The 115,343-nt window shown below is 65.8% G+C and carries 102 protein-coding genes and 1 tRNA gene (2 of these 103 running past the window's edge); 52 read left to right on the plus strand and 51 right to left on the minus strand.

Annotation, left to right across the window (positions count from 1 at the left end; genetic code table 11):
• Both DI041_RS04905 and DI041_RS04910 read left to right on the plus strand, forming a co-directional pair.
• A protein-coding gene (locus DI041_RS04905; protein WP_136639297.1) for a S8 family serine peptidase crosses the window boundary here: on the plus strand, positions 1-511 show its final stretch. It extends 1,256 nt beyond the left edge of the window; only the last 511 of its 1,767 coding nucleotides appear in the window; the start codon falls outside the window, past its left edge; the stop codon is at positions 509-511.
• Positions 511-1,104 carry a S8 family serine peptidase gene (locus DI041_RS04910; protein ID WP_006399785.1) on the plus strand — a complete coding sequence of 198 codons (594 nt, stop codon included), beginning with the start codon at positions 511-513 and terminating at the stop codon, positions 1,102-1,104. The genes DI041_RS04905 and DI041_RS04910 overlap by 1 nt, the downstream gene beginning before the upstream one ends.
• A gap of 181 nt (positions 1,105-1,285) precedes the next feature.
• On the opposite strand, the gene DI041_RS04915 is transcribed toward DI041_RS04910, so the two are convergent.
• The 5 genes from DI041_RS04915 to cyoA form a co-directional block, all read right to left on the minus strand.
• Positions 1,286-1,957: an SCO family protein gene (locus tag DI041_RS04915; protein WP_136639319.1), complete on the minus strand. Its 672-nt coding sequence runs from the start codon at positions 1,955-1,957 to the stop codon at positions 1,286-1,288.
• 144 nt (positions 1,958-2,101) lie between these two features.
• Entirely contained in the window at positions 2,102-2,434 is a 333-nt protein-coding gene (cyoD, locus tag DI041_RS04920; RefSeq protein ID WP_005411473.1) for a cytochrome o ubiquinol oxidase subunit IV, read from the minus strand.
• Between the two features lies 1 nt (position 2,435).
• Positions 2,436-3,071: a cytochrome o ubiquinol oxidase subunit III gene (gene cyoC / locus DI041_RS04925; RefSeq protein WP_012512371.1), complete on the minus strand. Its 636-nt coding sequence runs from the start codon at positions 3,069-3,071 to the stop codon at positions 2,436-2,438.
• Complete coding sequence (gene cyoB / locus DI041_RS04930) at positions 3,068-5,044, minus strand: cytochrome o ubiquinol oxidase subunit I (RefSeq protein ID WP_136639298.1); 1,977 nt, start codon at positions 5,042-5,044, stop codon at positions 3,068-3,070. The genes cyoC and cyoB overlap by 4 nt, the downstream gene beginning before the upstream one ends.
• A 5-nt stretch (positions 5,045-5,049) precedes the next feature.
• On the minus strand, positions 5,050-5,955 hold the full coding sequence (gene cyoA / locus DI041_RS04935) for a ubiquinol oxidase subunit II (protein ID WP_049444335.1): 906 nt from the start codon (positions 5,953-5,955) through the stop codon (positions 5,050-5,052).
• Positions 5,956-6,138: 183 nt separating this feature from the next.
• Here cyoA and DI041_RS04940 point away from each other — a divergent pair, with 183 nt between their 5' ends.
• From DI041_RS04940 to DI041_RS04955, 4 genes are read left to right on the plus strand one after another with little or no spacing between them, the layout of a single operon-like run.
• The gene (locus DI041_RS04940; RefSeq protein WP_046984155.1) at positions 6,139-7,554 is read left to right on the plus strand and encodes an aminotransferase-like domain-containing protein; all 1,416 of its coding nucleotides are present in this window, start codon (positions 6,139-6,141) and stop codon (positions 7,552-7,554) included.
• A 55-nt stretch (positions 7,555-7,609) separates the two neighbouring features.
• The gene (locus tag DI041_RS04945; protein ID WP_005414763.1) at positions 7,610-7,888 is read left to right on the plus strand and encodes a hypothetical protein; all 279 of its coding nucleotides are present in this window, start codon (positions 7,610-7,612) and stop codon (positions 7,886-7,888) included.
• Entirely contained in the window at positions 7,888-8,487 is a 600-nt protein-coding gene (locus tag DI041_RS04950; protein ID WP_136639299.1) for a DUF6436 domain-containing protein, read from the plus strand. The genes DI041_RS04945 and DI041_RS04950 overlap by 1 nt, the downstream gene beginning before the upstream one ends.
• A 9-nt stretch (positions 8,488-8,496) precedes the next feature.
• Entirely contained in the window at positions 8,497-10,011 is a 1,515-nt protein-coding gene (locus tag DI041_RS04955) for an aminotransferase-like domain-containing protein (RefSeq protein WP_136639300.1), read from the plus strand.
• A 44-nt stretch (positions 10,012-10,055) separates the two neighbouring features.
• Here DI041_RS04955 and DI041_RS04960 read toward each other — a convergent pair whose 3' ends face one another.
• Positions 10,056-11,357 (minus strand): aminotransferase class V-fold PLP-dependent enzyme, encoded by a 1,302-nt coding sequence (locus DI041_RS04960; protein WP_136639301.1) that lies wholly within the window; start codon positions 11,355-11,357, stop codon positions 10,056-10,058.
• Positions 11,357-13,759: a TonB-dependent receptor plug domain-containing protein gene (locus tag DI041_RS04965; protein ID WP_136639302.1), complete on the minus strand. Its 2,403-nt coding sequence runs from the start codon at positions 13,757-13,759 to the stop codon at positions 11,357-11,359. Before DI041_RS04965 ends, DI041_RS04960 begins: the two co-directional genes overlap by 1 nt.
• A 240-nt stretch (positions 13,760-13,999) precedes the next feature.
• Between DI041_RS04965 and DI041_RS04970 the strand changes: the two genes are divergently transcribed.
• A complete protein-coding gene (locus DI041_RS04970; RefSeq protein ID WP_136639303.1) occupies positions 14,000-14,671 on the plus strand; it encodes a VOC family protein in 672 nt (223 codons plus the stop codon).
• A gap of 23 nt (positions 14,672-14,694) precedes the next feature.
• On the opposite strand, the gene DI041_RS04975 is transcribed toward DI041_RS04970, so the two are convergent.
• Entirely contained in the window at positions 14,695-16,542 is a 1,848-nt protein-coding gene (locus DI041_RS04975; RefSeq protein ID WP_136639304.1) for a M3 family metallopeptidase, read from the minus strand.
• Positions 16,543-16,615: 73 nt separating this feature from the next.
• Entirely contained in the window at positions 16,616-17,128 is a 513-nt protein-coding gene (locus tag DI041_RS04980) for a hypothetical protein (protein ID WP_046984149.1), read from the minus strand.
• Positions 17,129-17,209: 81 nt separating this feature from the next.
• Here DI041_RS04980 and DI041_RS04985 point away from each other — a divergent pair, with 81 nt between their 5' ends.
• The gene (locus DI041_RS04985) at positions 17,210-17,836 is read left to right on the plus strand and encodes a YiiX/YebB-like N1pC/P60 family cysteine hydrolase (RefSeq protein ID WP_136639305.1); all 627 of its coding nucleotides are present in this window, start codon (positions 17,210-17,212) and stop codon (positions 17,834-17,836) included.
• A 54-nt stretch (positions 17,837-17,890) separates the two neighbouring features.
• Here DI041_RS04985 and DI041_RS21405 read toward each other — a convergent pair whose 3' ends face one another.
• The 4 genes from DI041_RS21405 to DI041_RS05000 form a co-directional block, all read right to left on the minus strand.
• Positions 17,891-18,052: a hypothetical protein gene (locus DI041_RS21405; protein ID WP_167796845.1), complete on the minus strand. Its 162-nt coding sequence runs from the start codon at positions 18,050-18,052 to the stop codon at positions 17,891-17,893.
• 273 nt (positions 18,053-18,325) lie between these two features.
• Positions 18,326-19,750, minus strand: a complete 1,425-nt coding sequence (locus DI041_RS04990) for a short-chain fatty acid transporter (RefSeq protein WP_211195209.1) — start codon at positions 19,748-19,750, stop codon at positions 18,326-18,328.
• 168 nt (positions 19,751-19,918) lie between these two features.
• On the minus strand, positions 19,919-20,812 hold the full coding sequence (gene ubiA / locus DI041_RS04995; RefSeq protein ID WP_136639306.1) for a 4-hydroxybenzoate octaprenyltransferase: 894 nt from the start codon (positions 20,810-20,812) through the stop codon (positions 19,919-19,921).
• A 98-nt stretch (positions 20,813-20,910) separates the two neighbouring features.
• Positions 20,911-23,124 carry a polysaccharide biosynthesis tyrosine autokinase gene (locus tag DI041_RS05000; protein WP_440862128.1) on the minus strand — a complete coding sequence of 738 codons (2,214 nt, stop codon included), beginning with the start codon at positions 23,122-23,124 and terminating at the stop codon, positions 20,911-20,913.
• Between the two features lie 418 nt (positions 23,125-23,542).
• Between DI041_RS05000 and DI041_RS05005 the strand changes: the two genes are divergently transcribed.
• The 8 genes from DI041_RS05005 (at position 23,543) to DI041_RS05040 (ending at position 32,042) form a co-directional block, all read left to right on the plus strand.
• Positions 23,543-24,709: a nucleotide sugar dehydrogenase gene (locus DI041_RS05005; RefSeq protein WP_136639308.1), complete on the plus strand. Its 1,167-nt coding sequence runs from the start codon at positions 23,543-23,545 to the stop codon at positions 24,707-24,709.
• 30 nt (positions 24,710-24,739) lie between these two features.
• Positions 24,740-25,861 carry a GDP-mannose 4,6-dehydratase gene (gene gmd / locus DI041_RS05010; RefSeq protein ID WP_049435765.1) on the plus strand — a complete coding sequence of 374 codons (1,122 nt, stop codon included), beginning with the start codon at positions 24,740-24,742 and terminating at the stop codon, positions 25,859-25,861.
• 154 nt (positions 25,862-26,015) lie between these two features.
• Entirely contained in the window at positions 26,016-27,254 is a 1,239-nt protein-coding gene (locus tag DI041_RS05015) for a hypothetical protein (protein WP_136639309.1), read from the plus strand.
• Between the two features lies 1 nt (position 27,255).
• Positions 27,256-28,446, plus strand: coding sequence for an EpsG family protein (locus tag DI041_RS05020; protein ID WP_136639310.1), 1,191 nt, complete (start codon positions 27,256-27,258; stop codon positions 28,444-28,446).
• A gap of 9 nt (positions 28,447-28,455) precedes the next feature.
• Positions 28,456-29,628 (plus strand): glycosyltransferase family 4 protein, encoded by a 1,173-nt coding sequence (locus tag DI041_RS05025; protein ID WP_136639311.1) that lies wholly within the window; start codon positions 28,456-28,458, stop codon positions 29,626-29,628.
• Complete coding sequence (locus DI041_RS05030) at positions 29,625-30,809, plus strand: glycosyltransferase family 4 protein (protein ID WP_136639312.1); 1,185 nt, start codon at positions 29,625-29,627, stop codon at positions 30,807-30,809. The genes DI041_RS05025 and DI041_RS05030 overlap by 4 nt, the downstream gene beginning before the upstream one ends.
• 61 nt (positions 30,810-30,870) lie before the next feature.
• Complete coding sequence (locus DI041_RS05035) at positions 30,871-31,563, plus strand: WecB/TagA/CpsF family glycosyltransferase (RefSeq protein ID WP_211195210.1); 693 nt, start codon at positions 30,871-30,873, stop codon at positions 31,561-31,563.
• The gene (locus DI041_RS05040; protein WP_136639313.1) at positions 31,560-32,042 is read left to right on the plus strand and encodes a GDP-mannose mannosyl hydrolase; all 483 of its coding nucleotides are present in this window, start codon (positions 31,560-31,562) and stop codon (positions 32,040-32,042) included. Before DI041_RS05035 ends, DI041_RS05040 begins: the two co-directional genes overlap by 4 nt.
• A 37-nt stretch (positions 32,043-32,079) precedes the next feature.
• Here DI041_RS05040 and fcl read toward each other — a convergent pair whose 3' ends face one another.
• Positions 32,080-33,024, minus strand: coding sequence for a GDP-L-fucose synthase (gene fcl, locus DI041_RS05045; RefSeq protein WP_136639314.1), 945 nt, complete (start codon positions 33,022-33,024; stop codon positions 32,080-32,082).
• Positions 33,025-33,220: 196 nt separating this feature from the next.
• Between fcl and DI041_RS05050 the strand changes: the two genes are divergently transcribed.
• A tRNA-Arg gene (locus DI041_RS05050) sits at positions 33,221-33,297 on the plus strand.
• A gap of 51 nt (positions 33,298-33,348) precedes the next feature.
• On the opposite strand, the gene DI041_RS05055 is transcribed toward DI041_RS05050, so the two are convergent.
• The 5 genes from DI041_RS05055 to DI041_RS05075 form a co-directional block, all read right to left on the minus strand.
• Positions 33,349-33,810, minus strand: coding sequence for an adhesin (locus DI041_RS05055; RefSeq protein ID WP_136639315.1), 462 nt, complete (start codon positions 33,808-33,810; stop codon positions 33,349-33,351).
• Positions 33,807-34,226 carry a hypothetical protein gene (locus DI041_RS05060; protein WP_136639316.1) on the minus strand — a complete coding sequence of 140 codons (420 nt, stop codon included), beginning with the start codon at positions 34,224-34,226 and terminating at the stop codon, positions 33,807-33,809. The genes DI041_RS05055 and DI041_RS05060 overlap by 4 nt, the downstream gene beginning before the upstream one ends.
• A 155-nt stretch (positions 34,227-34,381) precedes the next feature.
• Entirely contained in the window at positions 34,382-35,737 is a 1,356-nt protein-coding gene (locus DI041_RS05065) for a Gfo/Idh/MocA family protein (protein ID WP_136639317.1), read from the minus strand.
• Positions 35,738-35,802: 65 nt separating this feature from the next.
• Complete coding sequence (locus tag DI041_RS05070) at positions 35,803-38,778, minus strand: TonB-dependent receptor plug domain-containing protein (protein WP_136639318.1); 2,976 nt, start codon at positions 38,776-38,778, stop codon at positions 35,803-35,805.
• Positions 38,779-38,900: 122 nt separating this feature from the next.
• Entirely contained in the window at positions 38,901-42,260 is a 3,360-nt protein-coding gene (locus DI041_RS05075; protein WP_136639176.1) for a TIM-barrel domain-containing protein, read from the minus strand.
• A 321-nt stretch (positions 42,261-42,581) separates the two neighbouring features.
• On the opposite strand from DI041_RS05075, the gene DI041_RS05080 reads away from it, so the two are divergent.
• The 6 genes from DI041_RS05080 to DI041_RS05105 all read left to right on the plus strand — a co-directional run bounded on the left by DI041_RS05080 (position 42,582) and on the right by DI041_RS05105 (position 49,832).
• Positions 42,582-43,736, plus strand: coding sequence for an SIS domain-containing protein (locus DI041_RS05080; RefSeq protein WP_136639177.1), 1,155 nt, complete (start codon positions 42,582-42,584; stop codon positions 43,734-43,736).
• Positions 43,729-44,667: an ROK family protein gene (locus DI041_RS05085; RefSeq protein WP_136639178.1), complete on the plus strand. Its 939-nt coding sequence runs from the start codon at positions 43,729-43,731 to the stop codon at positions 44,665-44,667. The genes DI041_RS05080 and DI041_RS05085 overlap by 8 nt, the downstream gene beginning before the upstream one ends.
• Positions 44,668-44,683: 16 nt before the next feature.
• Positions 44,684-46,018: a D-tagatose-bisphosphate aldolase, class II, non-catalytic subunit gene (locus tag DI041_RS05090; RefSeq protein ID WP_136639179.1), complete on the plus strand. Its 1,335-nt coding sequence runs from the start codon at positions 44,684-44,686 to the stop codon at positions 46,016-46,018.
• A gap of 33 nt (positions 46,019-46,051) precedes the next feature.
• Positions 46,052-46,828 (plus strand): DeoR family transcriptional regulator, encoded by a 777-nt coding sequence (locus DI041_RS05095; protein WP_014038836.1) that lies wholly within the window; start codon positions 46,052-46,054, stop codon positions 46,826-46,828.
• On the plus strand, positions 46,825-47,940 hold the full coding sequence (gene nagA, locus DI041_RS05100) for an N-acetylglucosamine-6-phosphate deacetylase (RefSeq protein ID WP_136639180.1): 1,116 nt from the start codon (positions 46,825-46,827) through the stop codon (positions 47,938-47,940). The genes DI041_RS05095 and nagA overlap by 4 nt, the downstream gene beginning before the upstream one ends.
• 89 nt (positions 47,941-48,029) lie before the next feature.
• Entirely contained in the window at positions 48,030-49,832 is a 1,803-nt protein-coding gene (locus DI041_RS05105; RefSeq protein WP_136639181.1) for an MFS transporter, read from the plus strand.
• Between the two features lie 52 nt (positions 49,833-49,884).
• Here the strand turns inward: DI041_RS05105 and DI041_RS05110 are convergent, their stop codons facing one another.
• The 6 genes from DI041_RS05110 to DI041_RS05135 all read right to left on the minus strand — a co-directional run bounded on the left by DI041_RS05110 (position 49,885) and on the right by DI041_RS05135 (position 55,383).
• A complete protein-coding gene (locus tag DI041_RS05110) occupies positions 49,885-50,355 on the minus strand; it encodes a SecDF P1 head subdomain-containing protein (RefSeq protein ID WP_136639182.1) in 471 nt (156 codons plus the stop codon).
• Positions 50,352-50,903 carry an HdeD family acid-resistance protein gene (locus tag DI041_RS05115; RefSeq protein ID WP_021203354.1) on the minus strand — a complete coding sequence of 184 codons (552 nt, stop codon included), beginning with the start codon at positions 50,901-50,903 and terminating at the stop codon, positions 50,352-50,354. The genes DI041_RS05110 and DI041_RS05115 overlap by 4 nt, the downstream gene beginning before the upstream one ends.
• A gap of 58 nt (positions 50,904-50,961) precedes the next feature.
• Positions 50,962-51,651 carry a ComF family protein gene (locus tag DI041_RS05120; RefSeq protein WP_136639183.1) on the minus strand — a complete coding sequence of 230 codons (690 nt, stop codon included), beginning with the start codon at positions 51,649-51,651 and terminating at the stop codon, positions 50,962-50,964.
• Positions 51,652-51,746: 95 nt separating this feature from the next.
• Entirely contained in the window at positions 51,747-52,916 is a 1,170-nt protein-coding gene (locus tag DI041_RS05125; protein ID WP_136639184.1) for an L-dopachrome tautomerase-related protein, read from the minus strand.
• 207 nt (positions 52,917-53,123) lie between these two features.
• The gene (locus tag DI041_RS05130; RefSeq protein ID WP_136639185.1) at positions 53,124-54,323 is read right to left on the minus strand and encodes an MFS transporter; all 1,200 of its coding nucleotides are present in this window, start codon (positions 54,321-54,323) and stop codon (positions 53,124-53,126) included.
• Position 54,324: 1 nt separating this feature from the next.
• A complete protein-coding gene (locus DI041_RS05135) occupies positions 54,325-55,383 on the minus strand; it encodes an alpha/beta hydrolase (protein ID WP_049444280.1) in 1,059 nt (352 codons plus the stop codon).
• Positions 55,384-55,527: 144 nt separating this feature from the next.
• Here DI041_RS05135 and DI041_RS05140 point away from each other — a divergent pair, with 144 nt between their 5' ends.
• Positions 55,528-56,421, plus strand: coding sequence for a LysR family transcriptional regulator (locus DI041_RS05140; RefSeq protein WP_049444277.1), 894 nt, complete (start codon positions 55,528-55,530; stop codon positions 56,419-56,421).
• A 7-nt stretch (positions 56,422-56,428) separates the two neighbouring features.
• On the opposite strand, the gene DI041_RS05145 is transcribed toward DI041_RS05140, so the two are convergent.
• Both DI041_RS05145 and DI041_RS05150 read right to left on the minus strand, forming a co-directional pair.
• Positions 56,429-57,772 (minus strand): chloride channel protein, encoded by a 1,344-nt coding sequence (locus tag DI041_RS05145; protein WP_136639186.1) that lies wholly within the window; start codon positions 57,770-57,772, stop codon positions 56,429-56,431.
• Between the two features lie 142 nt (positions 57,773-57,914).
• On the minus strand, positions 57,915-58,313 hold the full coding sequence (locus DI041_RS05150; protein WP_248298488.1) for a hypothetical protein: 399 nt from the start codon (positions 58,311-58,313) through the stop codon (positions 57,915-57,917).
• 164 nt (positions 58,314-58,477) lie between these two features.
• On the opposite strand from DI041_RS05150, the gene bioB reads away from it, so the two are divergent.
• The 5 genes from bioB to bioC all read left to right on the plus strand — a co-directional run bounded on the left by bioB (position 58,478) and on the right by bioC (position 63,315).
• Positions 58,478-59,521: a biotin synthase BioB gene (bioB, locus tag DI041_RS05155; protein WP_136639187.1), complete on the plus strand. Its 1,044-nt coding sequence runs from the start codon at positions 58,478-58,480 to the stop codon at positions 59,519-59,521.
• Between the two features lie 67 nt (positions 59,522-59,588).
• Positions 59,589-60,812: an 8-amino-7-oxononanoate synthase gene (gene bioF, locus DI041_RS05160; RefSeq protein WP_136639188.1), complete on the plus strand. Its 1,224-nt coding sequence runs from the start codon at positions 59,589-59,591 to the stop codon at positions 60,810-60,812.
• Positions 60,813-60,829: 17 nt separating this feature from the next.
• On the plus strand, positions 60,830-61,609 hold the full coding sequence (bioH, locus tag DI041_RS05165) for a pimeloyl-ACP methyl ester esterase BioH (RefSeq protein WP_136639189.1): 780 nt from the start codon (positions 60,830-60,832) through the stop codon (positions 61,607-61,609).
• A 29-nt stretch (positions 61,610-61,638) separates the two neighbouring features.
• Complete coding sequence (locus tag DI041_RS05170) at positions 61,639-62,418, plus strand: SDR family oxidoreductase (protein WP_136639190.1); 780 nt, start codon at positions 61,639-61,641, stop codon at positions 62,416-62,418.
• A gap of 12 nt (positions 62,419-62,430) precedes the next feature.
• Positions 62,431-63,315: a malonyl-ACP O-methyltransferase BioC gene (gene bioC, locus DI041_RS05175; RefSeq protein ID WP_136639191.1), complete on the plus strand. Its 885-nt coding sequence runs from the start codon at positions 62,431-62,433 to the stop codon at positions 63,313-63,315.
• Positions 63,316-63,519: 204 nt separating this feature from the next.
• Here bioC and DI041_RS05180 read toward each other — a convergent pair whose 3' ends face one another.
• Both DI041_RS05180 and DI041_RS05185 read right to left on the minus strand, forming a co-directional pair.
• Positions 63,520-64,164 carry a YdcF family protein gene (locus DI041_RS05180; RefSeq protein ID WP_041864602.1) on the minus strand — a complete coding sequence of 215 codons (645 nt, stop codon included), beginning with the start codon at positions 64,162-64,164 and terminating at the stop codon, positions 63,520-63,522.
• Positions 64,149-65,111: a pyridoxal-phosphate dependent enzyme gene (locus DI041_RS05185; RefSeq protein WP_136639192.1), complete on the minus strand. Its 963-nt coding sequence runs from the start codon at positions 65,109-65,111 to the stop codon at positions 64,149-64,151. The genes DI041_RS05180 and DI041_RS05185 overlap by 16 nt, the downstream gene beginning before the upstream one ends.
• Before the next feature lie 159 nt (positions 65,112-65,270).
• On the opposite strand from DI041_RS05185, the gene DI041_RS05190 reads away from it, so the two are divergent.
• Both DI041_RS05190 and mnmG read left to right on the plus strand, forming a co-directional pair.
• A complete protein-coding gene (locus DI041_RS05190) occupies positions 65,271-65,756 on the plus strand; it encodes a hypothetical protein (protein WP_136639193.1) in 486 nt (161 codons plus the stop codon).
• A 547-nt stretch (positions 65,757-66,303) separates the two neighbouring features.
• Entirely contained in the window at positions 66,304-68,193 is a 1,890-nt protein-coding gene (gene mnmG / locus DI041_RS05200) for a tRNA uridine-5-carboxymethylaminomethyl(34) synthesis enzyme MnmG (protein ID WP_136639195.1), read from the plus strand.
• A 162-nt stretch (positions 68,194-68,355) separates the two neighbouring features.
• Here mnmG and smeC read toward each other — a convergent pair whose 3' ends face one another.
• From smeC to smeA, 3 genes are read right to left on the minus strand one after another with little or no spacing between them, the layout of a single operon-like run.
• Complete coding sequence (gene smeC / locus DI041_RS05205; RefSeq protein ID WP_136639196.1) at positions 68,356-69,771, minus strand: multidrug efflux transporter outer membrane subunit SmeC; 1,416 nt, start codon at positions 69,769-69,771, stop codon at positions 68,356-68,358.
• Positions 69,768-72,917 (minus strand): multidrug efflux RND transporter permease subunit SmeB, encoded by a 3,150-nt coding sequence (gene smeB, locus DI041_RS05210; protein WP_136639197.1) that lies wholly within the window; start codon positions 72,915-72,917, stop codon positions 69,768-69,770. Before smeB ends, smeC begins: the two co-directional genes overlap by 4 nt.
• A gap of 12 nt (positions 72,918-72,929) precedes the next feature.
• Complete coding sequence (smeA, locus tag DI041_RS05215) at positions 72,930-74,126, minus strand: multidrug efflux RND transporter periplasmic adaptor subunit SmeA (protein WP_136639198.1); 1,197 nt, start codon at positions 74,124-74,126, stop codon at positions 72,930-72,932.
• Positions 74,127-74,254: 128 nt separating this feature from the next.
• On the opposite strand from smeA, the gene baeS reads away from it, so the two are divergent.
• From baeS to DI041_RS05260, 9 genes are all read left to right on the plus strand, one after another.
• The gene (baeS, locus tag DI041_RS05220) at positions 74,255-75,646 is read left to right on the plus strand and encodes a sensor histidine kinase efflux regulator BaeS (RefSeq protein WP_136639199.1); all 1,392 of its coding nucleotides are present in this window, start codon (positions 74,255-74,257) and stop codon (positions 75,644-75,646) included.
• A complete protein-coding gene (locus DI041_RS05225) occupies positions 75,643-76,332 on the plus strand; it encodes a response regulator (RefSeq protein WP_136639200.1) in 690 nt (229 codons plus the stop codon). Before baeS ends, DI041_RS05225 begins: the two co-directional genes overlap by 4 nt.
• 88 nt (positions 76,333-76,420) lie before the next feature.
• Complete coding sequence (locus DI041_RS05230; protein ID WP_006400490.1) at positions 76,421-76,951, plus strand: gamma carbonic anhydrase family protein; 531 nt, start codon at positions 76,421-76,423, stop codon at positions 76,949-76,951.
• 123 nt (positions 76,952-77,074) lie between these two features.
• Entirely contained in the window at positions 77,075-77,764 is a 690-nt protein-coding gene (locus DI041_RS05235; RefSeq protein WP_136639201.1) for an RDD family protein, read from the plus strand.
• Complete coding sequence (locus DI041_RS05240) at positions 77,761-78,753, plus strand: stage II sporulation protein M (RefSeq protein ID WP_136639202.1); 993 nt, start codon at positions 77,761-77,763, stop codon at positions 78,751-78,753. The genes DI041_RS05235 and DI041_RS05240 overlap by 4 nt, the downstream gene beginning before the upstream one ends.
• Positions 78,743-80,359: a DUF4129 domain-containing protein gene (locus DI041_RS05245; RefSeq protein ID WP_136639203.1), complete on the plus strand. Its 1,617-nt coding sequence runs from the start codon at positions 78,743-78,745 to the stop codon at positions 80,357-80,359. The genes DI041_RS05240 and DI041_RS05245 overlap by 11 nt, the downstream gene beginning before the upstream one ends.
• On the plus strand, positions 80,356-81,540 hold the full coding sequence (locus DI041_RS05250) for a DUF4350 domain-containing protein (protein WP_136639204.1): 1,185 nt from the start codon (positions 80,356-80,358) through the stop codon (positions 81,538-81,540). The genes DI041_RS05245 and DI041_RS05250 overlap by 4 nt, the downstream gene beginning before the upstream one ends.
• On the plus strand, positions 81,537-82,523 hold the full coding sequence (locus DI041_RS05255) for an AAA family ATPase (protein ID WP_136639205.1): 987 nt from the start codon (positions 81,537-81,539) through the stop codon (positions 82,521-82,523). Before DI041_RS05250 ends, DI041_RS05255 begins: the two co-directional genes overlap by 4 nt.
• Entirely contained in the window at positions 82,520-83,818 is a 1,299-nt protein-coding gene (locus tag DI041_RS05260) for a DUF58 domain-containing protein (RefSeq protein ID WP_136639206.1), read from the plus strand. Before DI041_RS05255 ends, DI041_RS05260 begins: the two co-directional genes overlap by 4 nt.
• 183 nt (positions 83,819-84,001) lie before the next feature.
• Here DI041_RS05260 and DI041_RS05265 read toward each other — a convergent pair whose 3' ends face one another.
• Together DI041_RS05265 and DI041_RS05270 are read right to left on the minus strand one after the other, a co-directional pair.
• Positions 84,002-85,180 carry a glutathionylspermidine synthase family protein gene (locus tag DI041_RS05265; protein ID WP_136639207.1) on the minus strand — a complete coding sequence of 393 codons (1,179 nt, stop codon included), beginning with the start codon at positions 85,178-85,180 and terminating at the stop codon, positions 84,002-84,004.
• 7 nt (positions 85,181-85,187) lie between these two features.
• Positions 85,188-85,760 (minus strand): DUF1190 domain-containing protein, encoded by a 573-nt coding sequence (locus tag DI041_RS05270; RefSeq protein ID WP_014038869.1) that lies wholly within the window; start codon positions 85,758-85,760, stop codon positions 85,188-85,190.
• Positions 85,761-86,269: 509 nt separating this feature from the next.
• On the opposite strand from DI041_RS05270, the gene ilvD reads away from it, so the two are divergent.
• Both ilvD and DI041_RS05285 read left to right on the plus strand, forming a co-directional pair.
• Positions 86,270-88,108 (plus strand): dihydroxy-acid dehydratase, encoded by a 1,839-nt coding sequence (gene ilvD / locus DI041_RS05280; protein ID WP_136639209.1) that lies wholly within the window; start codon positions 86,270-86,272, stop codon positions 88,106-88,108.
• A gap of 138 nt (positions 88,109-88,246) precedes the next feature.
• Positions 88,247-88,858, plus strand: coding sequence for a hypothetical protein (locus DI041_RS05285; protein WP_136639210.1), 612 nt, complete (start codon positions 88,247-88,249; stop codon positions 88,856-88,858).
• A gap of 57 nt (positions 88,859-88,915) precedes the next feature.
• Here the strand turns inward: DI041_RS05285 and dinG are convergent, their stop codons facing one another.
• From dinG to aroE, 3 genes are all read right to left on the minus strand, one after another.
• The gene (dinG, locus tag DI041_RS05290) at positions 88,916-91,018 is read right to left on the minus strand and encodes an ATP-dependent DNA helicase DinG (protein WP_136639211.1); all 2,103 of its coding nucleotides are present in this window, start codon (positions 91,016-91,018) and stop codon (positions 88,916-88,918) included.
• 167 nt (positions 91,019-91,185) lie between these two features.
• Positions 91,186-91,539, minus strand: a complete 354-nt coding sequence (locus DI041_RS05295) for a hypothetical protein (protein WP_136639212.1) — start codon at positions 91,537-91,539, stop codon at positions 91,186-91,188.
• Positions 91,540-91,542: 3 nt separating this feature from the next.
• Complete coding sequence (aroE, locus tag DI041_RS05300) at positions 91,543-92,388, minus strand: shikimate dehydrogenase (RefSeq protein ID WP_006400656.1); 846 nt, start codon at positions 92,386-92,388, stop codon at positions 91,543-91,545.
• 48 nt (positions 92,389-92,436) lie between these two features.
• On the opposite strand from aroE, the gene DI041_RS05305 reads away from it, so the two are divergent.
• A complete protein-coding gene (locus DI041_RS05305; protein ID WP_136639213.1) occupies positions 92,437-93,300 on the plus strand; it encodes a TolB-like translocation protein in 864 nt (287 codons plus the stop codon).
• 97 nt (positions 93,301-93,397) lie between these two features.
• Here the strand turns inward: DI041_RS05305 and DI041_RS05310 are convergent, their stop codons facing one another.
• From DI041_RS05310 to DI041_RS05325, 4 genes are all read right to left on the minus strand, one after another.
• Entirely contained in the window at positions 93,398-93,667 is a 270-nt protein-coding gene (locus DI041_RS05310; protein ID WP_049461678.1) for a hypothetical protein, read from the minus strand.
• Between the two features lie 32 nt (positions 93,668-93,699).
• Complete coding sequence (gene hemB, locus DI041_RS05315; protein ID WP_006400669.1) at positions 93,700-94,689, minus strand: porphobilinogen synthase; 990 nt, start codon at positions 94,687-94,689, stop codon at positions 93,700-93,702.
• Positions 94,690-94,708: 19 nt separating this feature from the next.
• A complete protein-coding gene (locus DI041_RS05320; protein WP_012512425.1) occupies positions 94,709-95,626 on the minus strand; it encodes a bestrophin family protein in 918 nt (305 codons plus the stop codon).
• Positions 95,627-95,748: 122 nt separating this feature from the next.
• Positions 95,749-95,997: a hypothetical protein gene (locus DI041_RS05325; protein ID WP_005420185.1), complete on the minus strand. Its 249-nt coding sequence runs from the start codon at positions 95,995-95,997 to the stop codon at positions 95,749-95,751.
• A gap of 184 nt (positions 95,998-96,181) precedes the next feature.
• Here DI041_RS05325 and DI041_RS05330 point away from each other — a divergent pair, with 184 nt between their 5' ends.
• Complete coding sequence (locus DI041_RS05330) at positions 96,182-96,646, plus strand: hypothetical protein (RefSeq protein ID WP_136639214.1); 465 nt, start codon at positions 96,182-96,184, stop codon at positions 96,644-96,646.
• Between the two features lie 145 nt (positions 96,647-96,791).
• Here the strand turns inward: DI041_RS05330 and DI041_RS05335 are convergent, their stop codons facing one another.
• The 4 genes from DI041_RS05335 to DI041_RS05350 all read right to left on the minus strand — a co-directional run bounded on the left by DI041_RS05335 (position 96,792) and on the right by DI041_RS05350 (position 102,413).
• A complete protein-coding gene (locus tag DI041_RS05335; protein WP_136639215.1) occupies positions 96,792-98,591 on the minus strand; it encodes a DUF885 domain-containing protein in 1,800 nt (599 codons plus the stop codon).
• A 205-nt stretch (positions 98,592-98,796) separates the two neighbouring features.
• A complete protein-coding gene (locus tag DI041_RS05340; protein ID WP_136639216.1) occupies positions 98,797-99,312 on the minus strand; it encodes a cytochrome c oxidase assembly factor Coa1 family protein in 516 nt (171 codons plus the stop codon).
• A gap of 24 nt (positions 99,313-99,336) precedes the next feature.
• Positions 99,337-101,562, minus strand: a complete 2,226-nt coding sequence (locus tag DI041_RS05345) for a S9 family peptidase (RefSeq protein ID WP_136639217.1) — start codon at positions 101,560-101,562, stop codon at positions 99,337-99,339.
• Between the two features lie 161 nt (positions 101,563-101,723).
• Positions 101,724-102,413 carry a glutathione binding-like protein gene (locus DI041_RS05350; RefSeq protein WP_136639218.1) on the minus strand — a complete coding sequence of 230 codons (690 nt, stop codon included), beginning with the start codon at positions 102,411-102,413 and terminating at the stop codon, positions 101,724-101,726.
• 112 nt (positions 102,414-102,525) lie between these two features.
• On the opposite strand from DI041_RS05350, the gene DI041_RS05355 reads away from it, so the two are divergent.
• Together DI041_RS05355 and DI041_RS05360 are read left to right on the plus strand one after the other, a co-directional pair.
• Entirely contained in the window at positions 102,526-103,146 is a 621-nt protein-coding gene (locus DI041_RS05355; RefSeq protein ID WP_136639219.1) for a TIGR00645 family protein, read from the plus strand.
• Between the two features lie 200 nt (positions 103,147-103,346).
• A complete protein-coding gene (locus tag DI041_RS05360; protein WP_136639220.1) occupies positions 103,347-104,348 on the plus strand; it encodes an energy transducer TonB in 1,002 nt (333 codons plus the stop codon).
• Between the two features lie 73 nt (positions 104,349-104,421).
• On the opposite strand, the gene DI041_RS05365 is transcribed toward DI041_RS05360, so the two are convergent.
• Positions 104,422-104,676, minus strand: a complete 255-nt coding sequence (locus tag DI041_RS05365) for a hypothetical protein (RefSeq protein WP_012512430.1) — start codon at positions 104,674-104,676, stop codon at positions 104,422-104,424.
• 77 nt (positions 104,677-104,753) lie between these two features.
• Between DI041_RS05365 and DI041_RS05370 the strand changes: the two genes are divergently transcribed.
• Together DI041_RS05370 and DI041_RS05375 are read left to right on the plus strand one after the other, a co-directional pair.
• Positions 104,754-105,539: an AraC family transcriptional regulator gene (locus DI041_RS05370; RefSeq protein WP_136639221.1), complete on the plus strand. Its 786-nt coding sequence runs from the start codon at positions 104,754-104,756 to the stop codon at positions 105,537-105,539.
• Between the two features lie 67 nt (positions 105,540-105,606).
• Positions 105,607-106,035, plus strand: a complete 429-nt coding sequence (locus DI041_RS05375) for a DUF7832 domain-containing protein (protein ID WP_136639222.1) — start codon at positions 105,607-105,609, stop codon at positions 106,033-106,035.
• A 72-nt stretch (positions 106,036-106,107) separates the two neighbouring features.
• Here the strand turns inward: DI041_RS05375 and DI041_RS05380 are convergent, their stop codons facing one another.
• The 4 genes from DI041_RS05380 to DI041_RS05395 all read right to left on the minus strand — a co-directional run bounded on the left by DI041_RS05380 (position 106,108) and on the right by DI041_RS05395 (position 110,829).
• Entirely contained in the window at positions 106,108-107,292 is a 1,185-nt protein-coding gene (locus DI041_RS05380) for an ABC transporter permease (protein ID WP_136639223.1), read from the minus strand.
• Positions 107,289-108,035: an ABC transporter ATP-binding protein gene (locus tag DI041_RS05385; protein ID WP_136639224.1), complete on the minus strand. Its 747-nt coding sequence runs from the start codon at positions 108,033-108,035 to the stop codon at positions 107,289-107,291. The genes DI041_RS05380 and DI041_RS05385 overlap by 4 nt, the downstream gene beginning before the upstream one ends.
• On the minus strand, positions 108,032-109,558 hold the full coding sequence (locus tag DI041_RS05390) for an alpha/beta fold hydrolase (protein ID WP_136639225.1): 1,527 nt from the start codon (positions 109,556-109,558) through the stop codon (positions 108,032-108,034). Before DI041_RS05390 ends, DI041_RS05385 begins: the two co-directional genes overlap by 4 nt.
• Positions 109,559-109,626: 68 nt before the next feature.
• Positions 109,627-110,829, minus strand: coding sequence for a GGDEF domain-containing protein (locus DI041_RS05395; protein ID WP_136639226.1), 1,203 nt, complete (start codon positions 110,827-110,829; stop codon positions 109,627-109,629).
• Positions 110,830-110,984: 155 nt separating this feature from the next.
• Between DI041_RS05395 and DI041_RS05400 the strand changes: the two genes are divergently transcribed.
• The 3 genes from DI041_RS05400 (at position 110,985) to DI041_RS05410 (ending at position 114,230) form a co-directional block, all read left to right on the plus strand.
• Positions 110,985-111,512 carry a DUF1203 domain-containing protein gene (locus DI041_RS05400; protein WP_136639227.1) on the plus strand — a complete coding sequence of 176 codons (528 nt, stop codon included), beginning with the start codon at positions 110,985-110,987 and terminating at the stop codon, positions 111,510-111,512.
• 191 nt (positions 111,513-111,703) lie between these two features.
• On the plus strand, positions 111,704-112,876 hold the full coding sequence (locus DI041_RS05405) for a lytic polysaccharide monooxygenase (protein WP_136639228.1): 1,173 nt from the start codon (positions 111,704-111,706) through the stop codon (positions 112,874-112,876).
• Positions 112,877-113,054: 178 nt separating this feature from the next.
• A complete protein-coding gene (locus tag DI041_RS05410; RefSeq protein WP_136639229.1) occupies positions 113,055-114,230 on the plus strand; it encodes a lytic polysaccharide monooxygenase in 1,176 nt (391 codons plus the stop codon).
• Between the two features lie 74 nt (positions 114,231-114,304).
• Here the strand turns inward: DI041_RS05410 and DI041_RS05415 are convergent, their stop codons facing one another.
• Positions 114,305-115,054 carry a ferredoxin--NADP reductase gene (locus tag DI041_RS05415; RefSeq protein WP_136639230.1) on the minus strand — a complete coding sequence of 250 codons (750 nt, stop codon included), beginning with the start codon at positions 115,052-115,054 and terminating at the stop codon, positions 114,305-114,307.
• 84 nt (positions 115,055-115,138) lie between these two features.
• On the opposite strand from DI041_RS05415, the gene DI041_RS05420 reads away from it, so the two are divergent.
• Positions 115,139-115,343, plus strand: the start of a protein-coding gene (locus DI041_RS05420; RefSeq protein ID WP_051501690.1) for an ABC transporter ATP-binding protein. 764 nt of this gene lie beyond the right edge of the window; the window shows 205 of its 969 coding nt (coding positions 1-205); its start codon is at positions 115,139-115,141; its stop codon lies beyond the right edge, outside the window.

Genomic DNA, 115,343 nt, shown 5'->3' on the forward strand with positions numbered 1-115,343 from the left:
GACGGTGAATGCCGCCGGCCGCGCCTACAGCAACTGGTACGGCTTCGGTGTAGTCAACGCCGCCCGTGCAGTAGAGGTCGCCGAGAACTTCCAGTCGCTGGGTGCACTGGTGGACAGCGGCTGGCGCAGCACGACGCGCACCGTGGCGATCGGCAATACCTCGGCCGCCGCTGCACGCCTGACCTTCCAGCTGGCCAATGGCGCGCGCAACATCGAAAGCGTGCAGCTGGGCTTCCGGGTCAATCACAGCAACACCCGCCAGTTGCAGTTCGTGCTGGTTTCGCCCAGTGGCACGCGCAGCGTGGTGCAGCCGGCATTCACCGCGATCGGCTCTGGCCTCAATGGTGTCCAGCGCAACTTCACCAACTGGGACCTGCTGTCCAGCAATGCCTTCCTGGATGAGAACGCCACGGGCACCTGGACACTGGAAGTAACCGACCTGGGGCAGGCCGCGAACGCTGCATCGCGTGGCAACCTCGAATTCTTCAAGATCCGCGTTCTGGGGCACTGATGATGAAGACGACCATTCTGTTGAGCACCCTCGCCCTGGCGGCGATGACCACCACCGCCTGGGCACAGAGCTCGGGCCAGACACCTCCGGCGAAGACCTTGTCGACCGTAGACACGCAGCAGTTGAAGGCGGAGGCCACTGGCCGTTCGTTCAATGTGGGCGGCTCGCGCTTCCAACTGGCGCCGTCGGCAACCGTGCAGCAGGCCAGCGGCGGTCAGTTCCGGATCACCACCGGGGCTGATGCCAGCGCTGCGGCCGTCGGCACCCGCAGCAAGCGGTCCACCGATGCGTCTACCGGTGTGGCCGCACGTGCGGATGCCGGTGCCAGCAAGTTTGCGGCCGCTGTCTCCAACGATGGCGCGCCGGTGGTGGCGACCTCGCGGGTCAAGGTGTTCTTCACCGATGCGGCCTCGGCCCAGCGTGCGGCCACCGCCACCGGCGGCACCGTGGTGAAGGTGTCCAAGGCCTCGGGCCGCGCGATTGTGGAGTACCCGTCGGTGAACGCGGCGCTGGATGCGACCACCAAGCTGCTGTCGACCGCCGGCATCAAGGCGGCCGAGCCGGACGTGGTGCAGTGGGAAGAAACCAAGTAAGGCGTTGAGTGGTGCCCCCGGTCGGTTGGCTCTCCTGGCCGGCCGGGGGATTGGTGTGTGGGGGTGTGCCGACCAACGGTCGGCACCCACCAGATTCATTCACCGCGTGTCGACCAAGGTCGACAGCTACCGTGGCAGCGGGCGCAACGAACGGTCGGCATCAGGCGGGCATGGCCCGGCGTTACCGGGCGGCGAGTGTGTCGCTGTGCTTGAGGTGGCAGCTGGCCAGTGCGTCGTTGCCGGCGGCTGGATGGGCTGGCTCCAGCAGCAGGCGCTGCACGTCGGAGAACAGCTTGTCCACCGGCATGCCATAAGGCGCGAACAGGCGCAGGCGGCCTTGGCGGTCGAATACGTAACCGCCCGCGATGTGGCTCATGGTGTAGGTCTCCGGCACCTGGCCAGGTTCCTTTTCATAGAACGCCTTGAAGTCGCTGGCCATCGCGGCCAGTTGTGCTTCGTTGCCGACCAGTGCGATCGCCTTGGGGTCGAACGCTTCCACATAGGTGCGGGCGACTTCGGGCGTGTCGCGTGCGGGATCGACGCTGACGAACACCACCTGCAGCTGATCGGCATCCTTGCCCATCAGGTGCTTGACCTGGCTGAGCTCGACCATGGTGGTCGGGCAGACATCCGGGCAACTGGTGAAACCGAAGAACAGATAGGTCACCTGCCCCTGCAGGTCCTTCGGGCCGTGCAGGGTGCCGTGGCTGTCGGGCATCGACCACTGCTGGCCGAGCTCTTCGCAGGCGATGTCCTTGGAATAGAAGTCCATGCGCGACTGCGCACTGCAGCCGGCCAGCAGGCCGATGGCCAGGGCTGCCAGCAGCGGCAGGCGGAAACAGGGAGAGAACAACGAACGGACAACAGCAGCAGGACGCTTCACGGGGTACCACCAACGCAGACGCGGGCGGGGTCTCGGTCAGGCCTGCCCTTGGGGGGAAAGAGGACGGAGGTGCCGGGGTGATCGCGCGGTCCATGCCGATCACCCCGGCCACGGTCAGTTGATCATCATGTGGTAGTGCATGCTCCAGATGATCCACACCGACAGCGCGACGATGATGAACAGGATCACCAGGGTGAACACGAAGCTGGCCAGGTTCCAGCCGCCTTCGGACTTGCGGTCCATGTGCAGGAAATAGACCAGCTGCACCAGGATCTGCGCCACCGCGAAGCCGACCAGCAGGAACAGCGTGAGCGGCCGCGACAGCACCGGATTCATCACCAGTGCGAACGGCACCACGGTCAGCAGCGCGCACAGCACGAAGCCGATCAGGTAGGACTTGGTGGAACCGTGCGCATTGCCGGCGCGCGAGGTTTCGACGTGGGCCATGTCAGAAGGCTCCGATCAGGTAGACGAAGGTGAAGACGCAGATCCACACCAGGTCCAGGAAGTGCCAGAACAGGCTCAGGCACGACACGCGGGTGATGTTGGTCGGGGTCAGGCCGCGGCTGTAGACCTGGTGCATGACCACCGCCATCCAGATCAGGCCGCTGGCCACGTGCAGGCCGTGGGTGGCGACCAGTGCGAAGAACGCCGACAGGTAGGCGCTGGTGCTGGGGCCCGCGCCTTCATGGATCAGGTGCGAGAACTCATAGATCTCCATGCCGATGAACGAGGCACCGAGCACGAAGGTCACGCCCAGCCAGCGCAGCACTGCGGAGGTGTCGTGGCGATGCATCGCCAGCACGGCCTGGCCGTAGGTGATGCTGGAAACCAGCAGCAGGAAGGTCTCGGCCATCACGAACGGCAGCGAGAACAGGTCCTTGCCGGTTGGGCCGCCGGCGTAGGCGGTGCTGAGCACCGCGTACGAGGCGAACAGCGAACCGAACAGCACGAGATCGGACATGAGGTATACCCACATGCCGAACACCTTCATGCCGCCCTGTTCGTGGCCGTGGTCGTGTTCGTGGTGGTCCTCGTGCGCCTGCGTGTCGCTGGCCAGCTCCGGGCGGGTCAACAGGTTCATGCGCGTACCTCCTTCAGCTTGGCAAGGCTGGCCGCTTCGGTGCGCGCCACCTCTTCGGAACTGACGTAGTAGTCCACGTCCTCGTCGTAGGACCGCACGATCAGGGTCACGATCATCGCGATGAAGCTGGCCGCGGCCATCCACCAGATGTGCCAGACCAGGGCGAAGCACAGCACCAGGATCCAGATGTTGAGGATCAGCGGCACGCCGGTGTTCTTCGGCATGTGGATCGGTGCGTACTTCTTCGGCGGCGGCGGCAGGCCACGCTTCTTCGCTTCGTGGAAGGCGTCCAGCTCATCGGCCTTGGGCACCACGGCGAAGTTGTAGAACGGCGGCGGCGACGGCGTGGCCCATTCCAGCGTGCGTGCGTTCCACGGGTCGCCGGTCAGGTCCAGGTTGCGCTTGCGGTCGCGCACGCTCACGTAGATCTGCACCAGCATCAGGATGATGCCCGCGAACACGAACAGTGCACCGATGAAGGCGGCGATCAGGTACGGCGTCCACGCCGGGTTGTCGTACTGGTTCATGCGGCGGGTCATGCCCATGAAGCCGAGCATGTACAGCGGCATGAAGGCCAGGTAGAAGCCGATCACCCAGCAGGCGAACGACCACTTGCCCAGGCGCTCGTTGAGGGTGAAGCCGAACACCTTCGGGAACCAGTAGGCGAAGCCGGCCAGGTAGCCGAACAGCGCGCCGCCGATGATGGTGTTATGGAAGTGCGCGACCAGGAACAGGCTGTTGTGCAGCAGGAAGTCCGCGCCCGGGATGGCCAGCAGCACGCCGGTCATGCCACCGATGGTGAAGGTGACCAGGAAGGCGATCGTCCACAGCATCGGCACGCTGAACTCCACGCGGCCGCCATACATGGTGAACAGCCAGGTGAAGATCTTCACGCCGGTGGGGATGGCGATGATCATCGTCATGATGCCGAAGAAGGCATTGACGCTGGCACCGGAGCCCATGGTGAAGAAGTGGTGCAGCCAGACGATGAACGACAGGATGCCGATTGCCAGGGTGGCGCCGACCATCGACTTGTAGCCGAACAGTTTCTTGCGCGAGAACGTGGCGGTCACTTCAGAGAAGATGCCGAACGCCGGCAGCACCAGGATATACACCTCCGGGTGGCCCCAGGCCCACACCAGGTTCACGTACATCATCGGGTTGCCGCCCAACGTGTTGGTGTAGAAGTTGAAGTCCAGGTAGCGGTCCAGGGTGAGCGCACCCAGCGCCACGGTCAGGATCGGGAACGCGGCGATGATGATCACACTGGTGACCAGCACGGTCCAGGTGAACACCGGCATCTTCATCAGGGTCATGCCCGGCGCACGCATGCGCAGGATGGTGATGAACAGGTTGACGCCGGTCAGCAATGTGCCGATGCCCGAAGCCTGCAACGCCCAGATGTAGTAGTCCACGCCCACGCCTGGACTGAACTCGATGCCCGACAGCGGCGGATAGGCCACCCAGCCGGTCATGGCGAACTCGCCAACGCCGAGCGAGATCATCATCAGCGCGGCGCCGACCACGAAGATCCAGAAGCTGAAGGCGTTGAGGAACGGGAACGCCATGTCGCGCGCGCCGATCTGCAGCGGCACGATGATGTTCATCAGGCCGACCACGAACGGGGTGGCCACGAAGAAGATCATGATCACGCCGTGCGCGGTGAAGATCTGGTCGTAGTGCTCAGGTGGCAGGAAGCCATCACTGCCCGGGCCAGCCGCTGCCAGCTGCGCGCGCATCATCAGCGCATCGGCAAAGCCACGCACCAGCATGACCAGCGCCACCACCACGTACATGATGCCGATCTTCTTGTGGTCCACGGTGGTGAACCAGTCACGCCACAGCGGGCCCCACAGCTTGAAGTACGTCACCGCGCCAAGCAGCGCGAGGCCACCCAGCACCATGGCCGCCAATGTGACCACGACGATCGGCTCGTGCAGCGGCACGGCCTCCCACGTCAATTTACCCAACATGTTCGTTACTCCTGGGAAACCTGGGCACCGCCGGCAGCGCCCGCCGGGGTCGCAGCAGCGGTGTTCTCACCAACGCCGATGAACTGGTCGATGACCTTCTTGAACAGCAGTGGTTCAACACTGGAGAAGTGCTGTACCGGTGCGTTCTTCGACGGCGCGGCCAGCGCCTTGAACTGGTTGAAATCCAGCGCCTGCGGCGCACTGCGCACCTCGGCCACCCAGCGCTCGAAGTCTTCGTTGCTGCTGGCGGTGGCGATGAACTTCATGTTCGAGAAGCCATGCCCGCTGTAGTTGCCCGACATGCCGCGGAACTGGCCGGGCTCGTTGGCGATCAGGTGCAGCTGCGTGCGCATGCCGGCCATCGCATAGATCTGCCCACCCAGCTGCGGGATGAAAAAGGTATTCATCGTCGAGTTGGAGGTGATGTTGAACGCCAGCGGGCGGTTGGCCGGGAAGTTGAGCTGGTTGACCGTGGCGATGCCCAGGTCCGGGTACACGAACACCCACTTCCAGTCGGTGGCGATCACGTCCACGTGCAGCGGCTCACCGGCCACGTCCAGCGGCTTGTACGGGTCCAGCTCGTGGGTCGACTTCCACACGATCACCGCCAGCACCGCGATGATGATCAGCGGCACGCCCCAGACCACGATCTCCACCTTGGTGGAGTGTGACCAGTCAGGCATGTATTTCGCTTTGGTATTGCCGGCGCGGTAGCGCCAGGCGAACACGAAGGTCAGCACGATGGCCGGTATCACCACGATCAGCATCAGGCCGATGCAGATCAGGATCAGGTCGCGCTGGGCGAGCCCGACCATGCCCTTCGAATCCAGCAGCACCCAGTCACAGCCCGACAGGCCGACGCAGGCCAGGGCGACCAGCGCCAGGCGGATGCGGTTCCAGCAGATATTCATTGGAGGTCAACCCTGTTGAAGAAGCGCGCTTGACCGGCTCGCCTGCGCGCAGCGCCCGGGCGTGGAGCGGCTACACTGTGGGTACGAGGTCGCCTACAAGCAGGCGAACCACTCCAATCAAGCCCATACAAGATACATCATTGTATGGACTTGTGCATCTGCACGTATGGAAAAAACTGACCGATGACGCCACCTGCCGCCGGCCGCCGCCTGAAACACCCCAATCGCACCTGGGTTCGCCCCTTCCGCGAAGGCGCCGGCCCGCTGTACCTGCAGATTGCCCAGCAGGTGCGCGAGGCGGTAGATGACGGCGTGCTGCGCCCGGGCGACCGCCTGCCGCCGCAGCGTGACCTGGCCCAGCAGGTCGGCGTGGACCTGACCACGGTCACCCGTGCCTTCGCCGAGCTGCGCCAGGCCGGCCTGCTCGACGCCCAGGGCGCCGGTGGCACCTTCATCGCGCTGTCGGCCGGCAACCGCAGCACCTCGGTCGACCTGAGCATGAACATCCCGCCGCTGCTGGGCAGCGCGCCGTTCGCGCAGGGCATGGAGACCGGCTTCCAGCACGTCGGCCAGCAGCTGGGCCAGGGCGAATTGATGAGCTATCACGTCGGCGCCGGCACCCGCGAGGACCGCGCCGCCGCAGTGCAGTGGCTGGCGCCGATGCTGGGCACGGTGGGTGCCGACCAGGTGGTGATCTGCCCCGGCGCGCAGACCGCGCTGTGCGCGCTGATCCTGGCCCGCACCCAGCCGGGCGAGCTGATCGCCGCCGAGCAGCTGACCTACCCGGGCCTGCTGGCTGCCGCGCGCGTGCTGCAGCGGGGCGTGGTGCCAGTGGCGATGGACGCCGAAGGCATGCTGCCTGAAGCGCTGGAAGAGGCCTGCCAGCTGCGTCGCCCGCGCCTGCTGTACCTGGTGCCGACCATCCAGAACCCGACGACGGCGACGATGTCGGCACAGCGCCGGCAGGCCCTGCTGACGATCGCGAAGCGCCACGATCTGACCGTGATCGAAGACGATCCCTACTGGTTGCTGGCCGGCGACGCCGCACCGCCGCTGGCCGCCCACCGCGATGCCGGCTGCCCGGTCTATTACATCTCCACCCTGTCCAAGTGCCTGGCCCCGGGCATGCGCACGGCCTATCTGGTGGTGCCGGCCGGCGAGCCGATGGAACCGGTGCTGGACGCCCTGCGCGCGATCGCCCTGATGCCGACCCAGTCGATGGTGGCGGTGGCCTCGCAGTGGATCCGCAGCGGCTTGGCACAGGACATGGTTCAGCGCTTCCAGCAGGAGCTGCGCGAGCGTCAGGCCATTGCCGCCCGTTATCTGCCGGCCCGTGCCCAGGCGCATCCGGCCGGCCTGCATGTGTGGCTGCCGCTGCCGCCGCGGCTGGACCAGTACCGGTTGATCCAGGCCGCACAGGAACAGGGGCTGGGCATTGCCAGCTCCGACGCCTTCAGCGTGGAAGAGCCGCCACCGGGCAATGCGATCCGCCTGTCGTTGGGCGGCGCGGTTGACCAGGGCGCGCTGGCCGGGGCGCTGGCCAAGCTGAACGAGATCCTGTCCGAGGCCCCCGAGGCACGCCACAACGCCATCGTCTGAACGGGGTGCATGGCGCTTTATCCATACAAGATGATATTTTGTATGCAATGTATGGATGAAGGGACGTGCATCGATGCGCGCCGAGAAACTGAAATTCCACCTGGTGATGGCCGGGTGCGGCGGCTTTGTGGTGCTGATGCTGGCCGCGCTGGCCTGGGTCTGCCTGCAGCCGCAGACCGTGGACGTACAGGCCGCCGAACGCCACGCCATCGAGCAATGCGTGCAGCGCAGCGAGGATCCGTCGCGTAGCGAGATCCAGCGCCGCGCCCAGGCCGATTCCTGCCGCGAGATGCGCAAGCAGTACGTGCACAAGTTCGGCCGGGAAGATTCCTGATGGGCGCAGCCGCGCCGCGTCGCCGCTGGCTGCTGCCGACGATGATCGCCCTCGCCTGCCTGTTCATGGCCGGCGTCGCGGCTGCGCTGTGGCAGTACTTCGGCTACAGCGCGCAGTCCACCTTCACCGAACAGGCCATCGTCTTCGACGATTCTCAGCTGCGCCTGCCGGCCGACCTGGCCGGTGATACCGGCCGCATCCGCGTGGTGCATTTCTGGGACCCGGCCTGCGGCGTGTGCAACCGCGAGACCGGTGCACACCTGAGCTACCTGATCAGCATGTACCGCCGCGCCGGCATCGACTTCTATGCGATCCGCCGCCCGGGTACCCAGGGCGAGCTGCCCGAGCCGCTGCGCAACAAGGTGATCAACCTCCCGACCATCGACGGCATCGAACACATCCCGGCCAGCCCCGCTGTCGCGATCTGGGATCGCCAGGGCCACCTCGCCTACGCCGGCCCTTACAGCATCGGCATGGTCTGCAACTCGGCCAACAGCTTCGTCGAACCATTACTGGACAGACTGGTACGCGGTGAGATCGTGCGCCCGAAAGGACTGCTTGCCGTGGGCTGCTACTGCCCGTGGCAGGCCAAGCGCTGAGGACGCGCAATGACATCACTGACACTGGCCGGCGTGGCCGCCGCAAACAACAACGGCGGTCACCTGTCCGAACCGACCGATGGTTATGGACAGGCTCCCGCCGTTGGAAGCAACGATACGCCCCGACATGCTCCGTACATGCCGCGACCGGATGTCGCAGCACGCGAATGGGTGCAGGACGTGCTCGCGCACAACGGGCCGATCTACCTGCGCATCGTCAATTCGCTGGAACGCACAGTGCGCCGCGGTGGTCTCGCACCGGGCCAGCGCCTGCCTTCGCAGCGCGCGTTGGCGCAGCAGCTCGGCATCGACCTGACCACGGTGACGCGGGCCTTTGATGAAGCGCGCAAGCGCGGCCTGATCGAAGCGCGTGGACCGCAGGGCAGTTTCATCGCACCACCCAAGGCCGGTTTCGACCAGGTGGTGGACCTGAGCATGAACGTGCCGCCGGTGCCCGACGCCGATGCGCTGGCCGAAACGCTGCGGCGTGGCGCGGCCGCCGTACTCGCACGCAGCAACGCACCGAACCTGATGACCTATCACCTGGGCGGTGGCAACCCCACCGACCGCCACGCAGCGGCGCGCTGGCTGCAGCCGATGCTGGGCGCGGTGGACGATGCCTGCCTGCTGCTGACCGAGGGTGCACAGGTGGCGCTGGCGTCGATCCTGGTCAGCCAGGGACGCGACGACGACGCGATCCTGTGCGATGCGCTGGTCTATCCGGGCCTGCTGCAGGCGGCCGCCGCACTCGGTCGGCGCTTGCTGCCGGTGGACAGCGACGAGCACGGCATGTGCCCCGAAGCTCTGGTGCGGTTGGCACGCGAAAGCGGTGCGCGGCTGGTCTATCTCAATCCCACCTGCCAGAACCCGACCGCACTGACCCTGCCGCTGCAGCGGCGCGAAGCGCTGGCGCGCGCGCTGGAAAGCGAAGGCCTGCTGGCGATCGAGGACGATCCTTACTGGCATCTCGCCGAAGATGCGCCGACACCGCTGGCAACCCTGGCACCGCGTCACGTGTTCTACGTGGCGACGCTGTCGAAGGTGATCAGCCCCGGCCTGCGCACCGCCTTCGTGCGTTGCCCGAGCGCCGCGCATGCCGAGGCGATGACGGCCGCACTGCGAGCGACGCGGTTGATGGGCCATCCGCTGGTCTCGGCGTTGGCCAGCCAGCTGCTGCTGGATGGTTCGGCGCAATCACTGCTGGCGCAGGTGCGCACCGAGGCGCGCGAACGCGTGCGCCTGGCGCGATATCTGCTTGCGCCTTCGCTGCTGCAGCGCGCGGAAGGGCTGCATGCCTGGTGCCGGATACCGGCACCGTGGACCGATGCCACCCTGGTGCGTACCGCACAGCTGCAGGGGCTGGCGATCGCGCCGTCATCGGCGTTCTGTCCGCCGGGGGTATTGCATCAGAGCGGTGTGCGGCTGTCGCTGGGACTGGCGGCGGACCGCCGGCAGCTGGAAAGTGCGCTGCGGAGAATCGACCGGTTGTTGTTGTCGGATGCGTTGCCGGCGATCGAGCGGTAGGCGCAAGGAAGTGCCAACCAAGGTTGGCACCTACCAGAGCAGGGTCAGGCCAGAGCGGAGAGGGCCTGCACGAGCGCATCCATCTGCTCCGGACGGGTGAACACCGACGGTGTCACCCGCACGCACGCGCCGGACTCCAACCCGTCGCGATGGGTGGTGAACACGCGATGCTCATCCAGCAGGCGCTTCTGCAGCGCGATGTTGTCGGCCACGCTGGTACGCCCGCGCAGGCGGAAGCTGGCCAAGGCGCTGGCCAGCGCCGGATCCGGCGAAGACAGCACTTCGATATGTGCCATCTGCCGCGCCGGTACCGTCCAGCGCTCGCGCAGGTAACGCAGGCGCGCCTGCTTGTTGGTTACGCCGATACGCTGGTGCAGGGAAATCGCTTCCGGCAGCGCCAGGTAGGCGGCGAAGTTGACCGTACCGGTATGCACGCGGCTGCCCACCCGGCCATCGTCGGTCTCGCCCATGTACGAATCCAGGTCGGCCACGCGTCCTTTGCGCACGTACATCGCGCCCACGCCCACCGGTGCGCCGATCCACTTATGCAGGTTGATGCCAACGAAATCGGCCTTCAGGTCCGGCACCGCGTAGTCGATCTGGCCAAAGCCATGTGCAGCATCGACAATCACATCGATGCCGCGCGCCCGCGCACGCTCGGCGAGCTCGGCCACCGGCAGCACCAGCCCATGGCGGTGGCTGACCTGGGTCAGCAGTACCAGTTTCAGGCGCGGCAGGCGCGCGAACGCCTCATCGTAGGCCTGCAGGATCTGCTCATGGGTGGGCACCACCGGCAGTGCGATGCGCTCGACCTGCACGCCACGACGCTGCTGCAGCCAGCGCATCGCGTTGATCATGCTGTCGTAGTCGACGTCGGCGTACAGCACCTGGTCGCCTGCAGCCAGCCGGTTGTAGCCGCCGATCAGCGCGAGCATCGCTTCGGTGGCGCCACGGGTCAGCGCGATCTCGTCGGCGCCGACGCCAAGCATGTCGGCCACCTGCCGATGCACGGCCATGTACTGCGCCGGGAACGCGTGGCGACCGTACCAGGCATTGCCCCGGTTCACTTCGGCGGTATGCCGCTGGTAGCTGGCCAGGGTCTGCTTGCCCATCGCGCCCCAGTAGCCGTTCTCCAGGTGGTTCACTTCATCGGTGATGTCGAAGTGGCTGGCCACAGCGGCCCAGTAGCCTTCATCGCGGGCCAGCATGTCCGGCGCCACGGTCGTTGCGGGAATCTGCATGGGTGCAGCGTAACGCGCGGCAGCCGTGGCGGGCAGTGAAGACAGTGCGGCTGCGGCGGGCAGCAAGGTGCCGGCACGCAGCAGGGAGCGGCGGGTACGGTCCATCAGAAGCTCAGCCGGTACTGCGCGTACAGGTTGGCACCGTCGGTGTCGTACGGCGCATTGCGCGAGTAGACCAGGCCGCGGCTGGCCTGGAAGACCGCCTCATCCGGATAGCGGTCCAGCACGTTGTCTGCTCCGACGCGCAGGCTGTGGTGTTCATTGATGCGATAGCCCACGGCAAGGTCGAGGAAGTTCATCGCGCCGAAGCGCTGGTAGATATCGCCCACCGCATTGCCGCTGGCGTCGGTCCAGGCACCGTAGTAGCGCATGCGCGCCATCAACGACCAGGCGCCGACATCCCAGCTGCCGGTCAGGCTGCCCTTGTGCTCGGGCAGGCGGTCTTCGAACAGCACGCGCTGGGTTTCGTTGGTGGCCACCGAAGTGCTGCCGTTGTCCACGCGGGTGCGGTTGTAGTTGTAGGCCAGGGTCAGCGTCATACGGCCGGCACCGAGATCGCGCAGGTAGTTGCCGACCACGTCCACGCCGGTGGTGGTGGTATCGAAGTCATTGGTGAAGTAGTTCACCGAGGTATAGCCCAGCGGATTGGGAGTACCGGCCGGAATGGCGAAGCTGGCCGACTGGCTGAAGCGGTCGGTGAGCTTGATCTGGTAGACGTCCACCGAACCGGACAGGCCCAGGTCGGTGCGCCAGGTCAGGCCCAGCGACGCGGTGCGCGATTCCTCCGGCTTCAGCGGCCTGGCACCGAGCAGCTGCGCCAGCGGATCGTTCGGCGACAGACGACCACTGGTGAAGATCTGCAGCGTGCGCGTATCCAGGCCCTGGGTGGTGCTGGTGGTGTTGAGCTGCGCGGGTGTCGGCGCACGGAAGCCGGTGGACACCGTGCCACGCAGGGCCAGATCCGGGGTGATTGCGAAACGTGCCGAGAGCTTGCCGTCCAGCGTGCTGCCGAAACTGGAGAAGTCTTCATAGCGGCTGGCCGCACCGATACTCCAGCGCTCGCCCAGCGGCACTTCCATATCCACGTAGGCGGCCTTGCTGCGCTGGCTCCACTGCCCGGCCTGGCTGGCAGAGAAGCCCGGCGCGCCGTTGGAATTGGCCTCCAGGCCTGTCGCTGCGCCCGGGCCCACCGCGTACGAGGCCGGATCACCGGCACGCACCTGGTAGGTCTCCTGGCGGAACTCACCACCGAAGGCGACGTTGATCGGCTTGGACAGCCCACCCACGTCCCACTCGTAGTTGAAGTCGGCGTTGGCGTTCTTCTCGGTCTGGGTCAGGCGGCCGAGATCGAATGCGGTGGGGCTGGCCGGGCCGAGCGAGGCGTTGATCGAGTTCTTCAGGCTGTAGTCGATCGCGTTGCGGCCGTACGAGGCGCTGACATCCCAGCGCAGCTTGGGTGTGATCTCGCCACGCAGGCCACCGACCAGCTGCAGGTCGTTCTGGACGTTGCCGTACTGCGGGCTGAAGCCCACCGGATAGATCGAGCGCAGGTTCCAGCCCGGGAAGATGCTGGTCGTACGGTACGCGCCGGTGGTGGTATCGGGGTTGCGCCAGTTGAAATCGCTGACGCCGTCGCTGTGGCTGTACAGGCCGAAGGCATACAGCTCCAGGGTGTCGCTGGCATTGGCCTTCAGGTTGAAGCCCACGCGGCGGCTTTCCAGTTCCGGTTGGCCCCAGCGCTGTACCGGGTTGGGCACGTCCAGCTCCGGATGTGCAGCCTGGAAGGCGATCGCATCCGGGCGCTGGCGGGTGCGCGAGGTGGCGTCGGAGTTGGACGATTCGGCGAACAGCACCAGGCTGCCATAGTCACCCAGCGACCAGCCGGTGCGTGCGCTGAAATCGCGCGAGGCGCCATCGCCCTGCGCATACTGCGAATAGCCGGCGGTGATCTCGGTACCGGGGCCATCCTCGAGAATGATGTTGATGACGCCGGCGATGGCATCCGAGCCGTACTGCGCCGACGCACCATCGCGCAGCACTTCGATGCGCTTGATCGCACTGGTCGGAATCTGTGCCAGGTCGGCCGCCTGCGCGCCACGGTTGCCGAGCAGCGCGCTACGGTGGAAGCGACGACCGTTGACCAGCACCAACGTCTGATCCGGCGACAGGCCACGCAGCGTGGCCGGGCGCACGAACACCTGGCCATCCGTCATCGGCAGGCGCTGCACCACGAACGACGGCACCAGCTGCGCCAGCACGTCCTTCAGATCGGTCGACTCGACGGACTTGATGTCTTCCTTGGTGAACACGTCCACCGGCGCCAGCGTTTCGAACTGGGTGCGGTTGGAGGCGCGGGTGCCGGTGACCAGCATTGCGTCGAGCTGGGTGGGCACCGCACGGCTGCTGCCCGCGGCATCAACCGCATCGGCCTCCGCTGCGATCGCGCCTCCTGCGCTGGCCATGGAAAGGGCAAGGAGGATGGAACGCGAAAGCTTCGAACGATGCACGGCAGGGCTCCGGGAGGACGCGACGGGGCCAGCACCTGTGCGGACACAACAGGCCTGGACAAGGCGCGCAGTCTCGGCGCGATGTGTGAAGGAGCCATGACGTCAGTACGACAGCTTGATGCCGCACGGGCGCACGCGCAGGCAGTGGACGCGGCGCTGCGGCTCTTTGGCCTGTCCCTGCGCTAGTGGCCGCCGGGCATGGCCCGGCGCTACAGTGGGTGCGTCCACGGAGGATCGATCATGCGCCTGCTGTACCTCACCCTGCCGGTATCCGACGTCGCCACCGTCGCCGCGTATTTCCACGATGTACTGCAGCAGCGCGTGGTCGGCAATCATGTGCACATCGGCTGGAGCACGATCGAACTGCAGCCGGCGGGTGACCACCCTGTCGGTGGCGTGCACCTGGCCTTCAACGTACCGGACAACCGCTTCTGCGAGGCGATGACCTGGTTGCGTGAGCGCACGCCGCTGCAACGCAATCCGGCGGGACTGGACTACTTCGCGCTGGAGAGCAGCTGGCAGTCGCAGTCGGTGTACTTCACCGGCCCTGACGGCCTGATCCTGGAACTGATCGGCCGACGCCGTTTGCCGGCCAGCGCGCGCGAAGGCGCGTTCCATGGCAGCGAGCTGACCTGCCTGAGCGAAGTCGGCCTGCCCAGCCACGATGTCGATGCCGTGCGGGCACAATCACAACAGCGTTTCGGTCTGGAACCGATCAGTACGGCCTCGCTGCAGTTCGCGCCGATGGGCGACGACGAGGGCCTGCTGATCGTGGTCGCTGCCGATCGCCGCTGGTTCCCCGAGCAGAAAGACCTGCCAAATGCGCAGGGCCTGCAGCTGCGGGTGGGGGATGTCGCCGGCATCGGCGAACTCTGCGACGACGCACTGGGCTGGCGCGTCGCTTCGACCTGAGGCGACGCGCCAAGCGTGACGCGCTACTGCATGCGCGTACCCTGCCCCGCCTCGATCTGCGCATGCAGCACCTGCAGCTGCGCGGCGGTCTGGTTGAACACCTGCAGATCCGCGTCCACCAAGACCTGCCAATCCGGTGCGTGGCCCAGCAGCTGTGCCACCTGTTCCTGCGGCGCGCGGTCGAAGCCTTCGCCCAGCACGCCGAGATAGCGCTGGCGGAACCCATCGGGGTCGCGCTGGTCCTGCACGTACAGCTGCACCGCCAGCAGCCCCGCATACAGATAGTTCACCAGATAGTTCGGGTCTTCATACATCAGGCGCTTGGCGATCCAGCTGTTGCGCAGCTGCGGATAGCGCTCCGGTTGCTGGCCGAAGCGCGCCAGCACCTGGCCGGTCAGCGCATCCAGATCATCGGCGGTACCCAACGTGCCTGCGGCAACGCCGCGATAGATCGACTGCTCCAGCTGCGCTTCCTCGGAAGAGGTGAACAGCTGCAGCACCATGTCGTCCAGTAGTGACTTCAGATAATAAGCTTTGGCACGCGGATCCTGTGCCTGCTGGTAAAGCTGGTCGCGGAAGCGCAGCTCGTTGTAGATCGCGAACGCCTCGGTCAGCCACTGGCTGCCATTGCGCTGCAGCGGCGACGCATGACCGCGCTGCATCCATTCACCATGCACGGCGTGACCGGCTTCATGTGCGATCTCGACATCGCTTTCCAGATCACCGCTACGCACGCCAACGAACAACATCGCCGGCACACCGGGAGCGCTCACCGAGAACGCGTCCTGGCTGCGGTCACCGCGTTCGGTGGCCAGATCCATACGCTGGTTGGCCGGATCGAGCAGCGCGCGCAGTTCGGCGACGTACGCAGGCCCCAGATGCTGCATGGCATCGGCGGCGTTGTCGCGCAGCTGCGCCAGCGTCAGCACCGGTGGCGTATAGCCGGCATCGGGCAGCGTGGTGTCCCAGATCTGCGGCGCGTCGATGCCGGATCGCGCAGCGTGGTGCAGCAGCATGTCCTGATAGGCGCGGCGGTCGCCGGCGTGATGTTCGATCGCTACCAGCGTTGCATCCACTGCGGCGGTGTCCAGGCCCATGCGCTGGTAGCCACGTGCCGGCGCCGAACCATCGCCCTGCAGGCGTGCGGCGGCGTCGTTCACCTGTACCAGCCCCAACAGCACCGAGGCCATTGGCTCGCGGCGCGACTGCAGCCCCTGCCAGTAGCCCTTCCAGCCCGCTTCGCGCAATGCGCGATCCGGTTGCAGCGACAGTGCCCGCTTGTCGCGCCCAGCATCCCAGTGCCGACCATCACGCTCGATCTGCGGGTACTCGGCACTGCGCAGGATCTGCCCACGCAGGCGCGCAAAGCTGTCCAGCGCCGGATCGGCCAGCGCATCCACGGCCTCGTCCAGCGCGGCGTTGGCCGGGGTGGCAGCCTCCTTCAGCGCCCGAGTGCGCAGGAAGCCATACGGCGCTGCCCACGCCGCATCTGCAGGCGCCTCGCGCAGGGCGGCGCGACCAGTGCGGGCGATGCGGCTGCACAGCCCCATTGCCTGCTCCATCGCCTGTGCCGGACGATGATCACGTGCGTTGCGGGCGGACTGCAGATGCAGGTAGGCGAGATGACGCAGGCACTGCGCTTCCAATACCTCGGCCTGCTGGAAGCGTTCCACCGGCGCGAGGGTGGAAGCGTGCTGCAGGGCCTCGACGCGCTTGCCCAGCGCATCACGCGCGGTCTGTTCAGCCGCGGCGTTGGCGAAGTAGACGCGATCGTCGGCATGCACCGACTGTGCCTGGGTGCCGCTGAAGGGGGCCATCGCCAATACAGCGGCGATGACGGTGGTGGTGGCGTGCTTCCTGAAAGCCTGCATCGGCGTCTCCATGCCTGGACCAGGCCTCGAGCCTAGCAGCCGCTGCCCCGCCGTGCCTGTGCCGGATCAGGCCTCAGATCGACTCATCCTCACGCTTGACCAGCAGCCAGCAGGGCGACTGCGCGAAGGTATAGGTCTGCTGGTCGCTGCTGTCCGGCGTGCGGATCTGCACCTGGCGTTGCCCGTCAGCCAGCGTGCTGACCTGCATTTCGCGGCCCTGCCCGGCCAAGGCGGCGGGATCGGGCATCACCGGCCACTCGACATCGGCCCGCGCCAACCGGCTTTCCACCTTGCGCGGTTCCGGCTCGGCCTCGGCATCGATGTAGCTGTCCAGCAGCGGATCGGCGGTGGCCTTTTCCTGCAGGGTGATCTCGTTGCCGAAGTGCTTCAGGAACGCATCGAAGTCCGGGTACGGGCATTCACTGCTGGCAGGCACCGGTGCGGGCTGGATCGCTGCCGCCGTGGACGACGGCGCGGGACGTGCAGGTGCGGTTTCCGTGGGCGTCGACTGCGGCGCAGGTCTGCAGGCGACCAACGCTACGCCAACGGCGAGCATCAGCAGTGCCTGGAAACGATATCGACGCATGGGCTTATCCTGAATCCGGTCCGGTCGCTCCATGCTACCGCGCACCCTACAATTCCGGCATTCCGCCTGTCCGAGAATTCCATGCACCGCCTCCTGCTCCTGATCGGCCTGCTGTTGCCCGCCCTGTGGCCGGCCGTGGCGATGGCCGTCGATGTCCACGAGGGCGACCTGCTGTTCGTCACCGCCGGCCGCAGCGGCCTCAGCGCCGCCATCGACGATGCCACCGGCAAGCAGGGCGCGCGCAGCTTCGATCATGTCGCGCTGGTCGCTTCCGTGCCGAAGGGCTGGGAGGTATTGCATGCCGACGAGAAGGGATCGCGGCGGCAATCGCTGTCCGAGTTCCGCCAGGACGCGAGAGCAAAGCAGCGGCAGATCGTGGTCTATCGCCTGCGCGCACCGCAGCAGGCGGCAATCAAGGATGCAATCGCCACCGCGCGCACGATGCTCGGCAAGCCGTACAACACGTCGTATGTGTTGAACGAGGACAGCTACTACTGCTCGGACTTCATCGAACGTGCGTTCCGTGCGCACCACGTGTTTGCGCTGCAGCCGATGAACTTCCGCAACCCGCAGACCGGGGAGATTTCCCAGCACTGGATTGACCTGTATCGCGGCATGGGCATGGAGGTGCCGCAGGATCAGCCCGGCAGCAATCCGAACGACATGTCGGCGGCACCGGTGTTGCAGCGCATTGGCGTGCTCGAATAAGCGAAGCCCCGCGCAAGGCGGGGCTTCACCGGTCACTCCGCATGCACGGCGCGGTCATTCTTCTTCGTCGTTGCCGCCCTGCTGCTGGTTCTGATTACGCTTCTGCTGTTCCTGCTGCTGTTGCTGCTGCTGGTCACGGCCACGACCCTGCTGCTGATCCTGCTGGTTCTGCTGGCCCTGTTGTTTCTGGTTCGGGTTCTGGTTCTGCTGTGCCATGTCCGATCTCCAAAGCCACTCGCGGAATGCGGTGGACGTGGCCATCGTCTGCAGCGAATGGTTAATCACGCGTGGGGGGGCGGCTACATCTGTGTGTACGCCTGTGAATGAACACGCAGAAGTCCTTGTGGCACAAGCGGCTGAAGGATTCATGCGGGTTCGGCATGTGTTCATGCCGTCGTCAACGGTGCACGCATTCATGGCGTTCGCACCCGGAAACACGCGCTGAACGAGGTTGGCTTCCCAACGCACGCAGGGAAGCCTACCCTCCATTCAGGGCATCACCGGCGGCACATACGCCAGGGTCATGCCCAGCAGCCACAGCAGGCCCAGCACCAGCGGAATGTGCACCAGCAGCTGGATGAAGGTGAAGCCGACGATGTCGCGCGCCTTCAGGCCCAGCACGCCCAGCAATGGCAGCATCCAGAACGGGTTGATCAGGTTCGGCAGCGCTTCGGCCGCGTTGTAGACCTGCACCGCCCAGCCCAGATGTGCCTTCAGTTCGTTGGCGGCCTGCATCACGTACGGCGCCTCGATGATCCACTTGCCGCCACCGGACGGCACGAAGAAGCCCAGCACCGCCGAGTAGACACCCATCACCAACGCGAACGTATCGGTGCTGGCTACGTGCACGAACAGGCTCGACAGCCGGTGCGCCAGTGTCTGTCCATCGCCGCCGGCAGCGTGGGTGAGAATCATCGCGATGCCACCGTACAACGGGAACTGGATCAGCACGCCGGTGGTGCTCGGTACCGCCTTCGCGACCGCGTTGAGGAAGCTGCGCGGCCGCCAGTGCAGCAGCAGGCCCAGCGAAATGAACAGGAAGTTGTAGGTGTTGAGGTTGGCGATGGCCGTGACCAGCGGCTTGTTGGCGAACTCGTTGAACAGCCAGCCGAACGCCAGCAGCGAGAGCAGCACGGTCAGCAGCGGGCTGTACTCCAGCCATTCGCCCGGGCGCGTGCGCTGCTGCAGCGGCTCCGGCTCGGCCTGCGCGGCGCCGGGGAACTCCTCGGCGGTACGGGCGCTGCCGGCGGCCGGTGCGGTCAGCCAGGCGATCAGCAGCGAGACCAGGATCAACACCGAAGTCAGCGCGATCGACTGCCACAGGAAAATGGTTTCAGTGAACGGCAGGACGCCGGTGATCTCCACCAGCCCCGGCGGCATGCTGGCCGGGTTGGCCTGCAGCTGCGCGGCCGACGAGCTCAATCCCATCGCCCACACCGCACCCAGACCGAGATAAGCCGAGGCACCGGCCGCGCGGTAGTCCATGCGCAGCTCGGTGCGGCGAGCCAGCGCGCGGACCAGCAGGCCGCCGAACACCAGCGAGAAGCCCCAGCTGAGCAGCGAGGCGAGCATGCTGACCAGGCCCACGTACACCACCGCACCACGGCCGGTGCGCGGCACACGGGCAAGGAAATCGATGAAGCGTGCGACCACCGGTGCAGTGGCCACGGCATAGCCACCGATGACCACGAAGGCCATCTGCATGGTGAAGGGAATCAGGCTCCAGAAGCCGTCGCCGAAGGCACTGGCGGTAGCCTGCGGGGTGGAGCCGAAGCTCATCGCCGCCAGCGCGACAATGACCACGCCCAGCACCGCGAACACGTACGCATCGGGGAACCATTTTTCCGCCCAGGCGGCCGAGCGCAGCGCAGCGCGCGCCATCCAGCCGTCCTGTACTGCTGCCGTCGAGGCCATCACCTACCCTCCCAGGTTCGATGGCTCGATTCTGGGCGGTGGGGTGCGGGCTGTCAGCCACCTATTGGTCGTAGGTGGCCGGTGGCGGTGGTGCCGGCCGCTGGCCGGCAACCTCGAGATTACGCACGGGTGCAGCCGGCCAGCGGCCGGCTCTACCTCACCTTGCGCTCAACGCAGCGCCAAATCCACGGCGATACCGGCAAACAGCGCGGCACCCACCCAGTTGTTGTGCAGGAAGGCCTTGAAGCACGGCCCACGCTCGCGGTTGCGGCAGATCCAGAACTCGTACACCACCAGCAGCGTGGCCACCGCTACGCCGGCCAGGTAGTACCCGCCCAGCCCGCCGCGCACGCCCACCAGCGCCATCGTGGCCAGGAACAGCGCGTACAGCACGCCCTGGATGACCAGGTCGAGGTCACCGAACAGGATCGCGGTGGAGTGAGAGCCCATCTTCAGGTCGTCCTCGCGGTCGACCATGGCGTACCAGGTGTCGTAGGCGGTGGACCACAGGATGTTGCCGGCATACAGCAGCCAGCCCAGCAGCGGCACCTCGCCCTGCACGGCGGCGAACGCCATCGGGATGCCCCAGCCGAACGACATGCCCAGGTAGACCTGCGGCAGATGGGTGTAGCGCTTCAGGTACGGGTAGCTGGCGGCCAGGAACACGCCGATGAAGCTGAGGCCAATGGTCAGGCCGTTCAGGGTCAACACCAGGCCGAACGCCACCAGCATCAGCACGGCGAACAACGCCAGCGCAGCGCGGCCACTGATCGCACCGGTGGCCAGCGGGCGCGCCTTGGTGCGCTCCACATGCGGGTCGAGCCAGCGGTCGGCATAGTCGTTGATGACGCAACCGGCCGAGCGGGTCAGCCACACGCCGGCGGTGAACACGAACAGGGTCCACAGCGGCGGCAGGCCGCCTGCGGCCAACCACAACGCCCACCAGGTGGGCCACAGCAGCAGCAGCGTGCCGATCGGGCGATCAGCGCGCATCAGACTCCAGTAATGCCGCCAACGCGGCGTCGCCGGCGACTGCGGCGAAGTGAGGGGGGTATCAGCCATGGCGATAGGATACTCCTGCGCCGGGGGCGAGACTCAGAAACGACAGGGCCCGATGCGCCTGCGCGCACCGGGCCCCGATATCCTGCCCTGCGAAGTGGTCAGGCCTTCTCGTCGGACTTGTACTCGTAATAGCCGTAGCTGTAATAGCCGGTGGCACGTTTCTCGACTGCGTTGAAGATCGCGCCCTTGATCTGCACGCCGTTCTGCTCGAAGCGCTGCAGCGTCAGCTCGATTTCCTTGGCCTGGTTTACGCCGAAACGGGTGACCAGCAGGCTCGAACCGGCATGGGTGGCGACCAGCGCCGGGTCGGTCACGGCCAGGATCGGCGGGGTATCGACGATCACCAAGTCGTACTTGCCGGACATGTCCTGCAGCAGCTGCGCGAAACGCGGGTGCATCAGCAATTCGGCCGGGTTCGGCGGGATGTCGCCACGCACCATGTAGTGCATGTTGTCCAGGCCGGACACCGGATGGATCACGTCGTCGACGCTGAGCTTGCCGCCCAGCACATCTGACAGGCCCTTCTGGTGCGAGACACCCAGGATCTTGTGCAGGGTGCCCTTGCGCATGTCGGCATCGATGACAAGCACACGCTGACCCGCCTGCGCGATGACCGCGGCCAGATTGGTGGAGACGAAGGTCTTGCCCACGCCCGGGCGCGGGCCCGAAATGGTCAGGATGTTGTTCTTCGCTTCCAGCATCGCGAAGTGCAGGCTGGTACGCAGGCTGCGCAGTGCCTCCACAGTCGGGTCAGCTGGTGCGGATACCGCCAGCAGGTGCTGGCGACCGTCGGCCACCACGCGCTTACCATGCTTGCCCTTGCGCAGCTTGGGCAGGGTGTTGGACACGCTGAGCGGGATGGCGGCGTAGACCGGCAGGCCCAGGGCTTCGATGTCCGCCGGGTCTTCGATGCCCGGGTTGAGCATGCGCTGGAGGAAGACGAAGGCGACCGAGAGGAAACCGCCGAGGAGCGTGGCGATGGCGACGATCAGGGCCTTGCGGGGTGCAACCGGGTTGGCGATGTCAACGATGGCCGGATCAACAATACGCACATTGCCGACCGCGCCCGCGCGGGCCACATCGAGCTGCTGCGCCTGATTCAAAAGCGCCGTGTACAGCTCGTTGCTGACCTGCAGGTCACGGGTCAGCCGCAGCAGTTCCTGCTGGGTTTCCGGCAGATCACCGACCTGCTTCTGGAAACCGCCCTTGCGGCCTTCCAGATCGCCGATCTGGCGCAGAAGTGCTCGGTAGGCAGGATGCTCGCGCGTGAAGCTACGATCCATCTCGGCCTGCTTCAGGCGCAGCTGCTGGATGCTGGCTTCGACGGCCACTTCCTGTTCCAGCAGACCCTTGGTCTGCATGGTGATGTCCACCGACCGGGACTGCGACTGGTAGGCGCTCATGGCAGCCTGTGCCTGCTCCACCTGACGACGGATGGTAGGCAGCTGGTCCTTGACGAACTGGAGCTGCGACGCGGCTTCGGCGGAACTCCGGTCGACGTTCTGACGGACATATGCGTCAGCAACACGCTGCACGAACGACTCGGCCCGAGAGGGGTCGGTGTCCTGATAGACAAGTCTCAGGATGCCGGACTCCTTGCCCTGTTCGGTAGCCTTCAACTCTTTTTGCAGGGACGCTAGGACGTCAAGGCGGCGCAACCGGGTCACTTCAAACTGCATGCCAGGATTCGCACGCAGTTCATCCACCTCCAACCTCACTCCACGGCCCTCTGCAGGTACACCGACCTGACCACGAAGCAGCATCTCACCGTCTTCGTCCAGAAGCGTGAAGTCCTTACCCGTGCTTCCAACTTTTAGAGTCAGGGTAGAGTCGATCAGAGACGCAGGGACTTCCAACCGATGGATACCGAGCACATCTCCGCCGCAGCCATACCGGGCAAGGCCGAACATCGGCGGGCATACATCCCCGTCTTCCTGTGGCTTGTAACGGCGCACAAAGAAGTTGCCTAGCAAGGGAAAACGGCGCGGCTCAACCTGAATTTCCAGATTGAGTTGATCAACTGCAGCGCCAATCACCGAACGCGAAGTCAGGAGCGCAACTTCGGTGGTAGCAGCGGTACTGCCACTGCCGCCCAACGAGGCAAGATCAGCGAGACCCGGGATGCTTGGCACTTTTGACTCAACCTGAACCAATGACTGCGCTTGGTAGATCGGTCGAGCGAGCAAGGCATACAGCAGCCCAGCAGCCATGAAGAAAGCCGTAGTTGCGAAGATGAACCATTTTCGGTCAAGCACCGCACCTAGTACTTCCCGCAGATCAATCTCGTCATCCTTGCTTACCCGGGACTCCATTTGACTCCTCATAGCTTCCACTTCCGTTCGAGAACGATGGTCTGGCGGCCTCACGAAGTTCAAACGCGCTAGCGCCCTCGCCCGACCAAGCCTATTAGCATACCAATTTCTGAACGCCAATCGAACTGATGGCCGCGATTGTAGGCTCCGGATTAGCCAAAGCGAAGATTGGCACCACAAGCTACCAAGATCCGATCCCTCTTCGAGCAGCGGCAGAATTGCTATGCTACGTAGCTGGCGATGCGAATGAGCTGCGAGTCGCAGTCTGAGCTGGATCAGCTAGATGCCTTCATTCTCACCCGGTGACGATACCATCCCGGGAGGCGTCTACTGTGGGCTTCAGAACGATTTGACAATGAAGATATGCCTGACTCGCTTGCACCACCCACTGTATTGAACTGGTACAAAAGGACTTGCAATGAAGATCGCTGTTGTCGGAACTGGCTATGTAGGCCTCTCCAATGCCGTTCTAATGGCACAGAATCATCAGGTTCTCGCACTTGACATTGACGCGGCACGCGTAGCGCTCATCAATAGTGGACGCACTCCACTGGAAGACAGGGAGATTGGCGAGTATTTGGCAAGGGGAACCCTAAGCCTTACTGCAACTACCGACAAGCAAGAGGCATACGCGAATGCCGATTATGTTGTGATCGCCACCCCCACCGACTACGACACGCAGAGTCATTGCTTCGACATAAGCTCGGTGGAATCGGTCATTGCAGACGTACTGCGGATCAACCCTGAAGCCGTCATGGTGATCAAGTCCACCATTCCGGTTGGATGCACCAAAGAACTTCGCGCACGCTTTGAAACGGATCGAATAATATTTTCCCCTGAGTTCCTCCGTGAAGGCAAGGCGCTTTACGACAACCTCCATCCCAGTCGGATTATCGTGGGTGAGCGATCTGATCGAGCGAGGGTGTTTGCGGACTTGCTGCAAGAAGGAGCGATAAGCAAGGACGCACCCACTCTATTCACTGATTCAACTGAAGCAGAGGCGATAAAGCTTTTTGCGAACACCTACTTGGCAATGCGTGTCGCTTACTTCAATGAGCTGGATACGTACGCTGCCACTCACGAATTGGACACTCGACAGATCATTGCTGGCGTCAGCCTGGATCCTCGCATTGGGAGTCATTACAACAACCCTTCCTTTGGGTACGGGGGTTATTGCTTGCCCAAGGACACGAAGCAACTGCTGGCAAACTACCAGAATGTTCCCCAGAACCTCATCCGTGCGATTGTCGAGTCAAATGGCACGCGCAAAGATTTTATTGCCGATGAAGTTATTTCCCTAAAACCCAGAGTTGTAGGAATTTATCGCCTGGTCATGAAATCAGGATCAGATAACTTCAGAGCTTCCGCGATTCAGGGTGTAATGAAGCGCATTAAGGCAAAAGGAATTGAAGTAATCGTCTATGAGCCAACGCTGGATGATTCAACGTTTTATGGATCCAGAGTTGTAAATGATCTTAATGCCTTCAAAGTGGAGGCGGATCTGATTCTTGCGAACAGAGCCTCCGAACTGATCGCCGACGTATCCAACAAGGTGTACAGCCGGGACCTGTTTGGGGCCGACTGAAGAAACCGCATACTGCAGGGAAAGAAAGAAATGACGAAACGCGCACTGATCACCGGCGTTACTGGCCAGGATGGCTCTTATCTGGCGGAACTGCTTCTCGATAAAGGTTATGAGGTTCATGGCATAAAGCGCCGTGCGTCCCTCTTCAATACGCAGCGAGTTGATCACATCTATGAAGATCCTCATGATTCGAACCCCAGATTCCACCTCCACTATGGCGACCTCACTGACACCAGCAACCTGACGAGAATTCTCGCCGAGGTACAGCCAGATGAAGTCTATAACCTGGGCGCACAAAGTCACGTCGCGGTGAGCTTCGAAGCACCCGAATATACGGCTGACGTAGACGCCATCGGCACATTACGTCTCCTAGAAGCGATTCGATTCCTTAAATTGACGGACAGAACGCGCTTCTACCAAGCCTCTACCTCTGAGTTGTACGGGCTGGTTCAGGAGACGCCGCAGCGCGAGACCACTCCCTTTTATCCGCGCAGCCCTTACGGCGTTGCGAAGCTCTACGCGTACTGGATTACTGTCAATTACCGTGAAAGCTACGGAATGTACGCGTGTAATGGGATCCTGTTCAATCATGAGAGCCCGCGCCGGGGCGAGACTTTCGTAACCAGAAAGATCACGCGCGGACTGGCCAATATCGCTCAAGGGCTTGAAAGCTGCTTGTACATGGGCAATCTCGATGCACTTCGGGACTGGGGTCATGCAAAGGACTACGTCCGAATGCAGTGGATGATGCTTCAGCAGGACGAACCTCGAGACTTCGTGATCGCCACTGGGGTGCAGTACAGCGTTCGCGAGTTCATAGTGATGGCATGTAAAGAACTCGGAATCGAACTTAGTTTCGAGGGAACAGGCGTCAATGAACGAGCGATCGTCCGATCCATCACGGGCGATGCCGCTCCGTCCGTCAAGGTCGGAGATGCAATCGTCTGCATAGATCCGCGCTACTACAGACCAGCAGAGGTCGAGTCACTGCTGGGGGATCCCTCCTTGGCAAAGGCCGAGTTGGGCTGGACACCCCAGATCACGCTGCAGGATATGGTCAAGGAGATGGTTCAGTCCGATCTCACCGCAGCAAGGCAACACGCGCTCCTTCGGAGTCATGGCTTCCCAGTTGCTCTCGGCAAGGGGAGTTAAAGGCACCGCCGTCATAGCGATCCGCTTTATCTCCGCAATAGCTCGCGGCTATGGAGGAGCATTGGGGATACTCAAGCCTCACCCTAGCCGCCGAGTTCACGACCGCCTGCAGATGAAGCAGAAAATAGTCCAACTACTTTCAAGATCGCGGACCGTGTTTGCAGCGCTCCTGGGTCAAGCAAGCTCAAGCTTGTCGAGCTTGCTTGTCTCGGCTTGGCTCTTGCTTGCCGCGGCCAAGGAGAGCTTTGGGCTTTATAGCCTGTGCTTTTCCATAGCACTAGTAGCTGCCGGAATGATTTCCTCCGGCCTCACCGTCCAGTTTGTCGTAAACCTACCGAGTCGAAATACTCCCGAGAGAGAAATTGAACTCCTTTCTCTGACCTACATAATTGTCGCTGCAACCTTGGGGGCTGCGGCCATCTGTGCGACTGCCGCTCCCGCCCTTTCCATAATCAACTGGCAACTGGACATCCCTGCAGTGCTGATCACGGCGAGCATGGCGTGTGCAATGAGTTGCAGGGAATTGGTAGTTCGATACCTCGTCTTTGCTGAAGCAAACACAAAAGTTACAGCATCGAGCGCAGTTTTGCTGCTCACGACAATTTTACTTATTGTTCTCGCACCGACCTCAGTCAGCAAAGTGGTGTGGGCGGGCTTTACATACTCGGCCGCCACAGTCGTCAGCCTGCTCGCCTGCAGGCCGACCAAATTGGCTTACGCAGCGCAAGTTTCCCCCTCGACACTGATACGCACGCTGAGGGATTCGTGGAGCGGCGGGAAATGGGGGATTTTGAGCAACATCTTCTTCTCTGCCCGAAATCAGGCCCACAGCCTCATTCTAGCCCCACTTGGAATGAGCACGATCGCGGACGTTAATGCAGCCCGATTGTTGTTCATGCCGATATTCCAGATAATTCCAGTAATATCGCAGGTTGGATTGAGCACAACCAGCAAGAAACGAGAAGAGAGCAAGCAGTCTGCAATCGAATCCGGAAACAAGGTCGTAGTCATCTCCGTAGTTCCGTTACTTCTTTATGGCGTGACCATACTCATTGCGTCACTAGTGGTGCCAGAACATTGGATCCCATCAGATTACATAGGCGCGCTTCCCTACCTGGCCGGCTGGGGATTGATAACTTGCGCAATCGGTGCACGCGCAGCATTCTCAACTACTCTCCTGGCTTTGCATGAATTCCGCGCCATTGCATCAGGAAACGGCCTGTCCCTTGCGATCATGGCCCTTTCCTGGCTCGCATTGTCAAATTTGGCCGGCCCACCAGCAGCACTTTATTCAATGGCCGCGGCAGAGATATTTGTTGCCTTTACCTATGCGCGCAGATTGAACAGCATCAGAAAATCAATGGATCTTAACAAACATACGGGAGCTCAATAGAATGCGAGCCCACAACCAACCCTTGGAAATTTGGCGTTACGTCATCGTAGCTTCGCTTGCGGTGCTGGGCTCCATATTCATTTGGGCACCGGTTCTATTTCTTTTGATATTCTCGGTCGCGGTAAGCACAATCAAGCCTGGCCGCGCACCCGCAATTGCATGCGCTGCTTTCTTTACCTTCCTATTCGGCTGGATCAATTCGAACAAGATACCCGACGGTGACTGGTCCTGGTACTTGTATCACTTTCAGCTGCTGCAGGACATTCCAATCTATGACTACTTCGGCCAAGTACATATGGGAGTCTCGGCTCGCTTAACCGAGCCGGTCTACCATGTTCTTGCATGGATCTTATCCATTACAACCAGTGCCCAGCCTGAGGTACTTGCTGTTGTTGTCACCGCGATAATCTACGGATCAGTCGCATATTTTGTTACCGGCACTGCAGCCGCCTTAACCGCCACGCGACTGTCTGGCGTCTATGTTGCGCTTGCAATCATATGTGCCTCCACAATTGGCATCACGTTCACCCTGACCACTCATCTCGTCCGACAAGAGCTCGCAATCGCGTTCCTGCTTGGGTCGCTATGTCTGGAAATGAAAATGAGACGGAGACCCGCTCTGGTACTGGCCATGCTGGCTGTCCTGACGCACAACTCCGCAATCATTCCCGCATTTGTGCTTATATTCATCGTCCAGGTGAAGCTGATCCGGAACTCCGTTATACGGAAAAGCTTGATCGGCGCAGCTTCACTGGCACTGCTTGGGTTTGGCTATTACTTCTCCACCAGCGATGAGATTTACAGGTTTGGAGACAAGAATGACGGCGCAATTGGCCTTCTCACGTATGTACTCGATGCGGCGATCGTCATAGGAGCCTCATCACTTCTCAACACGAAGTCGGTGGGAAAGCTAGTAAAATCCTTCTTCATCCCATTTGTCGCAATGTATAGCCTGACCGTCATTGGTGCATCCCAGCAGCCCCTTGCGCTCCTGAGAATGTATTTCTATTTCGAATTGATTCGCGTGGTCGGGGTTACTCTAATCTGTCTGTGGCTGGCCGCAAACAGAGCATTTATCGTACTTTCCATTCTAGCCATAGCGGGCTTCTACTACGTGTCGCTCAGAATGGATAACTCGCCATTCTACTTCGGCGGGGAATTTGTTGATTATTTCTTTGCGCGTCCGATATAGCCGGAACACATGAAAAGGAATTTGGGCATGCCCAGCGCGGCCAACAATGCAAAGCACGTCGTTATTGTACAGAGACGGCTGACGCACTATCGCGTACCCTTCTTTGAGGAGCTGCGTAGAGCATTAGCTGCTCGTGACATCAAGCTAACTCTCGTTTACGGAAATCCCACTCGCAGAGAAGCCAGCAAGGATGATGGCGCCGATCTTCCGTGGGGAATAAAGGTACCGTGCAAGTATTTTCTCTCTGATCGACTTTGCCTCCAGTGGTTTGTGCCCCAGGCAAAGAATGCTGACCTGGTAATTCTCACTCATGAAAACAAGCTCATTGCAAATCTATGGGCGCAGTATGCGATGAGCAACCTGAGAGTAGGCCTGTGGGGACATGGCGCCAATCTCCAGGGGAGCAAGGATTCCATACGAGAAATCTTCAAACGACGCACCGCCTTGCGCGCTGATTGGTGGTTTGGATACACAGAGATGAGCCGAGGCCTTATCCTGTCCACCGGCTACCCTGCTGATCGAATCAGTATAGTTGAGAATTCCATCGACTCGCTCGCGCTAGCGACGGAGTATACGGCTGCTTTGGATGCAAAGCTTAACAATGCTATCTCAACTGAGATGGCATGTGAGGCACCCACCGCTGCCTACATCGGATCGCTCTATAAAGAGAAACGACTGGAATTCCTCTTTGAAGCTGCCGTAAGAATCAAAGAGATAATTCCTAAGTTTAGACTGGTTGTTGCAGGAGCGGGTCCAGACAAATCGATAGTCGAAAGTTTTGTCGGGCGCAATCCTTGGGTTCGCTATGTTGGACCAGTCGATGACCAGAATAAGGCCTTGATACTTGCTGAATCCAAGGTATTGCTGAATCCCGGTCTCGTCGGCCTGGGAATATTAGATTCTTTCGTCTGCCAGACCCCGATGATAACGACTGACTGCGGGATTCACAGCCCAGAGATTTCCTATCTAGAAAACGGAAAAAATGGAGTCATAACTAATAATGACATCCATTCCTTCGTCCGTGAAACAGTGCGCGTGCTTCAGGATTCGAATTATCGCAATCATCTGGTGAATGGATGCAAGAAGAGCGCCCTTCATTATACGGTTGAGAACATGGCAGCCAACTTCGCGGACGGCATCATCAGCTGTCTAAATTCAGCACCACTACGAAGTCAGAAATGAAGATCCTAATTCTTCACAACTCCTACAGAAAGCGTGGTGGAGAAGACGTGGTCGTTGAGCGCGAGCTCAACCTGCTCAGGGAATCCGGGCATGAAGTTGAGATATACATCGCCGCGAACGATTCGATATCTGGCGCTGCAGGAAAAATAAAGACAGCCATAGGCACATTATTCTCTATTTCTTCCTACAAAAAATTGCGAAGGATGATATTTGAGTTCAATCCAGACGTCGTTCATGTGCACAATTTTTTCCCGATACTTTCCCCGTCAGTGTTCTATGCATGCCGTTCAATGCGCAAGCCGGTAGTACTGACGCTGCACAACTACAGGATTATTTGCCCCACTTCCACTCTGGAGCACGCGGGAAAACTGTCAACCAGAAGCATATACAATGGCCCGTGGTGGGCATTGCGCCACCGCGTTTTTCAAGGATCACTGCTTGGCACTTTCGTCCTTTGCAGCATGATATCAATGCACAGGCGTATCGGGACATGGGCAAGATTCGTTGATCGATTCATCATACCAAGTGAAACAGGACGCGAGCACTTCGTTGCAGCGGGAATCTCTGGGAACAAAATTACAACAAAACCTCATTTCGTCGATATCCCTCTCGCACCAGAGCTTCCACGAAGTGGATTTCTATTTGTCGGCAGACTTTCCCCTGAAAAGGGGATCCATACACTTCTAGCTGCGGCAAAGAAGCTTGTATCCTGCGAAGCCACTTATAAAAGTGAATTTACAATAGTCGGCGACGGACCAGAAGCTGTCTCATGTGCTTCCTCGGGGCTGACCACTGCGGGCGCCCTATCGCCACAGGGTGTCGAGGACATGATGCGCCGCGCAGCGGCTCTTATTGTCCCTAGCCAATGCCATGAAACCTTCGGCCTCGTCATAATAGAGGCCTATGCATGCGGCCTACCCGTTATTGCGAGTCGTGTGGGTGCATTTCGCGACATCGTGATTGATGGCGTGACAGGAATTTTCTTTGAGCCAGGCGACAGTGATGATCTGGCGGAGAAGATTGCTTGGGCAAAAGCCAATCCAGATGAGCTCGTCCGCATGGGCAGAGAGGCAAGGTCCCGATATGAGAACTTCTATACTCCGCACCATAACGAATCAATGCTGAAAGAAATATACCAGCAGGCAATCAATGAAAAAGCGGCTGATAATAATGAATCCTAGCGCTAGACAGTTAAAAAGGGTCGTGGGCTCTCCGATCGACGTCCTCGATTGGACCTGTGCAGTGAAGCGCATCGAGTCATGGGCGTTCACGCATGAAAGCCGCGTAGTCTGCATCTGCAACGCCCACTCCGTCGTCACAGCACGTCAGGACAAGGAGTTCGCAGCAGCCGTGAACTCTGCCGACATGGCAACGCCCGATGGTGCACCGGTGGCCTGGCTCATGAGACGTCTTGGGGCTTCCGGACAGCAACGCATCAATGGTCCCGACCTGATGCTCAAGTACTGCGAGGCAGCCGCCAAGCGCGGCGAGTCCATCTACCTCTATGGGGGCGCTGAGACGACCTTGAGCATTCTCCGCGACGAGCTGCCCAAGCGATTCCCTGGCTTGGTCATTGCCGGCTCGCACTCACCGCCCTTCCGCGCACTCAGCGAAGAAGAGGATGCTGCCATCGTGCGCGACATCAATGACTCCGGTGCCGGGACGATCTGGGTCAGCCTCGGCTGTCCGAAGCAGGAGAAGTGGATGGCGGCGCACCGTGGCCGGATCAATGGCGTGATGATCGGTGTCGGGGCGGCATTCGACTACCATGCGGGTGTTATCTCCCGGGCCCCGCTCTGGATGCAGAACAATGGCCTCGAGTGGCTGCACAGGCTTGCGAGCGAGCCTCGTCGGCTGTGGAAGCGCTACTTCGTCACCAACACCCTCTTCATTTGGCACGCTGCGCGCCAGCTTATGACGACGCAGTCGAAATGACCCACTTGACCGAGCTTCCACCACGGCACTTGAGTGCAGCTGACTTCAAGGCCGTCGTTCGGGACACACCTCTTGTGTCGATCGATCTTCTGGTCATGGATCCACGGCAACGCATGCTTGTGGGGTTGCGCACCAATGAACCTGCACGCGGATTCTGGTTTGCGCCGGGTGGACGCATCCGCAAAGGCGAGAACTTCAGCCAGGCATTCCGCAGGCTGACTCTGGCTGAGCTCGGGCAATCGCTGGAGATCAGCGAAGCCACCTTCGTTGGCGTGTATGAGCACTTCTACGCCGAGGACTTCACCGGAGCATCGGATGCAGGTACACACTACGTGGTGCTGGCCTACTCCATCAGCGTGGATCCCGCGGGAATGGCTCTGCCGAAGGAACAGCATGCAGAGTACCGCTGGGTAACGGCAGAAGATGCTTTGTCCGATGCCTCGATCCACCCCAATACCCAGGCATACGCCCGCAAATGAAAAGGGCCAGCGAACGCTGGCCCTTCCATCCAAGACCTCAGGCGGCGCGCAGGCGCCCTTGATTGTCGAGGAACCAGCGATACGTCTGTTCGACGCCTTCCCGAAGCTCGATCGAAGCCTTCCAGCCCAATCCATTCAACCGTGAGACGTCCAGCAGCTTGCGCGGGGTGCCATCGGGCTTGCTGGTGTCATTGCGGATTTCGCCCTTGAAACCTGTGACATCCTTCACCAGCTCCGCAAGCTCGCGAATGCTGATGTCATCACCGACACCAACATTGACGATGTCCGAGCCTTCGTAGGTCTCAGTCAGATAGACCGTTGCGGCTGCCATGTCGTCTACATGGAGGAACTCACGGCGTGGCGTCCCCGTACCCCACATGACGACCTCGCTGTCATTGCGCTCGGCGGCTTCGTGGAACTTTCGCAGCAGCGCCGGAAGCACATGCGAGTTCTGCAGATCAAAGTTATCGCCCGGCCCATAAAGATTGGTCGGCATCAGACTGATTGCATTGAATCCATACTGCTTGCGGTACGCCTGGCACATCTTGATGCCCGCAATCTTTGCAATCGCATACCATTCGTTCGTAGGCTCCAGCCCCCCCGTCAGCAACGAGTCCTCACGGATGGGCTGCTCGGCGAACTTGGGGTAGATGCACGACGAGCCGAGGAAAGTCAGCTTCTTCGCACCATGGCGGTACGCTGCGTCGATCACGTTGTTCTGGATCTGCAGGTTCTCAAACAGGAATTCGGCAGGATATGCATCGTTTGCATGAATCCCGCCTACCTTGGCTGCAGCCAGAACGACGATGGCCGGCTTCTCGGCCTCGAAGAGCGCTTCGACCGACGCGCGATCCCTGAGATCGACACGCTCGCGCCCTGCCAGCAAGAGGTTGTCGTAGCCCAACGCCTGCAAACGGCGCACCACGGCCCCACCCACCAGTCCTCGGTGTCCTGCGACAAAAATCTTATCGTGCTTGTCCATGCTCTTTCCGTTCAACTGCTGAGTCAGGGGTGAAATTTTAGCAGACGGCCTGAACCCCATTCGGGCCAGCCCGGCCTTGACGACGGGTGGGTTGAGATTTATCCGGGGAAACCAGATAGAATGCTCTCCTCACGGCCCCTTCCGGGTGTCTTGATGCCCGTCCCGGCAGGTTCCGAGGGCGCGGCGGTTCTACAACGCGCCCGTAGCTCAGCCGGATAGAGTAGTGGCTTCCGAAGCCATTGGTCGGGGGTTCGAATCCCTCCGGGCGCGCCATCTTTCTCTGCTCGTACCCGTCACTCCAGGCCTCTCGCTTGCACTTCCACGTCAACGCGGCTCAGGAGCGAACGGCATCGAGCGATGTGCGCAACCTTGAAGATCGCGCACGACGATGGAAAGCTCCTGCCCTTTCTGCACCGCACCGGACAGGAAGGCGCCCTTGCCGTCGTATAGGAAGGTTTCAATCTCACCACGTGCAACCACCAGGTCCGCAGCCGGCGGCTTGGGCTCTTCCAGAACAACACTGAAGGGACGCCAGGCCAGACCGTGTTCGTCGCGGATATCGGTCAATACTGCGTGTGCATGTGCCTGCCGATCCACGCTGGCCAGTGGCAGTCGTAGTGCCTGCGATCCCTCCGTACTGATCTGGAACCTGCCAAGGACCACGGCATCCACGGTTTCACTGCCGATGTAGGTGATCGTGGCCTCGGGGCACTGCACGGCATCGGCGGGGTGCGATGCACACGCGGCCAGGCTTGCGGTCAGGAGGGCAATGATCGGCCGGATCATGGGCTGGCATTTGGCACGTCGCTACCCTGCCCAGCGTTTGCAGCAGCGCGCGTAGTGGAAGCACCCGGCCTGCGCGCATAGCTGTAATCGGGATCCCGGCAGGCGCGCACGATCGGACTTCGTGCGTGCCTGATCACGCCGGGGAACCAGGACAACACCAACACCACGGCCCAGATCGCAGCCAACCAGAACCATCTACCCGAGGCATAGGCCCAGATCATGGGCAATGCAGCCAGCAGCACGACGATCTGCGTATACAGCAGGTAGAGCGTATGCAGGCCCAAGCGGGGATCCGAGCGCAGCACCACGCCACATTCCCTGCATGCCGTCTTCGCCTGCCGTCTCGATGCGCAAAGCAGCGGGAATCGCTGCCCGGCAGCGCCGCAAAGTGGACACGTGAAGGTCAGCACGCGCATCCGGAAGCTCCTCTCCACCGATTGGCGTCATCTGCCAGGTACGTATCCGAGCCTAGCATGGGCGTGGCAGGGGGGCCCCACATACAGCAACGCCGGGCAGTGCCCGGCGTTGTGTTCAAAACAGTCCAGCATGACTCGACTCTACAGTGAGCGGATCAATACCTGCCGTCGAACGCAAAGATCGGCTTACGCTGCTTCCACGCACCGGCGGTGAAGTCCGGGAACTCCAGCGTCTGGAAGCTGTTGGCGATCGACTGCTCGCTCAGCGGCGTGATCGCGCTCCATGTAACCGCGTCATAGATATCGATCGGCATCGGTGCCTTGGCCTTCAGCGCCTCCACGAAGGCGTGGATGACGAACCAGTCCATGCCACCGTGACCAGCGCTGGCAGCGGTCTCGGCATTCTGCTTCCACAGCGGGTGCTCATACTCGTCCTGGTACTTCTTGAACTCTTCCCACTGGTGCGGCGGGCTGCGGCCTTCGATGTGGATCGAATGGTTCACATCCATCCACAGGCCCTTGGTGCCCTGCACGCGGAAGCCCATCGAGTACGGGCGCGGCAGCGAGGTATCGTGCTGCAGCAGGATGGTCTCGCCGTTCTCGCAGGCCAGCGTGGTGGTCACGATGTCGCCCAGCTTGAACTTCACCTTGGTACTGGGATGCGTGGTGCCGCCACTCTTGGCCACGGTGTATTCGTGCAGGCCCCGCGCCTTGGTCGCGAAGGCGTTGATGTGGGTGAAGCGGTTGCCGCGATTGATGCCAGTGTACATCGCGCACGGGCCGATGCCGTGGCTGGGGTAGAGCTCACCATTGCGCTCCACCGAATGCTCGGTGCGCCAGCGGGCTTCGCTCCAGCCCTTGGGACCGAATTCCACGCCGCTGTCGTAGGGCTGGTTCGGGTCGCCGGAATTGAACTTCACGCCGCGCAGGTCGTGCTGGTAGCCGGCCTGCAGGTGCACCAGCTCACCGAACAGGCCCTGGCGCACCATCTGCAGCGCGGCCATCACGTCGCGGCGGTAGCAGACGTTCTCCAGCAGCATGTACGGGGTGCCGGTGCTCAGCTGGGTCTTCAACACGTCCCAGTGGTCCTGCAGGGTGATGCCGGCCACCACTTCACAGCCCACTGCCACGCCAGCCTGCATCGCGGCAATCGCCATCGGCGCGTGGTACTCCCACGGCGTGGCGATGATCACGCCATCGATGCCCTTCTGTTCCAGCAGGCGCTTCCAGGCGTTGGTGTCGCGGTCCTGGCCGTAGGTCTTCGGGGCCGGTTTGCCGGCCTTGCTGACCATCTCCACGGCGCGGCCGAGCATGATCGGCTCGATATCGCAGACGGCGACAACCTCGACGTCTTCGCGGCGCACCAGTTCCTTCAGCAGCACCAGGCCACGCATGCCGGTACCGATCATGGCCAGGCGCACCTTGCGCCCGCGTGCCCAGGCCGGGGTCTGCGGCAGCAGGCTGCTGGCGGCGACAGCGGCGCTGGCCGCGATGAATTCCCTACGCTTCATGGCAAACATCTCTCCTCTTGGCAGCGTGCCGGCCGCAGCCGGCACGCCAGGTCACGCAAACGGAATTACTTGAACCGATAGCCGATGGTCACACTGTAACCACGACCGAAGATCGTTGCGTAGTCACTGGAGTCACCCAGGAAGCTGTTCGGGTCGTAGAACGGCAGGCGGTTGAACAGGTTCTTGACGGTGAAGCTCAGGTTCCACGCATCATCCGGGCGCCAGGTGACGCTCATGTTGGCGGTCCACCATGACGGTGCACCATCACACTTGCTCTTCTGCAGGGCCAGATAGCCGCCGGTGCAGGTTTCCTTGTTGTTGCTCACCTCATCAACCTGGTCGGTGGCCCACTTGGTGCCGCCCACGTAGTTGACGAACATGCTGGTGGTCACCTGCTTGTAGGTCCAGTCGGCATTGAGCGTGGCACGCAGGCGCGGGTTGTTGTAGTAGCCCACCACGTCGCCGTAGTACCAGCCGCTCGCTTCATCCATGTAGAAGCGGTTGCGGTTGGCGATGGTGGCAGCCAGGCCGATGTTCAGGTTGCCCCAATCACCCAGCGAGAAGCGGCTGCGCGCGTCGATGTCGAAGCCGTCGATCAGGGTCTTGCCACGGTTCTTGTACTGGCCCACCACGCTGGCCACGTTGCCGGCGGAGTAGCCTGGCAGCGTCGAGGGACAGTTCACGCCACTGGCCGGGTCGGCACACATCGCCGCCAGCTGCGCCAGGTTGGCACGGTCGCTGTCGGTGATCGGCGAACGCGACGAGGAGATGATGTCTTCCATGCGGCGGTAGTCCGGCGCAACGATTTCATTGTCGCGGTAGATGAACCAGTAGTCGGCCGACACCGACAGCCAGGTTGCGGGCTCGTAGACGAAACCAAGGGTAGCGATCTTCGCCTTCTCCGGCTTCAGGTCCTTGTTCGGCTGGGTCATGCGTGCCACGGTGCGGCTGCAATCGACGTTCAGCAGGTTCTTGCCGAGATCCACGTCACCCGGGCGCTGCGACCTCAGCAGCAGGTTGGCGATGGCGTTGGTCTCGTTGCAGCGCAGCTCGTCACGGTAGCCGCCCAGCTGCGCGAACACGCCGCCGTTGCCGGACTCGGCCAGGCTCGGTGCACGGAAGCCGGTGGAGTAGGTGCCGCGCAGCATCAGCTGATCGAACGCCTGGTACTTGAAGCCGATCTTCGGCGCGATGTTGGCGCTGAAGTTCGGGTACTTGTCCACGCGCACCGCCGCATCCAGTTCCAGCTTGTCGGTGATCGGCGCCACGGTCTCGGCGAACAGCGCGTAGGTGTTGCGCTTGCCATCGAACCAGGAACCACCCTGCTGGGTGATCAGGCCGTTGGCCGCATCGGCGTTGCCCGGGGTATAGAAGGTCTCACGGCTGGCGTTGAAGCCAAACGCGGCGCGCATCTCACCGGCCGGCAGCTGGAACAGCGGGCCTTCGATCTTGCCGTCCAGGGTGTGCAGGCGGGTCCACGACTGGATGTCGAAGGTCGGGAACGCTTCACGGATCAATGCAGCGTTGGCTTCGCTGATCTCGCCGAACTTGTACGCCGGGTGGTCGGAGATGATCACGCGGCCGGTACCCGGATCGATCGTGTACGGACCGAAGGCCTTCTCGAAGCCCTTGGTATTGACGTTGATCGTCTGATAGGTGGTGGAGTGGGTACCCGCGCTGGCGAACGCGGTCTCCCAGTTCCAGTCACCCCTGCTGCCGCGCGCACCGGCCAGCACGCGGTAGCTCTTGTCGGTGTTGCGCTGGCCAAAGTAGTTGGCGCCGGCATCCTGCAGCAGGTAGTTCAGGCCGACCACTCCGCCCATCATCGCCTTCATTTCAGGGCTTGCGTGGTTGTACTCGTTGTTCGGGCCCAGGAACGGGTACAGGAACTGGTTGACGTTGTTGCCGGTGTTGCGCGAGAACCAGCTGGTCGGGTTGCCGGTGGTAGTGCCGTAGGTGCGCGGCGTGCCGCCATTGGCGCGCAGGTCGATGTCGGTGTAGGTCGCCTCGGCGAAGATCTCGGTGCTCTCACCCACCAGGAAGGTGCCGTTGAGGTAGGCGGTGTTGCGCTCGGACTTGGCGCCGGCATCGATCTCGTTGTTCATCCAGGTTTCCCAGACGCAACGCGGACCGGCCGCTTCACTGGTCAGCACGTTCTTGCAGCCCGGTGCGGCTTCCTGCACGCGGCGGCCGGTGACCGGATCGAAGGCGAAGTAGCTGCCCGGGTTGAACTCGCCCGGCCTGCTGCCCACGCCCAGGCGCAGGTTGTTGAGATAGTTCGGATTGTTGACGTAGTACTGGTCGGGCCGCTTGTCGTAGAAATCGCTGAGCGGAATCGCATCGCGGCGGTACATGTTCACCGCGCCGTAGATGTTGAAGCGGTTCTCGGTCAGGTCGCCGAAGCCAGCGGTGATGCTGGCCTGGCGCTCGCCGTAGGAGTCAATGCGCGAGGAGGTATCGCTGGTGAAGCTGACCTCGGCACCCTGGAAGTTACGCTTGGTGATCACGTTGATCACGCCGGCCACCGCGTCGGTGCCGTACACGGCCGAAGCGCCGTCGGTCAGCACTTCCATGCGCTCGATGGCCGCAGCCGGGATCGCATCGATGTTGACGAACTGGGTCTGGAAGCCCGCCGGCGCACCGTAGTACGACAGGCGGCGACCATTCAGCAGCACCAGCGTGCCCTGTGCACCCAGGCCGCGCAGATTGGCCTGCGAAGCACCGTCGGAACCAGTGAACAGTGAGCGCGCATCCTGCTGCGCTGGCCGCGCGGCCGGCAGGTTGTCGAGCACCTGCAGCAGCGTGCGCGCACCCATGTTCTGGATGTCCTGCTTGCTGATCACCTGCACCGGCGAGGCGGTTTCAACGTCGGTACGGCGGATGTTGGAACCGGTGACCTCGATGCGGGCCAGGTCGGTAGCCTTGTCCTTGCTCTCCTGAGCAACGGCAGGAACGGCGGCCGAGAGCAGTGCGCCGGCAATGGCCAGCGTCAGCGGGGCGATGGAACGACAGGGGGGGCGGTGGTGGCGTGCGGGCAACATCGGGGTTCTCTCCTGGCAGGGGTGCGGCGCGAATGGTGAATCGGCGGGCAAAACGCTCCCGGGCCACGGCCATGAGGGCCGCAGTCGGAATGGGCGGGGGGAGGAGCGGTGTTACGAGGGGGTCATGGGGCGACGAGGCTGGCGGAGTCGCCCTCCTGGCCGATCAGCACGGCGTTGGCCCAGTTGGCACAGACCTGGGCGGGTTGGCTGCCCTGCGCACCCAGCGTGCGCAGGCTCAGGGTGGAAAGGCCTCGGATATCCAGCTCCGGTTTGACCACGCCGGGAGCCTTCACCAGGCCACTGTCGTACAGCAGGCGGTTGTCACCCCAGACCTGGAACTGCAGGCCACCGGCAGTGCGGCAGGCGTCGTCGATGCCGAGGTCGGCTCGCAGCAGGTGCCAGCCGCCCTGCAGGCGCAGGTCGATGCGGCTGTTGGCGCCGACACCCAGGCCACGGCGGAACTGCAGGCCGTTCATGCGCATGCCGGCGTCGCCACGGAACGATTGGTCGGTGCGCAGCTGGCTGGCCAGCGCGGCCGGCACCGGCAGCTCGGAGAGATAGCGCTGCCGGGCCGGTCGCTCCGGTTCCTGGTGTTCGAGGATGTGGAAGGTGGACAGCGCAATCGGGCCGACGTCGCGCGGTTGCAGCGCGTCGAAGGCACGCGCACTGCCCTGTGCAGCGGTCACCATCGGATCGGTGCTGGAGGCACCGTCACCTTCAGGGTTCTGCACGCTCAGCACACGGAAACGCAGCAGGCGGCCGGCGTGGGCCGGGAAGTCGATGCGCTGCATGCCTTCCTTCAGCTGCAGGCGACCGCGGGCAATCGGTTCACCCCACTCGCCGTTGCTGTCGCCCAGGTACACCTCGTAGTCGCGCACCTGGCCGTGCTTCCAGTTCTTGTCGTTGCGCGGCGCGATGTCGATGCCATCGATCATCTTCCGTTCGCCGAAACCGATCACCCACTCATGGGCACCGGTGCGCACGGCCTGGTTGCGCACGCTGCGGAACCAGGTGGCCGGATCATCATCGAAGGCATTTTCCAGCGCATGGCCGGGTTCTTCGGCCGGGCGGTTGACCACCAACAGGCTGTCGGCCGGCAGTTCGCGGCCCAGCACCGGTGCGGCCGGATAGGCATCGTCGGCGGTCGCTGCGGTGACGGCGAAGTCCAGCTGCAGCTGCAGCGGCTGGCGGATGTCCTGCGCCGCGGTGCGTACATGCAGGGTGCCGCGACGCTCCTTGGCATCGAAGTACCAACCCTCGCTGGCGCTGTTGAATGCGGTCGCGTCGGCCAGCGCCGGCAGCGCGCGGCCAGCGGCCTGCACCGCACGCGGCGCCTGTCGGCTGAGCACGCGCAGGCCATAGCGGCGCTGTGCCAGCTGGCCGTTGTACTGGCCCTGTACCGCATCGATCTGCACCTGCACCGGGCCACTGCCCTGTGCCGGCGCCTGCACACGGATCCGCTGCGTGCTCGATTCGCCCTGCTGGTAGCGGCGGGTGTTGCCGTCATCTTCGTACAGCGTGTACTGCGAATCACCCTGCGGGTACAGGTCGAAGGTCACTTCATCGAGCGGTTTCTCGCCGTCGAACAGCATCGACGGGTACATCGGCAGGATCGCACCGGCACGCACGAACACCGGCAGGGTGGCCAGGTCCACCTGGCGGTCCAGCTGGCGGCCATCGGCGGCGGCCTGCACGCGGCGGCCATCCCAGTAGTCGATCCAGCCGCCGGCGGGCAGGTGGATGTCGCGGCGCCAGCCACGGCTGGCGGCCTGGCTGCGGTACACCGGTGCAACCAGCAGGTCGCGGCCGAGCAGGAACTGGTACTTGTAGGTTTCATCCTGCGCGTGCGGATCGTGCGGGTTGTCCCACATCAGGCCACGCACCGGCGGTGCACCGGTCTGCGCAGCCTCATGCACCAGCCCATACATGTACGGGGTCAGGCGCATCTTCAACTTCAGGTAATCGCGGTTGATGCTGCGGTAGGGCTCGTCGTACCACCACGGGTGCTTGCGCGCATTCGACGACCAGCCGCTCATGCCCATCAGCACCGGGGTGAACGCCTTCCATTGCAGGTCGCGGGTGAAGGTCTCGGCGCTGCCGCCGAAGATCGCGTCCACATCGCCGCTGGCGTAGGCCATGCCGGACAGGCCCGAACCCACCAGGGTCGGCACATGCCAGCGGATGTAGTCCCAGCTGCTGCTCTGGTCGCCGGTCCACGCCACGGCATAGCGCTGGATGCCTGCCCAGCCCATTACCGTCCACAGGAACGGGCGCGAATCGGAATTGTCCAGGATGCCGTTGAACGCCTGGCGGTTGGCATCCATCGCGAACTGGTAGCCCTTGCCGGTCCAGGCCACGTCCAGTTTCTGCACGCGGCTGCCGGCCTTGCCTACTTCCCAGGCGATCTTGTCGACGCCGTTTTCGGTCCATAGGCCGGTGCGGAAACCGTACCCGGCCAGCCCCTTCACCGTCTCCGGCAACTGCTTGTAGCCGCAGCCATAGCCATCGTTGGGCAGGATCCAGCCGCCGGGCATGTCATTGGCGCGATACTGCTTGGCTACGCTGTCGATCACGTCGGGGGTGGTGCCGGTCGGGCCGTCGCTCCAGCCCTCGGGCACGGTGCCGGGCTTCTTGCTGTTGTCGCCGTCGTTGTAGCAATCGGCATCGCCGTAGGACAGCGCCCAGCGCGCGACCATGTTCGGGCGGCCGGTCAGCTGGGTGTAGCGCTCGATCAGCTTCGGCAGATCGGCGCCAACGAAGTAGTACGCATCGAAGCGGTCTTCGCGATGCAGCAGGGTGGCCTGGTCGCTCTGCCGCAGGTCGTAGCTGCCATCGCTCCACGTATTGCGCAGCATGCCCCAGCCACGGCTGCTCAGCAGCATCGGTGCCGGGCTGGGGCGGTCGCCCTCTTCCCAACCGCCGGAATAGGACACTTCCAGCTCGCGGCCCTTGAACTGGTAACGGCCGTTCTGCTGGCCGCCACCGTAATAGCCTTCATCGGCCTGCGAGGACAGCACCTGCACGCTCTGCGCCGCATCCAGATCCAGCGGTTGCAGTTCCTGCCAGAGCGCGGTGGGCTGACCGTTGTCCAGGCGCTCCAGGCGCAGGCGCAACGGCTGCCGCTGCACATGCAGCACCAGTGCATCGGTGCGCACGCGTATTTCCTGTGCGTCTTCTTCCAGCTGCGCCTGCACGTTCGCCTTGGGCTGCGGCAGTACGATCGGCGCCGCCTTGTCGCCAGCACCGGTCAGCTTGCCGTTGCGGCCGGCCTGCACGCGGATGATGTCGGTGGCCGGCAGTTCAATGCGGATGCGCGTGCCGTTGTCGGTCTGCAGGTCCCAGCCATTTACACCGTCGGTGCTGGCACTGGCACTGACCGAGCGCAGGTTGCCGACCGGCTCGGCCCGGGCCGACATGGACGCCAGCATCAATGCCGGCAACAGGGCCAGCAGCAGCGGCGAGCGACGAACGCAGATTTCCACACGGACTCCCAACCCGTTCACCGGGCGTTTCGAAAGCGGTTGGGCCGACTCTAGGGCAGCGATTCGAAAGATGTCAACAAATTGAAAGGAAAAAGGAAGATATATTTAGATGAAACGAAAGTTGTTGCGGTGCAATACTTTGTGTAACCGCTTGCATTCGCCTGTTAAGCATTGTGCGATACGGCATCCGGCGGTTTCTTTCGTTTCCAGAGTCATGCCGCACGAGGAAAGTCATCACCGCTATATCTTTCTTTTTACTTTCGGTATTTGACATTTCGAAAGAAAACGAAGATGGTGCGCTGGACCAACTGGAACCTCTGAATGGACGTCACCCTGCTTTCCGATGTGTCCGCCTGGCAGCGCCTTGGCGGAGCCGATACCGCTACCGAAATCGCCCAGCAGCCTGCGCTGTGGGAAGCCCTCGCACAGGACCTGTCGCGTGCCCGCGACCGCCTGCAGGCCTTCCTTGGCGACAGCCTCAACGATCCCAACCAGCGCGTGCTGTTCACCGGCGCCGGCAGCTCAGGCTTCATCGCCGAAATGGTGGCCGATGCGATAAATGCGCAATGGCCGGCCGAGGTGCGCGTGGTGCACACCACCAGCCTGCTGACCCACCCGGCGCTGTACCTGCAGCGCGACCGCCCGACCCTGCTGGTCTCGTTCGGCCGCAGCGGCTCCAGCCCGGAGAGCGTGGCAGCGGTGGACCGCGTGCGTAGCGACGTGGATGACGCGCGCTTCCTCGACATCACCTGCAACGCCGATGGCGAACTGGCCCGTCGTGGCGCCGGCCGTGCCGATACCTGCACCCTGCTGATGCCGTCGGCCAGCTGCGACCGTGCCTTCGCCATGACCAGCAGCCTGACCTGCATGCTGCTGGCCGCGCTGACCGTGTTTGATCGTTCGCCGTGGGATGCGCGTATCGCGCGTCTGAAACAGATTGCCGCGCTGGCCCGCGAAGGCCAGGCACAGTGGGATGCACCGGTGGCGGCGCTGGCGCAGCGCCCGTTCAACCGCATCATCTACCTCGGCAGCGGCCCGCTGGAAGCGCTGGCACGCGAGTGCGCGCTGAAGGTGCTGGAACTGACCGCCGGCCGCGTGCTGGCGCTGGCCAACACGCCGCTGGGCTTCCGTCATGGACCGAAGTCGACGCTGGATGGCAACACCCTGGTGGTGGTGCTGCGCAGCGTGCAGCCGCTGGCGCGCCGCTACGAACAGGACCTGCTGGAAGAACTGCGCCGCGATGGCGTGGCCGGCCAGGTACTGGCAATCGGCCCGCATTCGGATATCGGCGCCGATGACGAATACACCCTTACCGTACCGGCACTGGATGATCCGTGGCTGGCGCCGGTGTGGCTGGGCTTTGCGCAGCTGTTCGCGCTGCAGCGCTCGGCTGCGCTCGGGCTGACCCCCGACAATCCGTTCCCGGACGGCACCGTCAACCGCGTCGTCAAGGGCGTCACCATCCACCATGGCTGAGCTGATCGCCCACGCCTGCTACGGCATCGACATTGGCGGCACCAAGATCGAACTGGTGGCGTGCGATGCGGCGATGCAGGTCACCTGGCGCCGCCGCGTGGCCACCCCGCAGGGTGACTACGACGGTTTCCTGCAGGCGGTGGTGGAACTGGTGGTCGAGGCCGATGCGGCGCTGGGCCGCAGTGACGCGGCCATCGGCATTGCGCTGCCCGGCGTGCGCGACCGCCGCAGCGGCCGCCAGCTCAGCGCGAACGTTCCCGCGCTGACCGGCCACAGCGTGGCGGCTGATCTGCAGGCACGCCTGCAGCGCCCGCTGCATTTCGGCAACGACCTGCAGTGTTTTGCGCTGTCAGAGGCGCATGGTGGCGCCGCCGATGGCTACCCCAGCATGTTCGGCGCCATCCTCGGCACCGGTGCCGGTGGCGGCTTCTGCCTGCAGGGCCGCCTGTTGTCCGGCTTCAACGGCCTGGCCGGCGAATGGGGCCACTGGAGCGTGCCGGGCCACCTGCTGCAGCGCCACGGCCTGCCGCTGATCGACTGCGCCTGCGGCCTGCAGGGCTGCGTGGAGCGCTACGTGTCCGGTAGTGGCGTGGCAATGATCGAACGCCACCTCGGTGGCAGCGCCGCCGACGCCAGCGCAGTGATCGCACTGGCCGAAGCCGGCGATGCCCGCGCACGCAAGGCGCTGGACATCCATCGCGACCTGCTCGGCCACAGCCTGGCCGCGCTGGTGCTGGCGCTGGACCCGCACGTGATCGTGCTCGGCGGTGGTCTTTCGCAGTATGCGCCGCTGTACCAGCAGTTGCCTGCGGCCATCGCCGCGCATCTGTTCAACGGCGTGCAGGTACCGCCCATCGTGCCGCCACGCTTCGGCGATGCCGGTGGCGCACGTGGTGCTGCCCTGCTCGCCTGCCAACCCTCGTTTTCCTGATGTCCGGAGCTTGACCATGTCCCCGTTGCAGACCCTGCTTGCTTCCCACCGCGCCGGCCATAACGTCGGCCTGTACAGCGTCTGCTGCAGCAACGAGCAGGTGCTGCGCGCGGCCATGCACGTGGCGCTGGCGCATGGCACCGTGCTGCTGATCGAGGCCACCTCCAACCAGGTCGACCAGTTCGGCGGCTACACCGGCATGACCCCGCCGCAGTACCGCGATTACGTCGGCACGCTGGCCGATGAAGAAGGCTTCCCGCGCGAACGGCTGATCCTAGGCGGCGACCACCTTGGTCCGAACGCCTGGCAGAAGCGCCCGGCCGCCGAAGCGATGACCCACGCGCGCGCGCTGATCGAAGCCTACGTCGCCGCCGGTTTCCACAAGATCCACCTGGACTGCAGCATGTCCTGCGCCGATGACCCGGTGCCGCTGCCCGATGCCATCGTCGCCGCGCGTTCGGCCGAGCTGGCCGAGATCGCCGAACGCACCGCCGCCGAACACAGCCTGCCGCCGCCGGTCTACGTGATCGGTACCGAAGTGCCGATTCCCGGTGGCGAAGCCTCGCTGGCCGAAGGCCTGCAGGTCACCACGCCGGCCGCCGCCGCGCAGACCCTGGCCATCCACCAGCAGGCGTTCGACACGCCGCAGCTGCGCGATGCGTGGCAGCGCGTGATCGCGATGGTGGTGCAGCCGGGCGTGGACTTCGACCACAGCAGCGTGCACGAGTACGACGCGGCCGCCGCCAGCACGCTGGCTGATTTCCTGGAACAGCAACCGCGCATCGTGTTCGAGGCGCACTCCACCGATTACCAGCGCGAGAGTGGCCTGCACGCGCTGGTGCGCGACCACTTCGCCATCCTAAAGGTCGGCCCGGCGGCGACCTTCGCCTACCGCGAAGCGCTGTTCGCGCTGGCCGCGATCGAAGCCGAGCTGCTGCCGGCCGCGCAGTGCTCGCGCCTGCCGCAGGTACTGGACGAGGTGATGCTGGCGCAGCCGAAATACTGGCAGTCCTACTACCAGGGCGATGACGCCGCGCTGCGCCTGCTGCGCAGCTATTCCTTCAGCGACCGCTGTCGCTACTACTGGGGCGAGCCGGCGCTGCTACAAGCGGTGCAGACCCTGTTCGCCAACCTGGAGCAGCACGCGCCGCCGCTGGTGCTGCTCAGCCAGTACCTGCCGGAGCAGTACCGCGCCGTGCGCGAGGGAACCCTGGCCAACACGCCCACCGCGCTGGTGCAGCACCGTATCGGCCTGTGCCTGGGCGAATACGCCCGCGCCTGCAGCGCCAACCAGGCCGGTACCCGCGAGCAGAACGCAGGTTCGGCTGCCGCCGTTCTTGCGAACGGCTAATCTCTACCTTTTCCCGCGAAACCGAGAATGGCCATGCGCAACACCCGCTCCCGCCGGCAACAGATCCTGCAACTGCTGATCGAGCACGGCTCGGTGCAGGTGGCCGATCTGGTCGAGCGCTTTGGCGTGTCGGCGGTGACCATCCGTGCCGACCTGACCCACTTCGAGTCGCAGGGCCTGGCCAACCGCACCCACGGCGGTGCCACCCTGGTGCGCACGCCGCCGCAGGAACAGGACATCCACGAGAAGGACGCGCTGAACCTGCCGCTGAAGGAATCGATCGGTGCGCGCGCCGCGCGCCTGGTGCAGCCCGGCGACAACATCATCATCGACTCCGGCTCGACAACGATGACCCTGGCCCGCCACCTGCGCGCGCATCGCGATGTAACGGTGATGACCAACGGCCTGAACATCGCTTGGGAACTGGCCAATGCGGCGGGCATTACCGTACTGCTGACCGGTGGTCTGCTGCGCCAGCAGTCGCTGTCGCTGCAGGGCAGCCAGGCCGAAGCCAGCCTCAACTCCTACAGTTTCGACACCCTGTTCCTGGGCGTGGATGGCCTGGACCTGCAGTTCGGTCTGACCACCCACGACGAGGCCGAAGCCCGCCTCAACCACCGCATGGTCGAGCGCGCACGCCGCATCGTGGTGCTGACCGACGCCTCCAAGTTCGGCCGCGTCAGCCTGCACCGCATCGCCCTCCTGGATCAGATCCACGCCATCATCACCGACGCCGGCATCGACGATGCGACCCGTGAGGGGCTGCAGCGGCTGGGCATCGAAGTGATCATCGCCGAGCCCACCGCATGACCGACACCCGCACCCTGCATGGCCGCATCCTCACCCCGCTGGGCTGGCGACGCGGCTACGTCCACTTCGATTCGCAGGTGCGCCAGCTGCAGGTGGACGACCACAGCGGTGCCGATGATCTGCAGCTGCCGGTGATCCTGCCCGGCTTCATCGACCTGCATGTGCATGGCGCCGCCGGCGTGGACCTGATGCAGGGCGGCGACGTGGCGCGCACCATCGCCCGCACCCATCTGCGCTTCGGTACCACCACGCTGCTGGCGACCACCATGACCGCCGGGCTGGACGAGATCGAGCACGCACTGCAGGGTGTGGCCGCCACCATGGCAGCGCCCGACGCCGAAGCCGCCTGCATTGCCGGCGTGCATCTGGAAGGTCCGTTCATCAGCCCGCAGCGTCTTGGCGCGCAGCCGAACCGCACGATCGAGGCGACGCTGGCACTGGTGCAGCAGCTGCATGCGCTGGCACCGATCCGGGTGATGACGCTGGCTCCGGAGATCGGCGAGCACACCGCGTTGATTCCCGCGCTTTCGGCAATGGGCATCCGCGTGCAGCTTGGTCACAGTGCTGGCACCTACGAGGAAGGCGTGGCCGCGCTGCAGGCCGGTGCATCCGGTTTCACCCATCTGTTCAACGGCATGACCGGCGTCGATCACTATCGCCCGGGCATTGCGGCGGCGGCACTGGCACATGCGCAGTACGCCGAGATCATTCCCGACCTGCAGCACATCCACCCCGGCGTAATCCGCTTGGCCGCGCGCGCGATTCCGCGCCTGTACGCGGTGACCGACGCCACCGCCGCCACCGGCATGCCCGATGGCGAGTACGCCCTGGGCGAACAGCGCGTGCACAAGTGCGGCGGCTGCGTGCGCCTGGCCACCGGTTCGCTGGCCGGCAGCGCACTGACCATGGACCAGGCGCTGCGCAATCTGGTGCAAGTGGGCCTGGACCTGGCCGACGCCTCGCAGCGTGTTTCCACGTTCCCCGCCGCGTATCTCGGCCTGGACGATCGCGGCCGCATCGCGCCCGACGCCCGCGCCGACCTGGTGGTGCTGGACGCCGAGCTGCGCCTGCAGCAGGTGGTGGTGGGCGGACGCGTGGTCGATTTGAACTGACACAGGCCATGCGGCCCGGATGCCGCACACAAGGCGCGCAAGCGCATTGCATCAGCCACGCACCATCCCGTTAGTCCAGGAACGAGTCGATGACCGCAGCCACTGCACCTGCCGTACCCGCTTCCACCGCTCCGCGCTGGCCCGTACGCTACCTGCTCTTCATCGGCGGCCTCGGTGGCCTGCTGTACGGCATCGACATCGGCATCATCGCCGGTGCCCTGCCCTATCTTGAAGCCACCGCCAGCCACGCCTGGCAGCTCAGCAGCCAGCAGCTCGGCTTCGTCGTGGCGGCGGTGTTGCTCGGCAGCGTGTTGTCCTCGCTGTTCGCCGGCATGGTCGCCGACCTGATCGGCCGCCGCGGCGCGATGCTGCTGGCCGGCCTGCTGTTCACCGCCTCGATTCCGATCATGGCGCTGGCCTCGGGCTACACGCCGTTGCTGCTCGGCCGGCTGCTGCAGGGCATCAGTGGCGGCCTGATCGGCGTGGTGATTCCGCTGTACCTGGCCGAAGTGCTCAGCCCGGAACGACGCGGGCGCGGCGCGGCGATGTTCCAGCTGCTGCTGACCATCGGCCTGGTGTTGGCGGCCCTGATCGGCCTCTATCACGCGCATGCGGTGGATGCCGCCGCTGAAGCCGTGCGTTCGCTGCCGGTGGCACAGCAGGCGCAGGAGCTGTTTGCGGTGAAGGACCACGCCTGGCGCACCATCTTCTGGACCTGCCTGGCGCCGGGCCTGCTGTTCTGCGCCGGCATCTTCTGGCTGTCCGAGTCACCGCGCTGGCTGGTGCGCCGCGGCCGCATCGATGACGCACGCCGCAGCCTGCAGCGCGTGCTGCCTGCTTCGGAGGTGGAGCCCACGCTTGCACAGATCCAGGCGCCGGAATCGAGCAGCAGCAGCGGCAAGCGCGACCCGCTGCTCAGCCGCCGCTATGTGGTGCCGTTCCTGCTCGCGTGCGTAGTGCTGGCCTGCACCCAGGCCACCGGCATCAACTCGGTGCTGGCCTACGCGGTGAACATCCTCAACCAGGCCGGCCTGTCCGGCTCGGTGGCCAATGGCGCCGACGTGGCGATCAAGCTGCTCAACGCGGTGATGACCGTGGTCGCACTGCTGCTGGTCGACCGCAAGGGCCGCAAGTTCCTGCTGATGCTTGGCAGTGGCGGCATCTGCGTGGCCCTGCTGGCAGCGGCGACGCTGTTCTTCCAGGCCGAACGCGGTCGCACCGACGTGCAGCCGCAGCTGCAGGCGGCGGTCAGCGGCGATGGCCTGCAGCTGGTACTGGACGATACGCAGTGGCAGCGCTTGGGCGCTGGCATCGACAGCGAAGGCCGGCCGATGCAGCTGACCGTCTCCTACGCCTACGGTGACTTCACCAACGTGCGCGCCCTGCGCAGCGACAACCTGATTGATCGCGAGCTGCGCATCGAGCGCGCAGGCACTGTGCAGCCGGACAGCGTGATCGGCGCGTTCTTCCGCAAACTGCGCCTGAACCCGTTCGCCGACCCGGCCGCTGCTGCGCAGGCGCCGCTGCGCATCGAACAGGCCCGCATCGGCCCGGTGCCGCCGCCTGCACATGGCTGGGCGGTGGCCGCCTGCATCCTGGCGTTCGTCGCGTTCTTCGCGGTCGGTCCGGGCGTATGCGTGTGGCTGGCACTGTCGGAGCTGATGCCGAACCGTATCCGCTCCAATGGCATGAGCATCGCGCTGCTGATCAACCAGTTCGTATCCACCACCATCGCCGCCATCTTCCTGCCCACGGTGGGCCACTACGGCTACGCCAGCATGTTCGTGTTCTGGGCGGCGTGCACCTTCGTGTTCTTCCTGGTGGCTGCACTCTGGCTGCCGGAGACCAAGGGCAAGTCGCTGGAAGAGATCGAAGCGCGGTTCGCCCGGTAGCGGTCGACCTTGGTCGACCTCCGCACGCAGCGCGGGGGTGTTGGCGCGCCCGTCATTCGCCGGTGATGTGCCTGGCCAGCTCCCGCGCTTCGGCAACGCTGGACAACCCGCTCAGCATCATCGATTCACCGAATGGCCCCTGCACGGTCGCCACCATCAGCACGCGGCCATCCACGCTGAGCGCCGCACGCTGGCCCACCAAGGCAGCGGTGCCATCGTGGATGCGTTGATGTGCCTCCGGCCGGTAGCGGATCTGCAGGCCCGGCTGCTTGCGTTCGTCCAGCACGTAGCGCACATCGGCGATGTCTGCGCTGCCGGCAATCGGCGGCTCGCGCAGGGCCAGGGTTTCGCCCTGCCACTGTACCGGCGTGCCCTTGCCGGCTGCATCGACCGCGCTCAGGCGCACATCCACTCCGGGTCGTGGCGCATGATCCTTGCCTGCCCAGGCACCGGGTGTGGCGCCCGGCATGCATCCGGTCAGGATCAACGCCATGCCCAGCAACAGCGGAAGCGCAGCCCTCACTTCAGCTTCCGCAGCTTGAATGCCACCAGCACCTGCAGCAGCCCATACAGCAGGCTGCCAATGCCGATCCACAGCGTGGTCACCGCAACGCCTGCATACGGATTGGCCGCAAACAGCAGGCCCAGCACCACCGCCAGCACGCCACTGAGGATCAGCAGCCACTCGCCCTGGATCTGCTTGCGCACGCGTATCGCGAACACGATGCGATAGATACCTGCCACCAGCAGCCACGCTGCCAGGAACAGCACCAGCACGCTGGCGGTGGCCAGCGGATTGATCACCGCCAGGATGCCGAAGCCCAGCGAGGCGATGGCATACAGCGCCAACCACCCACGCGAGGCACCGCTGCCGCCGCTGATCAGTGCGAACAGGCTGATGACACCTTCAACGATGGCCATCACGCCCAGTGTCCACGCCAGTGCCATCGCCGCGGACAGCGGCCAGCCAATGGCAACGATGCCGAAACCCAGTGCGACGAGCCCGTACAGCAGCAGGATCCACCAGCTGCGCCCAACCGCCGACAGCAAGGGAGACAAGGGGGAATTCATGGCCACTCCTTCGATCCGGAACCGGCCTCATCCTAGCCCCTGTGGATGAAGAGGACGATCACGGCGCCCGCGCGCACACCCATACGCGCACCTCTCCAACTCCCACGCAGCGCAGCGTTTCGGTAATCTCCATCACCGTACTGCCGGTGGTCATCACGTCATCGACCACCGTCAGTCGCGGTGGCACCGGACGGCGTACATCGAAGGCATCGAACAGGTTCTCCCGGCGCTGTTCGGCCGTGCGTTCGGACTGGGGCGCGGTGTGGCGCCGCCTGTACAGCCCCTGCCAGACCGGCATCGGCAGCAGGCGGCACAGTTCTGCCGCCTGGTTGTAACCGCGCTGGCGCAGGCGGCGCCCGTGCAACGGCACCGGCACCAGCGGTGGGCATGACCAGGGCGGCGGTGCCCGCTGCATCAACTGTGACAGCAGGCGACCGGCGGCGAGGTCCTGATGGAACTTGTAGCGCACCAGCAGCTGGTCGACCGGCGGCAGGTACAGCAGGCTGGCATGCGTGGCGGCCTGCGGCGGTGCTTCCTCACGGCAGGTACCGCAGACGATCAACGCGTTGTCCGGCAACGGCAGTGCACACCGCAGGCAGGTGCGGCCAGCCCAGGGCAGTCCGGCCAGGCAGGCACCGCAGAGATCGAGCCCATCGTGGCCCGGGTCACCGCAGACCAGGCAACGGAGTGGTAGCAGCACGCGAAGTGCTGCCTGCACGTGGCGGCCCGCGTCGAAGAAAACAGACATGCGCTTCAGCGTGACGCAGCCGTCAGCGCGTCGCCATCGGGTGTGTCCTCAACGAGCCGTAGGAGTTTTGTCGCCCACCCGCTGCCCCGATCACCTCACCGCGTTGGCGCAGGCTTCGCATCCACCCGGGTGCGATACACCATGTACGGCGTCTGCCGGCGATCAACGCCACCATTGAATCCGGCCTGCCGATGCAGCTGGTTGGCGGTGAAGTACAGGTAGCCGTCCGGTCCCATCGACAAGGTATCCGGCCACAGGATGCGCGGATCGTGCACCACGGTCGTCCATCGTCCATCCGCATCGCGGGCATGAATGGCGTTGTGCTCGTAGTCGCTCGCATACAGCCGGCCGTTGGCATCCATTTCCATCCCATCGGAGGCGCCCTTGTCGCCCAGGTCGACCACGGCCGCAGCCAACGCCGCTTCACTTACCTTGGGGTCGCGCAGCAAGACGGTGGGCACGCTGTACAGATGACGGCTGGACAACGGGGTATAGAACAGCGTCCCGCCATCGGGTGACAAGGCAATGCCATCGGCGGCCACGGTGAACGGCTGCGTCGAACCATCCGGATTGCGCAGTCGCATCTGCTGCCCTTCCACGATCGGTACGAATGCCGGATCCGCCGATGTGGACACATGACCGACCAGGCGCTTGGATGCGGCGCCGGTGGCGAGGTCGATCACGATGATGCCGCCGATTCCGCTCAGCGACGAGTCGGTCACGTAGGCCACGCCCTCGTGGCCGACACGGAAATCGAAGCGCACATCATTGACGTAGGTGCGCGCGTCGATGACGTTGGCCGGGAACACCAGCGTTCTGGCCACGGTATTGGTGGCCAGATCGATCGCCACCAGCTTGACGCCACCGGCCTGCGGCGCAGAGAACCCGGGCGCGGCGGTATCCAGCACCCACAACCGGCCCTGGCCATCGGCCACCACACTCTGCACGCTGATGAAGTGGGCCGTCGGATCGGGACCGTCCTTGCGGTTGATGCGCGCATCCGGATAGGGCACGGCGTGACCATCACGCCACTCGGCCACGCTGTAGGGCACCTCATCGCCCCAGCGCGGGAAGTTGACGAAGATGCGTCCGCTTTCAGACACCGCCACGCTGGTAGGCATAGCACCTTCGAAACGCGCCACCGGCTCAATGACACCGATGCTGCGTTCGCTGGGCAGCACAGGAGTGCCCGCCAGCGCCAGCGCGGGGGAACTGGCCAGGGCCAGCACGGCAGCCGCCAGGCGGCGGATACGGCAGTTGATCATGGTTGCTCTCGATGCAGGTCCGGGTGCAGCCCCGGCGTGTATGCATCTTCAGCGGCGCACCTGGCATCGGGTAGACGGTGCAACGGGGAATCAGCTTCACTACAGGAGTGAAGATACGAAATGATTGATCCTGATTATCCGAGCAATGGAACGTGCCTATCGGCAGATCGTGCAGACCGCTGTCGCCCCACAATTGCGGCGCGCGCCCTACAGGAGCAGAGCAGCCCGTTTTGCCGTCCGCCAAGCCAACAGTGCGGCGACCAGCAGGACGCCGGCGCTGGCCATGAAGTTGCTGGCATAGCCGAGACTGTCGAACAACAGTCCCCCCAGGGTGGAGCCCAGCGCGATCGAGCACTGCACTACCGCCACCATCAATCCGCCACCGGCCTCGGCACTGCCGGTGAAGGTCCGCGCGACCCAGCTCCACCAGCCCACTGGCGCCGCGGTGGCGAGGAAACCCCAGATGGCAAGGAGCGTCACCACCGGCCATGCGTATGCGCCCAGTGGCACCAGCGCTACAGCCACAGCTGCCATCAGTACGGGGATTGCGATCAGGGTCCTGTACAGACCACGCGCAAGAAAGACACCAATGACGAGCGTCCCGACAACGCCGCTCGCGCCAATGGCAAGCAGCATCAATGGCAACGCGGTGCTGCCAGCATGGGTCACGGCTTCCAGGAACGGCCGGATATAAGTGAACAGTGCGAACTGCCCCATGAAGAATGCGCCGCAGGCCCCCATCCCGAGGAGCACGACGCGGTGCCTGAGCAAGCCCAGCACACTGTCGGTCGCGGCGACGGGCGATGCCGGCAGGCGGGGCAGGCTCAGCCATTGCCACACCAGTGCGACGGCCGCTATGGGCAACAGGCACAGGAAGGCACCCCGCCAACCGATCACACCGCCCAGCCAGCTCCCCAGCGGCGCGGCAATCACAGTTGCCAATGCGTTGCCCCCGTTGAAGATCGCCAGTGCGCGTGGCACCTGTGCCGCAGGTACCAGTCGCATGGCGGTGGCGGCGGACATCGACCAGAAGCCACCGATGACGATGCCGATCAGCGCGCGGCCCGCCATGTACATCGCATAGCCGTTGGCCCATGCCACCACCGCGCCGGAGACTGCCATCAGCGAGGTCAACGACAGCAGTAGTGTCCTGCGGTCCATGCGAGCCGCCACGCGGCTGATCGACAGGCTGGTCAGCACCGCGAACACACCTGAGATGGCGATGCCGTAGCCGGCCATGCCTTCGCTTACGCGCAGATCGGCGGCCATGAGCGTGAGCAGGCTGACCGGCATGAACTCCGAAGCGATGAGAGCGAACACGCATAGCGTCATCGCCAGCACACCGCCCCAATGCGCACGCGCAGGAGTGCCTTCCGCCGTTGCGTTGGATGCGATCGAAGCACTCATCTCAACGTTCTGCCAGGTTCTGCCTGAAGAAGCTGCCCAGCTTCGCAAACGGAATCAAATCGGTGCGGTCGTACAGATCCACGTGGCCGGCTCCCGGCACGATATACAACTCCTTGGGTTGACCCGCCAGTCGGTAGGCGTCTTCGCTGAATTCACGAGAGTGCGCTTCGCTGCCGGCGATGAACAACATGGGACGTGGCGAGATCGTTTCGATGTCGTTGAACGGATAGAAATTCATGAAGCGCACTTCGCTGGTCAGCATGCGGTTCTGGGTCTGTTCCAGCGTATAGCCCTTGGGAAGGGCGGCGCCGCGCGTGGTGCGGTAGAAATCCCAGAATTCACGGGTGACCGGGTCTGCATCGGGCGGCAGCGTGGCCGGCAGATAATCGAGGAAGACGCCCTTGCCACTATCGAACTCGGTGTAGCGCTGCTCGGCGGCTTTTTCCAGCAGTGCCTTGCGCTGGTCTGCGCTCTGCGAATGCTTCAGGCCATTGCGTGTAACCGCGCCCATATCGTACATGCTGACGGTGGCGACGGCCTTCAGGCGTGGGTCCAGCTTGGCGGCTGCGATGGAAAAGCTGCCGCTGCCGCAGATACCGAGCACGCCGATGCGCTCCCGATCGATGAACTCGCGCGTCCCCAGGTAGTCGACCGAAGCGCTGAAGGCTTCCACATAGATCTCCGGGGCCACCAGATTGCGCGGCTCACCCTGGCTTTCGCCCCAGAACGGCAGGTCGATCGCCAGCGTCACAAAGCCCTGCTCGGCCAGCTTCTGCGCGTACAGCTGCGCGCTCTGCTCTTTCACCGCGCCCATCGGGTGGCCGACGATGATCGCCGGGGCGTGCTCATTCCCGCGCCGGGTTTTCGGGCGGTACAACGTACCCACTACGCTCATCTGGTACTGGTTGCGGAACGTCACACGCTCGCGGGATACATCGGCGCTTCTGTAGAAGTTGTCCGCGCCCGCCGGCTTTTCCGCAACAGGAACATCGGCGGCCATCACGGTCAAAGGGGCGAATGCACTGGTGATCAGCGCCAGCAGCAGGGAGGTGCGCTTCATGGTCGTGGCCTTGGAGGAGGATGCAGGGCGCCACGATAGGCGGGGGGGCCTGCCCTGATAATCCACCTGCCGATTGATGGATTACTGAGCTGTGCTCACAAGTCCGTGCTAGGGTTCGGCCATGCCTCCGAACGATGCAGCGCCATGGCCTTCGTGAAATCCAATGATCTCCAGGCGTTCCTGGTTGTCGCGCAGGAACAGAGCTTTACCAAGGCAGCTGCGCGCCTCGGCGTCACTCCTTCGGCGTTGAGCCATTCGATGCGCCTGCTGGAAGAGCGACTGGGCATCCGCCTGTTGGCCCGCACCACCCGCAATGTTTCGCCCACCCAGGCCGGCGAGCGTCTGATGCACTCCATCGGCCCTCACTTCGCGGCCATCGGCGCCAGCATCGAGGCACTGGGCGAACTGCGCGACACCCCGACCGGAACACTGCGGATTTCCTGTACCGACGATTCGATCGAGATGATCATCCGCCCGCGTCTCGCTGGCTTCCTGGCCACGTACCCGGACATCACGCTGGAGTTCTACGTGGACTACGGGTTCACCAACGTGGTCGAGCAGCGTTTCGACGCCGGCATCCGCCTGGGTGAGGCGCTGAGCAAGGACATGATCGCAGTTCGTGTCGGTCCAGACTGGAGGCTGGTCGTAGTGGCCTCACCTGCATACTTCGACGCGCACCCGAAGCCGAAGAAGCCGGCCGACATCACCCGCCACCGCTGCATCAACATCCGCCACCGTCCCAACGGATCGATCTACGCCTGGGAATTCGAGGACAAGGGCAAGGAGTTCAGCGTGCGCGGGGAGGGACCGCTGGTGTTCAACAGCATGAGTCACGTCATCAACGCCGCGCTTGACGGTCTGGGGCTGGCCTATGTTCCCGAACCACTGGTCACCGAGCATCTGGCGGCTGGGCGCCTGGTGGCCGTGCTGGACAAATGGTGCGTGCCCTTCGCCGGTTACCACCTGTACTACCCGAACCGACGCCAGCCATCGCCCGCGTTCTCGGCACTGGTGGCCTGGCTGCGCCAGGGCACATGAGCCTGCCTCAGGTCCGCGCTCCAGGATCGGTGCCCCCCGCGACGTCTGGCGCACGGGGCACCATCAACAACTCCGCCAACCCGCGGTAGATCGGCACCCTGCACACCAGCCCGGACACGCCACGCGCGATCAGCACCGTGGCCAGGATCGGCAGCAGCAGATCACCACTGTCGGTCAGCTCCAGCGAGATCACCGCCGAGGTCAGTGGCGCCTGGGTGACGCCGGTCAGGTAGGCACACATGCCCAGCAGTACGAACGCGCGCGGGTCCACGCCCGGCATCAGCACCGCCAGGTTGTGGCCGAGTCCAGCGCCGACTGCCAGCGCCGGCGAGAACAGGCCGCCGGGAATACCGGCCACGTACGACGCGAGGTTGGCCAACAACTTCATCAACCCGAACTCATGGCCGACCATCGCCTGCCCCTGCACCAGGCTGCGCGCCTGCTCGTAGCCGGTGCCGAACGCGCCTTCACCGAAGACCAGGGCGAGCAGTACCACCACCAGACCGCAGCCTGCGGCCAACAGAACCGGATGCCGCTGCCGCAGTTGCCCGAGCCAACGCGGGCGGCCCGCCGCACTGGCCAATACCGCGCGTGCGAACAGGCCTCCCAGCAAGCCCGCCACCACGCCGCATAGCAGGATGGCCAGCCAGCCCTGGCCGAGCGGCAGGCGTGCGCTCACATGGCCGAAGTAGGTGTAGTTGCCCAGCAGGCCCAGCGACACCACGCCACCGACGATCACCGCGGTCAGCAACGTGCCTGAGAAGCGATGCTCGAAGCGGCCGCTGAGCTCTTCGATGGCGAAGACGATACCCGCCAGCGGTGTGTTGAACGCCGCCGCAATGCCGGCAGCACCACCGGCCAGCAGGAAGTGCGAGAGCTCGCGGGGATCCTTGAAACCGAACCAGCGGCCGAACAGGTACATCAGGCTGGCGCCCACATGCACCGTGGGACCCTCGCGCCCGACCGATGCGCCGCCGAGCAGCGACATCGAGGTCAGCAGCAGCTTGCCGGCTGAGACCGCAGGCGAAAGATTGGTCTTCCGGAATGGCTCATCGGGCTTGTCCAACGCAGCGATGACCTGCGGAATACCGCTGCCCCGCGTGGGTTTCAGCACACCGGCGGTCAACCAGGCCAGCAGCGCGAAGATGCCGGGCGTGAGCAGCAGGGCCCACCACGGCGAGTGCGTTGTGATCCGCTGGAATACATGAAAAGCGGCGTCACTGGCCTTGGCAAACAGGATGGCCACCAGCGCCACGGCCACGGCACCACCCCAGAGCGCGGCACGGCGGCGCCAGGCCTCACTGAGAACCAGCGCGGTGATGCGGCCGCGGAGGCGATGGAGATCGGTCATGCAGGACAGTGTGGACGCAGCGGGAGCAGACGGACAGCGGCCACTGTGGCTGAAGGCCTTGCAGGATGCGGTGAAATGCACTGGTACTGACGGAAACGCACCCGAAACCCGGACAGATGCAACGATCTGCAACTCCCGATGTTCAGATCGCCAAACGATGGAGAACGTGGGTCAGCGCCAGCTGGGAACAACCCCGGTCCGGCAGGACGCCATCCTCGCCGGGCGCCCCCACCTCGAACCCTTCCTCGACGTCCTCGTAGTACAGCAACCCGTCAGGTAGATGTGCGACCACCCATACCGACTCGATGGTACGCAGCCTGTGCAGTGGCATTGCGCGCAATGGCACACGCAGAGACTCGAAGATGGCTCGATGCCCCGGTGAGCAGTCCTGCAATTGCCGCGCGATCAGGGCTTCCAGTTCTTCGCGGGTGATGGGCAACCAGCTGTCGAGAGGGTTCATTGCAACGCGGCCCGATTGAATGTGCACGGCTGAGTGTATCTCCAGCGCCCCGCGCACCGCCTCTTCCCGGATCAGCTTCAACGCGTGTCCCGGCAGCACGTGCCGGCCCGTAGTTGCGTCACCGGGTAGTCGGTGAAGCGGGCCGCCACCGCCGCTGTAAACCATTTCAAATATCTTATGGTTGACAGCCTGAACGCGCCCCCCCACACTGCCGCCCTCGCTCCACTCGTACCCAAGGTCCCGCCATGGCTGCTGCCATCCGCCACGACTGGCAACACGACGAACTGCAGGGGCTGTTCGATCTGCCGTTCCCCGAGCTGCTGTTCCGCGCCGCGACGGTCCACCGCGAGCACTTCGACCCCTCGCAGGTGCAGGTCTCCACGCTGCTGTCGGTGAAAACCGGTGGTTGCCCGGAAGACTGCGCGTACTGCCCGCAGGCGCAGCGCTACAACACCGGGGTGAACGCGCAGAAGCTGATGGAGACCGATGCGGTGCTGGCCAAGGCACGCCAGGCCAAGGCCGCCGGTGCGTCGCGCTTCTGCATGGGCGCCGCGTGGCGTTCACCAAAGGACCGCGACATCCCGAAGGTGGCGGCGATGATCGCCGGGGTGAAGGCACTGGGCCTGGAGACCTGCGCCACGCTGGGCATGCTCAGTGGCGAGCAGGCACGTGCGCTGAAGGACGCCGGACTGGACTACTACAACCACAACCTCGATACCGCGCCGGACTACTACGATTCAATCATCCACACGCGCCAGTACCAGGACCGCCTGGATACGCTGGAGCACGTGCGCGATGCCGGCCTGAAGACCTGCTGCGGCGGCATCGTCGGCATGGGCGAGACGCGCGCGCAGCGCGTCGGCCTGCTGCTGGCGCTGGCCACGTTGCCGGCACACCCCGATTCGGTGCCGATCAACAAGCTGGTGCAGGTGGCGGGCACGCCGCTGCATGGCAGCGCCGAACTGGACCCGTTCGAGTTCGTGCGCATGATCGCGGTGGCACGCATCGTCATGCCGCGCTCGATGGTGCGGCTGTCGGCCGGTCGCGAGGCGATGAGCGATGAACTGCAGGCGCTGTGCTTCGTCGCTGGCGCCAACTCCATCTTCTACGGCGACAAGCTGCTGACCACCGGCAACCCGGAGAGCGAGCGCGACCTGGCGCTGTTCGCGCGGCTGGGACTGCAGCCGATGGCGGTGCAGGTGGATGCCGAGGGCCACGACCACGGCGGCACCGTGCACGCCGATATCAGCGCCGATACGCCCGGCTGTGGCTGCGCTCACGCGGCCTGAGACGGGATGCAGGCAGGCGTCGCGGCAACGCGCTACCCTAGCCGCCCCGTCGTCGCATTCAGCCACCATGGCCCGCCCCGACCTGACCGCCCGCCTCCACGCCCAACGCGCCCTGCGCGATGCCCAAGGCCGTCGCCGCCCGCGACGCACGGTCACCCGTCGTGATGGCGTGCGCCTGGAGGTGGACGGCCAGTGGCTGACGGGCTTCTGCAGCAACGACTACCTGGGCCTGGCCCAGCAGTTCAGCGTGGTCAACGCGTTGCAGGACGCCGCGGCGCGTGAGGGTGCCGGTGCCGGTGCCTCGCACCTGGTTTGCGGCCATCACGCCATGCACGAAGCGCTTGAACGCGAAGTGGCCGAGTGGCTGGGCTATCCGCGTGCGCTGCTGTTCGGCAGTGGCTTCGCCGCCAACCTGGCGGTGCAGCAGGCGCTGCTGAGCGAAGAGAACGACGTCTGCGTGCAGGACAAGCTCAACCACGCCAGCCTGCTCGATGCCACGCGGCTGGCCGGTGCACGCCTGCGCCGCTATCCGCATCTGGATGCGGAGGGCGCAATGCGTCAGCTCAAGCACGCGCCGGATGGCGCGGCGATGCTGGCCACCGACGGTGTCTTCAGCATGGATGGCGACATCGCACCGCTGCGCGCGTTGTCGCTTGTGGCACGCCTGCAGCAGGCGCTGTTCTACGTCGATGACGCACACGGTGTAGGCGTGGTCGGTGATGGCCGCGGCGCCGTCGCGGCCGCTGGTCTGGGCGTGGACGATGTGCCGCTGCAGCTGGTCACGCTGGGCAAGGCGCTGGGCGGTTCCGGCGCACTGGTACTGGGCCGCGACGACCTGATCGAGCACCTGGCCGAAACCGCACGCCCCTACATCTACACCACCGCAGTGCCACCGGCGATGGCCGCTGCCGCACTGGAAGCGGTACGCCTGGCGCGCCGTGACCACTGGCGCCGTTCCAAGCTGGCCGACCTGATCGCGCTGTTCCGCAGCGAAGCCCGTCGCCATGGGCTGGACCTGATGGCCTCGGATACACCGATCCAACCGCTGCTGTGCGGTGATGACCACGCGGCCGTGGCGATGTCCACGACGCTGGAACAGGCCGGCTGGTTGGTCGGTGCGATCCGCCCGCCGACGGTGCCGGAAGGCAAGGCGCGGCTGCGCGTCACGCTGTCCGCACTGCATACGCCGGAACAGGTGCGCGGCCTGGTCGAGGCCATCGCCAGCGCGCGCGACCGCGTGACCCTGGCCGCGCGTGAAGCCGCGCCACCGCCGCTGCCCGCTTTTGCCTGAGTTCCGTGTAGTTCCCCATGCATATTGAAGTCACCGGCCGCGGGCCGGACCTGGTTCTGATCCACGGCTGGGCCCTGCAGGGCGGCGTGTTCGCACCGCTGGTGCAGCGCCTGGCGGACCGGTTCACCCTGCACCTGGTCGACCTTCCCGGCCATGGCCACAGCCGCGACGACACCACGCCGCTGCGCCTGCCGTTCGTGGTCAACGCGATTGCTGCGGCCACGCCACCGGCAGTGTGGTGCGGCTGGTCGCTGGGCGGATTGTTCGCGCTGCACGCGGCGGCGACGCTGCCGAAGGTGCGTGGGCTGGCGATGATCGCCGCCACACCGCGCTTCGTACGTGGCGAAGATTGGCCGCACGCGGTGGAACCGGCAGTGTTCGAGCAGTTCGGGCGCGAACTGGCCACCGATTTTGCCGGCACTCTGGAACGCTTCCTGGCGCTGGACGTGATGGGCTCGGCGCATGCCCGCGAGGAGCTGCGCACATTGCGCCAGCGCCTGGTCGAGCGCGGTGCGCCCACCGAACGCGCGCTGCTGGAGGGCCTGCGGCTGCTGGAAAGCGCCGACCTGCGTGGCGCGCTGCCGACGCTGGGCAAGCCCAGCCTGTGGATCGCCGGCCAACGCGACCGGCTGGTGTCGCCGTCGGCGATGCAGGCCGCTGCAGCGCTGGCCCCGGGCGGACAGGCGCTGACCATCGCCCATGGCGGCCACGCTCCCTTCCTCGGCCATGCCGATGAGGTGGCCACCGCGTTGCAACACTTCGTTGCCAGCCTGTCACCGGCCGATGGCGGACAATGAGCGCCTTCCGAATTCCGCAGGACTGACGCATGGATCTGGGTATCAATGGCCGCTGGGCACTGGTCTGCGGCGCAAGCAAGGGGCTGGGTCTGGGCTGCGCGCGTGCGCTGGTGCGCGAGGGCGTCAACGTGGTGATCGTGGCTCGTGGCGAAACGGCGCTGCAGCAGGCTGCCAAGGAACTGCGCGCGCTGTCCGGCGCCGCTGAAGTACGCGCGGTCTCCGCCGACGTCACCACCGAGGCCGGTCGTACCGCGGCGCTGGCCGCCTGCCCGCAGGTGGATATCCTGGTCAACAACGCCGGTGGCCCGCCGCCCGGTGATTTCCGCAATTTCGAACGCGACGACTGGATCGCTGCGCTGGACGCCAACATGCTGGCGCCGATCGCGCTGATCCGCGCCACCGTCGACGCGATGATCGAGCGCAGCTTCGGCCGCATCGTCAACATCACCTCATCGGCGGTGAAAGCCCCGATCGACATCCTGGCGCTGTCCAATGGCGCGCGCAGTGGCCTGACCGGCTTCGTCGCCGGCCTGTCGCGCCGCACCGTGGCCCACAACGTCACCATCAACAACCTGCTGCCCGGCCAGTTCGACACCGACCGCCTGCGTGCCAACTTCGCCCACAGTGCGGGCAAGGACGGCGATGCTGGCGAAGTGGCCGAACGCCGCCGCCAGCAGATCCCCGCCGGCCGCTTCGGCACGCCGGATGAGTTCGGCGCCGCCTGCGCCTTCCTGTGCAGCGCACAGGCCGGTTACCTCACCGGGCAGAACCTGCTGATCGATGGCGGCGCCTACCCCGGTACGTTCTAAGAGACTCCTGCAATGCCGTCCCACTTCGATGCCCGCCATGTCCGCCGCGCGTTCGCCCGCGCCGCCAACAGCTACGATGCCGCCGCCGCCCTGCAGCGCGAGGTGCAGTCGCGGCTGATCGAATCGCTGGACTACCTGGAGGCGCGCAAGCCCGAGGTAGTGCTGGATATCGGCGCCGGTACCGGTCATGCCAGCGCGCTGATGAAGAAGCGCTGGCCGAAGGCGCAGGTGATCGCGCTGGACGTGGCGCTGCCGATGCTGGACCAGGCCAAGCGCCAGGCTGGCTGGTGGAAGCCGTTCCAGCGCCTGTGCGGCGACGCCGCCGCGCTGCCGCTGGCCGACAACAGCGTGGACGTGATCTTCAGCAACCTGTGCCTGCAGTGGGTGGACGACCTGCCGGCGGTGTTCGCCGGGTTCCGCCGCGTACTCAAACCAGGCGGCCTGCTGGTGTGCTCGACCTTCGGCCCGGAAACCCTGATCGAACTCAACGAGGCATTCGCCGCTGCCGATGACCGCCCGCACGTGAGCCGCTTCGCGCAGATCGCCCAGTTCGGCGATGCGCTGATGATGGCCGGCTTCCGCGACCCGGTGCTGGACCGCGACCTGTTCACCCTGACCTACGACGACCTGCCCTCGCTGATGCGCGAACTGCGTGCGATGGGCGCAACGAATGCCCGCGTCGACCGCCGCCACACGCTGACCGGGCGTGGCCGCTTCGCTGCTGCTGCGGCCGCCTACGAGCCGATGCGCCGCGCCGACGGCAAGCTGCCGAGCAGCTGGGAAGTGATCTATGCCCACGCCTGGGCGCCGGACCCGGGCGCGCCGATCCGCGAAGGTGGGCATGACGTGGCATCGGTACCGGTGTCGGCGATTCCGATCCGGCGCAGGCAGACCTGATCGTCCGGTAGTGCCGGCCGCTGGCCGGCAATCTCATGATTCCATGCTGGACATCTGCCGGCCAGCGGCCGGCACTACCGCATTCCACGCCGTACGCGAATCGCACTGGTAGGTGCCAACCTTGGTTGGCACAGCACGTCAGATCGCGTTGCGGCCGGCATTGTGCCAACCAAGGTTGGCACCCACCCAAAACAGGCTTCCGCCTCAGGTATTGGCCGGCGAACTCAGCGGCGGGCGCACCAGATCGCGGTGGAAGAAGTAGATCTCCTGCACCAGGAAGCGCCAGCTGGTGTGGAAGCTGCGGAAGCGCGTGCTGGGCGTGGACGAGGCCAGCGCGTCGATCCCCAGTGCCTTGCTCAGTCGCAGCGCGCGCGCCATGTGCAGCGGGTCACTGACAATGATCACCCGGTGCAGGTCACGCTGCTCCATCAACCGCTTGGCTTCGACCAGGTTCTGGACGGTGTTGCGCGAGGCGGTCTCGATCAGGATCGCATCGTCCGGGATGCCGTGCTTGAGCGCGTAGCGCCGCGCCACCTGTGATTCGGAAAAGCGTGCACCGGTGCCGCCATAGCCACCGGTGAAGATCAGCAGCGGCGCGTAGCGGGCCTCGTACAGGTCCAGGCCGTGGCGGATGCGCTCTTCGAACACCGGTGATGGCTTGGCGTCATAGGCCGCCGCACCAAGCACGATGATGGCGTCGGCCTTGGCGGCCTGGTCGCGTTCACCAACCCACACGATCCACGCGGTCACGCCCAGCAGCCAGATCACCAGCAGGACAAACAGCCGCCACAGCCAGCCCAGCAGGCCGGTGCGATGCCGCTGCCGGTCGCGGCTCACGGCGCCCCCCAGCGCAGCGCTGGCAGGTCGACGTTGCCACCGGACAGCACCAGCCCGACGCGCAGCCCTGCAAAGCGCTCAGGTTGCGCCAGCACTGCGGCCAGCACGGTGGCCGAGGACGGTTCGACCACCTGCTTGAGGACCTCCCACAACAGGCGCATCGCGGCCATTGTCGACGCGTCGTCGACCACGATCACCTCGGCGCCGGCCGCGCGCAGCAGCGCGAAGTTGGGCGCGCCGATCAGCGTGCGCAGGCCATCGCAGATGGTGTCCGGGGTGAACGCGCCCAGACGCTCGCCTGCAGCCAGCGAGCGCGCGGTGTCATCGGCGCCGGCCGGTTCGGCCAGCACCAGCCGGGTCTGCGGGCTGGCGTGCTGCAGGGCCAGCGCAGTGCCGGTGGCCAGGCCGCCGCCGCCCACCGGCACCACCAGCACGTCGAACGGGCCGTCGCTGTGCAGCAGTTCCAGGGCAGCGGTGCCTTGTCCGGCCATCACCGCCGGGTCGGTATAGGGATGGACCAGGGTTGCGCCGGTATCAGCCTGTACCTTGGCGCAGGTGGCTTCACGGTCGGCGATGGTCGGCGGGCAGTGCCAGAGCGTGGCGCCATGCCGGGCAATATTGGCCAGCTTGGCCGCCACCGCGCCTTCCGGCACCACCACATGGCAGGGAATGCCACGGGTGCGCGCGGCCAGCGCCAGCGCGGCGCCATGGTTGCCCGACGAATGGGTCACCACGCCGGCACCGGCGCGGCCGGCATCCAGCGACCACACCGCATTGCAGGCACCGCGGAACTTGAACGCGCCACCGCGCTGCAGGTGCTCGGCCTTGAAGGCCAGCTGTGCCCCGGCCAGCGCATCGAGCGTGTGCGAGCGCAGCACCGGGGTCACGCTGGCATGCGGGGCGATCCTCGCGGCAGCAAGCAGGACGTCGTCGGCGCGGGGCAACAGTGAATCGCTCATGACGCAAGATTAACGTATGCCCCCGCGCTGGCGACCGGGACACAGGTCATGCCAGCATGCGGGCCTTCACCTCCATTCATCCTGGCCGGTGGAATTAAGGGTCGATTCAATGCCCGCGCACGAAGCTGACTGCACACCCGTCCTCTGGGGGGACCCACCATGAAAACGCGCTTGATGCTTGCCGGTGGCCTGATGCTGGCCCTCACCGGCTGCACCACCTACGACTACGTCGGCGGTGGCCGCGGTGGCGGCTACTACCACGGTGCGCCGTCGGTGGAATACCGCTACCCGGCCGGCTATCCCTACAACTCCGGCTACCCGTACTACGGCGGCTATGGCGGTTACTACGGTGGCTACGGCAATCCGTACTACTCGCGCCCGATCTACCGCCCGCCGCACAATCACCGCCCGCCGCCGCGTCCGGGCAATGGCGGCGAGAACCGTCCGCCGCCGTCGCGCCCGTCCTACAACGGGGGTTCGCCGTGGCGGAACATGGATTCGATGCGACGCCCGCCGCAGTCCAACGTGCGGCCGTCGGCGCCCCCGCCGCAGTCCCGTCCGGCGCCGGCGCCAAGCGCACCGAGGATGAACGGTTCCCCCTGGCGCAACATGGATCGTGGGACGCAGCGCACAGTTGAGCGCTGAACCGTCTTGCATTTCACACGGTCTAAGCCGCAATCTACGGGGATGGTGACGGCCCGCGTCACAAAGTGACAAAAACGACACGGGCCGCCGCAAAAAGCTCTACGTCGATATCCGACAGGAACATCTGGATCCCCCCTGTTCCGGCCCTGTCGGATGTCGGCACCTCTGAAGGCAGACGGCCCCGCAATGCGGGGCCGTTTGTTTTGACGGGTCGCCAACCGGCGACAGCCCCGGCTTCAGTAGATCCATGCCATGCGTGGATGGCGCCTTCCCGACAGAGCAAAAAAACAGGGCCGGACAGTCCCCCGACTGCCGGCCCCCTGCTCCCCCACCGTGCGCCTGTACCGGCCCCTGTTCCAATTCCGGTCACGGGCGCCTACGGCGCCAGCCACGGTGGGTGCTATTGGGTTATCTGCAAAAATCCTGCCAACTTTAGGGCTGATTTCGACGCCAGGCGCCTGGCGACGACGTCCCGGCCCGGAATGGCGCTAAAATCGCCACCCCGGCGCCGCCCCCGGCCGCGCCCGCATCCAGCTGAACAGCACCCATGAACCCGTCCTTCCATCGTTACGACGTCATCGTCATCGGCGGTGGCCACGCTGGCACCGAAGCCGCGCTGGCCGCGGCCCGCACCGGCGTGCGCACCCTGCTGCTGACCCACAACATCGAGACGGTGGGCGCGATGAGCTGCAACCCGGCCATCGGCGGCATCGGCAAGGGCCACCTGGTCAAGGAAATCGACGCCCTTGGCGGTGCGATGGCGCATGCCGCCGACCGCGCCGGCATCCAGTGGCGCACGCTCAACGCCTCCAAGGGTCCGGCCGTGCGTGCCACCCGCTGCCAGGCCGACCGCAACCTGTACCGCATGGCGATCCGCGCCATTGTCGAAGGCCAGGCCAACCTGACCGTGTTCCAGGCCGCAGTAGACGATCTGGTGATCGAGGGTGACGCCGTGCGCGGGGTCATCACCCAGACCGGCCTGCGCTTCGACGCCGAAGCGGTGGTGCTGACCGCCGGCACCTTCCTGGCCGGCAAGATCCATGTCGGGCCGACCCAGTACGCCGCCGGCCGCATGGGCGACCCGCCGGCCACCACGCTGGCCGCGCGCCTGCGCGAGCGCCCGTTCCAGGTCGACCGCCTGAAGACCGGTACGCCGCCGCGCATCGATGGCCGCTCGCTGGACTACAGCGTGATGGACGAGCAGCCCGGCGATACGCCGCGGCCGGTGATGTCCTTCCTCGGCTCGGTGGACGAGCATCCGCAGCAGGTCAGCTGCTGGATCACCCACACCACCGAACAGACCCACCAGATCATCCGCGACGCGCTGCATCGCTCGCCGCTGTACAGCGGCCAGATCGAAGGTATCGGCCCGCGCTACTGCCCGTCCATCGAGGACAAGGTGGTGCGCTTCGCCGAGAAGGCCAGCCACCAGATCTTCGTCGAACCCGAAGGCCTGGGCATCGTCGAGATCTACCCCAACGGCATCTCCACCTCGCTGCCGTTCGACGTGCAGCTGGAGATGGTGCGCAGCATCCGCGGGTTCGAGAACGCGCACATCACCCGCCCCGGCTATGCGATCGAGTACGACTTCTTCGATCCGCGCGGCCTGAAGGCGTCGCTGGAAACTAAGCTGGTCAACGGCCTGTTCTTCGCCGGCCAGATCAACGGTACTACCGGCTATGAAGAAGCGGCCGCGCAGGGCCTGCTGGCCGGCCTCAACGCCGCGCGCCAGGTGCGCGGGCTGGAGGGCTGGTGCCCGCGCCGCGACGAGGCGTACCTGGGCGTGCTGGTGGATGACCTGATCACCCACGGCACCAACGAGCCGTACCGCATGTTCACCAGCCGCGCCGAGTACCGGCTGCAGCTGCGCGAAGACAACGCCGACCAGCGCCTGACCCCGGTCGGCCGCGGGATGGGCCTGGTCGATGATCGTCGCTGGAGCGCATTCGAGACCAAGCAGGCGGCGGTGGAGGCCGAGCGCGCGCGACTGGGCGCGCTTTGGGCGACCCCGGCCAATGCGCTGGGCCGCGAAGTGAACGAAACGCTGGGCGTGGCGGTCAGCCGCGAAACCAACGTACTGGACCTGATCAAGCGCCCCGAGCTGGATTACGCCAAGCTGATGCAGGTGCCCTCGCTGGGCCCGGCGGTGACCGACGGCAAGGTGGCCGAGCAGGTGGAGATCGGCGTGAAGTACGCCGGTTACCTGGATCGCCAGCGCGAGGAGATCGAGCGCCAGCAGCGGCATGAGGCCACGCCGATCGCTGAGGCCTTCGATTACGCGACCGTGCGCGGGCTGTCGGCCGAAGCACTGCAGAAGCTGGAGCGCGTTCGGCCGCAGACCATCGGTCAGGCGCAGCGCATCCCGGGCATGACCCCCGCGGCGATCTCGCTGCTGCTGGTGCACCTGGAGCGCGCACGCCGCGGCCGCGTGGCGTAAGCGGTCGCACCTGCTTCTGGTGGCTGCCGACCTTGGTCGGCACATAGCTCTGCCCTAGTGGGTGCCGACCTTGGTCGGCACGAATCATCTGATCGCATGCTTCCGTGCCGACCAAGGTCGGCACCCACCGGAGCGGAAGACGCACACACCCGCGCAAGCGCGTTACCGTGCGTCGGCGCCACCTCCCAGCACCTTGAACAACGTCACCCGGTTGCCCGCCTCCTGCTGCTGCAACGCAATCAGGTCCTGCTGCGCGGCATACAGGCTGCGCTGTGCATCCAGCGCCTGCAGATAGCCGTCCAGCCCGGTGCGGTAACGCACATCGGCCAGCGTGTAGCTGCGCTGGCTGGCGGCGACCAGTGCACGCTGCGCTTCCATTTGCGCAACCAGGTGATCACGCGTGGCCAGCGCATCGGCCACTTCGCTGAAGGCCTGCTGGATTGCCTTCTCGTACTGGGCGATGCCGATGTCCTTGCCGATCTTCGAGGCATCCAGAGAGGCCTTCAACGCGCCGGCGTGGAAGATCGGCGCAGTGATGCTGGGTGCGAACGACCAACCGCGGGTACCGGCCGAGAACAGCGTCGACAACACGGTGGAACTGTGGCCGTAGTTGGCGGTCAGCGTCAGCGTCGGGAAGAACGCGGCGCGCGCAGCGCCGATATCGGCATTGGCCGCCTGCAGTGCGTGCTCGGCGGACAGCACGTCCGGGCGCTGCAGCAGCACGCTTGAGGGAAGGTTGGCCGGCAGCGGTGCCAGCGCCACGGTGCCATCCAGCGCCTGCGCGCTGGGCAGCAACGCCGCGTCAAGCGGAGCGCCCACCAGCAACTGCAGCGCATCGCGATCCTGCGCCTGCTGGGTCTGCAGCCTGGCCAGCGCAGCGCGCGCGGCTTCCACGCTGGTCTGCACCTGCGACAGGTCCAGGCCCGAGGCCAACCCCTGTGCGTGGCGGGCCTCGGTGCGCTGCAGGGTCTGCTGCTGGCTGTCCAGGGTCTGCAGGGTGAACGCCAGCGACTGCTCGTCCGCCGCCAGCGCCAGCCACGCCGTCGCCACTTCGGCCACCAGGCTGGTGCGCGCGGCGCGCTGGTTCTCGGCGCTGGCCAGCCAGTTCTGCAGCGCCTCGTTCTTCAGACTGCGGATGCGCCCGAACAAATCCAGTTCCCAGCTGCTGATACCCACCTGCACCGCATCGGATTCGGTCACCTGAGTGGTACCGGTCTCGCTGTTGGCATCACTCACCCGCGAGCGGGTGACGCTGCCGCTGGCATCCACCGATGGCAGCAGCGCCGCGCGCTGGATGCGGTATTGCGCGCGTTCCTTCTCCACCTGCAGCACCGCCACGCGCAGGTCGCGGTTGTTCTGCAGTGCCAGCGCGATGACCTTCTGCAGGCGCGGCTCCAGGAACACTTCGCGCCAGGCCGGCATCGCCAATGCCGGCCCGGCCTCGCCAGTGGTGGCATTGTCGAACTGTGCCGGCACCGGTGCTTCGGGCAGCTGGTAGTGCGGGGCCATGCTCACGCAGCCGCCCAGCACGGTGGTCATCGTTGCGGCCGCCAGGGCGCGCAGCAGCATCAGCTTCATGGGCTTGCCTCCGTGGCAGTGGCTTCGGCCGGCGCACGGCCCGGGAACATGCGGCGCACCAGCAGATAGAACAACGGCACGAAGAACATGCCCAGCACCATCGAGGCGACCGTACCGCCGGCCACGCCGGTACCCAGCGAACGGCGCGCGGCCGAACCGGCGCCAGTGGCGAATACCAGCGGCAACACGCCCATCAGGAACGCCAGCGAGGTCATCACGATCGGCCGCAACCGCAGATAGACCGCCTGCAGGATCGCTTCGCGGGTGCTCTTGCCCTGCTGTTCGAGGATGCGCGCGAACTCGACGATCAGGATGCCGTTCTTCGCTGCCAGACCAATCGTGGTCAGCAGGCCGACCTGGAAGTACACGTCGTTGTTGAGGCCACGCAGGTTCATCATCAGCACGGCACCGAACACGCCCACCGGCACCGCCAGCATCACCGCGAACGGCACCGCCCAGCTTTCATACAGCGCGGCCAGGCACAGGAACACGAACAGCAGCGAGATGGCGTACAGCATGGGCGCCTGGTTGCCTGACAGCTGCTCCTGGTAGGCCATGTCCGACCAGGCATGGCTGAAGCCTTCCGGCAGTGTGTCGGCCAGGCGCGCGATCTCGGCCATCGCCTCGCCAGAGCTGACGCCGGGCGCCGGCTGGCCGGTGATTTCCATCGCCGATACGCCGTTGTAACGCTGCAGCGCGGCCGGCGCGCTGGTCCAGTGGCTGCTGACCAGCGACGACAGCGGCACCATCTGGCCGGCCTGGTTGCGCACGCTCCAGCGCTCGATGTCCTGCGGCTGCATGCGTGCTTCAGCGGTGCCCTGGATGAACACCTTCTTGATGCGGCCCTTGTAGATGAAGTTGTTGACGAAGTCGCCGCCCAGCGCCGCGTTCAAGGTGTCATTGATGTCCTGCGGATTCACGCCCATGGCCTGCGCCTTGGCGTCGTCCACCTTCACGGCGTACACCGGCGCGTCTTCCAGGCTGGCATAACGCACGTTGACCAGCTTCGGATCCTTGGCGGCCTCCTTCAGCAGCGTGTTGCGCGCGGCCACGGCGGCGGCATGGCCGGCACCGCCTTCGTCCTGCAGTTCCAGGGTGAAACCACCGGCATCGCCCAGGCCGAGGATGGCCGGTGGCGAGGTGATGAACACCTGCGCATCGGGCACGCTGGCCATGGCTGCGGTCAGCCGCGCGGCGATGGTATCGGCATCGTCCTTGCGGTCATCCCAATCCTTGAGCCGGATGAAGGCCTGGCCGACGTTCTGGCCGCTGCCGGTAACACTGAAACCGGCAGTTGCCTGGATCGACAGCACACTGTTGTCCTTCACTGCGGCGGCACTGAGGCGATCCATCACCGCGCGGGTCTGCTCCAGGGTGGAACCGGCCGGCAGCTTCACCAGCGCGTTGAGCATGCCCTGGTCCTCATCGGGCAGGAACGCGCCCGGCAGGTGCCACAGCAGCAGGCCGGTGGCCACGCTCAGCACCAGGTAGAACAGCACGCCCAGCGCGCGCCGGCCGAGGAAACCATCGACGCGATGGCGCAGGCCATTGGAGGTGCGCTCGAAGCGGTGGTTGAACCAGATGAAGAACTTGCCCAGCAGGCTCGGCTCGCCGCCGTGGTCACCATGTGGGTGGCCGCCCTTGGGAATCTGATGCAGGATGCTGCCGCACAGCGCCGGCGTGATGGTCATCGCCACCAGCACCGACAGGATCATCGCAGCAGCGATCGTGACCGAGAACTGGCGATAGATCACGCCGGTGACACCGCTGAAGAACGCCATCGGCAGGAACACCGCGGTGAGCACCAGCACGATGCCGACCAGCGCACCGGTGATCTGGCCCATTGCCTTCAGCGTGGCCGGCTTCGGTGCCAGCCCTTCGAAGGTCATCACCCGCTCCACGTTCTCCACCACCACGATGGCATCGTCCACCAGCAGGCCGATGGCCAGCACCAGCGCGAACATGGTCAGTGTGTTGATCGAATAGCCGAACGCGGCCAGCACGCCGAACGTGCCCAGCAGCACCACCGGCACCGCGATGGTCGGGATCAGCGTGGCCCGCCAGTTCTGCAGGAACAGGTACATCACCAGCACGACCAGTGCGATCGCCTCGATCAGGGTGATCACCACTTCCTTCAGCGAGATGGTCACGAACGGCGTGGTGGTGAATGCCACGTGGGCGGTGTAGCCATGCGGCCAGTACTTCTGCAGCTGCTGAAGCCGTGCATCGATGGCCTTGGAGACTGCGATCGCGTTCGCACCGGCATTGAGTTCAATGCCCAGCGAGGCCGACGGCTTGCCGTTGAAGGTGCTGATGCTGTCGTAGCTCTCCGGGCCCAGGCCGATCGTCGCCACGTCGCCCAGATGCACCACGCTGCCATTGGCATCGGCCTTGAGTACCACCTGCGCGAACTGCTCGGGCGTGTGCAGGCGGCTGCGCGCGGTCACCGTGGCGTCCAGCTGCTGGCCCTTCAGCGCCGGCTGGCCACCCAGTTCACCGGCCGACACGTCGGTATTCTGCGCCTGCAGTGCGGTTTCGATGTCCGACGGCATCAGCGCGTACTGGCGCATCTTCTCCGGGTCCAGCCAGATACGCATCGCGTATTCCTGGCCGATCGGCTGGATGTTGCCGACGCCGCTGACACGGCTGATCTGGTCGTCGATGCGCGCTTCCATGAAGTTGGCGACATCGAAGTTGTCCATGCTGCCGTCTTCGCTGGTGAACGACAGCACCTCGAAGATCGAGCCACTGGACTTGGTGATGGTCAGGCCGTTCTGCTGCACCGCCTGCGGCAGCGTCGCCATAGCCGCCTGCAGCTGGTTCTGCACCTGCACCTGTGCAGTGTCCGGATTGGTACCGGTAGCGAACACCAGGTTGACCTGCGCCGAGCCGTCCGAGGCGCTGGTGGAGGTCATGTACATCAGGTGGTCCAGGCTCTGCTGGGACTGCTCGATGACCTGGGTGACCGCGTTTTCCACGGTCTGTGACGAGGCGCCGGTGTAGGTGGCGCGGATGGTGATGGTGGGCGGGGCGATCTGCGGGTAGCGGTCCACCGGCAGGATCAGGATCGCGAGCAGGCCGAGCAGGCTGACCGCGATGGCGATCACCCATGCAAAGATCGGCCGGTCGATGAAGAAGCGAACCATGCGCGGCGGGCCTCAGTGCGACTTTTCGTCGGTGTTGCCGTTCGGGTCGATCGCCGGCATGGCGGCCAGCTGCGCGGTGGTGGCTGCGACCGCCTTCACCTGCTGGCCGAGCGCTACCGCACTGCCGTTGCTGACGATTACCCGCTCACCGGCTTTCAGCCCCTGCATGATCTGCCACTGGTTGCCCACCACCTGGCCGGTACTGACCCGGCGCTCGACCACGTGGTCCTTGGCATCGAGCAGGCGCAGCAGCGGCTCGCCGCGTTCATTGCGCAGCACCGCCTTCTGCGGCACCAGCAGGGCACGCGCATCGGTGGCCATCGGCAGCACCGCCTTCAGGTACATGCCCGGCAGCAGCAGACCGTCCGGGTTCGGAATGACCGCGCGCAACACCACATTGCCGGTACCCGGATCGACCGCGCTACCGACAAACTCCAGCGTGCCTTCATGGGCATAGGTGCTGCCGTCCTCCAGCAGCACCTTCACCTGCGCCTTGCCGTCGATGGCCTTCACCAGGCCGGCATCAAGCTGCTTGCGCAGTGCCAGCATCTGCGTGCTGGACTGAGTGACATCCAGGTACACCGGGTCCAACCGCTGGATGGTCGCCAGCGCCGCTTCCTGTCCTGCAGCGACCAGCGCGCCGGCAGTGACGCTGGAGGTGCCGATGCGGCCCGCGATCGGTGCGGTCACCCGGGTGTAGTCGAGGTTGATGCGGGCGGCCTGCAGCGCAGCGCGCGCGGCGATCACATTGGCCTGTGCCTGCTTCAGCGCCGAGGTGGCATCGTCGGCGTCCTGCTTGCTGGCCGCATCCAGGCCCAGCAGCGTGCGGGTGCGCTCGGCCTTCGGCTGCGCCGACAGCACGGTGGCCTCGGCCTGCGCCAGCTGGCCACGCGCGGTATCGAAGGCGGCCTGGTACGGCGCCGGATCGACCTGGTACAGCAGCTGGCCGGCCTTGACCTGCTGGCCTTCGGTGAACAAACGCTGGCGGATCAACCCGCCGATCTGTGGCCGCACCTCGGACACCTCGAACGGCACCGCGCGACCGGGCAGGCTCTGCTGCAGCGCCAGCGGCTGCGCGCTGGCGGTAATGACGCCCACTTCAGGCGTGGCCGGGGCGTCGGTCCTGCCCGCCGTACAGGCCGCCAGGGACATCAGCAGGGGCAACAACAATGGATGGGGAGATCGGGACAGCAGGCGCGGGAGTGACATGGGGGGCGTGGGGGCCTTGCGTTGACCCGTGCACGCTGCCGTGGAACTGTGCAGAGAATATGGAGAATCTGCGACCAGCTCAGCTGGCGCTTGCTTTCAGCGCCACATGCGCCGCTAATGGCCCCGCGATGGTGAAGATTCGACTCAAATTCGGCCTGACCGCGAAGACCTTCCTCGCGATCTTCACCGCCTGCCTGCTGGTGCTGGCAGTGAACGGCATTGCCAGCCGCGTGGCATTCCAGACCGGCTTCCTGGACTACCTCAACGACCAGGGCGACCTGCGCATGCAGCGCCTGATGCCACACCTGCAGCGCGAGTACAGCGCGCACGGTGGCTGGGAGCATCTGCGCGGTGACAGTGATCGCTGGGCGCGGCTGCTGCGTCCGGATCTGGCCCATGGGCATGAGGGCCCGGTGCCGCCGCTGTCCGACCAGACCGGCGTACCGTCGCGGCTGGGCCTGTTCGATGCGCAGCACCGGTTCGTGGCCGGCAACCCCGATGCCACCAGTGATGACGAGCCGCATCCGGTGCAGCTGGACGGGCACACCGTCGGCTGGCTGGGCATGGTGCCATTCCAGACGGTCATCGCCACCAACGATCTGAACTTCTACAACACCCAGGTGCGCGCCTGGTGGGTGATCGGCGTCGCCCTGCTGCTGGTGACGGTGCTGCTGGCCTGGTTGGTGTCGCGTGCGCTGCGCCAGCGCCTGGCCAAGCTGGCTGCGGCCACCCATCGGCTCGCTGCAGGCGACTATGCCACCCGCATCGAGCGCACCAGCGATGACGAGCTGGACGCACTGGTCAACGACTTCAACCGGATGGCACAGGCGCTGGACGATACCGAGCGCAACCGCCGCGCGTTCATCGCCGACATCTCGCACGAGCTGCGCACACCACTGGCGGTGGTGCGCGCCGAGCTGGAGGCGATCGAGGACGGCATCCGCCCGCTGGACCGCGCCAACCTCGGTGGCCTGCAGAGCGAGATCCGCCAGCTGGGCAAGCTGGTCGACGACCTGCACGATCTGTCGATGACCCAGTCTGGCGGCCTCGCCTACCGCTTCGCGCCGCTGGATCTGGTGGCGCTGCTGCGCAGCGAACTCAATGGCATGCGCGTGCGCTTCGCCAACGCAGGCCTGTCGCTGGAAGAAGATCTACCCGCCACACCGCTGCAGGTGTCCGGCGACGAGCGACGCCTGCAGCAGGTACTGGCCAACCTGCTGGAGAACGCGCTGCGCTACACCCATACCGGCGGCCGCGTGCATGTGCAGGCCGCGCGCGTGCCTGCAGGCGTGCAGCTGATCGTGGAAGACACCGCTCCGGGCGTACCGGCTGACAAGTGCGCGCTGCTGTTCGAGCGCTTCTACCGGGTGGAAAGCTCGCGCAACCGTGCCAGCGGTGGCAGCGGGTTGGGCCTGGCCATCAGCCACAACATCATCCTCGCCCACCACGGCCACATCCACGCCGAGCCCTCGCCACTGGGCGGCCTGCGCGTGGCCATCACCCTGCCGGAGCCTGCATGAGCACGTCCCCCGTCGCGCCCGCGAAGATACTGATCGTCGAGGACGAGCCGCGGTTGGCCTCGGTACTGCGCGACTACCTGGCCGCTGCCGGCATGGACAGCGAATGGGTGGATGACGGCGGCCAGGTGATCGAGGCGTTTGCGCGCTACCAGCCCGACCTGGTGCTGCTGGACCTGATGCTGCCGCAGCGCGATGGCGTGGATCTGTGCCGCGAACTGCGCGCCAGCAGCGACGTACCGGTGATCATGGTCACCGCACGGGTGGAAGAGATCGACCGCCTGCTGGGCCTGGAGATCGGCGCCGACGACTACATCTGCAAGCCGTTCAGTCCGCGCGAAGTCGTCGCGCGGGTGGTAGCGGTGCTGCGCCGCTACCGCCCGGACCCGGGTGCACGCGCCAACGGCGGCCTGCATATCGACGAACCGGCGGCACGCGCCACCTGGAACGGCAAGGGCCTGGACCTGACGCCGGTGGAGTACCGCCTGCTGCGTACCCTGCTGGCCACGCCGGGCCGGATCTGGGCCCGCGACGAACTGCTCGACCGGCTGTACCTGGACCACCGCGTGGTGGTCGACCGTACCGTCGACAGCCACGTGCGCAACCTGCGCCGCAAGCTGGCCGATGCCGGCATGGAAGGCGAGCCGATCCGTTCGGTGTATGGCATGGGCTACAGCTACGAACCCTGAGCTCCCTGTGGAGCCGAGCATGGGCTCGGCTCTACAACACACCACGCAGGTATCATCGTCGTGAACGCCCTGATTTCCGGAGACACCGATGAACCCGCTGCGCCCTTTCCGCGACAAGATGCCCGTCCTCGGCGAGCGCGTGTACATCGATCCGGCCTGCACCCTCATCGGTGACGTGGAACTGGCCGACGACGTGTCGGTGTGGCCGGGCACGGTCATCCGCGGCGACGTCAACCATGTGCGCATCGGTGCACGCACCAACGTGCAGGACGGCACCATCATCCACGTCAGCCACCACAGCCCGTACAACAAGGCCGGCTACCCGACCCTGATCGGCGAAGGCGTGACGGTCGGCCACGGCTGCATCATCCACGCCTGCACGATCGGCGATTACAGCCTGATCGGCATGGGTGCCTGCATCCTCGATGGCGCCCGCGTGGAGCGCCATGGCTTCGTCGGTGCCGGTGCGGTGGTCGGCCCGGGCAAGGTGGTGGGTGAAGGTGAGCTGTGGGTGGGCAATCCGGCCCGGCCGGCACGCACGCTGAGCGACAAGGAGATCGAAGCGCTGCATTACTCAGCCGACCACTACGTGCGGCTGAAGGATGAATACCTGGGCTGAGCGGCCAACGCCGCCATGCGGCTCTGTTAAAGTCTGGGCCCGACCAGGACCTGTCGAGAACCCCATGCCTGTGGCTGCCTGCTGGAGAGGACTCCGGCGCCCACAACGAAGGCCATCGCGCTGATGGCCGCACCGATGCTCGATACCTACCGCGAGGTGGTGACGCCGGAGGGTGTGCCGCTGCAGTTGCCGGCGGCCGGCCCGGTGCCTCGGGCGATGGCCTGGCTGGTCGATCTCGGCGTGCGCATCGCGGTGCTGGTGCTGATGTCGTTCCCGCTGGCGCTGCTGGACAAGTTCGGCACCGGGCTCTACCTGGCGCTGATGTTCCTGGTCTACTGGGCCTACCCGATCATCTGCGAAGCGCTGTGGGGCCGTACCCTGGGCAAGCGTGCGCTGGGCCTGCGCGTGCTCGCCCGCGATGGCGCGCCAGTGGGCTGGATGGCCGCGGTCACCCGCAACCTGCTGCGCACCGTGGACATGCTGCCGTTCGGCTATGCACTGGGCCTGATCAGCAGCCTGTTCGATCCGCATGGCCGTCGCCTCGGTGACCTGGTGGCAGGCACCGTAGTGGTGCACGCACCGGCGCTGTACCTGCCGCCACCGCCGACCATCGACAGCGTGCTGGCTCCGCCACAACCGTTGCGGCCGGAAGAGCAGGCGGCACTGATGGCCTTCGCCGAGCGCGCACCTCGACTGTCACCGGCGCGCCAGCAGGAACTGGCCGGCATCGTCGAACCGCTGACCGGTACCCACGGCCAGATCGGTGTGCTGCGCCTGTACGCGATGGCCAACTGGCTGCTGGGCCGGCGATGAAGCAGGAACAGTTCGTCGCCCGCTACCAGCAGGAATGGCAGGACCTGGAGCAATGGTTGCTGCTGCGCGCTGGCGTGTCGCGCCGCATGCGCCGGAAGGCCAGTGGTCTGTCGCTGCACGACACCGCCTTCCCGCAGCGCTACCGGCGCCTGTGCCAGCAGCTGGCGCTGGCCCGTGAGCGCGGCTACAGCCCCCAGCTGGTGCAGCGCCTGCAGCAGTTGATGCAGCAGGGCCACAGCGTGCTCTACCGCACACCGCCGACGCGCTGGCGCGCGGCGCTGGAATTCCTGGTGGCCGACTTCCCGCTGCTGGTGCGCAGCCAGGCACGCAGCATGTGGGTGGCGCTGGCGATGTTCGCGCTGCCAGCGCTGGCCTGCTTCGTGCTGGCGCAGGTCTACCCGGACCTGATCCACATGCTGATGGACAACCGCCAGATCGCCGCGATGGAGCGCATGTACGACCCGGCCGCCGAACGCCTGGGCCGCGACAGCGGCACCGACTGGATGATGTTCGGCCACTACATCATGAACAACATCAGCATCGCCCTGCGCACCTTTGCCAGCGGCCTGCTGGCCGGGCTGGGCACGCTGCTGGTGCTGCTGTTCAACGGCGTGACCATTGGTGCGGTGGCCGGCCACCTGCAGCACATCGGCCATGGTGGCCCGTTCTGGCGCTTCGTGGTCGGCCATGGCGCGTTCGAGCTGACCGCGATCGTGATTGCCGGCGGCGCCGGCCTGCAGCTGGGCATGAAGCTGCTGGCACCGGGCCGGCGCAGCCGCCTGGATGCACTGGTCGACGGCGGCCGCATCGGCGCCCGGCTATGCCTCGGCGTCGCCTTCATGCTGCTGGTCGCGGCCTTCATTGAAGCGTTCTGGTCATCGATCGCCGAAGTGCCGGCGTGGGGCAAGTTCAGCGTGGCCGGCGTGCTGTGGGCCGGCGTGCTGCTGTGGCTGTGGCGCGGCGGACGCGGAGGCAGCGATGCGCATTGACCACTTGGACGTGGTGTTGCGGGCGCGCAGCGGCTGGGAAGCCATGGAGCTGGGCAACGCCCTCGCCCGCCGGCACGCGCGTGCGGTGTGGGGCAGCTGGCTGCTGGCCAGCGCACCGCTGTTCGTGATCTTCAACGCGCTGGGCTGGTGGCTGGATGCGTTCGGCTGGGCCTGGCTGGCGATGTGGTGGTGCAAACCGCTGTTCGAACGCGCACCGCTGTACGTGCTGTCGCGCGGCATCTTCGGCGAGCCGGTCGGTGCGCTGTCAGCGCTGCGCGTCCAGCGTCACTGGGGCAACAACGGTTTCTGGGGCTATCTGGGATGGCGCCGCTTCAGCGTGCTGCGCAGCCTGTGCCTGCCGGTGAACCTGCTGGAGGGCAACGCCCCCGACCAGCGTGGTCCACGTCGGCGCGCAGTGGCGGCCGGTGCCGCTGGCGCAGCACTGGTACTGACCGTGGCCTGCATGGCCTTCGAAGCGGCGCTGGTATCGGGTGCGATCGGCGCAGTGTTCATGTTCATGCCGCTGGAGCTGATGTCCGAATCCTGGCGCGCAGCGTGGGACATGATCGGCCGGGATACACCGGCGTGGGCGCGGCTGGGTTTCAACCTGGCGTGCTGGCTGGCCTCGGTGATGATCGGCCCGTTCTTCGTCGGTGGCGGCTTCGGCCTGTATCTGAACCGGCGCACGCAGATGGAAGCCTGGGACGTGGAAATCGCCCTGCGCCGCCTGCGCGATCGTCTGCTGCCGGCCGCATCGACGCTGGCCCTGCTGCTGTGCCTGGCGCTGCCAGTGGTCTCCGCATCGGTGCATGCGCAGGACGCAGATGCCGGGCCGGAGCGTGTGCTGGGCAAACCCAGCGACGTCGGCGCCGATACGGACGACGACGAAGCCACGATCGACCCGGCCAACACCCCGGCAACGATCTTCGGCACCTTGCCGGTGGACACCGCCGGTTTCCGCCAGGCGGTGAACCGTGCCTATGAGGATCCGCTGCAGCGCCCGACCCGTCAGGTCACGCACTGGAAGCCGATCGAAAAGGCCGAGGAAAAGAAGAAGGAAGACAAATCGCTGCAGAGCGACAGCAGCAACAAGGGCGAGCGCAAGCCGCGCAAGGACGGCATCGCCTGGCTGGCACGGTTGGCCGAATGGGGCCTGTGGGGCCTGCTCGGCGTCCTGCTGCTGGTGCTGCTGCTGACCGCACGTCTGTGGCTGCCGTGGCTGCGCGGCAGCGGGCGGCGCAAGGCCGAGGCGGCACCGCAGGTGGTGGAGGAACAGGTGACGTTGCCGGTGGTGCTGCCGCCGGACGTCGCCACCCAGGCCGGCCTGTTGTGGGACCAGGGCCGGCCACGCCAGGCGCTGGCGCTGCTGTACCGTGCCAGCGTGCGTACCGTCGGCGAGCGCAGCGGCATCGCGTTGCCACCCGGCGCTACCGAAGCACAATGCCTGCGCGCATCGCGGCGCATGCCCGAAGCAGCCGACCGTGATCTTTTCGCGCGCATCGTGCGCATGTGGCAGTACGCCGCCTATGGTGGACGCCTGCCCAGCCGCAGCGATTTCGACGCGCTGGCCGAGACCCTGCGCCAGCAGTACCGGTGGCAGGCATGAGCCCGCGCCTGTTCTGGTCGTTGCTGCTGGGCGTGCTGGTGCTGTTCGGCGTGCCGCTGACCATCCTCTACCTGCGCACGCACGAGCGGGTCACCGAAACGCTTCCGCTGCCGCCGCAGGGCGAAGCCGCCTACAACCCGCTGTACGTGCTGGGCCAGGCGCTGCGCGCCGACGGTATCGACGTGCACGCGCGGCCGCGGCTTGAGCTGCAGCAGATGGCGCTGGCGCCGCACGACACCGTGGTGCTGTTGCAGGACAGCAGCGAGCTGCCGGCACCCACCGTGAAGCAGCTGCTGGACTGGGTCGACCGTGGCGGCCATCTGCTGGTGCGCACGCCGCCGCCGGCCGAAGACGATGCCAGCAGCACGCAGGGGCCGCTGCTGGACCAGCTGGGCGTGGACAGCCTGTTCCAGCGCAGCGACTGCCAGCCGTTCCACATCGACGACGACACCGGTCACAGCGAATTCTGCGGTGGCCGCCGCTTCACGCTTGGCTTTGCCGCCAAAGCGCAGGCCGAGCGACGCTGGGGTGGTGATCGCGATCTGGTGTTCGCGCGCCTGCGCCACGGACAGGGCAGGGTCAGCGTACTGGCCGACATGGAGTTCATGCGCGGCGATGTCGACTCGCCTGCAGCGCGCCTGGCGGCTACTGCCGGCAAGGCCAGCGACGGCCTGCATGATCCCGCCCACCGCGACCTGACCCGCTACCTGCTCGATCCGAACTACGGCAAGGGGGCGGTCTGGCTGGTCTATGCCAGTCAACCGCCATCGCTGTGGGCGCGCCTGTTCTACCAGGGCTGGCCGTTGTGGGTGCCTCTGCTGCTGGCTTTGCTGGGCTGGTTGTGGGGCCGCTCGCAGCGCTTCGGCAGCCTGCTGCCGTCGCCCGTGCTGGAACGCCGCTCGCTGCTGGAGCACGTGCGTGCCAGTGGCGAACTGCTGCTGCGCTTCGGTCACGGCACGCGCCTGTACGAGGCCGTGCTCGCGCTGTTCCTGCACCGCCTGCGCCTGCGCGCGCCGGTTGCCGCCGCACTCGACGGCGCGCCGCGCGATCAGGCCATCGCCGAGCTGCTGAAGTGGCCGCAAAGCCGCGTCGCCAGCGCGCTCTCCCCCCCTCCGCCGCACGATTCCTCCGCCCTGCGCGAGCGCATCCGCTTGCTGCTCCAGATGAGATCCCTGCTATGACCGAAGTCCCCGAGCTGCCGGCGGCCGCGAACGCCCGCCTGATCGAACGCGTCGATGCCATCCGCGACGCTATCGGCCACGCCTTCATCGGCCAGGCCGAGGTGCTTGACCAGATCCTGGTGGCCCTGCTCGCCGGCGGTCACGTGTTGATCGAGGGCGTACCCGGGCTGGGCAAGACCCTGCTGGTGCGCGCACTGGCACAGGCCCTGGAACTGGACTATGGCCGCGTGCAGTTCACCCCCGACCTGATGCCCAGCGACGTCAGCGGCCACGCCGTGTACGACCCGAAGAGCGAAAGCTTCAAGATCCGTCGCGGTCCGGTGTTCACCAACCTGCTGCTGGCCGACGAGATCAACCGCGCACCGGCCAAGACCCAGTCGGCGCTGCTGGAAGTGATGCAGGAAGGCCAGGTGACCATCGAAGGCAAGGCCTTCACCCTGGCGCCGCCGTTCATGGCACTGGCCACGCAGAACCCGCTGGAGCAGGAAGGCACCTACCCGCTGCCGGAAGCACAGCTGGACCGCTTCCTGCTGAAGGTCCTGATCGACTATCCGCAGCTGGAGGACGAGAAGCGCATGGTGACCGCGATCACCAGCGGCCGCGCCGCCAGCGATTTCGACCTGAGCCAGGTGCAGCGCGTGCTCGGTGCTGGTGAGCTGCTGGAACTGCAGCGTGCCACCGCCGCGATCACGGTTGACGACGAAGTGATCGACTACGCGGTGCGGATCGTGGCGGCGACGAGGCAGTGGCCGGGTATCGCGGTCGGCGCCGGCCCGCGCGGCAGCATCGCGCTGGTGCGTGCCTCGCGTGCACAGGCGGTGCTGGCCGGTCGTGATTTCGTCACTCCGGATGATGTGCGCGACATCGCGCGCCCTGCGCTGCGCCATCGCATCGCGCTGGCACCGGAACTGCAGATCGAAGGCCAGGACGCCGACGACGTGCTGGGCGCACTGCTGGCCAAGGTGGAAGCGCCGCGCCGATGAGACCGGCACCGCTGCTGCTGTTGCTGCTGCTGGCCTGGGCCGCGCTTGGCGGCCTGGTGCTGGGCGGCGTGCTGCCGCGCTGGAGCTGGGCGCTGGCGGCGTTGGCGATTGCCGTGCCGGCGTTGATGGATCTGTGGCGGCAGTCGCGGCGTCCGTCGCCGCAGGTGCAACGCGAGCTGCCCGAGGCGCTGGCACTGGGCGTGCGTCGCGAAGCCGCGCTGCGCCTGCAGGCCGGACAATCGATGACGGTGCAGGTGTTCGACCTGGTGCCCGGCGGCTGGCCGCTGGAATCACTGCCGCAGCGCGTACGCCTGCAGGGCGGCAGTGCCTCCACCCTGCACTACCACCTGCAGCCGCTGCAGCGTGGGCATTTCCGCTTCGAAGGCGTGCGCCTGCGCATGCGCTCGCCGTGGCGCCTGTGGTGGCAGCAACGCACGCTGCCGCCGGCGCTGGAGGTGCGGGTCTATCCGAACTTCGTGCCACTCACCCGCTTCGCCCTGTTCAGTGCCGACCAGGCCTCGCGGCTGGTCGGTGCGCACGTGAAGCGCCGCCGGGGTGAAGGCACCGACTTCCACCAGATGCGGGAGTACCGCATCGGCGACAGCCTGCGCCAGCTCGACTGGAAGGCCACCGCACGTGCGCGCAAGCTGATCTCGCGCGAGTACCAGGACGAGAAGAACCAGCAGCTGTTGCTGATGCTCGACAGTGGCCGGCGCATGCTGGCCAGCGAAGGCGGGCTCTCGCACTTCGACCACGCGTTGAACGCCTCGCTGGTGGTGGCCTACCTGGCGCTGCGCCAGGGCGATGCCGCCGGCCTGTTCGCTGCCGGTGGCGAACGCCGCTGGGTGGCGCCGCAGCGTGGCATGGGCACGGTCGAGCACCTGCTGCGCGCCAGCTACGACCTGCAGCCGCGCGCGGTGGCTACCGACTACCTGGCCGCCGCCACTGAGGTGTCGCTGCGTCAGCGCCGGCGGGCGCTGGTGATGCTGGTCAGCAACGTGCGCGACGAGGATATCGAGGACCTGCTGGCGGCGGTGCGCCTGCTGCAGCGCCGCCATCTGGTGTGCGTGGCCAGCCTGCGCGAACGCGAACTGGACGCTGCGCTGGAAGGTGACGTGCAGACCCTGGAGGACGCGACCCAGGCCGGTGCCGCTGCACTGTACCTGCAGCAGCGCGCGAAGGCGCATGAGGCACTGCGCAGCGAGAAGGTGATGGTGCTGGACGTGACTGCCGATGCCCTGCCTGCCGCACTGGTCGAGCGCTACCTGGCAGTGAAGCGCGAAGGGCTGCTCTGATCGATGGCGCCGGGCATGGCCCGGCGCTACCGACGCATTGCGCTGGTTCGCGGCCGCTCTGGTAGGTGCCAACCTTGGTTGGCACGAAATCCAAACCGCCGACCAAGGTCGGCCACTACCTACAGCGGTTGTTCTACGACCGGCGTCGGTTGCCCACGCCGGCCCGGGGGCGCCGCACCGCCATCAGACGTAGATCCGCGTTGGCGCCTCATCGACGATTGCGTGCGGCACGAAGCGCGCACTGTCGCGGGTGATCGCGCTGTCGTCCTCGCGGATGCCGATACCGCAGGCGTGGTCGCCGATCACCCAGCTGCCGATCAGCGGGTAACCGCCTTCGAAGCGGGTGAGCGGATGCGCACGCTGAAGGATCGCCGGACCGTCGTACGGACCGTCGCTGCGCTGCGTGCTGCCGTCGGCCAGGTGCATCTCGATGTTCGCGCCTTCGCGCGAGAACAGCGGCTTGCGCACCCAGCCCGAGGCCAGCGTGCTGCCGTCGTCGAAGTGGGCTTCCAGCAGGTTCGGATGGCCCACGTTGCGCTGCCACAGCAGCGGCAGGATGCCCTTGTTGCTCAGTACCGCCTTCCACGCCGGTTCCAGCAGCTGCACGCCCGAGCCCGGCAGCGCGCGACCGAATTCCTCGGCCATCAGGTCTTCCAGCGGGTACAGCTTGAACAGCGTGCCGATCACCGAATCGTCCAGCGCGGTGAAGCGCCCGTCCTCGGACAGGCCGATATCCTCCACGGCGATCGCCTGCCCGTGCAGGCCGGCCTGCGAGGCGCAGTCGCGCAGATAATCGACGGTGCCGCGGTCTTCTTCCGAACTGCCCACGGCGCTGAAATACAGCGGCGGCGGCAGCTGCGTGGCCAGTTCGCCGAAGCGCTCGACCAGCGCCTCATGGATCGCGTTGAACTGGTCGGCATGCTGCGGCAGGCGACCGGCATTGCGCTGGTCTTCCAGCCACTGCCACTGGAAGAAGCTGGCCTCGAACAGCGAGGTCGGCGTGTCGTAGTTCAGTTCGTACAGCTTGGCCGGACCGGTGCCGTCATAGGCCAGGTCCAGGCGCCCGTACAGGTGTGGCTGGCGCTGGCGCCAGCTGTCGGCGATCCAGTCGCGGTAATGCGACGGAATCGACAGCTGGTCCATCAGGCGTTCGCTGCCGATGACATCACCGACCAGGTCCAGCGCCATCTGGTGCAGCTCGGCGCTGGGATCTTCGATGTCCTGCTCGATCTGGCGCAGGGTGAACGCGTAATACGCGCTCTCATCCCAATACGGCTGGCCATCGATGGTGTGGAAGCGGAAACCCGCCTCTTCCGCGCGTGCCCGCCACTGGGCACGCTCGGCAATCCGGATACGCTGCATGGGTCGATCAGCCGCCGTAGCTGCCGCTGGTGCTGCGGCGCGCGCTGGTGTTGCCGAAGCCACCACGGCTGGCAGTGACCGCACGGTTCGGCTCGCTGGTGACCGGGGCCAGGCCCGCCTTGCCTGCGCCGATGCCGCTGGCGGTATTCAGGCCACCGCTGCCGCCCGGTGCCGGACGCGCCCAGCCGGCGCTCTTGTCCTGGTAGGCCGGCGACGCCGCGGGCGCCTGCGGAGCGAGACCACCGCGGTTGCTCAGCATCTGCGACATGAAGAAGCCCATCATCATCGGGCCGATGAACGAGGTGCCGGCCGAGGTGTGCTGCTGCACGCACTGTTCCGGCTTGTAGTCCTTCTCGCAAGCTTCCTTGCTGGCGTACTTCGGCGCGGCATCGGCGGCCTGCTTCTGCGCTTCCGCGAAGGCATTGCGGCACGACGACGGATCGCCGGTGGCCTCGGTGCAGGCCTCGACCGAGGTGTACAGGCCTTCCTGCACCTTCACCTCCGGCTCCTTCTGGCAGGCGGTGAACAGCAGCGGCGCAGCGCTCATCAGCAGCAGCGCGGTGGTGCGGGAACGTTTCATGGCCTCATGCCCTGTCGACGGATCAATGCCCCAATGATGCCAAATCCGGACCAGCAACCGGAATCGGCAAAGTCCGAAAGATGAACGGACTTTCATTTTCGTCGTTCCAATCAGGAATCGGGGTCGGATCCCGTCAGATCGCGGCCAACTGTCAAAGGCGGGGTGGGTCCGGTGGCAGGGGCGTGAGCGCCATGGGCGCGAGGCATGCCTCGGGCGGGTTGGGCAGGACGCTCAACCCCGGTCTTGCCGCGTGCGCAGGGAAGCGCACACGAGCAAGGCGCGACCGAGGCTACATGGACGTACTTGCGCCGTCCCCTGCAACCGGACCCACCCCGCCATCCCACGGATAGCCCAGCTGTTGCTGTTGAGGTTGCCGGCCAGCGGCCGGCACTACCGCGGGTGCCGGGCGCAGCCCGGCCCGACCACCTCCGGTGGTTGCAGCAGCAACCGAAAAAATTGTCCATGATCGGGCGACCCCCACGTCGTACGGCCCGCCCGTTCCGCCAGCCATGCCCGAATACCGTTCCCGTACCTCCACCGCCGGCCGCAACATGGCCGGCGCCCGCGCCCTGTGGCGCGCCACCGGCATGAAGGACGGCGACTTCCACAAGCCGATCATCGCCATCGCCAACTCCTTCACCCAGTTCGTGCCCGGCCACGTACACCTGAAGGACCTCGGCCAGCTGGTCGCGCGCGAGATCGAAAAAGTCGGCGGCGTCGCCAAGGAATTCAACACGATCGCCGTGGACGATGGCATCGCCATGGGTCACGACGGCATGCTGTATTCGCTGCCCAGCCGCGAAATCATCGCCGACTCGGTGGAGTACATGGCCAACGCGCACTGCGCCGATGCGCTGGTGTGCATTTCCAACTGCGACAAGATCACCCCCGGCATGCTGATGGCCGCACTGCGCCTCAACATCCCGGTGGTGTTCGTCTCCGGCGGACCAATGGAAGCGGGCAAGACCAAACTGTCCGAGCACAAGCTGGACCTGGTCGATGCGATGGTGATCGCCGCGGACGAAACCGCCAGCGACGAAAAAGTGGCCGAGTTCGAGCGCAGTGCCTGCCCGACCTGCGGGTCGTGCTCGGGCATGTTCACCGCCAACTCGATGAACTGCCTGACCGAAGCGCTGGGCCTGTCGCTGCCCGGCAACGGCTCCACGCTGGCCACCCACGCCGACCGCGAACAACTGTTCCTGCGCGCCGGCCGCCTGATCGTCGAGCTGTGCCACCGCTGGTATGGCGGCGAAGACCCGACTGCGCTGCCGCGTGGCATCGCCACCCAGGCCGCGTTCGCCAATGCGATGACCCTGGACATCGCCATGGGCGGGTCCACCAATACCATCCTGCACCTGCTGGCCGCCGCGCAGGAAGCGGAAGTGGACTTTGACCTGACCCACATCGATGCACTGTCGCGGCGCGTGCCGCAGCTGTGCAAGGTGGCGCCGAACACGCCCAGGTACCACATGGAAGACGTGCACCGCGCCGGGGGCGTGTACGGCATCCTTGGTGAACTGGCGCGCGGTGGACTGCTGGATACCAGCGTACCGACCGTACATAGCCGCAGCCTGGCCGACGCCATCGCACGCTGGGACGTGGCGGTCAGCAGCGACTCGAACGTGCAGGACTTCTTCCGTGCCGGCCCGGCCGGCATCCCCACCCAGGTGGCCTTCAGCCAGGCCACACGCTGGCCGACGCTGGACGTGGACCGTGCCGAGGGCTGCATCCGCAGCGTCGAGCACGCCTATTCGGCCGAAGGCGGCCTGGCCGTGCTGCGTGGCAATCTGGCGGTGGACGGCTGCGTGGTGAAGACCGCCGGCGTGGACGAATCGATCCACGTGTTCGAAGGCAACGCGCGCGTCTACGAAAGCCAGGACGCGGCCGTGGCCGGCATCCTCGCCGACGAGGTGAAGGCCGGCGACGTGGTGGTCATCCGCTACGAAGGCCCGAAGGGTGGCCCCGGCATGCAGGAAATGCTGTACCCGACCAGCTACCTGAAATCGAAGGGACTGGGCAAGCAGTGCGCACTGCTCACCGATGGGCGTTTCTCCGGCGGTACCTCGGGCCTGTCGATCGGCCACGTGTCGCCGGAAGCCGCCAGCGGCGGCACGATCGGCCTGGTGGAAGATGGCGACCGCATCCGCATCGACATCCCCGCCCGCCGCATCGATCTGCTGCTGGACGAAGCCACGCTGGCCCAGCGCCGCGCCGACGCCGATGCACGCGGCTGGAAACCGCGTGCGCCGCGCCCGCGCAAGGTCACCAGCGCGTTGAAGGCCTACGCCCTGCTCGCGACCAGCGCCGACAAGGGCGCCGTACGCAACACCGCCCTGCTCGGCGACTGATCTGTGTGCGGTAATGCCGGCCGCTGGCCGGCATCTGCACGATGCATCCGCGTACCAATGAGGTTGCCGGCCAGCGGCCGGCACTACCCATCCTGATCCGTTATGGTGTTCCAGGAAGTCACCAACACGGAGGTTGCGATGATGTTGCTTTCCTTTGCGCTGGCCGCTGCCATGGGCACGTCAGCCGAACCGCCCAAAGCCCCGGACTGCAGCTACGACCGCGATGCGATGCTGGCGATGGAACCGGATGCGTTCGATCAGGACATGGAAGGCGGCTGGCGCACGCTGGCCGACCGTGGCTGCCACCGCGAAGCCGCTGACCTTCTCGCCGCCTATGCTGCGTTGCCGAAGGCTGCAGGCAACTCCATGATTCTGTGGCATGAAGGCCAGATGCGTGCGGAGGCGGGCCAGTACCCGCAGGCGGTGGCGCTGATGCAGCGCACCTACAAGCCCACCGACACCGATCCCGGTTACTGGAACGCCTACGTGGACGGCACGATCGCGTTCCTGCAGCGCGATCGTGCGGCGCTGGAGAAAGCGCGTGCAAGGTTGATCGCGATTCCTGCCCCGGCGCAGATTGCCAGGGCGCTGAAGGATGGGCGCTATCACTTCACGACCGCCGGCGGGCAGAAGGTGGATGCGCCGTGGCCGCCGAACCTGGACGTGCTCGATGGCTTCCTGCGCTGCTTTGATCGCGATTACCACAATGCGATGGGCAACCAGTCCTGCCGGAATCCGGAGGGCGGTTGAGCGACAGAGTGCGTGGTGGGATCAGAGCCCTTCCTGCGGAAGGGATCCGACCCTGTGTCAGCCGATCACGCGCTTGAACGGCGGCAGCGCGTCGATGATGCGCTTGCCGTAGCGGCGGGTCAGCAGCCGCGAATCGAGAATGACCACGCGGCCGGTGTCGGTGGAGGTGCGGATCAGTCGGCCGGCGAACTGGGTCAACGTGCGCAGCGCATGCGGAATGGCGATCAGGTTGAACGCGTTAAGCCCGCGCCCCTCGAACCACTCGCTGAGCGTGGCGGTCTGCGGATCGGTCGGCACCGCGAACGGCACCTGGGTGATCACCACCGTGGTGCAGGCTTCGCCGGGCAGGTCGAGGCCTTCGCCGAACGAATTCAGCCCGAACAGCACCGAGCCTTCGCCCGCCGCCACGCGACGCAGGTGCTCGTCGATCAGCCGGGTCTTGGACATCTCGCCCTGCACCAGCACCCGCTTGCGGCGCGCGGCCGACATCAGCCCGGCCACCTTCTCCATCTTCCAGCGCGAGGTGAACAGCACCATCGAGCCCTTGGCCCAGTCCAGTTCGGTGTCGAGGTAACGCGCCACTTCGCGCGGGTGGCCTTCGCGGTCGTCCGGCGTGACCGGGAACTTCGGCACGATCAGCTCGGCCTGGTTGGGCAGGTCGAACGGCGACGACAGCGAGACCATCTCCGCCTCTTCGGGAATGCCGTTGTCGATCGCCAGCGACTGGAAGTCGCCGCCGCCGGTCAACGTCGCCGAGGTCATCACCACCGAGTCCACTTCATCCCACAGCAGTTTGCGCAGCACGTGCGCGGCCGACACCGGCGAGCCGTGCAGCACCAGGTCGCCATCGCGGGTGGCAGTCACCCAGCGCGCCATCGGCGGCGCGCCATCCTTGTCCTCGCGGCGCCACGCCTGCCACAGGTTGTACTGCTGCTCGATCATTTCCAGCGCCATGCCCAGGTTGCGCTGCAGGCGCTCGCGCGCGGCATCGTCCTGCTTGCCCTTGGCCACCTGCGCGGTGGCGGCATGCGCCCAGTTGTAGAGGCTGCGGGTGTCGTCGGCCAGCGCTTCGATCGGCTCGCGCCAGGCCTCGGGCAGGCGGCCGTTGGCGGCGCGCCACATCGGTTCCTCGTCGGCCGGTGCCGGCATCCATACCCGTTCGATGTGGTCGCGGAACGCACGCAGCTGCTTGGCCACGTTGCTGGCGACGTCGATCGCTTCGTTGGGCAGCAGGTTGCCCAGGCGGTCCTTGTCGACCGCGCGGTAGGCACCGGCAATCAGGATCTGCAGGCGGCCTGTGCGCTTGGCCATCTCGTCCAGCGCCAGGCTGGCCGCGCCCTGGTCGATCGCCACGTTGCCGATGTGATGACCTTCGTCCAGCACCAGCAGCATGTCCGACGGCGGTGCGATCAACGGCTGGCCGTTGTCGCTGTCGCCGATCGACAGCGCTGACAGCAGCAGCGCGTGGTTGGTGACCACGATCTGCGCGTCGCGCACCGTGTTGCGCGAACGCAGCACCGCGCATTGCGCCGAATAGGCGCAGCGGCGCCCGGCGCAACCCGAAGCCGGCGTGGTGATGCGACTGCGCAGGCCGGGGCTGATGGTCTCCGGCGCGTTGTCGATGTCGCCATCCCAGCTGCCACCGGTGAAGGCATCGGTCAGGCGCTTGGCGATATCCATCTCGATCGGCGCCAGTGGCCGGTCGAACAAGGGTGCGTCATCCTCGAACATGCCGCCCTGCGAGCCCTCGCCCTGCGCTTCGGCAGCATTGCGCGTGCACAGGTAGCGGGTACGGCCCTTGGCCAGCGCGACAGTCGCTTCCAGGCCGGTGGCCTTGAGGAAATTCGGGATATCGCGCTCGACCAGCTGCGACTGCAGCGCCACGGTGCCGGTGCTGATCACCAGCTTCTTCTTGCTGGCCAGCGCGATCGGTACGCCTGCGGTGAGGTAGCCCAGGCTCTTGCCGACGCCGGTGGGCGCTTCGACCACGCCGACGCCACCGCTTTTCGACAGCGCACGCGACACCACGCCGATCATCTGGCTCTGCGAGCGGCGGGTGGAGAAGCCGGGCGTATTGGCCTGCAGCGTCGTGTACGCCTTGCGGATCGCGTCCTTCAAGGGGTCATCGAGCGTGCGCGGAGCGGCGACGGTTTCGGTCACGCCGGGAAGTACCGTGGCTGGATCGGGCCGGTCATTGTCGCATGGCCGGCCACGTTCACCGCCGCTGGCACCCTGAACGGGCCAGCGACGACGCCAGGCGGCGGTCACGGTCCGATGGCCGGACCGCTCAAGGGCCAGATACGCCGGGCATGGCCCGGCGCGACCGGTCAGGCCGCCGGGATCGGGCGGGTACGCAGCAGGCGCACCAGCGCCCATACCAGCAGCACCACGCCGATGGCCTCGACCATCGCCAGCGCGAAGTGCAGCACGCCAAGGATGGCACTCATGCCCGAGATGGCGTCGAAGTTGCCGCTCTTGATCAACCACATCGGCAGGATGCCGGCGGCCATGCCGCCGAGGCTGGACAGCAGCAACAGCACCAGACCGACCAGGGCACCTGTGCGGGTGGCATCGCGTGGTGCGCCGACCACCCAGACCAGGCCCACGCACAGTGCGATCAGCACCGGCAGGCGCACGCCCACGATGCTCAGCACCGTCACCATCAGGGTCGTGTTGTCCATCGATCAGTCCTCGCCGGCAAGCACGGCGGCACCCTGCCGCAACGTCTGGTAGACCTCGTCGGTCTGCGGGCGCACACCGTGCCACTGCAGGAAGCTCTCGGCGGCCTGCTCGACCAGCATGCCCAGGCCGTCCACGGTATTGCGGCAGTTCGCTGCGCGCGCCCAGGCCAGGAAGGCGATGGCGGCCTCGCCGTAGTTCAGGTCGACGGCGGTGGTCATCGAGTTGACCAGCGACAGTGGCAGCTTGAACTCAACGTCGCGGTCGCGGCCGGCCGAGGTGGCGTTGACGATCAGCTCGAAGTCGCCCAGCTCGCGCAGGTCTTCCCAGTAGCGGCTGATCGCGCGGCCCGGCTCGCCCATGGCGTCGATCAGTTCATCGGCGCGTTCCGGCGTGCGGTTGACCACCACCAGTTCGGTGATTCCAGCATCGAGGAAGGCCGGAGCGACGCTGCGCGCGGAGCCACCGGCACCGATCAGCAGCATGCGGCGGCCACGCAGGTCCAGGCCGTGGCGGTCGGTCAGGTCGCGCACCAGGCCGATGCCATCGGTGGTGTCACCATGCCAGCGGTCGCCCTTGCGCAGCAGCGTGTTGACCGAGCCGGCGCGGCGCGCGCGCGCGGTCAACGTGGTGCACACCGAGAACGCGGCTTCCTTGTGCGGCGAGGTGACGTTGGCGCCGACACCACCGTCGGCGGCGAAGGCTTCCAGGCCGGCCAGAAACGCATCCGGGGCCAGGTCGATCGCGCGGTAATCCACCGCGATGCCTTCCTGGCGACCGAACGTGGCATGGATCTGCGGCGACTTCGAGTGGGCAACGGGGTGTCCGAAGACGGCGTAACGGTCGGTCATGGAATCCTCAAGCTGGCTAGACTGGTGCTCTTTCGTGCACGGACCCGGATGATGCGCATCACCCCGCCCCTGCTGGTGCTTGCCGCCAGTCTACTCTCTGCCCCCGTGGCGATGGCGTTGAACGAGTACGGCATCGAAGGCATGGGCGTGGTCTCGACCCGCGCCGACGAGGGCCGCGCCACGATCAGCGCCGATGGCCAGCGCATCGTCTTCGCCCGCCGTGGCGAGGCCGGTTGGGGCCTGTGGGAGGCGCGCGTGGTCGACGGCCGCTGGCAGCAGGCGCAGGCCTTGCCGGTAGGCGTGGCCGGTGAGGCCCGTGATCCCTACTTCAGCCGTGACGGCCGCTGGCTGCTGTTCGCGGCCGGCCGCGAGGGCAAGCTGGCGCTGTACCGGGCCGCGCTGGCTGCCGATGGCCGGCTGGGCAGCGCGCAGGCCCTGGCCGGTGATGGCGGGCGCCGGGAAGAACGCGGGCCGGCCCTGAGCGCGGATGGCCAGCGGCTGTTGTTTGCTCGGCAGCAGGGCGGTAGCGCGGGCTGGGACCTGTTCGTGACCACGTTGGATGCCCAGGGCAGGCGTGGCCCTGCAACGGCGTTGACCGCGTTGAACAGCGCCGATGACGAGACCGATGGCGACTGGCTGGGCCATGACGGCGCAGTGGTGTTCAGCCGCGGCAGCGGCAGCACCGCGCAGGTGTGGAGCAGCGGCTGTGCGTGGACCGGTGCGGCGCTGCAGCCATTGGGGCTGTCGTTCAACCAGGCCGGCGGCTGGACCGGCGCGCCGGTGATCGACAACGCCAAGCCCGGCGAGATGATGGTCGCCAGCAGTGCGGCGAAGGCACCGCGTGCCGGTGGCGTGGACGTATACCGGTTGGCCGTGCCGAAGGTGGCGGCGGTGGCCGGGTGCATGCCGTAGATCCACGCAACGGATGGATGATCGTTTGGTAGATGCCAACCTTGGTTGGCATGCGGGAAAGCGCCAACCAAGGTTGGCGGCTACCAGAACGTGAGGGTCAGCGCGACAGCACCTTGGCGCGCTGCTGCTCGTATTCCAGCTCGCTCAGCTGGCCGTTGTCCTTGCGCTGGTTCAGCGCGGCCAGCTCGGCCTGCACGCTGTCCGGCAGGGCCTGCTCACGGGCCACGTGACGGGCGGCGGAGAGCTGCTCCGGCGGGCGCTTGCCGGCCCGCCAGGCGGCGATGAAGACACCGACGATGATGGCGCCGAACACCAGCGTACCGATGCCCCAGATCAGCCATTGCATCCATCCCAGTTCGGGTCCCATCGCGTAGTCCTCTGTCTATCGTGGCGCTATTGTCAGCGCTCGCGCAGCCATCGCGCCACCTGCGGCGCGAAATAGGTCAGCACGCCGTCGGCACCGGCCCGCTTGAAGCCCAGCAGCGACTCCAGCACGCAGGCGCGCTCGTCCAACCAGCCATTGGCGAAGGCGGCCTTCATCATCGCGTACTCGCCGCTCACCTGGTAGGCGAAGGTCGGTACGCCGAACGTCTCCTTCACCCGGCGCACCAGGTCCAGGTACGGCATGCCCGGCTTGACCATCACCATGTCGGCGCCCTCTTCCAGGTCCAGCGCAATCTCGCGCAGCGCCTCGTCGCCGTTGGCCGGGTCCATCTGGTAGGTCTTCTTGTCGGCCTTGCCGAGGCTGGCCGCGCTGCCCACCGCATCGCGGAACGGACCGTAGAACGCCGAGGCGTACTTGGCCGAGTAGGCCATGATGCGCACGTTGATGTGGTTGTCGGCATCCAGCGCACGACGGATCGCGCCGATGCGGCCGTCCATCATGTCCGACGGCGAGACGATGTCGACACCGGCTTCGGCGTGCGATACCGACTGCTTGACCAGCGCCTCGACGGTGATGTCGTTCAGCACATAGCCCTTGTCGTCGATGATGCCGTCCTGGCCGTGCGTGGTGTACGGGTCCAGCGCCACGTCGGTCATCACCCCCAGCTCCGGGAAGCGTGACTTCAGCGCGCGGATCGCACGCTGTGCCAGGCCGTCCTCGGCCCACGCCGCCGACGCGTCCAGCGACTTCAGCGACGGGTCGATCACCGGGAACAGGTCGATCACCGGGATGCCCAGCTCCAGCGCCTCTTCGGCCACCTTCAGCAGCTCTTCGATCGACAGCCGCTCCACGCCCGGCATCGACGGTACTGCGGTGCGGCCGGCCAGTTCGTGCACGAACACCGGGTAGATCAGGTCGTCGGTAGTCAGCGTGTTCTCACGCATCAGGCGGCGCGAGAACTCGTCGTGACGCATGCGGCGCGGGCGGTAAAGCGGGTGGGACATGGCAGGCTCCGAGGAGTGGCTATTGCAACAGGTAACCCTGCGGCAGCAGGGGTTCAGGCAAGGGGCGTTCGCCGAGCGCGTCGAGCTGGTCGATCTCGATCGTGCGCACCAGCGCGTCCAGCGGCAGGTCGTTCGGCTCCAGGCCGAACGGGTCTTCCATTTCTTCGCCCAGCTGGTCCAGGCCGAAGAAGGCATAGGCCAGCACCGCCGACAGCACCGGCGTGCCCCAGCCCAGCGAACTTGCCAGGCCGAACGGCAGCAGCACGCAGAACATCCATGCACAGCGGTGCAGCAGCAGGGTGTAGGCAAACGGCAGCGGTGTGGTGAGAATGCGCTCGCAGCCGGCCTGGATCGACGACATCGCGTGCAGGCGTTCTTCCAGCTGGGTGTAGAGGATCGGGTCCAGCTCACCGCTGCGCAGTGCCTGCGCCAGTTCGGCGGCGATCATTGACAACAGCGCGTCGGGCACGTTCTCGCGCTGGCCCAGCTGTTCGCGCTGGCGCTTGTCCAGCCATGGCAAGGCCACCAGGGCGACGATACGCCCGCGCAGGCGACCGGCCAGGGCATGGGCGAAGGCGGTGGTGAGGTAGGCGATGCGGCGACGACGGCCGGTGTCATCGGCCAGCAGCAGGTTTACCTGGCGGGCCAGCGATCGCGATTCGTAGACCAGCTGGCCCCACAGCTTGCGGCCTTCCCACCAGCGCTCGTAGCAGGCGCTGTTGCGGAAGCTGAGGAAGATCGACAGCACCAGGCCGAGCAGGGTGAACGGCGTGACCGAGACGCGCTCGATGCCGGTCGGCGGTGCCAGTTCCACCACTGCGGCCACGGCGATGGACAGGATCAGGATGGCCAGCACCTTCGGCGCGATCGCTTTTACGATCGAGCCGCGCAGGATGTACAGCAGTTGCCAGCCGTGGGGACGGGGTCGGATGATCATGGGGCAGCCGCGCCGGGCGCGGATTCACAGGCACGCGGGGGGCTCGCGCAGCCATTCATTGTACGCCCCTGCCCGGCCACGGGCCGTGCGCCTGCGACGCCCTGTCGCACCCCGGCCCGGGATCAGATCACGCCGCCGCCCAGGCCCAGGCGCAGGATGCCAACCACCACCACGATGCCGTTCAGCACCAGCCCGGCCCAGGCCCGCCCACGCTTGGTCGGATGGGTGAACAGGATGCCCAGCGCGGCGATCACCGCACCGACGGCGGCGAACGGGATCAGGAACCAGTTGCCCCAGCCCAGCAGCGGAATCAGCGCCAGGATCATCCACAACAGCGCCAGTACGCCCCACAACAGACTGATTACACCCATTCCGCTCTCCCGCAGTTGGTTCCTGCCCCAACCATAGACGTTCCCGCTGCCGCCGCCTACTGCCATTGGCGGGGCTGTCACCCGCGCCGTGCTAGCGTACTGCCGTGCGTGCCCTGGCCCGGGTGTTGGCGCCGATTCAGAGTGGCCCGCCGATGATCGCAACCAGTCCTACAGGGGTCGTGCCATGAACATCCGTTGGGCCGCGTTGGCGGCCATCCTGCTGGTCGCCGCGGGCTGTGCCAGCACCTCCAAGGTGATGCTGGGCCGCGCCCGCGCACCGATCGATCCGGCACTGGTGCAGATCTATTCGACGCCGCCAGCCGGCTCGCAGGAAATCGCCCAGCTGGAATCAGCGTCTGCGGTGGGCTTCGGCACCCAGGGCCAGACCGATGCCGCCGTGGCCCGCCTGAAGCGAGAGGCCGCGGCGCTGGGCGCCAATGGCGTGGTGCTGGTGGGCGTGGGCAGCAGTGGCTCGCCGGTGGGCATGTCCGTCGGCGCCGGTTCGTTTGGCTCGCATGTCGGTGGCGGGGTAGGCATTGGTATTCCGACCACGCAGAAGCGCGCCGCCGGCGTCGCGATCTGGGTGCCGAATCCGGCACCGCCCGCGCGGTTGCCGACACAGGTGATCACACCGCAACCGCAGCGGTGACCCTCTCGGGTCACCGCCGGTAGTGCCGGCCGCTGGCCGGCAACCTCAGGAATGCTTCCTGCGCCAAGGGAATGCCGGCCAGCGGCCGGCACTACCTGATGGGATGGGGTAATGCCGGCCAGCGGCCGGCACTACCGGGCAACGTTCAGCGCTTGTACTTCGGCACGAACACCTTGTTCACCGCATCGGCCAGCTGGTCCGGCGGCAGCAGGCCCTGGTCGAGCAGGAAGTTGTTGAACGCCAGGCGGTCGAACTTCGCGCCCAGTGCCAGCTCGGTCTGCATGCGCAGTTCCAGGATGCGGGTGTAGCCGTAGAAGTAGCTTCCGGCCTGGCCCGGCATGCGCACCATGTAGCGGTCCAGTTCCTGGGTGGCCATCGCCTTGGACAGGCCAACCTGCTCCATCAGCACGCGCTCGCCATTGGCACGATCGGTCAGGCCAAGGTTGAGCATCGGGTCGAGCATCGCGCGCGCGGCACGCAGCAGGCGGAACTGCAGGGCGATCATCTGACCGTCCAGCGGCTCGTACGGCACCATCTCGGCTTCGGCGTACAACGCCCAGCCTTCCACGTTCACCGAATTGAACGCGAACATGGTGCGCGCCAGCGAAATGCCGCGCTCGACCATCGCGGTGAACTGCAGTTCGTGGCCGGGACGCCCTTCATGCGCGCTCAGCGTCCACGCCGCCGCGCCGAAGTTGAAGTCGTCGTACTGCGCACCCGGACCGGCGGCCGGATTGCCCAGCGGCAGCACGAAGGTGCCCTGCTGCCCGGTGTTGTTGACCAGCGGCGCCGGCAGGAAGTGCGGCGCCGGGCTGGCGGCGCTCTCGGCGGCCGAACCCAGGCGCATCTGCATGGCACGCTTGGGCACGTCGACGATGGCGTGCTCGCGGATCAGCGGATCGATCGCGTCGATCACCTTGCGGTAGTGGCCTTCCAGATGATCGTCGGCGATCTTGTCAGCCTTCAGCGCACGGATCACCGCCACCGGGTCGCTCGGGTCGGCTACCTTCAGGCCCTTGTCCTTCACCACCAGCGGCGCCAGCTGCTGCATCGCCGAGCGGGTTTCCATGAATTCCAACTGCGCGCGCTGCATCAGCAGCTTCGGGTCGATGTCGATGCCGACCTGCTTGAGCTGGTACGCGTACAACGGTGCCGGCAGGCGTGCATCAGTGCGCGCCTTCGGCAGCACGGTCGAGCGCGTCCAGCTGGCGTAGTCCTTCATCTGCCCGGCCAGGGCCTTCATCGCTTCATCGGCACCGGCGATCTGGTACTTCTTCAGCAGCGACTCGATGCCGGTGATGTAGGTCTCGACGTTGTCCAGCGACTGCTGCACTTCGATCTTCGTCGGCTGCAGCAGGCTGCTGTCCTTCAATCGCTCTTCATAGCGCTGGCGCGCCAGCGTGGTGAACGCGGTGCCACCCGGCTGCAGGCCGGCATAGGCCTTGAGGCGCTCGATCGCCTTGGCCCGGCGCTCGGCCGGCACCTGATCGGACAGCAGCAGGTTGAGGCCGCTGAACACCGTCTGCGGCGCATCGCTCCACGGCAGCAGGTACTTCTCGTTGAGCTCGCTGCCTTCGATGTTCTGGTTGGCGGCGTGGATCATGATCTCCAGGTCCTGGCGGACATTGGGATCCTTCTCGGTGGCCAGCTTCGCCTTCAGTTCGTCGCGTGCCTTGGCCATGGCGGCGCGGTAGCGCGCATCATTGTCCGGGCCTAGGTCGGCCACCTTGTCGTCATAACCGGGAACGCCGAAGAAGCCGGTTTCCTCTGGCTGGAACGGGCCCTGCGCATCGAGCAGGATCTGCGCCAGCGCATTGCTGCGGGCGACCCAGGCCGGGCTGGCCGGAGTGGCGGCCTTGGCGGCGGGTGCCGCCAGCGCCGGTGGCGCGGACAGCAGCGGGGCGGCAGTCAGGGCCAGGGCAACGGCCAGCGCAATCGGCTTCATGGGACACTCCAGCAAAGGGTTGCCCGCAAGTTACGCGCTCAGGGCGGCGGCGACAATCGGCTGGAGGTCACGGCGCGGCTTATGGGTAGAGTCGACTGTCAGTCGACTATCGCGCGCAGCGCGGGGTTTTCAGGCGTCTTGTGGAGAGCAGTCGACCAACAGCCGACTCTACATGGTCGCCCTTACCCGGTCGCGTGACCGAAGGTCACAACGCGGCAGTGAGTGGGCAGTCGCCACGCTCGCGGCAGGCCTGCAGTTCGCACTCCTGTGCGGCCTCGTCATCATCCAGCGCGGTCAGGTCGAAGGTCTGCTTGTCCTCGCCCAGCACGTACATCACCGGGTAATCCCAGACTTCATCACTGCGGGTGCCCTTCACGAACAGGCGACCATGCGCGTGCGGGCCTTCCAGGGCCACGGTCAGGCCGACATCGCGCTGGCCGTTGATCGCGGTCTGCATGCTGCCCAGCGGCATCGATTCGGTGCGCAGCGGCTCGCCGAAGGCTTCCACCAGTTCGATGCTGCAACCGGCGCGGCGCAGTGCTTCGCGCATCGGTGGGCTCTCGCGTGCCGCCTCGCTCCAGCGCAGCACGCTCCAGGCCACCACACCGCCTACGCCGCCCAGCACCAGCACGACCATCAACGGCATCGCCCAGCGCCAGTGACGGCACCACCAACCGGTGGAGGTCTGTCCAGGGGTGGGAATCGGCGGTGGCAGGGTCATGACGGGCTCCTTCCCGGCTGGTGATCAGGGTTTCAGGCAACGTCCCAGGAAGGCTTCGGCGACGCGGTAGCGATGCAGCGCATCGGCACCGGACAGGCCATGCTTGGCACCCGGATAGGTCATCAGTTCGAACGGCTGTGCACGCTTCTGCAGCGCACTCATCAGGCTGGTCGAGTTGGTGAACAGCACGTTGTCATCTGCCATGCCGTGGATCAGCAGCAGCGGCGAGCGCAGGCCGTCGATATGGGTCAGCACGCGCGCTTCGCGGTAACCCGCTTCGTTGCGCGCCGGCAGATCCATGTAGCGTTCGGTGTAGTGGCTGTCGTACAGGCCCCAGTCGGTCACCGGCGCACCGGCCACGCCACAGGCGTACTGGTTCGAGGCCTTGGCCAGCAGCATCAGGGTCATGTAACCGCCGTTGGACCAGCCCTGCACGCCGATGCGCGCCGGGTCCACCCATGGCTGCTGCTTCAGCCAGGCCACGCCACGCAGCTGGTCGGTCACTTCCACCGTACCCTGCTTGCCGTACAGCGCGCCACCGAAGTCGCGACCACGGCGCGGGGTGCCACGGTTGTCCAGCGAGAACACCACGTAGCCCTGCTGGGCCAGGTACTGGTTGAACAGGTGATCACCACGGCCGGGCCAGCTGTCGGTCACGGTCTGGCTGGCCGGGCCGCCATACACGTATACCGCCACCGGGTAGCGCTTGGATGGATCGAAGCCGGCTGGCTTGATCAGGCTGTAGTTGAGCGGGGTCTTGCCGTCGGCAGCCATCAACGTGCCGAACTCGATCGGGCGCTGCGCATCGCGGTAACGCGCATACGGATGCTTGGGATCGGCCAGGTCGTTCTCGAGCAGGGTGGCGATCTTCTCGCCGTTGGCGCGGAACAGCTCGATCTGCGGCGGCGTGGTGCTGTTGGACCAGCTGTCGACATAGACGCTGGCGTTGCGGGCGAAGCTGGCGCTGTGCATGCCCGGTGCCCTGGACAGGCGCTGCGGCTCGCCGCCCTGCAGCGACACCGCGTAGATCTGGCTTTCGCGCGAGGTCTCGATGCCGGCACGGAAGTAGGCCTTGCCGGCATTCTCATCAACCGCCAGCAGTTCGTCTACCGGCCAGTTGCCGTGGGTCAGCGCGGTGGCCTTGCCCTTGCTGTCGATGCGGTACAGGTGCTGGAAACCGGTGCGCTCGGACGACCACAGCACGCTCCCGTCGTCGAGGAAACGCAGGCTGTTGTGCAGCGGCACCCAGGTCGGGCTGGTTTCGTGGGCAAGCACGCGCTGGTGGTTGGACTCGAGTGCCACTTCCACCAGGTCCAGCTGCCTCTGGTCGCGCGACTGGCGTTGGAAGCTCAGGTGCTGCGCATCGCGCCAATCGACGCGGGCCAGGTAGATGTCCTGTTCCTTGCCCAGGTCGACCCAGCGCGGCTGCGCATCGGCGGCCGGCGCGATCACGCCCAGCTGCACGCGCACGTTGGCGTCGCCGGCGGCCGGGTAGCGCTGCTCGATCACATCGGTGCGGTCGGCATAGACCTCGTAGCGCTTCTGCACCGGCACCGGCGATTCATCGATGCGGGCAAAGGCAATCGCCGAATCATCCGGCGCCCACCAGTAACCGGTGTGGCGGTCCATCTCCTCGTCAGCGACGAACTCGGCGACGCCGTTGCCGATGATGGCGCTGCCATCACGGGTCAGCTGCAGCTGCTTGCCGCTGGCCAGATCGATCACCCACAGGTTGCGGCCACGAATGAAGCTGACGAAACCTCCCTTGGGCGACAGCTTGGCGTCGGTGGCGAAGCCCTCGCCATGGGTCAGCTGGCGTACTGCAGCCTGGCCCTGCTGCTTGAGGTCGTACAGGTACAGCTCGCCGCCCAGCGGGAACAGCAGGCGCTGCGCGTCCGGCGACCACTGGTAATCGACGATGCCGGTCATCGCGGCGATGCGCTGGCGCTCGCGGCGGGCCTTTTCCTCATCGCTGAGGGTCTCGGTGCCGGGCAGCACCACCTTCGAATCCACCAGCAGGCGGGTCTGGCCGCTGCTGATGTCGTAGGTCCACAGGTCCAGTTGGTTGCGGTCGCTGTCCTTGCCGCGCAGGAAGCTGACCTGCGAACCGTCGGGAGCGACCTTCGGCTTCATCAGGGTCGGGCCGGACAACGGCAACGGGCCGGTGATGGCTTCCAGGGTCAGCTTTTCAGCATGGGCGGCAGTACTGGTGGCGAGCATGAGGGCGAGCGAAGCGAACAGGTGGCGCATGGAGGATCCCGGCAAACGGCAGGTCCGCCCCCGGTGGGTGCGGGGCGGTCGTCCCCCATCCTAACCAAGCCCGTGCGGGAAGGCAGCATGACCTTCTGCCCATGCCGCGGTGCTGGGGTCAGAGCCCTTTGCGCTGCAAAGGGATCCGCCCCCGCGGCGGGTCAGCGCTGGCCGAACAGATGCTTGCGCTCTTCGTCGCTCAGCGGCTTGCCCGCGTTCGGGTTCACCTGCTCACGCAGGGCATAGGCGCGCTGGGTGGCCGGACGCGCAGCAATCGTTTCATGCCAGCGCTTCAGGTTCGGGAACGCGGCGAAATCCACCGGCAGCTTGTCGTAGGCACCGATCCACGGGTAGCTGGCCATGTCGGCAATGGTGTAGTCATCGCCGGCCAGGAAGGCGTGCTGGGCCAGGCGCTTGTCCATCACCCCGTGCAGGCGGCGTACTTCGTTGTCGTAGCGCTCGATCGCGTAGGGGATCTTTTCCGGCGCGTACACATTGAAGTGGCCCATTTGGCCGCTCATCGGGCCCAGGCCGGCCATCTGCCAGAACAGCCACTCCAGGGTGGTGACGCGGCCGCGCGGGTCGCTGGGCAGGAACTGACCGGTCTTCTCGGCCAGATACAGCAGGATCGCGCCGGACTCGAACACGCTCTGCGGGGCGCCGCCGTCGGCCGGGGCATGGTCGACGATGGCCGGCATCTTGTTGTTGGGCGAGATGGCCAGGAACTCCGGCTTGAACTGGTCGCCCGAGCCGATGTTGACCGGGTGGATGCGGTACTCCAGGCCGGCTTCTTCCAGCAGCAGGGTCACTTTGTGGCCGTTCGGGGTGGGCCAGTAATACAGGTCGATCATGGCGGCGGCTCGGGGTGCGGAAAGGAACCTGAAGTCTAGTGCGTGAGTTGGGTTGGCACCGTCACGGCAGGTCGGTAACCTCGCCACTCCCCCGCAACGCAGCATCCTCCGCATGAGTGCAAACCGCCCGCCGCTCTCCCCGCTGTCCACGCTGATCTTCGCCTCGCGCTGGCTGCAGCTGCCGCTGTACCTGGGCCTGATCGTGGCGCAGTGCGTCTACGTGTTCCTGTTCGGCAAGGAACTGTGGCACCTGATCTCGCATTCGGCCTCGATGGGTGAACAGCAGATCATGCTGATCGTGCTGGGCCTGATCGACGTGGTGATGATCTCCAACCTGCTGGTGATGGTGATCGTCGGCGGCTACGAGACCTTCGTCTCGCGCCTGCGCCTGGAAGGCCATCCGGACCAGCCGGAATGGCTGAGCCACGTCAATGCCAGCGTGCTGAAGGTGAAGCTGGCGATGGCGATCATCGGCATCTCCTCGATCCACCTGTTGAAGACCTTCATCGCCAGTGGTGCACTGGGTGGCATTCCGCTGTGCACCCCGGAGCAGATGAGCGTGGCCGCGGCCAACATCGGTGTCGCCCGCTGCTCGATGCTGACCCAGGAAGGCGTGCTGTGGCAGACCATCATCCACTGCGTGTTCATCCTGTCGGCGATCGGCATCGCCTGGACCGACAAGCTGATGTCCAACAGCCACAGCAAGGCGCACGACAAGGCGCACGACCACTGATGTAGCGACCACCAGCGGCGCATTGCCGCTGCCCTGTTCCGGCCATCGCCCTTGTACGCGGCGGTGGCCGGGATGCTAGATTGCTCCCTCGCCGTTGCCGGCGGTGGCGTCGGGAAACGTCACCCTGCCGCGCCCGGACCGCTGGTCCCGGCCATGCATATCAATGATTTACGTCACGTCGTCTTCTAGAGGGGAGCAGGATGTCGCACGTCTCAACGATCACCGCCGCGCGCCGGTGGCTGCCGGTTGCCCTGGCACTGGCGCTGGCCGCCTGCTCGGGCAAGGAAGAAACCCCGGCACCCGCACCCGCCACTACGCCCGCCGCGGCTGCATCAACAGCACCGGTGGTCGCCGCCAAGGTGCAGTCGATGGGCACCGAACAGCTGCGCGAATCGGCCAGCCAGGCGCTGCGTGAGAACCGCATGTATGCGCCGGCCGGCGACAACGCCATCGAGTACTACCTGGCGCTGCGCGACAAGACGCCGGACGACGCTTCGGTGAAGAGCGCGCTGACCGATCTGCTGCCCTACACCCTGATCGCCGCCGAGCAGCACCTGGGCCGTGAGGACTACCCCGAGGCGCAGCGCCTGGTAGCGCTGATCGAAAAGGTGGACGCCTCCGCCCCCGCCCTGCCGCGCCTGAAGGAAGGCCTGGCCAAGGGCGTGGAGAACGCGGCCAAGCGCACCGAGACCGAAGCTGAAAAGGCGAAGAAGGACGCCGAAGACCGGACCAAGCAGCAGGCCGAACAGCAGCGCCTGACCGAGCAGCGCGCCAAGGAGGCCGATGCGGCCAAGCAGATCGCCGCGCAACAGGACGCCGCGCGCCGCGACAGCGAGCGTCAGGAAGCCGAGCGCCAGGCCACCGCCCGCCGCGAGGCCGAGCAGAAGCAGCAGCAGGCGGCCGCCCAGCAGGCCAGTGCCGCACGCCAGGCCACGGCAGCGGCGGCACCGAGCCTGCGCCCGGTCAGTACGCCGGCACCGCGCTATCCGGCCGAGGCACTGCGCGCCGGTACCTCCGGCGAAGTGCTGGTGGAAATCACCGTCGGCACCGACGGATCAGTGATCAATGCCCGCGTGCTGCGCGCAACGCCGTCGCGCGTCTTCGACCGGGAAGCGATGAACGCAGTGAAGCGTTGGCGTTTCGAACCGGTCAGCGCACCGGTCACCACCCGCCGCACGCTGGTGTTCGCACCGGGCGGCTGAGCGGGTAACGCCGGGCCACGCCCGGCGGCAGTTGTTGCCCACAGGGCCCGGAGCGTTCCGGGCCTTGTCCGTTTCAGCAGACGCTGTCGATCAGGCGTTGCAGCGCCGGATCACGCGCAGCCAGCACCTGGAACAGGCCCAGTGCGTGCAGGCCCGGCAACAGTGCGCGCAGGTCGGCCTCGGCAGTGGTGCGGAGGGTAGGATCACTGGCCGGGTCCTGCCAGTCGCGGACGCTGGCAAGAAAGGCGCCAACACTGCCCTTGCGCACAGTGAGGCCGTTCACCTGCACGTCGTTCTGGTGATCGGGGAGGATGTCCTGTGGCTGCATGGTGTCGGTGCTCCATTGAGGGGAGCCCAGTGTCAGGCTTGCCGTTCGACTGTTCTGCCGTATAACTGCCACACGATATGGCAGAACAGACATCCTCCGCATTGATTGACCCGGCGCTGGCCGATGCCGCCGGCGGCCCGGTGTTGCTGGGGGCGCAGCTGCGCCTTCCGGGTCCGCGCCGCACGGCACGCCACCAGCACGCCCGCGGGCAGCTGCTGGGTGCACATCAGGGCCTGCTGCGGATCGAGGTCGGCGACCTGCACTGGCTGCTGCCGGCGGGTCATGTCGCCTGGATACCACCTTCACTGCCCCACGCACTGGCCAGCACCAGTGCGTTCGACGGCTGGAGCCTGTACTTCAGCGCGCAGGCCTGCACCGACCTGCCTGCAGCCCCTCGCATCTTCCAGCCCGTGCCGCTGCTGCAGACCGCGGTGATCCGGGCGTTGCAGTGGCCGCATGTTCCGCTGGATGCCACACAGGTGCGACTGGCCGGGGTGATCGCCGATGAGATCGCCGCCAGCTCGCCATTGCCGCTGGCCCTGCCGCAACCGCGCGACCGTCGCCTGCGCCGGATCGCTGCCGCACTTGCACGTTCACCGAACGACCTTCGCAGCGTCGAGGACTGGGCGGCCGCGATTGGACTGTCCAGCCGCAGCCTGGCGCGCCATTGGCTGGCCGAGACCCACATGACGCTGAGCCAATGGCGGCAACGCCTGCGGGTGCTGCTGGCACTGCCACGCCTGCTGGCGGGAGAACCGGTGATCAGCGTCGCGCTGTCGATGGGCTACGACACACCCAGTGCCTTCATCACCGTGTTCAAGCGCGAGATGGGGGTGACGCCTTCGCGGTATGCCGGCGGATGACGCATTCAACGCTCCCGCTGTCTGTACTCGCGACCTAAGCTGTTTTCCAAATTCAGGAGGAGAACAGATGAAGTACGACGACGCCAGCTGGCATTCCGGGGGTGACTTCCCTTCGGATCTTCCGGCCGAAGCCAGCGCCACCCACATCGGCATGTACCTGGCATGGCTGCTGTCACAGGGCATGGCAAGCGAAGAGCTCGCCGAGGACGCAGAAGAAGACCTGCAGGCGCTGCGGGAACGTAGTACGACGCCCGGCCTGTTCCTGCTTCGATGCAGCGACGGCAAATTCGTCGATGACCTGATCAGTGATGAAGCCAACACGTTCACTGCTGTGTATTACGACCTCGAGAATGGCCAGTATCTCGAAGACTATGAGGAACAGCTGGGGGCCGACGTCCTTTCGCTGTACCACGTCGCTGATACCTGGGAGAACTTTGATCGATTGGCACCGGTGATCGCCCAACGCTTCGCCGCTTGGCAGGCAACGCAATCCTGAAAACAACGAGGCCCGGAATGACCGGGCCTCGTTCCAAATCCGCCGGGCATGGCCCGGCGCTACCAGTGGCGGTCAGCCCGAGATGGCCAGACGCTCGTTGTGGTAGCGACGCACGGCAGCGAACCACAGCACCGCGGCCAGGCCAAGGCTGGCGCCCAGGTAGATCGCCCACACCGCCGGCGTGATCGTCTCGTGGCGGATCACCTTCAGCAGCATCTGGTTCTGCGACAGGAACGGCACGGCGTACTGCCACAGCTCGCTCTTCAGCGGGTACGCCACCAGTGCGTAACCGGGCATCATCGGCAGCAGCATCAGCCAGGTCATGTGGCTCTGCGCTTCCTTCATGCTCTTGGCCGCCGCCGACAGGAAGGTCAGCAGCGAGGTACCGATCATCAGCATCGGCAGCATCACCAGCAGCATCTGCAGCATCGAAGCGACGTTCATGTTGAACTGGCGGCCGATGTTGCCGGGCGCGATCTGTGCGCTCACCTTGAACGCCACCAGGGTCAGCAGCAGTGACACAAAGCCGACCACGCAGGCAGCCGCGATCTTGCCGCTGACGATCGCGCTGCGCGAGCCGGGCGTGGCCAGCAGCGGTTCCAGTGACTGCCGCTCGCGCTCGCCGGCGGTGGCATCCATCACCAGATAGGCGCCGCCGATGAACGAGGTCAGCGTGAGCAGCACCGGCAGCAGCATCGAGAGGATCATGCCGCGCTTGGCCTCGGCACTGGCCAGGTCCTGGCGTGCCACATCCAGCGGCCGCGCCACCTGCGCGTCAACGCCACGCGCCATCAACCGCAGCGCACCGACCTGGCCGTTGTAGGTGGCCAGCGCCGCTTCCAGCCGCGCACTGGGTACCTCAGCAGCACGGCGGGTACTGTCCTTGATCACTTCCACCAGCGCCGGCTTGCCGTCGGCCCAGTCCTTGCCGAAGTCATCGCTGATGCGCAGCGCCACGTCGATGTCCTGGCTGCGGATGGCCTCGGCCAGGTCCTTCGGCGCCGGTGCGGTATTGAGCCCCTGTGCGGCGAGGAAGCGCACCAGGTTCGGTGCATTCTCCGCACCGATGGTTGGAATCTGCAGCGGCTGTTCGATCTGGGTGCGTACCCGGCTCTCGGCCAGCTTGCCCATGCCCAGCAGCAGCACCGGGTACAGCAGCGGCCCGAACAGCAGGGTCAGCAGCAGCGTGCGGCGATCACGGGAAAGATCGCGCAGTTCCTTGCGCATTACCGTCATCAGGGTCGACATCATGCTCATGCGTGCAGGCCCTCTTCGCTGCCGATCAGTTTCACGAACGCGTCTTCCAGGTTGGGTTCGCCGGCCTGCGCGCGCAGTTCATCGGCGCTGCCGTCCGCCATCACCGTGCCCTTGGCGATGATCACGATGTGGTCACACAGTGCGCCCACCTCCTGCATGATGTGGCTGGACAGGATCACGCAACGGCCCTCTTCGCGCAGGCCCAGCAGGAAACGGCGCAGCGCGCGCGTGGTCATCACGTCCAGGCCGTTGGTGGGTTCATCAAGAATGACGTTGCGCGGGTCGTGCACCAGCGCGCGGGCGATCGCGGTCTTGGTGCGCTGGCCCTGCGAGAAGCCATCGGTCTGGCGATCGAGGATGTCACCCATGTCCAAGGCATGCGACAGCACTTCGATGCGTTCGCGGATGCGCTCGGCCGACAGGCCATGCAGCTCGCCGAAGTAGGCGATGTTCTCGCGCGCGGTCAGGCGCTTGTAGACACCGCGCGCATCGGGCAGGACGCCAAGGTGGCGGCGTACTTCCACCGGATTGCGCGCCGCGTCGATGCCATCGACGCTGATGCTGCCCTGATCCGGAGTCATCAGTGTGTACAGCATGCGCATGGTGGTGGTCTTGCCGGCACCATTGGGGCCGAGCAGGCCGGTGATGCGGCCATCCTCGGCACGGAAGCCGACGTTGGCGACCGCCTGGATGCGCCCGGTACGGGTGTCGAAAGCCTTGTGCAGGTTGTCGGCGACGATCATGGTTCCCATCCGTTGAACGAGGTGAACGCCGGCACGTAGCTCAGCGTGTCCAGGCAGCCGGCATCCAGCGCCTTGGCATCGGTCTTGTCGATGAACTGGCCGAGCAGGCGCGGCATGCAGCCGGCACTCAGCGTGCCGTGGCCCTGGCCACGAGCGACCAGTGCACGGCCATTCGGCAGGCCCTTGAGTACCTGCTCGGCGTAGCGCGGGGGTGTCACCGGATCCAGTTCACCGGACAGCAGCAGCGCGGGTACCTCGCTGCGCAGCGGCACGGCATTGGCGGCTGGCGCCGGCTGGTGCGGCCATACCGGGCACGCGGCGAAGAACGCGCTGGCCACCTCGTTGCCGAACAGTCGCTCCGGGTCCTCGGCAGGCGCCCTGTAGCGCGGCGCATCCTCGCTGCAGATCACCGACCACTGCATGCCGCGGTTGATCTGGAAATCCATGCTGCGGTTCGCACCACGCGCGAGCGAGGCCAGGGGCGCGTAGCGTCCCTGCGCGGCCTCATCGAGCACCAGCGGCAACAGCGAGGCGTACTGCGGAACGTAGGAGAAAGCGAAGGCCAGACCCACCACGCTGTCCGGATTCAGCACATCCTTGCGGGTCTGATAGGTGCCAGGATCGCGGTACTCGACCGAAACCGGGGCACGGCGCAGTGTCTCGACCACGCTGCGCAGCTGCGCGCGGGTGTCGGTCGGGAAGCGCTTGCTGCAGGCGGCATCCTTGCGGCACTGCGCCGACTGCAGGGCGATCGCATCCTCGAACGTTGTGGCGAAGTCGCCACCCACCACCAGTTCATTGGGCACTACGCCATCGATGACGATGCTGCGGGTGTGCTGCGGGTAAGCGCCGGCATAGCGCTGGGCCACGCGGGTCCCGTAGGAGCCGCCAACCAGGTTGATCCGGTCCACGCCCAAGGCCTGGCGCACGGCGTCCAGGTCGGCGATGGCCTCGGTGGTGGTGTAGAAGCGTGCATCGGCACGCCCCTGCAGCGAGGCCGCGCAGCGCTGTGCGTAGTCGCGCAGCGACGCCTCTGTGGGGGCGGCGTCCTCGTCCATCTGCAGTTCCTTGCCGTCCGTGCCGTGGCAGCTGAGCGGATTGGAGCCGCCGGTGCCGCGCTGGTCGATCAGGAACACGTCACGCTGTTTGCGCACCTGGCGCAGCGCGGTATCGACGATGACGGCCACTTCGCTGGCCGCCTGGCCGGGGCCACCGGCCAGGAAGAACACCGGGTCGGGCTGGCTGGAGCCGCTGCTGCCCGATTCCAGCCAGGCGATGCGCAGGCCGATGCGTCGGCCATCGGGCTGTGCACGGTTCTCCGGCACCTGCAGGGTGGCGCACTGCGCCTCGACGTTGGCGCTGGCACCTTCGGTGGACAGCGTACAGGGCTGGAAATCGATCGTGCCGAAGCGGCGGCTTGGTGCGTCGCTGGCGCCTTCGGCGCCGGGTGACGGTAACTGGCTGCAACCGGCAAGCATCAGGCTGGCCAACGCTGCGGCCAACGCGAGGTGGTGTCTTTGCATCGTGCTCGTTTCCCCTGGAGGACGTTCCTGGCAACCACGACGGGCTGCCGCGGAAGATGTGACTCAACTTACACGGGCACGGCGTCGTCGGCGATGGGCAAGGCCGAAATCGTCGCCGGAACGGCGCAGACCAGGCGATCGCGGCCCTCGGCTTTGGCCCGGTACAACGCGGCGTCAGCCGCTGCCAGCAGCGTCGACAGATCACCTTGGCCCTCGTCCATGGCCAGGCCGATGCTGGCGGTGACCGTCACCGGCCCACCGGCCAGCAATGCAGGGTACTGCTGCAGGTGGGTGCGGATCAGCGCTGCCAACGCCACTGCGTCGCTCGACGTACCGTCGGCCAGGACCAGCACGAATTCCTCGCCCCCATAGCGACCCAACAGGTGTGTCCGCCCCTGCGTGCTGTGCTGCAGCACCGAAGCAAAGTGACGTAGTACCTGGTCACCGGCCAGGTGGCCCCAGCGATCATTGATCCGTTTGAAGTGGTCGACGTCGACCAGCAGCAGGGCCAGCGGCCGTTGCTGCCGGCGCATCAGCTGCAGCTGTGCCTGGCCGTCGGCCAGCAGCGCGCTACGGTTGAGCAGGCGGGTCAGGCCATCAGTGCGTGCCGCATGCCGCAGATCGACCAACATGCGCTCGACCAGCAGCAGCACCATCGCGAAACAGCGCGCCAGTTCCAGCATCACGCCGGCGATGTAGGTAACGAACATCGGCGAGCCGGTACGCATGATGTCCTCGCCGGCATCGGGTGCCACCGGCAGGAACAAGCGCACGGCGTACAGCGCAGCCTCGGCCAGGAACACCGCCGCCGCGAGCCGGCAGCTGGTGCGCTGCTGCGCCGGTGCATGTCGCAGCAGCAGCCATGCGATCCAGCCATCGACGATCAGCGCGAATACACTGAACACCTGCAGGCGCAGGTGCAGGTTCGGCCAGAGCACCAGGAAGGCGAAGATGCCTGCCATGAACGCGGCCGCGATCAGCAGCGGCCGCCACAACGGCAACGGCTGCTCCAGGTGCAGTGCCACGCCGCGCAGCATCATCAGGCCACAACCGGCCATCGCCGCATTGCCGGCCAGCACGGCCGGGGCCAGCGGCAGGTACGGCCGCAAGGCCAGCAGGGTCACGCCCACGGTCAGCAGCCACAGGCTGATGGTCCACTGGCGCAGCACCGGTTGCCCGCGCAGCACGACCAGCAGCAACGAGAACCCCACCGCAATGCCGATGCAGAGCAGGAAGCCAAGCACGGTGATGGTGGGGAAATCCAGGGACATGCGGCGCTCGTCGACCGGGGCGGCGCGCGCATCTTAGCGCCTTGTGGTGCAGTCCCCATGGCGTTGTCCGGTCCGAGGGTGATGCGGGGTCGGAAAACGGCGAGCAGGACCGGCGACGCATGGGCAGACTCCGCAGGAAATCCAAGGAGACGTCCGTGCACACCTGGTACCTCGGTGGCCTCGACCACCGCCCCTTCCAGCACCTGTTCGAGAAAAGTGAGCGCGAACTCGCCGCGCTGGGCATCCAGCGTCGCTGGGCCGGCGAGAGCGGCGGCCATCCCTGCCGGATCAGCCTGAGCGATCCACCCAGTGGCAGCGAACTGCTGCTGTTGTCGCATGTCCATCTGCCCCTGCACTCTCCCTATCACGCCTCCGGCCCGATCTTCGTGCAGCGCGGGGTGACCCGTTGCGTGCTGCCAGCGGGCGAGGTGCCTCCCTATGTGCAACGGCGGATGATCTCGCTGCGCGCCTATGACCACGCTGCGCTGATGCTGGCTGCGCAGGTCTGCGCCGGCACCGACGTCGCCACGCAGCTGGACACCCTGTTCGCCGACCCAGCGGTGGCCTTCGTCCAGTTGCACAACGCGGCACATGGCTGCTTTTCGTGCCAGGCCGATCGGATCGACCGCGAGATTGGCCAGCACGATCTCCACGACGTGATCGATGCCACGCCTGTCGCGTGACCGCCAACGCATCCGTTCAGCCCCACGTGAAGCTGGCGGGAAGGGCTTCACACCCACAGTCACGGATCGGCGCTTCCGTGGTTCCTCAGCCCGCACCGCGACTCGATACTCGCCGTGGTGCCGCCGAAAGTCCGCCGTGCAGCGCAGCTCCTGCGGTCACCGCTCTCTTTCGACGACCACAAGGAAGCGCCATGTCATTCCGATCCACACCGCTGTTGCTGGCCACTTCATTGGCCGCCGCTGGCCTGCTGGTAGCCAGCGATGCATTTGCCCATGGCACGATGACCACGCCGATCAGCCGCGTCTATGCCTGTTTCCAGGGCAATCCGGAGAACCCGACCAACCCGGCCTGTGCCGCCGCCAAGGCCGTCGGTGGTTCGCAGGCGTTCTACGACTGGAACGGCATCAATCAGGCCAACGCCAACGGCAACCACCAGGCCGTAGTGCCCGACGGCAAGCTGTGCAGCGGCAACAACCCGACCTTCCGCGGGCTGGATGTGAACCGCAGCGACTGGCAGACCACTCCGATCCAGGCAGACGCCAACGGCAAGTTCACCTTCGTGTTCAAGGCAACCGCACCACATGCCACGCGCGACTGGCGCTTCTTCGTCACCCGCGACGGCTGGCAGCCGGGCAGCCCGCTGCGCTGGGCCGACCTGCAGGAGTTCTGCACGCTGGGCAACACGCCGCTGTCGGCCGATGGCACCTACAAGCTGCAGTGCACGCTGCCGCAGCGCAGCGGCCAGCATGTGATCTACAACACCTGGCAGCGCTCGGATTCGACCGAAGCGTTCTACACCTGCATGGACGTGCGCTTTGAAGGAAGCGGCGGCAGCACCCCGCCGGCAGCGCAGTGGCAGGACGCCGGTCCGGTCACCGCGCGCGGCGAGCTGCCGGTCGGCACCACCCTGGCGCTGCGCGTGTTCAATGCCAACGGCAATGATGTCGAACGCGTGGAAGCGATCCTGGCCAGCGGCCAGACCGCGGCCGCGCAATGGCCGTTTGCGCTGGCCCGCAAGGTCAATGCCAGTGCCCAGCATGCGCGCGTGGGCGTGCTGAACAACGGCGTGATCACGCCCTCCGCCTCGGCCACCGACAACCGCGTGTACCTGAAGAACGGCAACCGCTTCCAGCTCGACACCAAGGTGCCGGACCCGGGGACGCCGTCACCGGGCGGCGATTTCGACCACGTATACCCCGCCGGCATCGGCAGTTACGTGCCGGGCCAGACCGTGGTGAAGGGCAGCGATGGCAAGCTGTATGCCTGCCGCCCGTTCCCGGAAGGTGCATGGTGCAACGTCAACGCCGAAGCCTATCGGCCGGGTGCAGGCGCGGCCTGGCGTGATGCGTGGATCGCGTACTGAGGCAGTGATGCGGGAGGCGGTGCACAGTGCACCGCCTTCCGCACGGAAGGCTGCACAGTGAGCATCGTGTTGCAGATCGAACACAGCAGTCATCGATTTCAAACTTGTCCGATGTTGCCGGCCCGCCTGCATATGAAGACTGCGCGAGGTTTCCCACACTTCGCAAAGGAATTCCTGCATGCATCTGTCCCATCGGGCGGTCCTCGCACTGTCCGTCGTCGCCGGCCTGGCCCTGTCCGGCAGCGCCCTCGCCCACGGCACCATGTCCAAGCCGCTCAGCCGCGTGAAGCAGTGCCACGAGGGCAATCCGGAAAACCCGACCAACCCGGCCTGTGCCGCGGCCAAGGCCATCGGCGGCGCGCAGCCGTTCTACGACTGGAGCGCGATCGCGCATGGCAACGCCAATGGCAACCACCGCGACCTGGTGCGCGATGGCGAGCTGTGCAGCGCCAGCATCCCCAAGTACCGCGGCCTCGATCTGAACCGCAGCGACTGGCCGACCACGCCGGTGCGCGCCGACTCGCGTGGCCGCTACACCTTCGAATTCCTGGCGCCGGCGCCGCACGCCACCCGAGAGTGGAAGTTCTACGTCACCCGTGACGGCTGGCAGCCGGGCAGCCCGCTGCGCTGGGCCGACCTGCAGGAATTCTGCACCTTGGGCAACGTGCCGCTGTCCGAAGGCGGTGTCTACAAGCTGGACTGCCCGCTGCCCAAGCGCAGTGGCCAGCACATCATCTACAACACCTGGCAGCGCTCGGATTCGCAGGAAGCGTTCTACACCTGCATGGACGTGCGCTTCGAGGGTGGCGGTGGCGTGGTTCCGCCGCCGCAGTGGCAGGATGCCGGCGCGGTGACCGCCAACGGCGCACTGGACGTTGGCACCACCGTGACCCTGCGCGTGTTCAATGCCAACGGCAACGACCTGGAGCGTGTGGAAACCAAGCTGGCCGCTGGCCAGACCAGCCCGACACAGTGGCCGCTGGCCCTGGCCCGCAAAGTCAACGCCAGCGCGCAGCACGCCCGCGTGGGTGTGATGAAGAACGGCGTGATCACGCCGGTCGCCTCGGCCACCGACAACCGCGTGTACCTGAAGCCGGGCAACCGCTTCCAGCTGGAAACCCAGGTGCCGGGGCCGGGCCCGATCGATCCGGTCGATCCGCCGGGCGGCGACTTCGACTTCGTGTACCCGGCCGGTCTCGGCAGCTACAAGCCGGGCGAGACCGTGGTGAAGGGCACCGACGGCAAGCTCTACGCCTGCCGCCCGTTCCCGGAAGGTGCCTGGTGCAACATCAATGCCGATGCCTACCGCCCGGGCACCGGCTTTGCCTGGCGTGACGCCTGGATCGCGTACTGAGGCAGGGCACCGGGGGCGGCGTGATGCCGCCCCTGGTTCATGGGCTGCCGGCCAGCGGCCGGCACTACCCGGGATTATTTACTGCTGACGTACTTCTCGCGGCGGATCTGCGGGTTGCCGAGGCCGGCGGCCTTGAGCAGTTCGGCACAGGCATCGACCATGTCCGGGTTGCCGCACAGGTAGGCGATGTCGGTGGCCGGGTCCGGGGTGAAGCCGGACAGCGCCTGCTGGACGTAGCCGTGCTGCACGTCCGGGTGCGGATCGGCGGGCAATTCGCGCGACAGGCACGGCACATAGCGGAAGTTCGGATGCTTTTCGGCGAAGCTGTAGAAGTCTTCGCTGTACAGCAACTCACCCGGGCTGCGCGCGCCCTGCAGCAGCACGATCTGCACACCGCGCTCGGCCATGGCCTTCTCCAGCAGCGGCAGCATGGAGCGGTACGGGGTAACGCCGGTACCGGTGGCGATCAGCAGGTAACGGGCGTTGTGGTCACCTGGATTCAGGCAGAAGCGGCCGTAGGGGCCGGACGCGCTGATCTGGCCGCCCTGCTCCAGCGCCTCGAACAGGGCCGTGGCGGCGCCACCGGGTACGAAACTGACCGCGATATCCACCGCCTCGCCCGGGCCCAGCGCGTGGTCGTGGATGGTCGCCAGCGAATAGCTGCGCTTGGTTTCGGTACCGTCGGCGTAGCTGAAATGGACCTGGATGAACTGGCCGGGCTGGAAATCCAGTGGCTGTCCATCGTCACGCACGAACTGGTAGTGGCCGACGGTCGGGGCCAGCATGCGGCAGCCGACCAGCTTGAGGGGGAATTGAACAGGCACGACTTTTCGGGACAGTGTGTAGCCGGGGCAAGCCCTCGGGGTCTTCTATAATAGCCCCTCCCCGCCCCTCTCCAGCGCCAGCCCATGGGCGCGAAGGCTTCGAGCTTGGCTTCCCTGAACGATACGGCGCCCGCCCTGCGCGTGCGCGACCTGCGCAAGACCTACGACAACGGCACCCAGGCCCTGAAGGGCGTTTCCCTGGAAGTGGCCCCGGGCGACTTCTTCGCCCTGCTCGGCCCCAACGGTGCCGGCAAGTCGACCCTGATCGGCATCATCAGCTCCCTGGTCA

The organism is Stenotrophomonas maltophilia (assembly GCF_004920835.1).
GTDB classification, from domain to species: Bacteria; Pseudomonadota; Gammaproteobacteria; order Xanthomonadales; family Xanthomonadaceae; genus Stenotrophomonas; species Stenotrophomonas maltophilia_AQ.

Coding starts and splice junctions, on each gene's coding strand:
- DI041_RS04955 (WP_136639300.1), top strand. CDS start 8,497: ATGACATCACTGACACTGGCCGGCGTGGCCGCCGCAAACAACAACGGC.
- hemB (WP_006400669.1), bottom strand. CDS start 94,689: ATGTCCCACCCGCTTTACCGCCCGCGCCGCATGCGTCACGACGAGTTC.
- DI041_RS04940 (WP_046984155.1), top strand. CDS start 6,139: ATGACGCCACCTGCCGCCGGCCGCCGCCTGAAACACCCCAATCGCACC.
- DI041_RS05360 (WP_136639220.1), top strand. CDS start 103,347: ATGTCGCACGTCTCAACGATCACCGCCGCGCGCCGGTGGCTGCCGGTT.
- DI041_RS04980 (WP_046984149.1), bottom strand. CDS start 17,128: ATGCGTCGATATCGTTTCCAGGCACTGCTGATGCTCGCCGTTGGCGTA.
- DI041_RS05235 (WP_136639201.1), top strand. CDS start 77,075: ATGGCCGCACCGATGCTCGATACCTACCGCGAGGTGGTGACGCCGGAG.
- DI041_RS05270 (WP_014038869.1), bottom strand. CDS start 85,760: ATGAAACGTTCCCGCACCACCGCGCTGCTGCTGATGAGCGCTGCGCCG.
- DI041_RS05130 (WP_136639185.1), bottom strand. CDS start 54,323: ATGAGTGCTTCGATCGCATCCAACGCAACGGCGGAAGGCACTCCTGCG.
- smeB (WP_136639197.1), bottom strand. CDS start 72,917: ATGGTTCGCTTCTTCATCGACCGGCCGATCTTTGCATGGGTGATCGCC.
- DI041_RS05350 (WP_136639218.1), bottom strand. CDS start 102,413: ATGATCGACCTGTATTACTGGCCCACCCCGAACGGCCACAAAGTGACC.
- DI041_RS04970 (WP_136639303.1), top strand. CDS start 14,000: ATGCGCCTGCTGTACCTCACCCTGCCGGTATCCGACGTCGCCACCGTC.
- DI041_RS04945 (WP_005414763.1), top strand. CDS start 7,610: ATGAAGGGACGTGCATCGATGCGCGCCGAGAAACTGAAATTCCACCTG.
- cyoC (WP_012512371.1), bottom strand. CDS start 3,071: ATGAACCTGTTGACCCGCCCGGAGCTGGCCAGCGACACGCAGGCGCAC.
- smeA (WP_136639198.1), bottom strand. CDS start 74,126: ATGTCACTCCCGCGCCTGCTGTCCCGATCTCCCCATCCATTGTTGTTG.
- DI041_RS04950 (WP_136639299.1), top strand. CDS start 7,888: ATGGGCGCAGCCGCGCCGCGTCGCCGCTGGCTGCTGCCGACGATGATC.
- nagA (WP_136639180.1), top strand. CDS start 46,825: ATGACCGACACCCGCACCCTGCATGGCCGCATCCTCACCCCGCTGGGC.
- DI041_RS05240 (WP_136639202.1), top strand. CDS start 77,761: ATGAAGCAGGAACAGTTCGTCGCCCGCTACCAGCAGGAATGGCAGGAC.
- DI041_RS05260 (WP_136639206.1), top strand. CDS start 82,520: ATGAGACCGGCACCGCTGCTGCTGTTGCTGCTGCTGGCCTGGGCCGCG.
- DI041_RS21405 (WP_167796845.1), bottom strand. CDS start 18,052: ATGGCACAGCAGAACCAGAACCCGAACCAGAAACAACAGGGCCAGCAG.
- ubiA (WP_136639306.1), bottom strand. CDS start 20,812: ATGGCTGATACCCCCCTCACTTCGCCGCAGTCGCCGGCGACGCCGCGT.
- DI041_RS05090 (WP_136639179.1), top strand. CDS start 44,684: ATGTCCCCGTTGCAGACCCTGCTTGCTTCCCACCGCGCCGGCCATAAC.
- DI041_RS05125 (WP_136639184.1), bottom strand. CDS start 52,916: ATGATCAACTGCCGTATCCGCCGCCTGGCGGCTGCCGTGCTGGCCCTG.
- DI041_RS05190 (WP_136639193.1), top strand. CDS start 65,271: ATGAAAACGCGCTTGATGCTTGCCGGTGGCCTGATGCTGGCCCTCACC.
- gmd (WP_049435765.1), top strand. CDS start 24,740: ATGACGAAACGCGCACTGATCACCGGCGTTACTGGCCAGGATGGCTCT.
- DI041_RS05145 (WP_136639186.1), bottom strand. CDS start 57,772: ATGACCGATCTCCATCGCCTCCGCGGCCGCATCACCGCGCTGGTTCTC.
- DI041_RS05345 (WP_136639217.1), bottom strand. CDS start 101,562: ATGCGCCACCTGTTCGCTTCGCTCGCCCTCATGCTCGCCACCAGTACT.
- DI041_RS05310 (WP_049461678.1), bottom strand. CDS start 93,667: ATGGGACCCGAACTGGGATGGATGCAATGGCTGATCTGGGGCATCGGT.
- DI041_RS05120 (WP_136639183.1), bottom strand. CDS start 51,651: ATGTCTGTTTTCTTCGACGCGGGCCGCCACGTGCAGGCAGCACTTCGC.
- DI041_RS05230 (WP_006400490.1), top strand. CDS start 76,421: ATGAACCCGCTGCGCCCTTTCCGCGACAAGATGCCCGTCCTCGGCGAG.
- DI041_RS05020 (WP_136639310.1), top strand. CDS start 27,256: ATGCGAGCCCACAACCAACCCTTGGAAATTTGGCGTTACGTCATCGTA.
- DI041_RS05115 (WP_021203354.1), bottom strand. CDS start 50,903: ATGAATTCCCCCTTGTCTCCCTTGCTGTCGGCGGTTGGGCGCAGCTGG.
- DI041_RS05340 (WP_136639216.1), bottom strand. CDS start 99,312: ATGACCCTGCCACCGCCGATTCCCACCCCTGGACAGACCTCCACCGGT.
- aroE (WP_006400656.1), bottom strand. CDS start 92,388: ATGACCGACCGTTACGCCGTCTTCGGACACCCCGTTGCCCACTCGAAG.
- DI041_RS05105 (WP_136639181.1), top strand. CDS start 48,030: ATGACCGCAGCCACTGCACCTGCCGTACCCGCTTCCACCGCTCCGCGC.
- bioF (WP_136639188.1), top strand. CDS start 59,589: ATGGCCCGCCCCGACCTGACCGCCCGCCTCCACGCCCAACGCGCCCTG.
- DI041_RS05070 (WP_136639318.1), bottom strand. CDS start 38,778: ATGTTGCCCGCACGCCACCACCGCCCCCCCTGTCGTTCCATCGCCCCG.
- DI041_RS05385 (WP_136639224.1), bottom strand. CDS start 108,035: ATGATCGTCGCCGACAACCTGCACAAGGCTTTCGACACCCGTACCGGG.
- DI041_RS05285 (WP_136639210.1), top strand. CDS start 88,247: ATGATGTTGCTTTCCTTTGCGCTGGCCGCTGCCATGGGCACGTCAGCC.
- DI041_RS05000 (WP_440862128.1), bottom strand. CDS start 23,124: ATGGAGTCCCGGGTAAGCAAGGATGACGAGATTGATCTGCGGGAAGTA.
- DI041_RS04960 (WP_136639301.1), bottom strand. CDS start 11,357: ATGGACCGTACCCGCCGCTCCCTGCTGCGTGCCGGCACCTTGCTGCCC.
- DI041_RS05030 (WP_136639312.1), top strand. CDS start 29,625: ATGAAGATCCTAATTCTTCACAACTCCTACAGAAAGCGTGGTGGAGAA.
- DI041_RS05060 (WP_136639316.1), bottom strand. CDS start 34,226: ATGCGCGTGCTGACCTTCACGTGTCCACTTTGCGGCGCTGCCGGGCAG.
- DI041_RS05305 (WP_136639213.1), top strand. CDS start 92,437: ATGATGCGCATCACCCCGCCCCTGCTGGTGCTTGCCGCCAGTCTACTC.
- DI041_RS05055 (WP_136639315.1), bottom strand. CDS start 33,810: ATGATCCGGCCGATCATTGCCCTCCTGACCGCAAGCCTGGCCGCGTGT.
- DI041_RS05040 (WP_136639313.1), top strand. CDS start 31,560: ATGACCCACTTGACCGAGCTTCCACCACGGCACTTGAGTGCAGCTGAC.
- cyoA (WP_049444335.1), bottom strand. CDS start 5,955: ATGAATATCTGCTGGAACCGCATCCGCCTGGCGCTGGTCGCCCTGGCC.
- DI041_RS04975 (WP_136639304.1), bottom strand. CDS start 16,542: ATGCAGGCTTTCAGGAAGCACGCCACCACCACCGTCATCGCCGCTGTA.
- DI041_RS05395 (WP_136639226.1), bottom strand. CDS start 110,829: ATGTCCCTGGATTTCCCCACCATCACCGTGCTTGGCTTCCTGCTCTGC.
- cyoD (WP_005411473.1), bottom strand. CDS start 2,434: ATGGCCCACGTCGAAACCTCGCGCGCCGGCAATGCGCACGGTTCCACC.
- DI041_RS05380 (WP_136639223.1), bottom strand. CDS start 107,292: ATGAGCATGATGTCGACCCTGATGACGGTAATGCGCAAGGAACTGCGC.
- DI041_RS05225 (WP_136639200.1), top strand. CDS start 75,643: ATGAGCACGTCCCCCGTCGCGCCCGCGAAGATACTGATCGTCGAGGAC.
- DI041_RS04985 (WP_136639305.1), top strand. CDS start 17,210: ATGCACCGCCTCCTGCTCCTGATCGGCCTGCTGTTGCCCGCCCTGTGG.
- DI041_RS05080 (WP_136639177.1), top strand. CDS start 42,582: ATGGACGTCACCCTGCTTTCCGATGTGTCCGCCTGGCAGCGCCTTGGC.
- ilvD (WP_136639209.1), top strand. CDS start 86,270: ATGCCCGAATACCGTTCCCGTACCTCCACCGCCGGCCGCAACATGGCC.
- DI041_RS05410 (WP_136639229.1), top strand. CDS start 113,055: ATGCATCTGTCCCATCGGGCGGTCCTCGCACTGTCCGTCGTCGCCGGC.
- DI041_RS05250 (WP_136639204.1), top strand. CDS start 80,356: ATGAGCCCGCGCCTGTTCTGGTCGTTGCTGCTGGGCGTGCTGGTGCTG.
- DI041_RS05265 (WP_136639207.1), bottom strand. CDS start 85,180: ATGCAGCGTATCCGGATTGCCGAGCGTGCCCAGTGGCGGGCACGCGCG.
- DI041_RS05185 (WP_136639192.1), bottom strand. CDS start 65,111: ATGAGCGATTCACTGTTGCCCCGCGCCGACGACGTCCTGCTTGCTGCC.
- mnmG (WP_136639195.1), top strand. CDS start 66,304: ATGAACCCGTCCTTCCATCGTTACGACGTCATCGTCATCGGCGGTGGC.
- DI041_RS05245 (WP_136639203.1), top strand. CDS start 78,743: ATGCGCATTGACCACTTGGACGTGGTGTTGCGGGCGCGCAGCGGCTGG.
- DI041_RS05390 (WP_136639225.1), bottom strand. CDS start 109,558: ATGCAAAGACACCACCTCGCGTTGGCCGCAGCGTTGGCCAGCCTGATG.
- DI041_RS04910 (WP_006399785.1), top strand. CDS start 511: ATGATGAAGACGACCATTCTGTTGAGCACCCTCGCCCTGGCGGCGATG.
- baeS (WP_136639199.1), top strand. CDS start 74,255: ATGGTGAAGATTCGACTCAAATTCGGCCTGACCGCGAAGACCTTCCTC.
- DI041_RS04990 (WP_211195209.1), bottom strand. CDS start 19,750: ATGGCCTCGACGGCAGCAGTACAGGACGGCTGGATGGCGCGCGCTGCG.
- DI041_RS05325 (WP_005420185.1), bottom strand. CDS start 95,997: ATGGGTGTAATCAGTCTGTTGTGGGGCGTACTGGCGCTGTTGTGGATG.
- DI041_RS05320 (WP_012512425.1), bottom strand. CDS start 95,626: ATGATCATCCGACCCCGTCCCCACGGCTGGCAACTGCTGTACATCCTG.
- DI041_RS05135 (WP_049444280.1), bottom strand. CDS start 55,383: ATGAAGCGCACCTCCCTGCTGCTGGCGCTGATCACCAGTGCATTCGCC.
- DI041_RS05085 (WP_136639178.1), top strand. CDS start 43,729: ATGGCTGAGCTGATCGCCCACGCCTGCTACGGCATCGACATTGGCGGC.
- DI041_RS05330 (WP_136639214.1), top strand. CDS start 96,182: ATGAACATCCGTTGGGCCGCGTTGGCGGCCATCCTGCTGGTCGCCGCG.
- DI041_RS05370 (WP_136639221.1), top strand. CDS start 104,754: ATGGCAGAACAGACATCCTCCGCATTGATTGACCCGGCGCTGGCCGAT.
- smeC (WP_136639196.1), bottom strand. CDS start 69,771: ATGAAGCTGATGCTGCTGCGCGCCCTGGCGGCCGCAACGATGACCACC.
- fcl (WP_136639314.1), bottom strand. CDS start 33,024: ATGGACAAGCACGATAAGATTTTTGTCGCAGGACACCGAGGACTGGTG.
- DI041_RS05375 (WP_136639222.1), top strand. CDS start 105,607: ATGAAGTACGACGACGCCAGCTGGCATTCCGGGGGTGACTTCCCTTCG.
- DI041_RS05405 (WP_136639228.1), top strand. CDS start 111,704: ATGTCATTCCGATCCACACCGCTGTTGCTGGCCACTTCATTGGCCGCC.
- DI041_RS05065 (WP_136639317.1), bottom strand. CDS start 35,737: ATGAAGCGTAGGGAATTCATCGCGGCCAGCGCCGCTGTCGCCGCCAGC.
- cyoB (WP_136639298.1), bottom strand. CDS start 5,044: ATGTTGGGTAAATTGACGTGGGAGGCCGTGCCGCTGCACGAGCCGATC.
- DI041_RS05335 (WP_136639215.1), bottom strand. CDS start 98,591: ATGAAGCCGATTGCGCTGGCCGTTGCCCTGGCCCTGACTGCCGCCCCG.
- DI041_RS05005 (WP_136639308.1), top strand. CDS start 23,543: ATGAAGATCGCTGTTGTCGGAACTGGCTATGTAGGCCTCTCCAATGCC.
- DI041_RS05365 (WP_012512430.1), bottom strand. CDS start 104,676: ATGCAGCCACAGGACATCCTCCCCGATCACCAGAACGACGTGCAGGTG.
- DI041_RS05140 (WP_049444277.1), top strand. CDS start 55,528: ATGGCCTTCGTGAAATCCAATGATCTCCAGGCGTTCCTGGTTGTCGCG.
- DI041_RS05025 (WP_136639311.1), top strand. CDS start 28,456: ATGAAAAGGAATTTGGGCATGCCCAGCGCGGCCAACAATGCAAAGCAC.
- bioH (WP_136639189.1), top strand. CDS start 60,830: ATGCATATTGAAGTCACCGGCCGCGGGCCGGACCTGGTTCTGATCCAC.
- bioB (WP_136639187.1), top strand. CDS start 58,478: ATGGCTGCTGCCATCCGCCACGACTGGCAACACGACGAACTGCAGGGG.
- bioC (WP_136639191.1), top strand. CDS start 62,431: ATGCCGTCCCACTTCGATGCCCGCCATGTCCGCCGCGCGTTCGCCCGC.
- DI041_RS05095 (WP_014038836.1), top strand. CDS start 46,052: ATGCGCAACACCCGCTCCCGCCGGCAACAGATCCTGCAACTGCTGATC.
- DI041_RS05170 (WP_136639190.1), top strand. CDS start 61,639: ATGGATCTGGGTATCAATGGCCGCTGGGCACTGGTCTGCGGCGCAAGC.
- DI041_RS05355 (WP_136639219.1), top strand. CDS start 102,526: ATGAGTGCAAACCGCCCGCCGCTCTCCCCGCTGTCCACGCTGATCTTC.
- DI041_RS05295 (WP_136639212.1), bottom strand. CDS start 91,539: ATGGACAACACGACCCTGATGGTGACGGTGCTGAGCATCGTGGGCGTG.
- DI041_RS05255 (WP_136639205.1), top strand. CDS start 81,537: ATGACCGAAGTCCCCGAGCTGCCGGCGGCCGCGAACGCCCGCCTGATC.